Annotated in this window: 103 protein-coding genes, 1 tRNA gene, 6 pseudogenes and 1 riboswitch (2 of these 111 cut by a window edge); of the genes and pseudogenes, 57 read left to right on the top strand and 53 right to left on the bottom strand. The window is 62.3% G+C overall.

The window, feature by feature from the left end; all coding sequences use genetic code 11:
- The 6 genes from CO656_RS03275 to CO656_RS03300 form a co-directional block, all read left to right on the top strand.
- On the top strand, nt 1-656 hold the 3' portion of the coding sequence (locus tag CO656_RS03275) for a MoxR family ATPase (RefSeq protein ID WP_097524797.1). Its footprint begins 274 nt before the window's first position; the window shows 656 of its 930 coding nt (coding positions 275-930); its start codon lies off the left edge, out of view; its stop codon occupies nt 654-656.
- 4 nt (nt 657-660) lie between these two features.
- Nucleotides 661-1,929 (top strand): VWA domain-containing protein, encoded by a 1,269-nt coding sequence (locus tag CO656_RS03280; RefSeq protein WP_097524798.1) that lies wholly within the window; start codon nt 661-663, stop codon nt 1,927-1,929.
- Nucleotides 1,930-2,000: 71 nt separating this feature from the next.
- The gene (locus tag CO656_RS03285) at nt 2,001-2,333 is read left to right on the top strand and encodes an XdhC family protein (RefSeq protein ID WP_097524799.1); all 333 of its coding nucleotides are present in this window, start codon (nt 2,001-2,003) and stop codon (nt 2,331-2,333) included.
- A gap of 4 nt (nt 2,334-2,337) precedes the next feature.
- Complete coding sequence (locus CO656_RS03290) at nt 2,338-3,042, top strand: XdhC family protein (protein ID WP_097524800.1); 705 nt, start codon at nt 2,338-2,340, stop codon at nt 3,040-3,042.
- Entirely contained in the window at nt 3,039-4,655 is a 1,617-nt protein-coding gene (locus CO656_RS03295) for a molybdopterin-binding/glycosyltransferase family 2 protein (RefSeq protein WP_097524801.1), read from the top strand. Before CO656_RS03290 ends, CO656_RS03295 begins: the two co-directional genes overlap by 4 nt.
- Nucleotides 4,656-4,658: 3 nt before the next feature.
- Nucleotides 4,659-4,976 (top strand): TfoX/Sxy family protein, encoded by a 318-nt coding sequence (locus CO656_RS03300; protein WP_037422091.1) that lies wholly within the window; start codon nt 4,659-4,661, stop codon nt 4,974-4,976.
- Nucleotides 4,977-4,992: 16 nt separating this feature from the next.
- On the opposite strand, the gene CO656_RS03305 is transcribed toward CO656_RS03300, so the two are convergent.
- From CO656_RS03305 to CO656_RS03325, 5 genes are all read right to left on the bottom strand, one after another.
- The gene (locus tag CO656_RS03305) at nt 4,993-5,400 is read right to left on the bottom strand and encodes an NUDIX domain-containing protein (RefSeq protein WP_037422094.1); all 408 of its coding nucleotides are present in this window, start codon (nt 5,398-5,400) and stop codon (nt 4,993-4,995) included.
- 10 nt (nt 5,401-5,410) lie between these two features.
- Nucleotides 5,411-6,916 carry a DEAD/DEAH box helicase gene (locus tag CO656_RS03310; protein WP_097524802.1) on the bottom strand — a complete coding sequence of 502 codons (1,506 nt, stop codon included), beginning with the start codon at nt 6,914-6,916 and terminating at the stop codon, nt 5,411-5,413.
- A gap of 195 nt (nt 6,917-7,111) precedes the next feature.
- Nucleotides 7,112-8,446 (bottom strand): M23 family metallopeptidase, encoded by a 1,335-nt coding sequence (locus tag CO656_RS03315; RefSeq protein ID WP_097524803.1) that lies wholly within the window; start codon nt 8,444-8,446, stop codon nt 7,112-7,114.
- A 92-nt stretch (nt 8,447-8,538) separates the two neighbouring features.
- Complete coding sequence (locus CO656_RS03320; protein WP_037422101.1) at nt 8,539-9,366, bottom strand: ferritin-like domain-containing protein; 828 nt, start codon at nt 9,364-9,366, stop codon at nt 8,539-8,541.
- A gap of 4 nt (nt 9,367-9,370) precedes the next feature.
- Nucleotides 9,371-9,847 carry a peroxiredoxin gene (locus tag CO656_RS03325; RefSeq protein ID WP_097524804.1) on the bottom strand — a complete coding sequence of 159 codons (477 nt, stop codon included), beginning with the start codon at nt 9,845-9,847 and terminating at the stop codon, nt 9,371-9,373.
- A 350-nt stretch (nt 9,848-10,197) separates the two neighbouring features.
- Between CO656_RS03325 and CO656_RS03330 the strand changes: the two genes are divergently transcribed.
- Entirely contained in the window at nt 10,198-13,584 is a 3,387-nt protein-coding gene (locus tag CO656_RS03330) for an AsmA-like C-terminal region-containing protein (protein WP_097524805.1), read from the top strand.
- A 53-nt stretch (nt 13,585-13,637) separates the two neighbouring features.
- Here the strand turns inward: CO656_RS03330 and tyrS are convergent, their stop codons facing one another.
- Complete coding sequence (gene tyrS, locus CO656_RS03335; RefSeq protein WP_097524806.1) at nt 13,638-14,891, bottom strand: tyrosine--tRNA ligase; 1,254 nt, start codon at nt 14,889-14,891, stop codon at nt 13,638-13,640.
- A gap of 128 nt (nt 14,892-15,019) precedes the next feature.
- On the opposite strand from tyrS, the gene CO656_RS03340 reads away from it, so the two are divergent.
- The gene (locus CO656_RS03340; RefSeq protein ID WP_097524807.1) at nt 15,020-16,183 is read left to right on the top strand and encodes an anhydro-N-acetylmuramic acid kinase; all 1,164 of its coding nucleotides are present in this window, start codon (nt 15,020-15,022) and stop codon (nt 16,181-16,183) included.
- A 96-nt stretch (nt 16,184-16,279) separates the two neighbouring features.
- The gene (locus CO656_RS03345) at nt 16,280-17,476 is read left to right on the top strand and encodes a GGDEF domain-containing protein (RefSeq protein WP_097524808.1); all 1,197 of its coding nucleotides are present in this window, start codon (nt 16,280-16,282) and stop codon (nt 17,474-17,476) included.
- 68 nt (nt 17,477-17,544) lie between these two features.
- On the opposite strand, the gene CO656_RS03350 is transcribed toward CO656_RS03345, so the two are convergent.
- Nucleotides 17,545-18,222, bottom strand: a complete 678-nt coding sequence (locus tag CO656_RS03350) for an alpha/beta hydrolase (protein WP_037422116.1) — start codon at nt 18,220-18,222, stop codon at nt 17,545-17,547.
- 225 nt (nt 18,223-18,447) lie between these two features.
- Here CO656_RS03350 and CO656_RS03355 point away from each other — a divergent pair, with 225 nt between their 5' ends.
- The 7 genes from CO656_RS03355 to sufA all read left to right on the top strand — a co-directional run bounded on the left by CO656_RS03355 (nt 18,448) and on the right by sufA (nt 25,564).
- The gene (locus tag CO656_RS03355) at nt 18,448-19,614 is read left to right on the top strand and encodes a cysteine desulfurase family protein (protein WP_097524809.1); all 1,167 of its coding nucleotides are present in this window, start codon (nt 18,448-18,450) and stop codon (nt 19,612-19,614) included.
- A gap of 154 nt (nt 19,615-19,768) precedes the next feature.
- Nucleotides 19,769-21,238, top strand: coding sequence for a Fe-S cluster assembly protein SufB (sufB, locus tag CO656_RS03360; protein WP_097524810.1), 1,470 nt, complete (start codon nt 19,769-19,771; stop codon nt 21,236-21,238).
- A 77-nt stretch (nt 21,239-21,315) separates the two neighbouring features.
- A complete protein-coding gene (sufC, locus tag CO656_RS03365) occupies nt 21,316-22,071 on the top strand; it encodes a Fe-S cluster assembly ATPase SufC (RefSeq protein ID WP_037383491.1) in 756 nt (251 codons plus the stop codon).
- A gap of 22 nt (nt 22,072-22,093) precedes the next feature.
- Entirely contained in the window at nt 22,094-23,371 is a 1,278-nt protein-coding gene (sufD, locus tag CO656_RS03370; protein WP_097524811.1) for a Fe-S cluster assembly protein SufD, read from the top strand.
- Nucleotides 23,372-23,383: 12 nt separating this feature from the next.
- The gene (locus CO656_RS03375; protein WP_097524812.1) at nt 23,384-24,625 is read left to right on the top strand and encodes a cysteine desulfurase; all 1,242 of its coding nucleotides are present in this window, start codon (nt 23,384-23,386) and stop codon (nt 24,623-24,625) included.
- Nucleotides 24,626-24,635: 10 nt separating this feature from the next.
- Entirely contained in the window at nt 24,636-25,016 is a 381-nt protein-coding gene (locus CO656_RS03380; protein WP_097524813.1) for an SUF system Fe-S cluster assembly protein, read from the top strand.
- Between the two features lie 155 nt (nt 25,017-25,171).
- A complete protein-coding gene (gene sufA / locus CO656_RS03385) occupies nt 25,172-25,564 on the top strand; it encodes a Fe-S cluster assembly scaffold SufA (protein WP_037422130.1) in 393 nt (130 codons plus the stop codon).
- A gap of 78 nt (nt 25,565-25,642) precedes the next feature.
- Here the strand turns inward: sufA and gcvP are convergent, their stop codons facing one another.
- The 3 genes from gcvP to gcvT are packed head-to-tail and all read right to left on the bottom strand — an operon-like array spanning nt 25,643 to nt 30,016.
- Nucleotides 25,643-28,507, bottom strand: a complete 2,865-nt coding sequence (gene gcvP, locus CO656_RS03390) for an aminomethyl-transferring glycine dehydrogenase (protein WP_097524814.1) — start codon at nt 28,505-28,507, stop codon at nt 25,643-25,645.
- On the bottom strand, nt 28,507-28,869 hold the full coding sequence (gene gcvH / locus CO656_RS03395) for a glycine cleavage system protein GcvH (RefSeq protein WP_037383475.1): 363 nt from the start codon (nt 28,867-28,869) through the stop codon (nt 28,507-28,509). Before gcvH ends, gcvP begins: the two co-directional genes overlap by 1 nt.
- Nucleotides 28,870-28,885: 16 nt before the next feature.
- Nucleotides 28,886-30,016: a glycine cleavage system aminomethyltransferase GcvT gene (gcvT, locus tag CO656_RS03400; protein WP_179864692.1), complete on the bottom strand. Its 1,131-nt coding sequence runs from the start codon at nt 30,014-30,016 to the stop codon at nt 28,886-28,888.
- A 150-nt stretch (nt 30,017-30,166) separates the two neighbouring features.
- Nucleotides 30,167-30,254: riboswitch (glycine riboswitch) on the bottom strand.
- Nucleotides 30,255-30,417: 163 nt separating this feature from the next.
- Here gcvT and CO656_RS03405 point away from each other — a divergent pair.
- Nucleotides 30,418-30,807, top strand: coding sequence for a hypothetical protein (locus CO656_RS03405; RefSeq protein ID WP_037422152.1), 390 nt, complete (start codon nt 30,418-30,420; stop codon nt 30,805-30,807).
- Between the two features lie 91 nt (nt 30,808-30,898).
- A complete protein-coding gene (locus CO656_RS03410; RefSeq protein ID WP_097525046.1) occupies nt 30,899-31,876 on the top strand; it encodes a DUF1775 domain-containing protein in 978 nt (325 codons plus the stop codon).
- 48 nt (nt 31,877-31,924) lie between these two features.
- Here the strand turns inward: CO656_RS03410 and CO656_RS03415 are convergent, their stop codons facing one another.
- From CO656_RS03415 to CO656_RS03425, 3 genes are all read right to left on the bottom strand, one after another.
- Nucleotides 31,925-32,302, bottom strand: coding sequence for a hypothetical protein (locus CO656_RS03415; RefSeq protein ID WP_097524816.1), 378 nt, complete (start codon nt 32,300-32,302; stop codon nt 31,925-31,927).
- Between the two features lie 901 nt (nt 32,303-33,203).
- Nucleotides 33,204-33,680 carry a GNAT family N-acetyltransferase gene (locus CO656_RS03420; protein WP_234819681.1) on the bottom strand — a complete coding sequence of 159 codons (477 nt, stop codon included), beginning with the start codon at nt 33,678-33,680 and terminating at the stop codon, nt 33,204-33,206.
- A 37-nt stretch (nt 33,681-33,717) separates the two neighbouring features.
- A complete protein-coding gene (locus CO656_RS03425; RefSeq protein WP_086022771.1) occupies nt 33,718-33,882 on the bottom strand; it encodes a hypothetical protein in 165 nt (54 codons plus the stop codon).
- Nucleotides 33,883-33,981: 99 nt separating this feature from the next.
- Between CO656_RS03425 and CO656_RS03430 the strand changes: the two genes are divergently transcribed.
- Both CO656_RS03430 and CO656_RS31210 read left to right on the top strand, forming a co-directional pair.
- Nucleotides 33,982-35,241 carry an amidase gene (locus tag CO656_RS03430; RefSeq protein WP_143557027.1) on the top strand — a complete coding sequence of 420 codons (1,260 nt, stop codon included), beginning with the start codon at nt 33,982-33,984 and terminating at the stop codon, nt 35,239-35,241.
- 107 nt (nt 35,242-35,348) lie between these two features.
- Nucleotides 35,349-35,513: a hypothetical protein gene (locus tag CO656_RS31210; RefSeq protein WP_272938884.1), complete on the top strand. Its 165-nt coding sequence runs from the start codon at nt 35,349-35,351 to the stop codon at nt 35,511-35,513.
- Between the two features lie 135 nt (nt 35,514-35,648).
- Here CO656_RS31210 and CO656_RS03435 read toward each other — a convergent pair whose 3' ends face one another.
- The 3 genes from CO656_RS03435 to uvrA all read right to left on the bottom strand — a co-directional run bounded on the left by CO656_RS03435 (nt 35,649) and on the right by uvrA (nt 43,996).
- The gene (locus CO656_RS03435; RefSeq protein WP_097524817.1) at nt 35,649-39,440 is read right to left on the bottom strand and encodes a vitamin B12-dependent ribonucleotide reductase; all 3,792 of its coding nucleotides are present in this window, start codon (nt 39,438-39,440) and stop codon (nt 35,649-35,651) included.
- Between the two features lie 693 nt (nt 39,441-40,133).
- On the bottom strand, nt 40,134-40,937 hold the full coding sequence (locus CO656_RS03440; protein ID WP_097525048.1) for a DUF72 domain-containing protein: 804 nt from the start codon (nt 40,935-40,937) through the stop codon (nt 40,134-40,136).
- A 137-nt stretch (nt 40,938-41,074) separates the two neighbouring features.
- The gene (gene uvrA / locus CO656_RS03445; RefSeq protein ID WP_097525049.1) at nt 41,075-43,996 is read right to left on the bottom strand and encodes an excinuclease ABC subunit UvrA; all 2,922 of its coding nucleotides are present in this window, start codon (nt 43,994-43,996) and stop codon (nt 41,075-41,077) included.
- A gap of 283 nt (nt 43,997-44,279) precedes the next feature.
- Here uvrA and CO656_RS03450 point away from each other — a divergent pair, with 283 nt between their 5' ends.
- Entirely contained in the window at nt 44,280-44,801 is a 522-nt protein-coding gene (locus CO656_RS03450) for a single-stranded DNA-binding protein (protein ID WP_097524818.1), read from the top strand.
- Between the two features lie 162 nt (nt 44,802-44,963).
- Here the strand turns inward: CO656_RS03450 and CO656_RS03455 are convergent, their stop codons facing one another.
- Entirely contained in the window at nt 44,964-45,611 is a 648-nt protein-coding gene (locus CO656_RS03455; RefSeq protein ID WP_097524819.1) for a MarC family protein, read from the bottom strand.
- 307 nt (nt 45,612-45,918) lie between these two features.
- Here CO656_RS03455 and gyrA point away from each other — a divergent pair, with 307 nt between their 5' ends.
- Nucleotides 45,919-48,702, top strand: coding sequence for a DNA gyrase subunit A (gene gyrA, locus CO656_RS03460; RefSeq protein WP_097524820.1), 2,784 nt, complete (start codon nt 45,919-45,921; stop codon nt 48,700-48,702).
- A gap of 82 nt (nt 48,703-48,784) precedes the next feature.
- On the opposite strand, the gene CO656_RS03465 is transcribed toward gyrA, so the two are convergent.
- The 3 genes from CO656_RS03465 to trxB all read right to left on the bottom strand — a co-directional run bounded on the left by CO656_RS03465 (nt 48,785) and on the right by trxB (nt 52,391).
- The gene (locus CO656_RS03465; protein WP_097524821.1) at nt 48,785-49,720 is read right to left on the bottom strand and encodes a transglycosylase SLT domain-containing protein; all 936 of its coding nucleotides are present in this window, start codon (nt 49,718-49,720) and stop codon (nt 48,785-48,787) included.
- Nucleotides 49,721-50,405: 685 nt separating this feature from the next.
- The gene (locus tag CO656_RS03470; protein WP_037425154.1) at nt 50,406-51,302 is read right to left on the bottom strand and encodes a LysR family transcriptional regulator VtlR; all 897 of its coding nucleotides are present in this window, start codon (nt 51,300-51,302) and stop codon (nt 50,406-50,408) included.
- Nucleotides 51,303-51,416: 114 nt separating this feature from the next.
- Entirely contained in the window at nt 51,417-52,391 is a 975-nt protein-coding gene (trxB, locus tag CO656_RS03475; RefSeq protein ID WP_097524822.1) for a thioredoxin-disulfide reductase, read from the bottom strand.
- Nucleotides 52,392-52,797: 406 nt separating this feature from the next.
- Here trxB and CO656_RS03480 point away from each other — a divergent pair, with 406 nt between their 5' ends.
- The 4 genes from CO656_RS03480 (at nt 52,798) to CO656_RS03495 (ending at nt 56,251) form a co-directional block, all read left to right on the top strand.
- A complete protein-coding gene (locus CO656_RS03480; protein ID WP_097524823.1) occupies nt 52,798-53,268 on the top strand; it encodes an Lrp/AsnC family transcriptional regulator in 471 nt (156 codons plus the stop codon).
- Between the two features lie 99 nt (nt 53,269-53,367).
- Nucleotides 53,368-54,180 carry a glycosyltransferase family 2 protein gene (locus tag CO656_RS03485; protein ID WP_097524824.1) on the top strand — a complete coding sequence of 271 codons (813 nt, stop codon included), beginning with the start codon at nt 53,368-53,370 and terminating at the stop codon, nt 54,178-54,180.
- 20 nt (nt 54,181-54,200) lie between these two features.
- The gene (locus CO656_RS03490) at nt 54,201-55,232 is read left to right on the top strand and encodes a glycosyltransferase (RefSeq protein ID WP_097524825.1); all 1,032 of its coding nucleotides are present in this window, start codon (nt 54,201-54,203) and stop codon (nt 55,230-55,232) included.
- A complete protein-coding gene (locus CO656_RS03495; protein WP_037425108.1) occupies nt 55,229-56,251 on the top strand; it encodes a glycosyltransferase in 1,023 nt (340 codons plus the stop codon). The genes CO656_RS03490 and CO656_RS03495 overlap by 4 nt, the downstream gene beginning before the upstream one ends.
- A 3-nt stretch (nt 56,252-56,254) precedes the next feature.
- On the opposite strand, the gene CO656_RS03500 is transcribed toward CO656_RS03495, so the two are convergent.
- Both CO656_RS03500 and greA read right to left on the bottom strand, forming a co-directional pair.
- The gene (locus tag CO656_RS03500; RefSeq protein WP_097524826.1) at nt 56,255-57,310 is read right to left on the bottom strand and encodes a glycosyltransferase family 4 protein; all 1,056 of its coding nucleotides are present in this window, start codon (nt 57,308-57,310) and stop codon (nt 56,255-56,257) included.
- 138 nt (nt 57,311-57,448) lie between these two features.
- Nucleotides 57,449-57,925, bottom strand: a complete 477-nt coding sequence (greA, locus tag CO656_RS03505) for a transcription elongation factor GreA (RefSeq protein ID WP_014764680.1) — start codon at nt 57,923-57,925, stop codon at nt 57,449-57,451.
- 289 nt (nt 57,926-58,214) lie between these two features.
- Here greA and CO656_RS03510 point away from each other — a divergent pair, with 289 nt between their 5' ends.
- Nucleotides 58,215-59,666, top strand: a complete 1,452-nt coding sequence (locus tag CO656_RS03510; protein ID WP_097524827.1) for an MFS transporter — start codon at nt 58,215-58,217, stop codon at nt 59,664-59,666.
- 73 nt (nt 59,667-59,739) lie between these two features.
- Here CO656_RS03510 and carB read toward each other — a convergent pair whose 3' ends face one another.
- Nucleotides 59,740-63,231, bottom strand: coding sequence for a carbamoyl-phosphate synthase large subunit (gene carB / locus CO656_RS03515; RefSeq protein WP_037425114.1), 3,492 nt, complete (start codon nt 63,229-63,231; stop codon nt 59,740-59,742).
- 218 nt (nt 63,232-63,449) lie between these two features.
- A complete protein-coding gene (locus CO656_RS03520; protein ID WP_097524828.1) occupies nt 63,450-64,478 on the bottom strand; it encodes a zinc-dependent alcohol dehydrogenase family protein in 1,029 nt (342 codons plus the stop codon).
- Between the two features lie 197 nt (nt 64,479-64,675).
- On the opposite strand from CO656_RS03520, the gene CO656_RS03525 reads away from it, so the two are divergent.
- Nucleotides 64,676-65,611, top strand: coding sequence for a neutral zinc metallopeptidase (locus tag CO656_RS03525; protein WP_097524829.1), 936 nt, complete (start codon nt 64,676-64,678; stop codon nt 65,609-65,611).
- Nucleotides 65,612-65,650: 39 nt separating this feature from the next.
- On the opposite strand, the gene CO656_RS03530 is transcribed toward CO656_RS03525, so the two are convergent.
- Complete coding sequence (locus tag CO656_RS03530) at nt 65,651-66,643, bottom strand: aldo/keto reductase (protein WP_097524830.1); 993 nt, start codon at nt 66,641-66,643, stop codon at nt 65,651-65,653.
- 115 nt (nt 66,644-66,758) lie between these two features.
- On the opposite strand from CO656_RS03530, the gene CO656_RS03535 reads away from it, so the two are divergent.
- The 3 genes from CO656_RS03535 (at nt 66,759) to CO656_RS03545 (ending at nt 70,665) form a co-directional block, all read left to right on the top strand.
- Nucleotides 66,759-67,667 (top strand): LysR family transcriptional regulator, encoded by a 909-nt coding sequence (locus CO656_RS03535; RefSeq protein ID WP_097524831.1) that lies wholly within the window; start codon nt 66,759-66,761, stop codon nt 67,665-67,667.
- A 160-nt stretch (nt 67,668-67,827) separates the two neighbouring features.
- The gene (locus CO656_RS03540) at nt 67,828-69,129 is read left to right on the top strand and encodes a TCR/Tet family MFS transporter (RefSeq protein WP_097524832.1); all 1,302 of its coding nucleotides are present in this window, start codon (nt 67,828-67,830) and stop codon (nt 69,127-69,129) included.
- Between the two features lie 135 nt (nt 69,130-69,264).
- Nucleotides 69,265-70,665 carry an MATE family efflux transporter gene (locus tag CO656_RS03545; protein ID WP_097524833.1) on the top strand — a complete coding sequence of 467 codons (1,401 nt, stop codon included), beginning with the start codon at nt 69,265-69,267 and terminating at the stop codon, nt 70,663-70,665.
- Between the two features lie 186 nt (nt 70,666-70,851).
- Here CO656_RS03545 and CO656_RS31215 read toward each other — a convergent pair whose 3' ends face one another.
- Nucleotides 70,852-70,983 (bottom strand): hypothetical protein, encoded by a 132-nt coding sequence (locus CO656_RS31215; RefSeq protein ID WP_037425134.1) that lies wholly within the window; start codon nt 70,981-70,983, stop codon nt 70,852-70,854.
- A gap of 226 nt (nt 70,984-71,209) precedes the next feature.
- Between CO656_RS31215 and coaD the strand changes: the two genes are divergently transcribed.
- The 5 genes from coaD (at nt 71,210) to tgt (ending at nt 75,123) form a co-directional block, all read left to right on the top strand.
- Entirely contained in the window at nt 71,210-71,704 is a 495-nt protein-coding gene (gene coaD / locus CO656_RS03550) for a pantetheine-phosphate adenylyltransferase (RefSeq protein WP_097524834.1), read from the top strand.
- A gap of 24 nt (nt 71,705-71,728) precedes the next feature.
- Nucleotides 71,729-72,301 (top strand): peptidylprolyl isomerase, encoded by a 573-nt coding sequence (locus CO656_RS03555; protein WP_097524835.1) that lies wholly within the window; start codon nt 71,729-71,731, stop codon nt 72,299-72,301.
- Nucleotides 72,302-72,324: 23 nt separating this feature from the next.
- Nucleotides 72,325-72,834: a peptidylprolyl isomerase gene (locus CO656_RS03560; protein ID WP_097524836.1), complete on the top strand. Its 510-nt coding sequence runs from the start codon at nt 72,325-72,327 to the stop codon at nt 72,832-72,834.
- A gap of 76 nt (nt 72,835-72,910) precedes the next feature.
- A complete protein-coding gene (gene queA / locus CO656_RS03565; RefSeq protein ID WP_097525050.1) occupies nt 72,911-73,996 on the top strand; it encodes a tRNA preQ1(34) S-adenosylmethionine ribosyltransferase-isomerase QueA in 1,086 nt (361 codons plus the stop codon).
- Nucleotides 73,993-75,123 (top strand): tRNA guanosine(34) transglycosylase Tgt, encoded by a 1,131-nt coding sequence (tgt, locus tag CO656_RS03570; RefSeq protein WP_037425147.1) that lies wholly within the window; start codon nt 73,993-73,995, stop codon nt 75,121-75,123. The genes queA and tgt overlap by 4 nt, the downstream gene beginning before the upstream one ends.
- A gap of 18 nt (nt 75,124-75,141) precedes the next feature.
- Here the strand turns inward: tgt and CO656_RS03575 are convergent, their stop codons facing one another.
- The 7 genes and pseudogenes from CO656_RS03575 to CO656_RS03605 all read right to left on the bottom strand — a co-directional run bounded on the left by CO656_RS03575 (nt 75,142) and on the right by CO656_RS03605 (nt 79,766).
- A complete protein-coding gene (locus CO656_RS03575) occupies nt 75,142-75,558 on the bottom strand; it encodes a DUF4864 domain-containing protein (protein WP_179864694.1) in 417 nt (138 codons plus the stop codon).
- Between the two features lie 247 nt (nt 75,559-75,805).
- Nucleotides 75,806-76,651: pseudogene (locus CO656_RS03580) on the bottom strand (SDR family NAD(P)-dependent oxidoreductase); the annotation flags it as partial.
- The gene (locus CO656_RS03585; protein ID WP_037425178.1) at nt 76,648-77,430 is read right to left on the bottom strand and encodes a 2-oxo acid dehydrogenase subunit E2; all 783 of its coding nucleotides are present in this window, start codon (nt 77,428-77,430) and stop codon (nt 76,648-76,650) included. The gene CO656_RS03585 and the pseudogene CO656_RS03580, both read right to left, overlap by 4 nt.
- 10 nt (nt 77,431-77,440) lie before the next feature.
- Nucleotides 77,441-78,028 (bottom strand): protein-S-isoprenylcysteine O-methyltransferase, encoded by a 588-nt coding sequence (locus CO656_RS03590; protein ID WP_037425181.1) that lies wholly within the window; start codon nt 78,026-78,028, stop codon nt 77,441-77,443.
- Between the two features lie 76 nt (nt 78,029-78,104).
- Nucleotides 78,105-78,692, bottom strand: a complete 588-nt coding sequence (locus tag CO656_RS03595; RefSeq protein WP_097524837.1) for a hypothetical protein — start codon at nt 78,690-78,692, stop codon at nt 78,105-78,107.
- A gap of 155 nt (nt 78,693-78,847) precedes the next feature.
- Nucleotides 78,848-78,991, bottom strand: coding sequence for a hypothetical protein (locus CO656_RS30450; protein WP_037383394.1), 144 nt, complete (start codon nt 78,989-78,991; stop codon nt 78,848-78,850).
- A 190-nt stretch (nt 78,992-79,181) separates the two neighbouring features.
- Nucleotides 79,182-79,766: a L,D-transpeptidase gene (locus CO656_RS03605; RefSeq protein ID WP_097524838.1), complete on the bottom strand. Its 585-nt coding sequence runs from the start codon at nt 79,764-79,766 to the stop codon at nt 79,182-79,184.
- A gap of 349 nt (nt 79,767-80,115) precedes the next feature.
- Between CO656_RS03605 and CO656_RS03610 the strand changes: the two genes are divergently transcribed.
- The 3 genes and pseudogenes from CO656_RS03610 to CO656_RS31375 all read left to right on the top strand — a co-directional run.
- Entirely contained in the window at nt 80,116-80,871 is a 756-nt protein-coding gene (locus CO656_RS03610) for an SDR family NAD(P)-dependent oxidoreductase (RefSeq protein ID WP_097524839.1), read from the top strand.
- A gap of 81 nt (nt 80,872-80,952) precedes the next feature.
- Nucleotides 80,953-81,144: a DUF6494 family protein gene (locus CO656_RS03615; protein WP_037425191.1), complete on the top strand. Its 192-nt coding sequence runs from the start codon at nt 80,953-80,955 to the stop codon at nt 81,142-81,144.
- 292 nt (nt 81,145-81,436) lie between these two features.
- Nucleotides 81,437-81,784 (top strand): annotated as a pseudogene (locus CO656_RS31375) (hypothetical protein); the annotation flags it as partial.
- Here the strand turns inward: CO656_RS31375 and CO656_RS03625 are convergent.
- Both CO656_RS03625 and CO656_RS03630 read right to left on the bottom strand, forming a co-directional pair.
- A complete protein-coding gene (locus CO656_RS03625) occupies nt 81,785-82,258 on the bottom strand; it encodes an isoprenylcysteine carboxylmethyltransferase family protein (RefSeq protein WP_037425193.1) in 474 nt (157 codons plus the stop codon).
- A 21-nt stretch (nt 82,259-82,279) separates the two neighbouring features.
- A complete protein-coding gene (locus CO656_RS03630) occupies nt 82,280-83,173 on the bottom strand; it encodes an NAD(P)/FAD-dependent oxidoreductase (RefSeq protein WP_097524840.1) in 894 nt (297 codons plus the stop codon).
- Nucleotides 83,174-83,388: 215 nt separating this feature from the next.
- Between CO656_RS03630 and CO656_RS03635 the strand changes: the two genes are divergently transcribed.
- Complete coding sequence (locus CO656_RS03635; protein WP_097524841.1) at nt 83,389-84,036, top strand: TetR/AcrR family transcriptional regulator; 648 nt, start codon at nt 83,389-83,391, stop codon at nt 84,034-84,036.
- A gap of 83 nt (nt 84,037-84,119) precedes the next feature.
- Here CO656_RS03635 and CO656_RS03640 read toward each other — a convergent pair.
- The 4 genes and pseudogenes from CO656_RS03640 to metG form a co-directional block, all read right to left on the bottom strand.
- Nucleotides 84,120-84,552 (bottom strand): annotated as a pseudogene (locus tag CO656_RS03640) (helix-turn-helix domain-containing protein); the annotation flags it as partial.
- A 178-nt stretch (nt 84,553-84,730) separates the two neighbouring features.
- Nucleotides 84,731-85,567, bottom strand: a complete 837-nt coding sequence (locus tag CO656_RS03645) for an MBL fold metallo-hydrolase (protein ID WP_037424467.1) — start codon at nt 85,565-85,567, stop codon at nt 84,731-84,733.
- A gap of 2 nt (nt 85,568-85,569) precedes the next feature.
- A complete protein-coding gene (locus CO656_RS03650; RefSeq protein ID WP_097524842.1) occupies nt 85,570-86,349 on the bottom strand; it encodes a TatD family hydrolase in 780 nt (259 codons plus the stop codon).
- 14 nt (nt 86,350-86,363) lie between these two features.
- Nucleotides 86,364-87,914 (bottom strand): methionine--tRNA ligase, encoded by a 1,551-nt coding sequence (gene metG, locus CO656_RS03655; RefSeq protein ID WP_097524843.1) that lies wholly within the window; start codon nt 87,912-87,914, stop codon nt 86,364-86,366.
- A gap of 174 nt (nt 87,915-88,088) precedes the next feature.
- Here metG and CO656_RS30690 point away from each other — a divergent pair.
- Nucleotides 88,089-88,386, top strand: a pseudogene (locus tag CO656_RS30690) (pyrophosphatase).
- Nucleotides 88,387-88,494: 108 nt separating this feature from the next.
- On the opposite strand, the gene CO656_RS03665 reads toward CO656_RS30690, so the two are convergent.
- The 4 genes from CO656_RS03665 to CO656_RS03680 form a co-directional block, all read right to left on the bottom strand.
- Nucleotides 88,495-89,526, bottom strand: coding sequence for a DNA polymerase III subunit delta' (locus tag CO656_RS03665; RefSeq protein WP_097524844.1), 1,032 nt, complete (start codon nt 89,524-89,526; stop codon nt 88,495-88,497).
- A complete protein-coding gene (tmk, locus tag CO656_RS03670) occupies nt 89,523-90,224 on the bottom strand; it encodes a dTMP kinase (RefSeq protein ID WP_097525052.1) in 702 nt (233 codons plus the stop codon). Before tmk ends, CO656_RS03665 begins: the two co-directional genes overlap by 4 nt.
- A gap of 56 nt (nt 90,225-90,280) precedes the next feature.
- Nucleotides 90,281-91,435 carry a D-alanyl-D-alanine carboxypeptidase family protein gene (locus tag CO656_RS03675; protein WP_097524845.1) on the bottom strand — a complete coding sequence of 385 codons (1,155 nt, stop codon included), beginning with the start codon at nt 91,433-91,435 and terminating at the stop codon, nt 90,281-90,283.
- Between the two features lie 67 nt (nt 91,436-91,502).
- Nucleotides 91,503-92,537, bottom strand: coding sequence for a septal ring lytic transglycosylase RlpA family protein (locus CO656_RS03680; protein ID WP_097524846.1), 1,035 nt, complete (start codon nt 92,535-92,537; stop codon nt 91,503-91,505).
- A gap of 299 nt (nt 92,538-92,836) precedes the next feature.
- Between CO656_RS03680 and CO656_RS03685 the strand changes: the two genes are divergently transcribed.
- Nucleotides 92,837-92,926, top strand: a tRNA-Ser gene (locus CO656_RS03685).
- A 164-nt stretch (nt 92,927-93,090) separates the two neighbouring features.
- On the top strand, nt 93,091-93,648 hold the full coding sequence (locus CO656_RS03690; RefSeq protein ID WP_050988348.1) for a DUF1003 domain-containing protein: 558 nt from the start codon (nt 93,091-93,093) through the stop codon (nt 93,646-93,648).
- Nucleotides 93,649-93,829: 181 nt separating this feature from the next.
- Here CO656_RS03690 and CO656_RS03695 read toward each other — a convergent pair.
- A pseudogene (locus tag CO656_RS03695) lies at nt 93,830-94,045 on the bottom strand (hypothetical protein); the annotation flags it as partial.
- On the opposite strand from CO656_RS03695, the pseudogene CO656_RS03700 reads away from it, so the two are divergent.
- A pseudogene (locus CO656_RS03700) lies at nt 94,035-94,703 on the top strand (DUF3604 domain-containing protein); the annotation flags it as partial. The pseudogenes CO656_RS03695 and CO656_RS03700 sit on opposite strands and share 11 nt — an antisense overlap.
- Nucleotides 94,704-94,819: 116 nt before the next feature.
- On the opposite strand, the gene CO656_RS03705 reads toward CO656_RS03700, so the two are convergent.
- Nucleotides 94,820-95,134 carry a DUF1476 domain-containing protein gene (locus CO656_RS03705; RefSeq protein WP_037424455.1) on the bottom strand — a complete coding sequence of 105 codons (315 nt, stop codon included), beginning with the start codon at nt 95,132-95,134 and terminating at the stop codon, nt 94,820-94,822.
- Nucleotides 95,135-95,358: 224 nt separating this feature from the next.
- Here CO656_RS03705 and purC point away from each other — a divergent pair, with 224 nt between their 5' ends.
- From purC to CO656_RS03725, 4 genes are all read left to right on the top strand, one after another.
- The gene (purC, locus tag CO656_RS03710) at nt 95,359-96,123 is read left to right on the top strand and encodes a phosphoribosylaminoimidazolesuccinocarboxamide synthase (RefSeq protein ID WP_018239850.1); all 765 of its coding nucleotides are present in this window, start codon (nt 95,359-95,361) and stop codon (nt 96,121-96,123) included.
- Nucleotides 96,124-96,157: 34 nt separating this feature from the next.
- Nucleotides 96,158-96,400 (top strand): phosphoribosylformylglycinamidine synthase subunit PurS, encoded by a 243-nt coding sequence (gene purS / locus CO656_RS03715; protein ID WP_012708154.1) that lies wholly within the window; start codon nt 96,158-96,160, stop codon nt 96,398-96,400.
- A 130-nt stretch (nt 96,401-96,530) separates the two neighbouring features.
- Nucleotides 96,531-97,202 (top strand): phosphoribosylformylglycinamidine synthase subunit PurQ, encoded by a 672-nt coding sequence (gene purQ, locus CO656_RS03720; RefSeq protein ID WP_037424453.1) that lies wholly within the window; start codon nt 96,531-96,533, stop codon nt 97,200-97,202.
- A 51-nt stretch (nt 97,203-97,253) separates the two neighbouring features.
- Nucleotides 97,254-97,661 (top strand): hypothetical protein, encoded by a 408-nt coding sequence (locus CO656_RS03725; protein ID WP_097524847.1) that lies wholly within the window; start codon nt 97,254-97,256, stop codon nt 97,659-97,661.
- 135 nt (nt 97,662-97,796) lie between these two features.
- On the opposite strand, the gene CO656_RS31220 is transcribed toward CO656_RS03725, so the two are convergent.
- Nucleotides 97,797-98,030: a DUF1127 domain-containing protein gene (locus CO656_RS31220; RefSeq protein WP_083854262.1), complete on the bottom strand. Its 234-nt coding sequence runs from the start codon at nt 98,028-98,030 to the stop codon at nt 97,797-97,799.
- Between the two features lie 82 nt (nt 98,031-98,112).
- On the opposite strand from CO656_RS31220, the gene CO656_RS03735 reads away from it, so the two are divergent.
- From CO656_RS03735 to CO656_RS03770, 8 genes are all read left to right on the top strand, one after another.
- Nucleotides 98,113-99,531, top strand: a complete 1,419-nt coding sequence (locus tag CO656_RS03735) for a PLP-dependent aminotransferase family protein (protein ID WP_097524848.1) — start codon at nt 98,113-98,115, stop codon at nt 99,529-99,531.
- A gap of 123 nt (nt 99,532-99,654) precedes the next feature.
- Nucleotides 99,655-100,206 (top strand): acyloxyacyl hydrolase, encoded by a 552-nt coding sequence (locus tag CO656_RS03740; protein ID WP_104839278.1) that lies wholly within the window; start codon nt 99,655-99,657, stop codon nt 100,204-100,206.
- 191 nt (nt 100,207-100,397) lie between these two features.
- Entirely contained in the window at nt 100,398-102,626 is a 2,229-nt protein-coding gene (purL, locus tag CO656_RS03745) for a phosphoribosylformylglycinamidine synthase subunit PurL (protein ID WP_037424447.1), read from the top strand.
- A gap of 128 nt (nt 102,627-102,754) precedes the next feature.
- Entirely contained in the window at nt 102,755-102,988 is a 234-nt protein-coding gene (locus CO656_RS03750; protein ID WP_014328481.1) for a BolA family transcriptional regulator, read from the top strand.
- A gap of 6 nt (nt 102,989-102,994) precedes the next feature.
- Complete coding sequence (locus tag CO656_RS03755; protein ID WP_037424444.1) at nt 102,995-103,240, top strand: hypothetical protein; 246 nt, start codon at nt 102,995-102,997, stop codon at nt 103,238-103,240.
- Nucleotides 103,241-103,373: 133 nt separating this feature from the next.
- Nucleotides 103,374-103,709: a Grx4 family monothiol glutaredoxin gene (gene grxD / locus CO656_RS03760; protein WP_037385944.1), complete on the top strand. Its 336-nt coding sequence runs from the start codon at nt 103,374-103,376 to the stop codon at nt 103,707-103,709.
- Between the two features lie 369 nt (nt 103,710-104,078).
- Nucleotides 104,079-105,317 carry a multidrug effflux MFS transporter gene (locus CO656_RS03765; protein ID WP_097525053.1) on the top strand — a complete coding sequence of 413 codons (1,239 nt, stop codon included), beginning with the start codon at nt 104,079-104,081 and terminating at the stop codon, nt 105,315-105,317.
- A gap of 64 nt (nt 105,318-105,381) precedes the next feature.
- Nucleotides 105,382-106,695 (top strand): multidrug effflux MFS transporter, encoded by a 1,314-nt coding sequence (locus CO656_RS03770; protein ID WP_097524850.1) that lies wholly within the window; start codon nt 105,382-105,384, stop codon nt 106,693-106,695.
- Between the two features lie 64 nt (nt 106,696-106,759).
- Here CO656_RS03770 and CO656_RS03775 read toward each other — a convergent pair whose 3' ends face one another.
- The 5 genes from CO656_RS03775 to CO656_RS03795 form a co-directional block, all read right to left on the bottom strand.
- Complete coding sequence (locus tag CO656_RS03775) at nt 106,760-107,584, bottom strand: inositol monophosphatase (protein WP_097524851.1); 825 nt, start codon at nt 107,582-107,584, stop codon at nt 106,760-106,762.
- On the bottom strand, nt 107,581-108,441 hold the full coding sequence (gene ttcA / locus CO656_RS03780; protein WP_234819702.1) for a tRNA 2-thiocytidine(32) synthetase TtcA: 861 nt from the start codon (nt 108,439-108,441) through the stop codon (nt 107,581-107,583). Before ttcA ends, CO656_RS03775 begins: the two co-directional genes overlap by 4 nt.
- Before the next feature lie 246 nt (nt 108,442-108,687).
- The gene (locus CO656_RS03785) at nt 108,688-109,635 is read right to left on the bottom strand and encodes a glutaminase (protein ID WP_097524853.1); all 948 of its coding nucleotides are present in this window, start codon (nt 109,633-109,635) and stop codon (nt 108,688-108,690) included.
- Nucleotides 109,636-109,729: 94 nt separating this feature from the next.
- A complete protein-coding gene (gene rpsD / locus CO656_RS03790; protein ID WP_018239866.1) occupies nt 109,730-110,347 on the bottom strand; it encodes a 30S ribosomal protein S4 in 618 nt (205 codons plus the stop codon).
- Between the two features lie 255 nt (nt 110,348-110,602).
- Nucleotides 110,603-112,117, bottom strand: coding sequence for an ATP-binding protein (locus tag CO656_RS03795; protein WP_097524854.1), 1,515 nt, complete (start codon nt 112,115-112,117; stop codon nt 110,603-110,605).
- 236 nt (nt 112,118-112,353) lie between these two features.
- Here CO656_RS03795 and CO656_RS29585 point away from each other — a divergent pair, with 236 nt between their 5' ends.
- Complete coding sequence (locus tag CO656_RS29585; protein WP_103452593.1) at nt 112,354-112,530, top strand: hypothetical protein; 177 nt, start codon at nt 112,354-112,356, stop codon at nt 112,528-112,530.
- A 3-nt stretch (nt 112,531-112,533) separates the two neighbouring features.
- Here CO656_RS29585 and murI read toward each other — a convergent pair whose 3' ends face one another.
- Both murI and CO656_RS03805 read right to left on the bottom strand, forming a co-directional pair.
- Entirely contained in the window at nt 112,534-113,337 is an 804-nt protein-coding gene (gene murI, locus CO656_RS03800; RefSeq protein WP_097524855.1) for a glutamate racemase, read from the bottom strand.
- Nucleotides 113,324-113,370 carry the 3' portion of an RNA methyltransferase gene (locus CO656_RS03805; protein WP_097524856.1) on the bottom strand. It continues 781 nt past the right edge of the window, so 47 of the gene's 828 nt are visible here — the last part of the coding sequence; its start codon lies beyond the right edge, outside the window; its stop codon occupies nt 113,324-113,326. Before CO656_RS03805 ends, murI begins: the two co-directional genes overlap by 14 nt.

Here is a 113,370-nt window from a genome sequence, read left to right on the forward strand (position 1 = left end):
CGCAAATGCTGGAAATCCGCCTTTCGGAGGCCGCAGGCATGGTCGACCGGCAAAGGGTGGAAAGCGACATTTTCTCGGAACGCTTCCTCATCCGGCGTCCGGTGCTTCAGGCGATCTCGGCGAATGCCGGCCGCGCGCCGGTGTTTCTGATCGACGAGCTCGACCGCACCGACGAGGCCTTCGAGGCTTTCCTCCTCGAGGTTCTTTCGGACTTCCAGGTGACCATTCCCGAGCTTGGAACGATCCGCGCCGAGGAGCCGCCGATCGTCATCATCACCACCAACCGGACGCGCGAAATCCACGACGCCTTGAAGCGCCGCTGCCTCTATCATTGGGTCGACTATCCCCGCGCGTCACAGGAGCTGGAGATCATCCGGCGCAAGGTGCCGGGCTGCAATGCGACGCTCTCCCGGGAGATCGTCGCTTATGTCCAGAAGCTCCGGACGGTCGATCTCTTCAAGAATCCCGGCGTCGCGGAGACGATCGACTGGGCGACGGCGCTGACCGAGCTCGATGCGCTGGCGCTCGATCCGGAGACCCTCGCCGATACGCTTGGAACGCTGCTCAAGTATCAGGATGACATCTCCCGGATAGAGGGCGCTGAAGGGCGCAGGTTGCTCGAAGAGGTCAAGCGCGAACTTTCGGCTGAGGGCTGACACCATGACGGGCGCGCCGGATGCCGCGGGAGTAAGCCATCGCCCGGACCGCGGGCAGTTTGCCGACAACATTGTCTTCTTCGCCCGGGCGCTGCGACGGGCAGGCATGCGGATCGGTCCGGGCGCGATTGCGGACGCCATCGAAGCGGTCGGCGCAATCGGCATCGGATCGCGCCCGGAGTTCTACGCCGCGCTGCAATGCACGCTGGTGAAGAGGCACGAGGACCAGCCGCTCTTTGATGAAGCGTTCCGCCTGTTCTGGCGCAAGCGCGATCTCGTCCGCAAGATGATCGCGCTATTGTCGCCCGTCGCCCCTGCACGCGTAAGAGATGATCGGCGGCGGCGAGCCGGCGAGGCACGCCTTAGCGAAGCGCTCCTGAGCGGCCGGGACGACACTCGACAGGCTCAGGAGGAGGAGCAGATCGAGATCGACGCGCGCTTCACCGCCTCAGGCCGGGAGCTCTTTCGCAAGGCGGATTTTGCGCAGATGACGGCCGCAGAAATCGCCGAGGCGCGTAGGGCGATGTCGTCGCTGCTCCTGCCCTTCGATCGGGTCAAGACACGGCGCTTCCGCCCGTCCCATCGGCCGGCCCGGATCGATCCGCGCGCGACCATGCGCGATGCCATGCGGCTCGGCGGCGAGTTCATCCAGCCTCGCTTCCGGGAGCCGCGTCTCAGGCATCCGCCGCTCGTCGTGCTTGCGGATATTTCGGGCTCGATGACGCAGTATACGCGGGTGTTCCTGCATTTCCTGCATGCACTGACAGAAGAGCGCCACCGCGTTGAGACTTTTCTCTTCGGCACGCGGCTGACGAACGTCACCCGCCAAATGCGCAATCGTGATCCCGACGAGGCGCTCGACGAATGCGTCGCTGCGGTCAAGGACTGGTCGGGCGGTACCCGCATCGGCGAAACGCTGCAGGAGTTCAACCGTCGTTGGTCTCGGCGTGTCCTGGGACAGGGCGCTATCGTCCTCTTGATGACCGACGGCCTCGAGCGTGACGACACGGTGCAACTTGAGATCGAGATGGATCGCCTGCATCGCTCCTGCCGCCGACTGATCTGGCTCAATCCGCTGCTCCGCTTCGAGGGCTTCGAGGCGCGGGCCCGCGGTGTCAGGGCAATGCTGCCGCATGTCGATGAATTTCGGACCGTGCACAATCTGGAATCCGTCGAAGAACTGGTAAAGTCCCTGTCCGGCGAGCGGAGGCGCGACGCCGACCCACGGCGCTTCCTTGATCCATGGCGAGCCGCGCTCCGGCCTGCGACTTGAAGCGATGAGATGGGTTGAACTGCGCTTAGATCATCATGATCTAAGAGGGGACCAGCGGGAGTACCAACAATATGACGAACGAAGCGAAGATGCTCGACCCGTTGGAGATTGCCGAGGCATGGCACAGGAAAGGCCGGGCCGTGGCATTGGCGACGGTCATCGAGACCTGGGGCTCCGCGCCCCGCGCAGTCGGCAGCCATCTGGTCATTGACGGCGAGGGCAATTTCGAAGGCTCTGTGTCCGGCGGTTGCGTCGAAGGCGCCGTCGTCAGCGAAGCGGCCGACGTGATCGCGTCAGGCGTCTCGAAGGTTCTCGAATTCGGCGTCGCCGACGAAACGGCATGGCGGGTCGGCCTATCCTGCGGCGGCCGGATCCGGGTCTATGTTGAGCGAATAGACGGCTGAGACCATGCAACTGTCCACTCTTGAGAAGCTGAACGAGGCGCGGTCGGCACGGCGGCCCGCCGTGGTCGTCAATGATATTTCGAGCGGCCGCGCGCAGGCCTTCATCGAGGGCGAAGCATTCCCGGCCGAATGGGAGGCCGCCATCTCTGAAACGCTTCGGTCGGGTCGTCCCAAACTTGCGACGCTCGACGACCAACCCGCCTTCATCAACGTCTACCTGCCGCCGCCGCGCTTGGTTGTCATCGGCGCCGTCCATATCTCCCAGGCGCTTGCGCGGCTGGCGCCGGTCGCCGGCTTCGACATGACCATCATAGACCCGCGCACCGCCTTCGCGACGGCGGAGCGCTTCCAGGACATCGAGCTTCTGGCGGATTGGCCGGAAGATGTTCTGCCGACGCGACCGCTCGACCGCTATACGGCCCTGGCCGCCGTCACCCACGACCCGAAGATCGACGACTATCCGATCCGGGCCGCCCTCGAGGCGGGCTGCTTCTATGTCGGCGCGCTCGGCAGCCGCAAGACCCATGCGGCGCGCGTCGAGAGATTGCGGTCGGCGGGCGTCTCGCAAGAGGAAATCGGCCGCATCAGGGCGCCGATCGGCCTTGATATCGGCGCGGCGAGCCCCGCCGAAATCGCCGTCGCCGTCCTTGCGCAAATCATCGGCGCCCTCCGCCATCGCGATCCCGAAGAACAGGGGCACGCAACATGAGGTTTGGTCCTGTGCCGCTTGCGCAAGCGGAAGGCGCAATTCTGGCGCACTCCGTCAAAACAGAGGCAGGCAAGCTGGCGAAAGGCCATCGCCTGAGCCCGGATGATCTCGCCATGCTTGACGACGCCAATATCCGGGAAGTCATCGTTGCCCGACTGGATTTCGACGATCTCACGGAAGATGAGGCCGCGACTCGGATCGCCGCCGCCATCGCCCCGGACCATCTGCGTTTCTCGCCAGCCGCGACCGGCCGCGTCAATGTGTATGCGACAGCGCCGGGCCTTTTCGTCGCAAATGATACCATTGTCGATCAAGTGAACCGCATTGATCCGGCGATCACGCTTGCCTGTCTTGCCGACCATGTCCCCGTCAGTGCGGGTGACATGGTGGCGACGATCAAGATCATTCCACTGGCGGTGGCGGGACATTTCGTCGAGCAAGCAGTTGCCGTGCTTCGCGCCGGCCCCGCCTTTGAAGTAAAACCCTTTGTGCCGCGACGCGCCGCCTTGATCGCAACCGAATTGCCGTCGCTGAAGCGCCAGGTAATGGACAAGACGCGTGCTGTGCTGGCGGCGCGGCTCGCTCAATCCGGCAGCAGCTTGGACACGGAGCGTCGTCTCCCTCACACCGAGACGGCCGTCGCCGGGGCGATTGCCGAACTTAAGGCTTCACACGACCTGCTGATCGTCTTCGGCGCTTCGGCCGTCGCCGACCCTGAAGATGTGGTGCCGGCCGCGATCCGGCGCGCCGGCGGGACCGTCGAGCACGTCGGCATGCCCGTCGACCCGGGCAATCTGCTCGTTCTTGGCCGCCTGGGCGAAATCCCCGTCATCGGTGCACCCGGCTGCGCCCGCAGCCCGAAGGAAAATGGCTTCGACTGGATCCTCGACCGGCTGCTCGCCGGCGAGTGGCCGAGCCCGGCCGACATTACCGGACTCGGCGTCGGTGGTTTGCTGAAGGAGATCCCGGCGCGGCCGCAGCCGCGGGAAGCAGCAGTCAGGCCGCAGCCCGGTCCGGTCGCGATCGTCGTGCTGGCTGCCGGCCGGGCAAGCCGGATGGGACCCGCAGGGCGGCACAAACTTCTTGCCGAATTCGATGGCGTGCCGCTCGTTCGCCGCTCAGTCGAGATGGCACTGGCCGGCGGCAAAGGCAAGGTCGTGGTGGTCACCGGCTACCGCGAGGGCGAGATCCGGGCTGCACTATCCGGCCTGCCGGTGACGTTTGCCTCGAACCCCGACTACGAGAGCGGCATGGCGTCGTCGCTCATTGCAGGTCTGTCGGCCGCGGGAGCGGACGCGGGCGGCATGCTGGTGATGCTGGCAGACATGCCGGGTGTCACGTCGGAGCATCTCGCAACGATGATTGCGGCTTTCGACGGTGAATCGGGCAGTGCCGTCGTGCGAGCGGTTTCCGAGGGACAGCGCGGAAATCCGGTCATCCTGCCGCGATCCACCTTCGCGGCGGTACGGCACCTCGTAGGCGATGTGGGGGCGAGGGATATAATCGAAAGCTGTGGTCTTCCGGTGATCGATGTTGAACTGGGCGCCGCCGCGCGCCTCGATGTCGATACGCCCGAAGCAGTCCTGGCCGCCGGCGGCACATTGAAGGAGTGAGCGATGGACAATCCCGCGATCGAGGAGATGTTTCAGACATTGGGTCCGATCAGCATTCGCCGCATGTTCGGCGGCAAGGGCATCTATTGCGATGGCGTCATTCTCGCCGTCGAGGTCGACGGGGAGATCCTTCTGAAGGGTGACGCCGAAACGGCTCTGCAGCTGGAGGAGGCCGGCGCCCGGCAATGGGCCTATGACGGCAAGGGCAAGCCGGTGAAAATGCCCTATTGGAGCATTCCTGATTCGGCCTATGACGATCCGGACGAGATGGCCCGCTGGGTGAAGCTGGCCTATTCAGCCGCGCTCAGGGCGAAGAAGTGAGTGCGCGGAACAAGCCTTACCCAAGCGCGCGCACGGCATCCGCCGCGAAGCGGGATAGTGGCTGGGGCAGGGCGGTAAGATCGAACCAGCCTATGTGGGAAAGCTTGTCCGGTTCGGTGAGGCGCGGCTCGCCGGAAAAATCATCCGTCGCATAGATCAGCGAGATCCAGTGCTGCCGGTCGGCCTCGATCATCTGCTCGCTGATGCAGAGAAACCGCGTCGAACGGATCGAGAGGCCGCTTTCCTCTTCCGCTTCCCGGCGTGCGGCATCCTCCGCGCGCTCCATGTGGTCGACCTTGCCGCCGACGATGCTCCAGTGGCCGGCCTCCGGTGCCTTCAGGCGCCGGCAGAGAAGGATCTTGCCGTCCCGCAAAATCGCGAGCCCGCAGCCGAGGCCCGGAAAATCGATGCCGGGGAATGCCATGGAGCGACTGTCACGCCTTGCCGGCGATCAGCATGAAGGCTGGAATCTCGTCGCCGAAGCCGACAGGCGTCGGGCCATCGTCATGATCGCGGCGGTTGCGGTGACGACGATCGCGATTGTCGTCATTGGCGGCGTTCTGCGCTCGGCCCGGACGATCGTTGCGGCTCGCATGGCTCTGCCTGTTGTCGGCACTACGTTCCGGTTTCACCGCTTCCGCCCTTTCCGCGACTGGTTCGAATTCGGTCACATTATCGACACGGGCCGTATCGGATTTATGATCGCCGCGCGCCCGGCCAGCGCGTTCCACATCTTTTTTGCGATCCCTGCGGCCGTCGCGGCCGCGCTCGCGCCGGCTGTCATGGCTTTCCATCGGCTCGGGCAGTTCGGAAAGGTCTCCGTTCATCCACTCGACCTTCTGGCCGATCAGTTTCTCGATGGCGTCGGAGAACTTCGTGTCGCGTTTCGTCACGATCGTGAAGGAGGCGCCGGAGCGTCCCGCCCGGCCGGTACGGCCGATGCGGTGCACATAGTCTTCCGCGTGGATCGGCACATCGAAATTGAACACGTGGCTGACGTCCGGAATGTCGAGCCCGCGCGCCGCGACGTCCGAAGCAACGAGCAACTGGATATTGCCGTCCTTGAAGCTGGCCAGCATCGCCATGCGAGAGCGCTGGTCCATGTCGCCGTGCAGTGCACCAACCGAGAAGCCATGGCGGTCGAGCGAGCGGAAGAGCTCGGCGACGTCCTTCTTGCGGTTGCAGAAGATGATCGCGTTCTTGAGTTCGCCCTGAGCGCGTATGAGATCCCGCAGCACGGCGCGCTTTTCGTAATCCTTTCCGTGCGCGGCGACGAAGCGCTGCGTCACGGTGATTGCCGCCGAGGCAGGGCGGGCGACTTCCACCCGCTCAGGGTTCTGCAGGAACCGGTCGGCAAGCTTCTGGATTTCCGGCGGCATGGTTGCTGAGAAGAACAGCGTCTGCCGGGTGAAGGGAATAAGCTTCGCGATCCGCTCGATATCCGGGATGAATCCCATGTCGAGCATGCGATCGGCCTCGTCGATAACGAGGATTTCCACGCCGGTCATCAGCAGCTTGCCGCGCTCGACATGATCGAGCAGGCGGCCGGGCGTGCAGATCAGAACGTCGGCGCCGCGCTCGAGCTTGCGGTCCTGCTCGTCGAAGGAGACGCCGCCGATCAAGAGCGCAATATTGAGCTTGTGATTCTTGCCGTACTTGTCGAAGTTCTCTGCAACCTGCGCCGCAAGCTCACGGGTAGGCTCCAGGATCAAGGTGCGCGGCATGCGTGCACGCGCGCGGCCCTTTTCCAGGAGCGTCAACATCGGCAGCACGAAGGACGCCGTCTTGCCCGTGCCGGTCTGCGCGATGCCGAGGATGTCGCGACGCTGAAGGGCCGGCGGAATGGCGCCTACTTGGATCGGTGTCGGCGTTGTGTAGCCCGCGTCAGTAACAGCGGAGAGAACTTTTTGGCTCAGGCCAAGGTCAGCAAAATTGGTCAAAGGGGAATCTGTTTCCGTTCCGGTTCAATAGAACACTGATCGATCGATGGAAAATCACCATCCTGTGGCGGCGCTCTTAAGACGAAAGGCGCCGAAAGTCAAGAAATCCAGCACGTTGACCCTTCGCACCGTAAATGGATGCGAATCTTTTGCTTTTCTTGTCAACGGCCGACCGCGTCGACGGCGATTTATGCGTTAGTTCAGATAGCCGGCGAGCCTTGTACCGGCGCGTAGGAAGCGCATCGGATCGACGGCCAGGCCGTTCAGCCGGACCTCGTAGTGCAGGTGCGGACCCGTCGACCGTCCCGTGCTGCCTGATTGGGCGATAACCTGATCGGTTTCGACCCGATCTCCGACATGCACGAGGATACTGGCGAGGTGCGCATAACGCGTCGAGACGCCGTTTCCATGGTCGATCTCGATCATGTTGCCGTAGCCGCCCGCGTGCCCGGCGGTCGTCACGGTTCCCGCTGCGGTCGAGCGAATGCGTGTGCCGGTCGCGGCGCGGAAGTCGATTCCGGCGTGGAGCGCCAATCGTCCGAGAAACGGATCCAGACGATTTCCGAAACTGCTGGTGACGTCGCTGGCCGGCGCGGGGCTTTCGAGAGGGAGCTTTCGCGCAGCGTTGCGGGTCTCCTCCAGACCGACAAGGGCGCTGTCGAGCGTGGCGAGCGACCGCTCGAAGTCGTCGTGGCTCTGCGGCTCGATATAGGGGCCGCCGACCGCCGTTCCATCGGGCGAAGCCGCAGCGGTGGAACTGGCGACGGCCTTCGGAGCCGGAAGAACGACGCCTGTACGCTCGACGATCGTCCGGATCGCTTCGGAGGTTGTCTGTGCCTTGCTCGTCAATTGCAGCACATGGGCCATCTGGTCGCGTTCGACGTCTTTCAGCGAGAGGGTCACCTTTGAAAAGATGCGATCCGTTCGATCCGAGATCGTTTCCCCTTGGCCGTTCGACTGCGCTTGCGGCGCATAGCCCAGTGCCAAGGCCCGTGCCGGTACCACGGCCTTCTTTGCCGCGATGCCCATGATCTCTTCGATCGCCTTGATCCCGCCTGGCGCCTCGGCGCGATCCCCGTAGGCGAGGGGCTCGGCCTCCGGCAGTGCTGCCGCGTCTCCGCCCGTCGGCGGTTCGGCGTTCTCTGCCAATGTGCCGAGCCTGCCGCTGCGAGAGGCAAGCTCCAATTGCTGCTGCAGGAGCTTGTCGACCTTTTCTTCGACGATCTGCTGGTCCAGCAACTGCCGGCTCGTCACACGATCGACCTGCGCGCGAAGCGCCGTGATTCGGTCCTCGTATTCATGCTGCATGCGCGCCTGGCGCGCGATCGTGCCGCCGATCAGATCGTCGCGCAGCACGAGATAGGTGGTCGCGGCGAGATAGCCGATGCCGAAGATGCCGATGAGCGACGTGACGCCGGCGGCCATCCAGGGCCGGATCGTCATGTGACGAACCCTGTCTCCGCTCGCGAGAATCAGAACGTGACTTTCACTGCGTTTGCCGAACCCCCGGTTTTCCGGACGAATAGACACCCCGTCACCCCCGCCAGATGCGACCCAAACTCGCGTTTTGCCCCAAGGGTGATTACACTTTATTAGGGTTAATAAAGTGTTGGTGTTTTTCGTCAGATGTTGGTGGAGGCCGTCATCGATCGGTAGAACGACGGCGTCAGGCCGGCCTCGGCGCGCGCCACGTCGTTGAAGGGCGCCTTCAGCGGCCCGCGGAAATTCGCACGCACCAGTGCCTGGAACGTGGCGGCCGGGTCCTTCTTCTGCCTCGCGCAGAGGAAGCGGAACCATTTCGCGCCGACCGCGACGTGGCCCTTCTCGTCCTCATAGATGACGTCGAGAACGGCAGCGCTTTGATGATCGCCGGTCTCGCGCATCTTCGCCTGCAGCGCCGGAGTGACGTCCAAGCCGCGCGCCTCGAGGATGAGCGGCACGACGGCCAGCCGGGCGGTCAGATCGTTGCGCGTGTCGTGGGCCGCCTGCCACAGTCCGTCGTGGGCGGGCAGGTCGCCATAGTCCGCGTCCAGATCGTTGAGCCTCTGCCGCACCAGGCGAAAATGCTTGGCCTCCTCGAACGCGACCTGCATCCATCCATCGAAAAAGGATTGCGGCACGGGCTCAGTGGCGAAGCGCGCGACGATATCGAGCGCGAGATCGACGGCATTCAGTTCGATATGGGCAATGGCGTGAAGGAGGGCGATTCGGCCCTTCAATGAGCCGAGGGAACGCCGCTTGACCTGCGTCGGCGGCGTGAGGATGGGCCTTTCCGGCCGCCCAGGCCTTGCGGGCACCGGCCGATCGAGCGGCGAGCGCAGGGAGAGCGTTCGCGCCTGCCAGCGGCGTGCGGCCTCCTGCGCGAGTTCCGTTTTGACGGTCAGGTCGCTTGCACGGATCGCTTCCACAGCGGCACCGCGCAGGCTGGTAAATTGCGGCAGCACAGCCATCAGTTCAGGCAGTGCGGAGAGTTTTCGCCGCGGCGAGAACTTCCTCGGCGTGTCCCGCAACTTTAACCTTTTCCCAGACGCGGCTGATGATGCCGGCTGCATCGATCAGATAGGTTGTCCGTTCGACACCCATATACTTCCGGCCATACATGCTTTTTTCCGCCCACACACCGTAGGCGTTGACGACGGCCTTGTCTTCGTCCGCCGCGAGCGCGACAGCGAGGTCGTGCTTCTTGGCAAAGCGGTCATGGCTCTTGACCGAGTCGGGCGAGATGCCGATCAGCGCGACACGGGCCGCGGTGAATTCCTTAGAGAGACCGGAAAACGATATCGCTTCGACGGTGCAGGTCTTGGTGTCGTCCTTGGGATAGAAGAACAACACCACCGGCTTGCCGCGAAGCGCGGACAATGAAATCGAGCCGCCGCCGTCGCGGGCGAGCTCGAAATCCGGAGCAGGATCGCCGGGCCGCAAAGGTGCCATGTTTAAGCCTTTCTTACGCCAAGTTTTATCGACATTTCGCACATAGGGGATACCCAAGTTCGTCGGGGTCCGTCCAGTGCGTTTGCGGCTGCTTTGACAGCTGTCCGACGGCTCTTGTGGCTACGAGCCATAATGAATGCCATGTCGCAAGACAAAGGCCGCGCCTGGATCGAGCATCTTCGGATGCCAGGGATGGCCGTCGCGCGCTTTCCACAAGCAACCACAGCGAAGCGTGGTGACTTGGTCCGGCGATTTGTGATCTACAGGATAGGAACGACCCCGGGCGTACACGATGTCTGTCCGGATAGGAAGAATGCAATGCAGCAAGCAGGTGGAGGAAACCCGCGCCGATGAGTGACATCCGCGGCGAAAGGGTTTGCTTTCGCAAGGAAGACATCGTCGCACTGGACGCGCTTCCCTCGGCCCAGGCCCACGACCCGGTCCTCGTGCACACCCACGTCTCGGGTGGCATGCTGCGTCTCTTCGCCAAGCTTCTGCTCTGCTGTTTGCTTGTCGTCTTCGTCGCAGTTGCCTCGCTCGTCGCGGTGATCGAGAGCGGCCTAGTCGACGGTCCTCTGAATGCCCGCGCGCGCACGGCGCTCAACACCGCCCTTGGCGCCAACTACAAGGCGGATGTCGAAAGCACGGTTGTCCGTCTCACCGGTCGCGGGGCGCTGGCGCTGAAGGCGCGCGGCGTCACGTTGAACGACAATGCCTCCGGGCGCCCGGTCGCCAAGCTGGCGGCAGTCTCGATCGCGCTCGATCCCCTTGCGCTGATGACCGGCCGCATCGCCGTGTCGCGGCTGGAGGCGGAGGGCGGCGAGCTCGATACCGGCCTCTTGCCGCGCGGCGAGCCCATAGACCTCACGGCGATTCGCATTGCCGACACCGGCACGGCTCTCGAAAAGCTGTTCACCCATATCGACGCCATGTCGCGGCTGACCGCGCGAAGTTCGACGAGGACCGTTCAGCTTTCGAATCTGAGCCTGTCGATGGCGGGGACCCGCGGCCGGATCGTTCCGATCGATGTCAGGACGCTGGCCTTCGCGCGCAATGACGACGGCTCCATCCGCGTCGACGGCTCCGTTGCCATAGACGGCAAGGAGGCGCAGCTCGAGGCGAGGGCCTACGGCCAGGGCGACAGCATCGCCGGCATCGAGGCGGTTTTCACCTCCCTGCCGCTCTCGCCCTTTCTCTATCACGGCAAGTCCGGCAGCGAAGAAGCCTTCGGAATTGATGCTTCGGCCGAGGTCAGCTTGAAGGCAACCCGTGCAGCGGTGGGCGCCACTCCGGCTTTGACGGTCGGCATCAGAACGTCTGAAGGGGCGTTTCATGCCGGAGGACTAGTCTCGGCGCTCAGGCCGTCGGAACTGAACGCCTCTTACGACTTCGACCGCTCTTCGGTCGAGATCCTTCCGTCAGCGGTCAAGATCGGACGCTCGGTTTTTCCCTTTACCGGCGCCTTGATCGACCTCGACAAGGTTTCCGAAGGAAGCCAGCCGGGCTTTGCCGTCGACCTGCTGTTGAAAGACGCGAGCTCCGCCCCGGAAGACATGCAGGAACGGCCGCTCTCCTTCGACGCCAAGGCGAATGGCCGATTCGAGACCGGTAGCCATCGGCTGATCTTCGATGAGCTGGCAATCTCCAGTCCGCTGGGGTCCATGGCGGGTTCGCTCGCGGTCGCCTTCGGCGACACCTCGCCCCAGATCAACTTCGCCGCGGTGAGCGATCGGATGCAGCCGACGGCGGTCAAGCAATTATGGCCCTGGTGGGTGGCCAAGGGTGCGCGGCGATGGGCGATCGGCAATCTCTTCGGCGGGACGGTGTCGGATGCGCAGATAGAGGTCTCCATCCCGGAGGGCAGAATTGCCGGCAGCGATGGCGAATTGAAGCTCAATGAAAACGAGCTCAATATCAACTTCTCGATCGACAACACGCGAATCAACATCGCCGGCGAAATTCCGCCGCTGCGCGACACCTCCGGGCACTTCGAATTGCGTGGCGAGCGAATGACGGTCCAGGTTGGCCGCGGGGCCGCCTTTTTCCCCTCCGGCCGGTCCGTGGCGCTGAACGGCGGCGACTTCGTGATTCCGGATGTCTACAGCAAACCGCTGATGGCGGAAATGAAGATCGAGGTGGGCGGCGAGGCCGACTCCATTGCCGAGCTTGTCAGCTACAAGCCGATCCGGGCGTTACAGAAGACGCCCTTCCTGCCCGAGGATTTCACCGGACCGATGACGGCATTGGTCGGAGCCCGCTTCGGACTGATTTCAAATCAGAACCCGCCGCCGCCCTTGTGGCAGGCGGAAATGCAATTGCAGAAGGTGACGATAAACCGGCCGATTTCCGGCCGCGAAATCGCCGATCTGTCCGGAACCATGCGGATCGACAACACCCGAGCGGTTCTCGATGCCGATGCCCTGATCGATGGCGCAGAAATGCGCATTGCGCTGACCGAACCAGTAGATACAAAGGCGAATGTGACGCGGACACGGGAGATCTCCGGAACCCTCGACGACGCGGCGCGGCGCAAGATCGCCCCTGCCTTGTCCGGCATCGTCAGCGGGCCGGTCAGCGTGGAAGTGTCGCTTTCGGATGACGGCAGCCAGTCTGTGAAAGCCGATCTCGGAAAGGCGGCTCTGTCGCTGCCGTGGATCGGCTGGAGCAAAGGCGCCGGCATTGCGGCCAATGCGGAATTCACGGTGAGGAAAAGCGAAGCGCTCACGGAGATAAGTGATTTCAGCATAAAGGGTGACGGATTTGGTGCGGGTGGCAATCTCCGCGTCGACGACGGCGGCCTCGCATCGGCCCGATTGCATGACGTGCGCCTGGCGGCAGGAGACGATTTCGCCGTGACGGTCGAACGGGCCAAAGGCGGTTATGTGGTCGCCCTCACCGGTTCTTCCGCGGATATCAGATTGCCCCTGGCGCGGGCGAAGAGCGAATCCGGCTCCGGAGACGATGGCAATGTAAGGATCAGCGCCCGGCTCGACCGCGTCGTCGGCTTCAATGGTGAGGTCTTTTTCAATGTGAGATTCTCCCATTCTGCCCGCGGTCAAGAAATCGACGATATCGATCTGTCGGCGCTAACCGCAAGCGGGCAGGCGGTGGTCGCCAGACTGGTGAAAGAGGGGCCGGACAACACGTTGGAGCTGACGACGACCGACGCCGGCGCTCTCGGGCGCTTCACCGATATCTATCGAAACATGCGCGGCGGCCTGTTGAACCTGCGGCTCCGGGACCGCGGCGCCAGATCTTGGCGCGGCACTGTCGATCTGCGGAAATTTTCGCTCGTTGGCGAACAGAAGCTGCAGTCGATGGTCTCGACGCCGGCCGGCCAGGATGGCCGCAGCCTAAATCAGGCGGTGCGCAGGGATATCGACGTGAGCACGGCCCGTTTCGAGCGAGGCTTCGCCCAGCTCCTCCTCGATCGCGGCGTCATCCGGGTCGACAGCGGCGTGCTGCGCGGGCTCGATGTCGGTGCCACCTTCCAGGGCACGGTCCGCGACAGAAACGGCCGCATGGACATGACCGGCACCTTCATGCCGGCCTATGGCATCAACCGGTTGTTCGGCGAGTTGCCGCTGATCGGCGTCCTGCTCGGTAACGGTCGCGACCGCGGCCTTCTCGGCATCACCTTCAAACTGACCGGACCCTTCAACCAGCCGAATCTGACGATCAATCCGCTGTCGCTCATCGCCCCGGGCGTGTTCCGCAGCATTTTCGAGTTTCAATGAAAAAGGCCGGCGCAGCGGCCGGCCTTCATCGATTGACGCGGGGGGGGGGCCGTTCAGACGGGCCGCACCAGAATGTGTTTCTTCTTGCCGAGCGACAGCTTGACGACACCGTCGCCGGTGACGTCGCCGCTTCCGACGACGCGGCGCTCGTCATTGATCTGCTCGTCGTTGACGCGGACGGCGCCACCCTGCACGTGACGGCGAGCCTCGCCGTTCGATGCCGCAAGGCCGGCGCGCACCACCAGCGTCAGCAGGCCGAGACCCGATTCGAGCTCAGGAGCGGGGACCTCGATCGACGGCAGGTTTTCCGCAAGCGCGCCTTCCTCGAAGGTCTTGCGGGCCGTTTCGGCTGCCTGCTCCGCGGCTGCCCGACCATGCAGCATGGCGGTGATTTCGGTCGCCAGGATCTTTTTCACCTCATTGATTTCGGAGCCGCCGAGCTTGGACAGTCGCTCGATTTCCGACATCGGCAACGTCGTGTAGAGCTTCAGGAAGCGCGTGACGTCGGCGTCCTCTGTATTGCGCCAGTATTGCCAGAAATCATAGGAGCCGAGCATGTCGGGATTGAGCCAGATGGCGCCATTGACCGACTTGCCCATCTTGGCGCCCGAGGCAGTCGTCAGCAGCGGTGAAGTCAGCGCATAGAGCTGCGGCGTACCCATGCGATGGCCGAGATCGATGCCGTTGATAATATTGCCCCATTGGTCCGAGCCGCCCATCTGGAGGCGGCAGCCGGTCCGCTTGTATAGCTCCACGAAATCGTAGGCCTGCAGGATCATGTAGTTGAACTCGAGGAACGACAGCGACTGCTCGCGATCGAGGCGCGTTTTGACACTGTCGAAGGAAAGCATGCGGTTAACCGAGAAGTGGCGGCCAACGTCTCGCAAGAACTCGAGGTAGTTGATACCCAGCAGCCAATCGGCGTTGTTGATCATCAATCCGTCAGTCGGGCCGTCGCCATAGCGAAGATAGTTGGAGAAGACGGTCTTGATACTCGCGATATTGGCAGCGATGGTTTCCGGGGTCATCAACTGCCGTGCCTCGTCCTTGAAGGACGGGTCGCCGACCATGCCGGTGCCGCCGCCCATGAGCGAGATCGGGCGATGACCCGTCGCTTGAAGCCAGTGCAGCATCATGATCTGGATAAGTCCGCCCGCATGCAGGCTCGGGGCCGTCGGGTCGAAGCCGATATACGCGGTCACGGTTTCCTTTCGGAACAGCTCATCGAGGCCGGCATCATCCGATGTGGTGTGGATGAAACCGCGTTCGTGAAGCGTGTGTAGGAAATCGGACTTGAACTCGGACATAAGCTGTCTCTTTCGGCTTGTTTGGACGTCTGCGGCGGGCGTTTATCACTGTTTTGTCGAAAGTGCACGTTTTTGCTGGGGCAGCGTTTTGCTATGACCGGTGGCAACGGAAAGCGTGGAGGACGTCCATGGGCAAGGTGTTGACGGCGATCGGCCTCATGAGCGGCACGAGCATGGATGGTATCGACGTTGCTCTCCTCGAGACCGACGGCGAAACGATCGTTCGAAGGGGACCGTCAGCGGGATATGCCTATGAGCCGCGCTTCCGGGACCGGCTGAAGCAGGGGCTCGAGGATGCCAGGTCGATCCGCAAAAGGGACGAGCGACCGGGGACGCTGGCGGACCTCGAGCGGGACATGACGTTGCTGCACGCACAGGCGGTCAAGGCATTCCTCAAGGAAAACAATCTATTGTCCGGCAATGTTGATGTAATAGGTTTCCATGGACAGACGGTCCTCCACCGTCCCGACGAAGCCCTGACCGTGCAGGTCGGGGATGGAGAGCTGCTGGCGCGGGAAACGCTGACCGACGTGGTCTACGACATGCGGGCGAACGACATGGCGCATGGCGGCCAGGGGGCGCCGCTGATACCGGCCTATCATGCCGCGTTGGCGGAAAGCATGTCGCAGAGCTCGGACATCGACGCGCCCGTCGCCTTCGTCAATATTGGCGGCATTTCCAACATCACCTACATCGGTGCAGGCGAGGCTATCATTGCCTATGACAGCGGACCGGGAAACACGTTGATCGACCAGTGGATGGAGGCGCATGCCGGAATTCCCTATGACCAGGGCGGCATGGTTGCAGCCGAAGGGTCGGTGCTGCCGGAGCTTGCCGAGCGCTACCTCGCTCATCCCTTCTTCTCGTTGGAAAAGCGCCGCTCGCTCGACCGCAACGACTTTTCGCCGCCGATCGCTGCAGAGGCGAGCCTTGAAGACGGGGCCCGCACCTTGGCGCATGTGACAGCGGCCGCCATAGTCCGGTCGGCAGCTCATCTTCCGCAAATGCCGGCGACTTACATTGTCTGCGGCGGCGGCCGCCTCAATCCTGTGATCATGCAGGACCTGGCCTTACTTGCAGAAGCAGCAGGCGGACGCGTGCTTGCGGCCGAGGCGCTGGGTCTGAACGGCGATTCGATGGAAGCCGAAGCCTGGGCCTACCTGGCCGTAAGATCGTTGCGCGGGCTGCCGTTGAGCTATCCCGCGACTACGGGCGTCATCCGGCCGGTAAGCGGCGGAACGTTGGCGAGGCCGGCGCCCGCGTCGACGGGCACAAACGCCGGGGCGGTTTAATGATTTCTTCGTGCGAGGCCGCTAATCTGCGCGCATTTCTGATTGGTTTAATTGCGGAGCACATGGTCGGCTCCTGATGTTGTTCGGATCTTATTGATGGGTGGAGCGATTTCCCTGCTGGCGGTGAATTTCATCATCGCCCAGATCTTCGTCGTGGCCTTTCTCATCATCGCGGCGAAGAGCCGTGAAAAAAAACCGGCGATCTGGTGCGCCGCCGGCTTCACTGTCGCCTCGCTCTCGGCCGTGTTCGAGACCGCCTTGCCCTTCTCGGTCGTACCGAAGCTTTTTGCTGTCGGCGCCTTTGCGAGCGTGCTCGCCGGCTTCATTCTGATCCGCATCGCACTCGGGTTTTTCTACCGCGTGCCGACGCGCCTGCCGCTCTTGGCCGGCTTCTTTCTCGCTTCGGTGATCCTCGATCTGCTGATCTACGACCTGCCGCGCGGAACGATTAAGCACGCCTTCTTCTATCAGCTGCCGTTCTTCGTCATCCAGATGTGGTCCGCTTCGACGATCGTCAGGTCGAAGCGCAGGTTCCCGGCCGACTGGATCCTATGCGGCCTTCTGGTTCTGACCTCGGTCTACTATTTGGTGAAAATCTACGCCGCTATTGCCGCCGGGGCGGGCGCCACGGCGTCCGACTATCTCGGCACCCCTTTCGCGCTGATTTCGCAGGCACTCGGGGCGATGCTGATCGTTGCGACCGGCATCGCCATGCTCGGGGTGATGGTCAAGGAAATCATCGACGAGGCCCGCGCCAGTTCGGAGCTCGATGCTCTTTCGGGCCTCTACAACCGCCGCGGCTTTGTCGATCGCCTGACGTCCGTTCTCGAAACCGCTGGCGCCGACGGTCCGGGTACCCTCATCCTTGCCGACCTCGACCGTTTCAAGCTGGTCAACGATACCTATGGACATCATGCCGGCGACGGGGTCATCGGACAGTTTTCACGGGTGCTCGTGGAGCTCATGCCGAGCCGGGCGGTAGCGGCGCGGTTGGGTGGCGAGGAATTTGCCGTGTTTCTTCCGCGCCTCGGCCTGGCGGAAGCCCGCGTGCTCGCGCATGGGATGCGCGCGGCGCTCGCATCGACCCGGATCGACGGATTGCCTGAAAGCGTCACGATAACAGCGAGCTTCGGCGTTGCCGCCCTTGTTCTTGGGGAGTCACTGGAAGCGGCCATGCAGCGCGCCGACAAGGCGCTCTACGCCGCCAAGGCCGGCGGCCGGAATCGGGTGGAATGCGCCGAACAGCCGGCAACCGGCGAGCCGGTCGGCTCCCTTCGCGTGGGGCGACAATAACGGTAGATATAAAACGGCCGGAAACCGATTGCGATCTCCGGGCCGAGTGAAGGATGATGTGGCGCGGCTCAGCGGATGCGCTTGGCAGCGGGCTCCGGCACCAGCTCTCCGTTGAGGCGACGGTCGAGATAGTCCTCGCATTCCGTCATCAGCGTCTCGATCTGGCCATTGAAGAAATGGTTTGCTCCGGTAACGGTCCTGTGGGTGATCAGGATACCCTTCTGCGCCTTCAGCTTTTCGACGAGGCTGTTCACGTCCTTCTCCGGCGCGACCTTGTCGGAGTCGCCATTGATGATGAGACCCGACGACGGGCAGGGCGCCAGGAACGAGAAATCATAGATGTTCGGCTGGGGCGCAACCGCCATGAAACCTTCGATTTCCGGGCGGCGCATCAGAAGCTGCATGCCGATCCAGGCGCCGAACGAATAGCCGGCCACCCAGCAGCTCTTCGAGTCGGGATGCAGGCTCTGCACCCAGTCGAGCGCCGAGGCCGCATCGGAGAGCTCGCCCGCACCGTGATCGAACTCGCCCTGGCTGCGGCCGATGCCGCGGAAATTGAACCGTAAGGTCGTGAAGCCGCGCTTCTGGAACATGTAGAAGAGCTGGTAGACGATCTGGTTGTTCATCGTCCCGCCGAACTGCGGATGCGGATGCAGGATGATCGCGATCGGTGCGCTCTTCTGCTTCGAAGGCTGATAGCGACCTTCGAGGCGGCCGGCCGGTCCGTTGAAGATGATTTCGGGCATTGGTTCTCCGGGAACGTTTCTGGTTCAAATCGTCGTTCTCGATGCCAATCTGTCTTGACGAAAGCAGTCAGCTTTTCTAGAACGCACTTTAGAACCGTTCAAAACTTCGATGCGGGCACTCCGCCGCGTTCGTCCGTCTCATAGGACAAGCGGCGCGGAAAATTCAAGAAAAATGCAACGGCATCGATTGCACGGACTGAACCGTCTGCTCTAGCGAAGGAAGCAATGACCGGACCGCGCATATATATGGACTGGAATGCGACAGCGCCGCTTCTGCCCGAAGCGCGAGAAGCATTCCTGTCTGCGCTCGATGCGGTTGGCAATCCCTCATCCGTTCACGGCGAGGGTCGGGTGGTTCGCGGCATGATCGAGAGCGCGCGGCGGGACGTTGCCGCGCTTTGCGGTGCGCAGCCCGCCTCGGTGATATTCACCAGCGGCGCCACGGAAGCGGCCAACATGGTCCTGACGCCGGAATTCCGGATGGGACGCACGCCGCTGAAACTCGGCAAGCTCTATGTTTCTGCGATCGAGCATCCGGCGGTTCGCGAGGGCGGACGTTTTGCCCGGGAAGATATTTGCGAAGTGCCGGTCACGAGCGGCGGCGTCGTCGACTGCGTCGCGCTCGAGACGTTACTCTCGGCGCATGACCGCCAGCGCGGCCTGCCCATGGTCGCCGTCATGCTCGCCAACAACGAGACGGGTATTGTCCAGCCGCTCGCCGAAGTTTCCGCGATCGTGCGTGCCCATGGCGGGCTGTTGGTGGTCGATGCCGTGCAGGCCGCCGGCCGCCTGCCGCTGTCGATCGAGAACCTGGGCGCCGATTTCCTCATCGTCTCGTCGCACAAGATCGGTGGGCCGAAGGGGGCCGGTGCCCTCGTCGCCCGCGGCGAGGTGATGATGCCGGCACCCTTGATCCGCGGCGGCGGCCAGGAAAAGGGCCATCGCTCCGGCACCGAGAACGCTCCGGCGCTCGTCGGTTTCGGGGCGGCTGCGCGGGTGGCTACCGATAACCTCGAGGCGCGCACGACCGCAATCGCCGTTCTGCGCGATCGGCTCGAGGCAGAGATGCTGGAAAGCGCGCCGGATGTGGTGATCCACGGCCGCAACGCGCCGCGGATCGCCAACACGTCCTTCTTCACGCTTCCCGGGCTGAAGGCGGAGACTGGCCAGATTGCCTTCGATTTGGAAGGCGTGGCCCTCTCGGCAGGTTCTGCATGCTCTTCCGGCAAGGTTGGACAGAGTCATGTGCTGACGGCGATGGGCTATGATCCGCGACAGGGCGCCCTGCGTCTTTCGATCGGTGCGTCCACGACGCAAGCGGAGATCGAACGCTGTGCGGCAGTTTTCGCGAAAGTGGCGTCGCGGCGCCGCTCGACCGGGCAGGCCGCGTGAATGCGGAATGCCTTGAACGAAATTGCGGAAAAGCAATTTTCCGCTTGGCAAACGGGGTGAAAACCGCCTTTTAGCCATTACATAAGCGGTGCGCACATATTGCACCGCGTTGACAAGCCGCCGGACCTTGGATCCGGCGAGATTGGAGAGCGACATGCCTGCCGTGCAGGAGACCATTGATCAGGTCCGCCAGATCGACGTGGACCAATACAAATACGGCTTCGAGACGAAGATAGAGATGGACAAGGCGCCGAAGGGCCTGTCCGAGGATATCATCCGCCTGATCTCCGAGAAGAAGAACGAACCGGAATGGATGCTCGAATGGCGCCTTGAGGCCTATCAGCGTTGGCTCACTATGGACGAGCCGAGCTGGGCGCGTGTCAAGTATCCGAAGATCGACTTCAACGAGATCCACTATTATGCCGCGCCGAAGGGCACGACCGGGCCGAAGTCGCTCGACGAGGTCGATCCGGAGCTGCTGAAGGTCTATGAGAAGCTCGGCATTCCGCTGAAAGAGCAAGAGATCCTCGCCGGCGTCGAGAAGACGAAGATCGCCGTCGATGCGGTGTTCGATTCCGTCTCCGTCGTCACCACCTTCAAGGAAGAGTTGAAGAAGGCCGGCGTGATTTTCATGTCGATCTCGGAGGCGATGCGGGAGCACCCCGATCTCGTGCGGAAGTATCTGGGTACCGTGGTGCCGCAGTCGGACAACTTCTACGCGACCCTGAACTCCGCGGTCTTCACCGATGGTTCCTTCGTCTATGTGCCGAAGGGCGTTCGTTGCCCGATGGAGCTTTCGACCTATTTCCGCATCAACGAGCGAAACACCGGCCAGTTCGAGCGGACGCTGATCATTGCCGACGAGGGCGCCTATGTCTCCTACCTCGAAGGCTGCACGGCGCCGCAGCGCGACGAGAACCAGCTTCACGCCGCAGTCGTCGAACTGATCGCGCTCGATGACGCCGAGATCAAGTATTCGACGGTGCAGAACTGGTATCCGGGCGACAAGCACGGCAAGGGCGGAATCTACAATTTCGTGACCAAGCGCGGCGATTGCCGCGGCAAGAACTCGAAGATCTCCTGGACGCAGGTCGAGACCGGTTCGGCGATCACCTGGAAATACCCGTCCTGCATTCTGCGCGGCGACGGTTCGCGCGGCGAGTTCTACTCGATCGCCGTGTCGAACGGTCACCAGCAGGTGGATTCCGGCACCAAGATGATCCATCTCGGCAAGAACACGTCGAGCCGCATCATCTCCAAGGGCATCGCTGCCGGTGTTTCGGACAACACCTATCGCGGTCAGGTCTCGGCGCATCGCAAGGCGGAGAACGCCCGCAACTTCACGCAGTGCGACTCGCTCTTGATCGGCGACAAGTGCGGCGCCCATACGGTTCCCTATATCGAGGCGAAGAACTCGACCGCACAGTTCGAGCACGAGGCGACGACCTCGAAGATTTCCGAGGATCAGCTGTTCTACTGCCTGCAGCGCGGCATTCCGGAAGAAGCGGCGATCGCACTGATCGTCAACGGCTTCGTCAAGGAAGTGATCCAGGAACTGCCGATGGAATTCGCCGTCGAGGCGCAGAAGCTGATCGGCATCTCGCTGGAAGGCTCGGTGGGCTGAGGCCTGGGACTGACAATTGAACCGGCGCGCTGGACCTGCGCGCGAAAACTATTCGTTTCCCAAGAGGACGATTTGAAATGCTTGAAATCAAGAACCTGCACGCCCGCATCGCCGAAGACGGCACCGAGATCATCCGCGGCCTGGACCTGACCGTGAAGGCCGGCGAGGTCGCTGCCATCATGGGACCGAACGGCTCCGGCAAGTCGACGCTCTCCTACATCCTTTCGGGGCGCGAAGATTACGAAGTCACCGAGGGCGACATTCTCTACAACGGCGAAAGCATCCTCGAACTCGATGCTTCGGAGCGCGCGGCCAAGGGCATCTTTCTTGCCTTCCAGTATCCGGTCGAGATCCCGGGCGTTGCCACCATGCAGTTCCTCAAGGTGGCGATGAACGAGCAGCGCAAGTATCGCGGCGAAGACGAGCTGACCACGCCGGAATTCATGCGCCGCGTCAAGGAAGCCGCCGCCGAGCTGAAGATCGCTCCGGAGATGCTGCGTCGGCCGCTGAATGTCGGCTTCTCGGGCGGTGAAAAGAAGCGTGCGGAAATCCTGCAGATGGCGCTGCTTCAGCCGAAGCTCTGCGTGCTCGATGAGACCGACTCCGGCCTCGACATCGACGCGCTGAAGATCGTCGCCGACGGCGTCAACGCACTGCGCTCGCCGGACCGCGCCGTCGTCGTCATCACGCACTACCAGCGCCTGCTCGACTACATCGTCCCGGACACGGTCCACGTTCTCTACAAGGGCCAGGTCGTTAAATCCGGCGACAAGACGCTGGCCCACGAGCTTGAAGCCAAAGGCTATGCCGACATCATCGAGGCGGCAGCCTGACGCCTGTTGAAGGAGTGTTCGAATGAATATGCAACAGGCCATCAAGATGACGGCAGCCGAAACGGCGCTCGTTGACGCCTATACCGCCCAGATCGGCGATCTGCCGGGTGACGGGGCGGTGCTGTCGCTGCGCGACACGCTGGTTCACGAGCTGAAGACGGCCGGTCTCCCGACGCGGCGCGTCGAGTCCTGGCATTATACGGACCTGAGGACCCTGCTGCGCGCAGTGCCCTCCGCCGATCCGTCCGCCTTTGCCGATCGGGTCGAGCCGATTGTAACTGGCGCGACCGTGCTTTCGGTGCGCAATGGCGAGGCCGATCTCAAGAGCCTTCCCGAAGGCGTAACGGCACGCTCCTATACGGAGAGCCTGATCGACGGCTCGGCTGCCGCCGGGCTTGCGGTACTCGGCTCCGACGACGCCATCGGCCGCATCAATGGCGGCCTGGTCCGCGGCGGTCTGGAGATCGCCGTTGCGGCAGGTGCCGAGCTGGAAACGCCGCTGGAGATCCAGGTCGCGCAAAGCCATGGCCAGGCCCACACCCGTTTCCCGGTGTCTTTCGGCGCCGGATCCAAGGCAACCGTGCTCGAGCGGCATCTGTCGACCAACGGGGATGCGAGCTTCGTCTCCTCGGTGAGCGACGTGACGCTTGGCGAAGGCGCCGACGTCATCTGGATCATCCTGCAGCAGCAGGGCCCGGCCGACACCCATCTCGGACAGATCCGTTTCGACCTCGCGAAGGACGCGAAGCTGCACGTGTTCGTCATCAATGCCGGCGGCAAGCTGGTGCGCCAGGAACTGCACGGTAGGGCGAGCGGCGAGGGATCCGACTTGACCCTGCGCGGCATCAACCTGCTGGGCGGCGAGAGCCACACGGACGTGACCTTCACGCTGAGCCACGACGTACCGCACACGACCTCGAGCGAGATCATCCGCAACGTTGTCTTCGATCGTGCCAAGGGCGTGTTCCAGGGCAAGATCCTGGTCGCCCAGGACGCCCAGAAGACCGACGCGAAGATGTCGTGCAATACCTTGCTCTTGTCGGACGACGCGGACTTCTCGGCGAAGCCCGAGCTCGAAATCTTCGCCGACGACGTTCAGTGCGGTCACGGTGCGACGGTCATCGATATCGATCATACGCAGCTCTTCTACCTGCTCTCTCGCGGTATTCCGGAGAACAAGGCCCGCGCCATGCTCGTCAACGCCTTCGTTGCCGAGATCGTCGAGGAACTGGAAGATGACGAGGCACTGGTCGAGGCACTAGAAGGCGTGATCTCGGACTGGCTCGAAAAACACGCCTGATTGGACAGGACCATGGAACATACTGTGCCGGTGCCGGCCTATGACGTAGAGGCCGTAAGAAATGATTTCCCGATCCTTTCGCGGACGGTCTATGGCAAGCCGCTTGTTTATCTCGACAACGGTGCATCGGCGCAGAAGCCGCAACTCGTCATCGACGCGGTTGCCCATGCCTACGCCAATGAATACGCCAACGTACACCGCGGTCTGCATTTCCTCTCGAATGCCGCGACGGACGCCTATGAGGGCGCGCGTGAAAAGGTGCGCCGCTTCCTGAACGCACCGTCCGTCGACAATATCGTCTTCACCAAGTCGTCGACGGAGGCGATCAATACGGTCGCCTATGGCTACGGGATGCCGCATCTCGGCGAGGGCGACGAGATCGTCGTCTCGATCATGGAGCACCACTCCAACATCGTACCATGGCACTTCATCCGTGAGCGGCAGGGGGCCAAGCTCGTCTGGGCGCCGGTCGATGATGATGGCGCATTCCATATAGAGGATTTCGTCAACTGCCTGACCGAGCGGACGAAGCTCATTGCCATCACGCATATGTCGAATGCGCTGGGCACGGTCGTTCCTGTCAAGGAAATCTGCCGTATCGCTCGCGAGCGCGGCATTCCGGTTCTTGTCGATGGCAGCCAGGGCGCGGTGCACATGCCGGTTGACGTGCAGGACATCGACTGCGACTGGTATGTGATGACCGGCCACAAGCTCTACGGCCCGTCCGGTGTCGGCGTGCTTTACGGCAAGGCCGAACGGCTCAAGGAGATGCGGCCCTTCATGGGCGGCGGCGAGATGATCGAGGAAGTGACGGAGGACCGCGTCACCTATAACGATCCGCCGCACCGGTTCGAAGCCGGCACGCCGCCGATCGTCCAGGCGATCGGGCTGGGCTACGCGCTGGACTACATGGAAAAGGTCGGCCGCGAGGCAATCAGGGCGCATGAGGCGGACCTTACCGCCTATGCCCGCGAGCGCCTGTCCTCGGTGAATTCGCTGCGCGTCTTCGGCGATGCGCCGGGCAAGGGCAGCATCTTCGCCTTCGAGATCGCCGGCATTCATGCCCATGACGTCTCGATGGTGATCGACCGGGCCGGCATCGCCGTTAGGGCGGGCACCCATTGTGCGCAGCCGCTCTTGAAACGTTTCGGCGTCACCTCCACATGCCGTGCGTCCTTCGGCCTCTACAATACGCGGGCCGAGGTCGACGCTCTGGCGGAAGCGCTGGAACATGCGCGCAAGTTCTTTGCCTAAGGAGGCAGACATGAGTCTCGGGGAAGCGCAGGGAAAGGTCGATGTCCGCGAAGGCATCGTACATTCGGCCATTCCAGCCGAGGAATTGGCGCGCCTCAGCGACGACATCATCGCCGCGCTGAAGACGGTCTATGACCCGGAAATCCCGGCCGATATCTTCGAACTCGGTCTTATCTACAAGATCGACATCGAGGACGACCGGATGGTGAAGATCGACATGACGCTCACGGCTCCGGGCTGCCCCGTCGCCGGCGAGATGCCGGGCTGGGTCGAGAACGCGGTCGGCGCCGTAGAGGGTGTTTCCGGCGTTGAGGTGACCATGACCTTCGATCCGCCATGGACGCCGGACCGCATGTCGGAAGAGGCGCAGGTGGCGCTCGGCTGGTATTAGAGCGGGATGAGGAGAAGTGTTCGCGGTTTTCCACTCGCATCCCGCTGCATGATTCACGCCCGAACTCCCATATTGATCCGTTAACATACGGGCACTACATTTGATTCTGGAAAGCACCGGGCCTTTAACCCGGTGATGTGAAGGAGATGGAGCCTATGGGCTTTGCCGTAATGAGCCTGACCGATGCCGCCGCCGGCCGCGTCCGGTCGATCGTCGAGAATGCCGGCGGCGACGCCAAGGGCATCCGCGTGAGCATCAAGAAAGGCGGCTGCGCCGGCATGGAATATGCCGTGGACCTCGTCACCGAGGCGAATGCCAGGGATGATCTCATCGAACATCAAGGTGCCAAGGTCTGGGTCGCGCCGGAGGCGGTGCTCTACCTGCTCGGCACGCAAATGGACTTCGAGGTGACCGCCCTGCGCTCCGGCTTCACTTTCAGGAACCCAAACCAGACGTCCGCCTGCGGCTGCGGCGAATCGGTCGAGCTGAAGCCGGCGGATTTGGCCGCGCTTGCTGCAGAAGGCAACCCGGTGGTGCGTGCCAACTGACGCATCTCGCACACGGCTGCAGATAAAAGCAAAAGGCCCGGTTTTCGCCGGGCCTTTTGCTTTGTCCCTTGTGTCAGTTCACTCCGCCGCTTCCGCGTAGGCCTCGATCGGCGGGCAGGTGCAGATGAGGTTGCGGTCGCCATAGACATTGTCGACGCGGTTCACCGGCGACCAATACTTGTCGACGCGGAAGGCGCCGGGCGGGAAGCAGGCCTGTTCACGCGTATAGGGCCGGTCCCAGTCGCCGACGAGGTCTTCAACAGTGTGCGGCGCGTTCTTCAGCGGATTGTTGACCTTGTCCATCCGGCCTTCCTCAATGGCGCGGGCTTCCTCGCGGATCGCCAGCATCGCATCGCAGAAGCGGTCGAGCTCCGCCTTGGTCTCCGATTCCGTCGGCTCGATCATCAATGTACCGGCCACCGGCCAGCTCATCGTCGGCGCGTGGAAGCCGCAGTCGATCAACCGCTTGGCGATGTCGTCGACCGTGACGCCGGCGCTTTCGGCGAGCGGCCGCGTATCAACGATGCACTCATGCGCGACCCGTCCCTTGGCCGATTTGTAGAGCACGTCATAGGCACCCTTCAGCCGCGCGGCGACATAGTTGGCGTTGAGGATCGCCACCTTGGTCGCCTGGGTTAGGCCTTCGCCGCCCATCATCAGGCAATAGCTCCAGGAGATCGGCAGGATCGAAGCCGAGCCGAAGGGAGCAGCGGAGACTGCGCCCTCATTCTGGTCCGTTTCCGGGTGGCCCGGCAGGAACGGCGCGAGATGCGCCTTGACGCCGATCGGCCCCATGCCGGGGCCGCCGCCGCCATGCGGGATGCAGAAGGTCTTGTGCAGGTTCAGGTGGCTGACGTCCGAGCCGATGTCGCCGGGACGCGAGAGGCCGACCATGGCGTTCATGTTGGCGCCGTCCAGGTAGACCTGGCCGCCATGCTTGTGGACGATCTCGCACACCTCGCGCACGTTCTCCTCGAACACCCCATGAGTCGAGGGATAGGTGATCATGCAGCAGGAGAGGGTGTCGGCATATTGCTCCGCCTTGGCGCGGAAATCGTCCATGTCGATCTCGCCGATGTCGCTCACCTTGACGACCACGACCTTCATCCCTGCCATGTGCGCCGAGGCCGGGTTGGTGCCGTGTGCCGATGTCGGGATCAGGCAGACGTCGCGATGACCGTTGCCATTGGCGATGTGATAGGCGCGGATCACCAAGAGCCCGGCATATTCGCCCTGCGCGCCTGAATTCGGCTGCATCGAGATCGCGTCATAGCCGGTGATGGCGCAGAGCTTGTCGGACAGGTCTTCGATCAGGTGCTGGTAGCCGCGCGCCTGATCGGCCGGGACGAACGGATGGATTTCCGAAAATTCCGGCCAGGTGATCGGCAGCATTTCCGCCGTCGCGTTGAGCTTCATCGTGCAGGACCCGAGCGGGATCATCGCCCGGTCGAGCGCCAGGTCGCGGTCGGCGAGGCGACGGATGTAGCGCGTCATCTCGCTTTCGGCGCGGTTCATGTGGAAGATCGGATGGGTGAGGTAATCGCTGGTGCGCAAGAGCTCTTTCGGCAGCCGGTAGTCCGGCTCGAACTGCTCGACCTTGAAGTCGCCGCCGAAGGCCCGCCAGACCGCCTCGAGTGTCACCGGCCGCGAACGCTCGTCGAGGCTGATGCCGATCTTGGTCGCACCGATCTTACGAAGGTTCACCTCTTCCGCGACCGCGGTCTTCAGGATGATGCCCTGCAGCTTGCCGACCTCGACCGTAATCGTGTCGAAGAAGACGTCCGGCTCGACCGTGTAGCCAAGCTTCTCGAGGCCCATCGCCAAACGCACCGTCTTCTGATGGACACTCTGGGCAATCGCCTTGATGCCCTTCGGACCGTGGAAGACCGCGTACATCGACGCCATCACGGCGAGCAGCACCTGGGCGGTGCAGATATTTGAGGTGGCCTTTTCGCGGCGGATATGCTGCTCGCGCGTCTGCAGGGAAAGCCGGTAGGCCCGGTTACCGCGTGCGTCCACCGAAACGCCGACCAAACGGCCGGGCATCGACCTTTTGTGGGCATCCTTGACGGCCATATAGGCGGCATGCGGTCCGCCATAGCCGACCGGAACCCCGAAACGCTGCGTCGAACCGATGGCGATGTCGGCGCCCATTTCTCCCGGCGATTTCAACAGGGCAAGCGCCAGCGGATCGGCGGCGACGGCGGCGATGGCGCCCTGTTCGTGCAGCCTGGCGATCAGCTCGGAGAAATCGCGGACATGACCGTAGGTGCCGGGATACTGGAAGATCGCCCCGAAGACGCCGGCGGCAACGAGATCCGAGAAAGGGTCGCCGATGACAAGCTGCCAGCCGAGCGGCTCGGCACGGGTCTGCAGGAGCGCGATCGTCTGCGGATGGCAGTTCTCGTCGACGAAGAAGGCCTTCGCCTTGGACTTGGCGAGGCGCTCGGCCATGGCCATGGCTTCGGCCGCGGCCGTCGCTTCGTCAAGCAGCGAGGCGTTGGCGACATCGAGGCCGGTCAGGTCGCAGACCATCGTCTGATAATTGAGCAGCGCCTCGAGCCGGCCCTGGCTGATCTCCGGCTGATAGGGCGTATAGGCCGTGTACCAGGCCGGGTTTTCCAGGATGTTGCGCTGGATCACCGGCGGCGTGATCGTGCCATAGTAGCCTTGGCCGATCAGCGAAACGAGCTTGTCGTTGCGATTGGCTGTCTCGCGCAGCTTGTCGAGCGCTTCCCGCTCGGTCATCGGCGCACCCCAAGACAGCGGCGTCCTCTGGCGGATGGAGGCCGGAACGGTGTCGTCGATCAGCGCATCGAGGCTCGGATAGCCGACCACCTTCAGCATCTCCTCCATCTCGGAGGGCGAAGGGCCGATATGGCGTCGATTGGCGAAATCGTAAGGCTTGTAGTCGGTAAAGGTAAAATCCTTGGGCATGCTCATCAGCCGACAAGCTCCTTGTAGGCTGCTTCGTCGAGCAGACCATCGGCAGAGCGCGGATCGGCAAGCTTCAGCTTGAAGAACCAGGCTGCCCCCTGGGGATCGCTGTTGACGAGCGACGGATCGTCGACGATCGCCTGATTGACCTCGATGATTTCGCCGTCGAGTGGACAATAGACGTCGGAGGCGGCCTTCACCGATTCGACGGTCGCAGCCGAATCGCCCTTGGCGAAGGTCGCGCCGGCTTCCGGCAGTTCCACGAAGACGAGATCGCCAAGCTGGCCGGCGGCGTGTTCGGTGATGCCGACGGTCGCAACGCCGTCCTCGACCTTCAGCCACTCGTGTTCTTCGGTAAATTTCAGCATACGCGCTCTCTCCTGATCAGCGTTTGTAGGTCTGTTTGACGAAGGGCAGGGCGGAAACCGTGACCGGCAGGTACTTGCCCCGCACCTCTGCAAAAATCTGTGTGCCGTTCTCGGCATGGGCGGCATCGACGTAGCCCATGGCGATCGGGCAATCGACGCTCGGTCCGAAGCCGCCGGAGGTCACCGAGCCGACAGGCACCGCGCCGTTCGCATCAGCGAAGAGCTTCGCGCCGCCGCGGACCGGCGCGCGCCCCTCGGGCTTCAGGCCGACGCGGCGCCGGCGGGTTCCGCCGGCAAGTTCCGCAAGGATCCGGTCGGCGCCGGGAAAGCCGCCGGCCCTCTCACCGCCGGCGCGGCGGCTCTTCTGGATCGCCCATTCAAGGGCCGCCTCGACCGGTGTCTTGCCGGTGTCGATATCGTTGCCATAGAGACAAAGGCCGGCTTCGAGGCGGAGCGAATCACGCGCGCCGAGGCCGATGGCCAGCACGTCCGGATGCTCGAGCAGGCGCTGCGTCACGTCCACCGCCGAGGTGGCGGGAATGGAGATCTCGAAACCGTCCTCGCCCGTATAGCCGGAGCGGGAAATGATGCACGTGACGTCGTGGAGATCCGCCTCCGCCACGTCCATGAAGCGCATGGAGGCGACATCCGCCCATAGCTCGCAAAGCACCGCCTCCGCACGAGGGCCCTGAAGCGCGACGAGGGCGCGGTCGTCGAGCAGAGTGACGTCGCAACTATCGCCAAGCCCATCTTTCAAATGCGCGAAGTCGGCCTCCTTGCAGGCAGCGTTGACGACAAGGAAGAGATGGTCGCCGCGGTTGGCAATCATCAGGTCGTCGAGAATCCCGCCTTCCGGATTGGTGAAGAGCCCGTAGCGCTGGCGACCTTCGGCAAGCCCAAGCACATCGACCGGCACCAGCCTTTCGAGCGCCAAGGCCGCATCGGCCACCCGGCCGGACTTCGGGCGGATGATGACCTGGCCCATATGCGACACATCGAAGAGGCCGGCGGCAGAACGCGTGTGCAGGTGTTCCTTGAGCACGCCTTCGGGATATTGCACCGGCATCTCATAGCCGGCGAATGGCACCATGCGCGCGCCGAGCGACAGATGCAGGGCGTGCAAAGGCGTATGATTCAAGCGGGACATAGGTTCCAAATCCGGCCTCCAGGTCTGGCGCTGGGCGCGCCGGCTCACACTACCGGCGTCAAACGCCGACAAATTCGAGCCCCCTCTGTCCGTTTGCCTGAGATTGTTATCCCTTCGGCGAGCGTAACCGCTTCTCTCCAGAGTCCTACCGGTACCTTGCTGGTCCTTTGGCCTGAGAGTTTCCGGGGCGGTTGCTCCTTCGGCACCGGATTGAACCGGTTTCTCCCAACAAGATCATCTCCAGATAACGGCGAAGGCCGGATTTTGGCAAGGGCGAATGTCGCGATGAAACATATTTTTGTCGCCATGGCTTCATCGTCGCTCTTGGGCGCGCCTGCGGCAAATCGGCCTTTGCATTTGAAGCGGATTGTGAATAACGAAGAGACGAGACAGAGGCGATCATGATCGGGCAAGGGGACAGATGGCGAATTGCGGTGCGGCTGCTTGCCGCCTTCGCGCTCGTTTTCCTGTCATTCGCCCACAAACCCTCTCTCGTCATCGGAACGAACGCGGCGCTCGCGGCCGAATATCGTCTGCCCGACGGCTCCTTTGCGGAGATCTGCTTCGGCACCGAGGGTGTCGAGCACGAAGACGGCAAAGCGCCGCCGATCGCTCCGATTTGCGAGGCATGCAGGCTCGCCGCCTCGGTGCTTCTGCCCGAGCCGCCGCAGGCAAGCGTGTCAGCCGACAAAGGCAATTGGCTCGCCGATTCGCCTGTCACCGAAATTCAGGTCGCGCTGACGCCCTTGCGGCTTTTGCCGCCCCCGCGCGGGCCGCCAATCCTGTCGTAACGCTCTTCCGAGAATTGAACTTTCATCACGCCGCTTGGCGGCATTCACCACGAAGCCCGTGTTTCAGGGCACGTGGTTCGGAGACTACGACATGACCAAGATCAGAATGACCCTCCTCACGGCAGGCCTCACGCTCGCAGCCGCCGGCATGGCTCACGCGCATGCGACTTTCGAGGTGGACAGCACGCCCAGCGAAAAGACGTTCAAGGCGATCCTGCAGGTGCCGCACGGCTGCGACGGCAAGCCGACGACCGAGGTGCAGGTGAAGCTGCCGGAAGGCTTCGTCTTCGCCAAGCCGCAGCCGAAACCCGGCTGGGAGCTTGAAATCATCCAAGGCGACTATCAGAAGACCTACGACAATCACGGAACCAAGGCCTCCTCCGGTCCGGTCGAAATCCGCTGGAAGGGCGGCAATCTGCCTGACGAGCACTATGATACCTTCGTCATCCGCGGAAAGGTCTCGGGCTTCGACGAGGAAACGGTGCTTGCCTTCCCGACGACGCAGCTTTGCGGCTCTGAAGCAAAGGTCGTCTGGGATGAGGTGCCGGCGGCGGGCGAGGACGCTCACGCGCTCGAACATCCGGCACCAACCATAGCCGTGACGGCTGCAGGCGAAGAGCAGGCCCATGCCGGGCACGGCGCTCAGCAGGCCGAAGCCGCTCCCGTCGAAGTCGGCGCTCTCGAAATCTCGGGCGGTGCGGTCAAGGCGATGCTGCCGGGCGCCAAGGTCGGCGGCGGCGGCTTTGTCGTTAAGAATACGGGGAATGCCGACGACCGGCTGGTCGCTGTCGAAAGCCCGGCGGCCCGACGCGTCGAACTGCACGAGATGGCGATGGAAAACGACGTCATGAAGATGCGCAAGCTCGAAGACGGCATCGTCATTCCGGCAGGCAAGACCGTGGAATTGAAGAGCGGAGGTCTGCACCTGATGTTCATGGAAGTGCCAAAACCCTTCGCTGAGGGCGAGACCGTGCCCGTCACGCTGACCTTCGAGAAGGCCGGAACGGTCGACTATATCCTCCCGGTTGGGGCTGCCGGCGGTGGAGCGGCCGGCCACAAGCATAAGTAAGCCTTTCGGTTTGAGACTTCGGAGCGGGTTGGAAAACCCGCTCCACCGTCAGGCCCCTTGTATGAACTGGTCGAGCATGACGGCGATTTCGTCGCCCTTTTCCTCATCATCGGTGGCCGGTTCGTCTTCCCGGTCTTCCCCGCGATCGGCGTTTTCCTCCTCCATGAATTCGAGGTAGCGACGCAATGTCTCCGCCTCGCTCTCCTGGGGCGGACGCATTCCGGCGCTGATCAGCATCAGCGCCAGGGGCAGGGCACCTTTCGTCTTGAGGGATGCCGGCGCAAGAGCGGCTCGATCCGGCGGCCGTGCCGCGAGCAAGGTGATGGCTTCATCGGCCGGAGCGTCGCCACGCACGCGCGCGGAAGGCTTGACGGCCTCGGCCGCGTAAGCCGCCGTCGTCGCGGAAATGGTAACGACCTGTGTCACTTTGCTCGCCTTGAAATACGCTCCTCCTTTCCTTTTGCCAGACTCCGTTTGCGGGCAGGTGAAGCCGCGCGGTCGGATTTTATTTGAATGCGAGCGTTTGAGGCCCCGGAATCCGGCCAAGTGGCACGAAGAACCGGCCGAAGAGGTGGAAGGGGCAGGCGGCCCCGGCGAGAAGACCGTCCCCTTTCGTCGGTCTATCTCGACGGTTGACCGGGATGTACAATCACAGCTTGATCAAGAGAATGGCGCTAACCGGCGCTGTGAAAGAGCATCGGGGACCTCTGGTCAGGAAGGACGAGACATGCGTGCTTTGCTGTTGCTCATGGCACTTTTCACTCTGGCGGCGTGCTCTCAAACGGGAAGAACCACCGTTTACAACTCATACACGCCCGGATCGGGGGACTATTACACGGGCATCGTGCCGCCGACGCAGTTTTAGACGCCACGGACAGCCGGCGGCTCTTCTGAGGCAAAACTCCTGTCGCCGATACTAGCGGGTTGGGAGCGCCGAGAAGGCAATTGATCCTTGGCGAAGGCCGGAATATCAATGGCCATCAATCCTTTAGAAAGGGACCGAGATTGATGCGCAAAATCCTATTGTTGCTCGCGCTTGCAACGCTCACGGCCTGCTCGCAAACCGTCCATGTCGGCGGTGAAGGCGAGTATTACCAGGGCATCGTTCCGCCGCGCTGATAGCGGGAGCAACTGCAGGTGTGAATGAACGACCGCGCGGGAAACTAGAAGGGCGCTCGACCCTTCCGGGGAGCGCCCTTCAAACCCGGAAGACGCGAAGGCGCCCAACCAGAAAGTCGGCGCACGGTCCTCTCTATACGGGTGGTGACCGATAGATGGGGCCGATCCGTTGGAATTCAAGGGATCATCTCGGCGAGGCAGCGGGCCCTCAAAAGCGTTTCTTCAGGAAATAGCGGGGAATTGCGCCCGGTGCGCCTTCCAGCTCGCCGAAGAGCTCGAAGCCGAGCTTCTCATAGAAGGGAGGGGCCTGAAATTCGAACGTATCCAGCCGCAGGCCGATATAGCCGCGCGCCCGGGCAATTCTTTTCGCCTCCTCCATCAGCCGCCGCCCGAGGCCCTGGCCGCGATACTCGTCCGGAATTGCAAGATATCTGACGAACGCCCATCCGTATCCGTCGGTCGCATAGAGCCCGCCGGTGGCGGCGCGCGTTTGCGGATCGCGAAGGATAACGGCAAAGCCCGGCAGCTCGGCCATGCCGCTATTGGCAATGTTATAGGCGTCGAGCGTCGCAACGATGGCGCGAATGTCGGCCGGGTCGGGATTGTCGGGAACGATGTCGAGGAATGGGAGCGGACAAGGCGATTCAATCTCGACTCGCTGGAGGGCGGCTGGTCCGGCGATCACGGACACCCCTCGGGTGTCCGATGACAAGCGCGGCTGGTCAGTAGGCCATGCGCACGCCGCCGGGTGTCGCAGCGCTAAAGTCGGGAACGGGGTTCGGTCCGTACCATTGGGCGTAGGTCGTGTTGCCGGTACCGCCGGTGCTTGCGCAACCCGACAGGGCCAAGGCTGCCAATGCCGCGGCAATCAGACGTTTGAGGGGCATGGAATCTCCGATTCTGATTCGTTGAGCGGGGACAACTTGAGGTATCCTCACGTGCCAGTCCATCGGATTCACATCGGCTGACAGGTGTTCCGCCCTGCAATGGTCGGATTTCAAGTTGGAGATGGTGCATTGATCGCTGAATACGACGAACTCGATGGCCTTGGCCTCGCCGACCTGGTGAAGCGAGGCGCGGTATCGGCATTGGAACTCGTCGAAACGGCCATAGACAGGATCGTCTCGCGAAATCCGCCCCTCAACGCTGTCATCCTGACCATGTTCGAGGAAGCGCGGAAAGCGGCAGACGAAGTTGACGCGGGCGCCGTCTTTGTAGGCGTCCCATTCCTTCTCAAGGATCTGCTCGCAACAGTGGAAGGAATCCCGACCTCGCAAGGCAACCGCCTGCTCGCGAAGTTGCCGGCGACCGGCGACTCCGAACTGGTCACTCGATGGAAGAAGGCGGGACTGATCGTCCTGGGGAAAACCAACACTCCGGAGTTCGGCCTCACACCCTATACAGAACCAGACGCCTTCGGGCCGGCTCGGAATCCTTGGGATCCGGATCGGACCCCTGGGGGTTCGAGCGGTGGTTCGGCGGCAGCGGTCGCGGCACGCATGGTGCCGCTTGCCTCGGGCGGCGACGGTGGTGGCTCTATCCGCATCCCGGCTTCTGCCTGCGGGCTGTTCGGCCTGAAGCCGACCCGCGGCCGGACGCCTGCCGGACCGTTCACGGGGGAACCTTGGGCGGGCTTCGCCGTGGAACATGTTCTGACGCGCTCGGTGCGGGATTCGGCCACCCTTCTCGACCTTGTCCAAGGACCGGATGTCGGTGCGCCCCATAACCTGCCCTCACCGCCAGGGTCCTTTCTCGAAGCGGCGGGACGTCCGCCGGGGAAACTGAAAATTGCCGTATCGGCGGCTCCGATGCTTGGCGGGAAAGTAGAACCGGAGATCCTGCAAGCTTTTTCCGCCACTGCAAAACTGCTGGAAGAACTTGGTCACGACATTGTTGAGGCAGCACCGTCTATCGATGCCGAGGCGTTCTCCCTTTCGTTTCTGAGCGTTATCGCCGCGGAACTGCAAGTCGACATCGAAGAGGCGACGAGGGCGGCCGGTGTTCCGGTACGTGTTCAGGACTTCGATCCCTCGACACTCGGGATGGGTCTGCTTGGAGAGACACTTTCGGCAGGCGAACTTGCGGCTGCGCTACGCTATCTAAAGCTCGCGGCGAGAGGCGTTTCGCAATTCTTCGAAACGTACGACATCCTGATGACGCCGGTGCTGGCGCGGGTTCCGCCGCCGATAGGATCGCTTCAGCCGTCTGCTGCGAGAAGAAAATTATTCGCGCTGTGGGTCGGGTGAAGGCGGGCTGGCTCCTAAAAAGGATAGGCATCGCGAAGCGCCTCGCAGCCGAGACATTCAGCTTCATCCCTTGGACTCCCGTTTTCAATGTCACGGGCCAGCCGGCAATGTCGGTGCCACTCTGCTGGTCGGACAACGACCTGCCGATCGGCATGCATTTCGTGGGACGCTTTGCCGACGAGGAGACATTGTTCCGCTTGGCCGGCCAGCTTGAAAGAGCGAGGCCATGGGCCCATCGTAAGCCGCCACTCCGCAAACCTGTCTCTCCGTAGCCCGGGAGGTCCATTTCGGTGATGTCGGCGGCCGCTGTCGCCTCCATCTCGTAAAAAGGGGTCCCGCGACTTTGTTCGGGACCCTTTTTGTGCACCTTTAGTGGTGGTGGTAGTGGTAGCAGCAACTAACCGCTATTAGCTGCACCCGCTCGTAGCACCGCACGTATCGCACTTCTCGCACGTGCCGTTCCGCACCATCGTGAAGTTCTGGCACTCGGAGCACATGTTGCCGGTGTAGCCCTGCATGATCGAGCGGGCCCGGCGTTCGGCTTCGACCTTCTTGGCTTCCGACTTGGCGGAAGCAGCTTCTGCCGCGGCCTTGTCGGAGAAGAGGGCGGTCACTTCCTGCTCGACTTCTTCGGCGATCTCCTCGGCAAGCTCTGCGGCGCGCTCCTCATAGTCGCGCTTGAAGGCGACGACTTCCGAGGTGGCTGTTGCCGTTGTCGGCTCGAGCTTGCGGACGGCATTGCCGGTGATCGAGGTGACCGTGGCGCCGCCCGAGGCACGGGTCGGGGCGCCGGTCGAGGCACCCTTCGGCTCCGAGCGGTCGCCGGAGCCGCCGACGATCGTCGGCTTGTAGCCGCGGGTCCAGCCGGTCGAGACGAGGTTGGTCTTGCCTTCCTGGATGCCCCGGCCGAGCGCCGTGTTGCTGAAGTCGGAAGTGTCGACGTGCGCCAGGTCGTGGCGGCCGAGATAGGAAACGGCGAGTTCGCGGAACACGTAGTCGAGGATCGACGTGGCGTTCTTGATCGCGTCGTTGCCCTGGACCATGCCGGCCGGCTCGAACTTGGTGAAGGTGAAGGCCTCCACATATTCCTCGAGCGGCACGCCGTATTGCAGGCCGAGCGAGATGGCGATGGCAAAGTTGTTCATCATCGCGCGGAAGGCGGCACCTTCCTTGTGCATGTCGATGAAGATCTCGCCGAGGCGGCCGTCGCCGAACTCGCCGGTGCGCAGATACACCTTGTGGCCGCCGACGATCGCCTTCTGGGTATAGCCCTGGCGGCGGTTCGGCAGTTTTTCGCGGGCGCGGATGACCTTTTCGATGACGCGTTCGACGATCTTTTCCGTCACGGCGACCGCCTGCGCGGCAGCCGGCGCCTGCAGCAGCTCCTCGATCGCTTCCTCGTCTTCCTCGTCTTCGATCAGCGAGGCGTTCAGCGGCTGGGACAGCTTCGAGCCGTCGCGGTAGAGCGCGTTGGCCTTCAGCGCCAGCTTCCAGGAGAGCATATAGGCGTTCTTGCAATCCTCGACGGTCGCCTCGTTCGGCATGTTGATCGTCTTGGAGATCGCACCGGAGATGAAGGGCTGGGCGGCCGCCATCATGCGGATGTGGCTTTCAACCGAAAGATAGCGCTTACCGATCTTGCCGCAGGGGTTGGCGCAATCGAAGACCGGCAGGTGCTCGGCCTTGAGGAAGGGCGCGCCCTCGAGCGTCATCGCGCCGCAGACGTGGATGTTGGCGGATTCGATATCCTTCCTCGAGAAGCCGAGATGCTCGAGGAGATTGAAGTCCATCGAGGCAAGCTGCTCGTCGGTGACCTTCAGCGTGCCCTTGAGGAAATCGGCGCCGAGCGTCCACTGGTTGAAGACGAACTTGATGTCGAAAGCCGACTTCAGCGCCCCATTGACGGCATCGACCTTTTCGTCGGTGAAGCCCTTGGCCTTCAGCGTCGTCGGGTTGATGGCGGGTGCCTGGTTGAGATTGCCGTGGCCAACAGCATAGGCCTCGATCTCGGCGATCTGGCTTTCCGAATAGCCGAGCGTCCTGAGCGCCTCCGGAACGGCACGGTTGATGATCTTGAAATAGCCGCCGCCGGCGAGCTTCTTGAACTTCACCAGCGCGAAATCGGGCTCGATGCCGGTGGTGTCGCAATCCATGACGAGGCCGATCGTGCCGGTCGGCGCGATAACGGTCGCCTGGGCATTGCGGTAGCCATGCTTTTCGCCGAGTTCAACGGCCTTGTCCCAGGCGCTCTTGGCGTGGGCGATCAGCTCCTGATCCGGGCAATCGGTGTGGATGAGTGCGACCGGGTTGACCGACAGGCCTTCATAGCCCGTGGTCTCGCCATGGGCTGCGCGGCGGTGGTTGCGCATGACGCGCAGCATGTTGTCGCGGTTCGGCGCGAAGCTGGGGAAGGGGCCGAGCTTGGCCGAGATTTCCGCTGAGGTCGCATAGGCGACACCAGTCATGATGGCGGTCAGCGCGCCGGCGATGGCGCGGCCTTCGGCCGAATCATAGGGGATGCCGGAGGACATCAGGAGGCCGCCGATATTGGCATAGCCTAGGCCGAGCGTCCGGTACTCATAGGAGAGCTCGGCAATTTCGCGCGACGGAAACTGCGCCATCATCACCGAGACTTCGAGAACGACCGTCCACAGGCGGACGGCATGCTCGTAGTCGGCGATGTTGATCCGCTTGCTGGCGGCATCCTTGAACTGCATCAGGTTGAGCGATGCGAGGTTGCATGCCGTGTCGTCGAGGAACATGTATTCCGAGCACGGGTTGGAGGCGCGGATCGGACCGGCCGCCGGGCAGGTGTGCCAGTCGTTCATCGTCGTGTTGAAGTGCAGGCCCGGATCGGCCGATGCCCAGGCAGCATAGGAGATCGACTCCCAGAGGTCGCGGGCCTTCAGCGTCTTCATCACCCGGCCGTCCTTGCGGGCTGTCAGCTGCCAATCGCCGTCCGCTTCGACGGCGCGCAGGAAGTCGTCCTTGATCGAAACGGAATTGTTGGAGTTCTGGCCCGAGACCGTCAGATAGGCTTCCGAATCCCAATCGGTGTCATAGGTCTTAAACTGAATGTCCTTGTAGCCCTGGCGCGCGAACTGGATGACGCGCTTGACATAGTTTTCCGGCACCAGCGCCTGCTTGGCGGCGCGGATCTCGCGCTTCAGCGCCGGGTTCTGCTTCGGATCGAAGCAGGCGTCATCGCTGCCGTCGCAATTGACGCAGGCCTTCATGATCGCCTTCAGGTGCTTGGCGACGATCTTGGAGCCGGTGACGAGGGCTGCGACCTTCTGCTCTTCCTTGACCTTCCAGTTGATATATTCCTCGATATCCGGATGGTCGATGTCGACGACCACCATCTTGGCGGCGCGGCGCGTCGTGCCGCCCGACTTGATGGCGCCGGCGGCGCGGTCACCAATCTTCAGGAAGCTCATCAGGCCCGACGACTTGCCACCGCCCGATAGCTTCTCGCCCTCGGCGCGCAGATGCGAGAAGTTGGAGCCGGTGCCCGAGCCGTATTTGAAGAGACGCGCCTCGCGGACCCAGAGGTCCATGATGCCGCCCTCGTTGACGAGGTCGTCGCCGACCGACTGGATGAAGCAGGCATGCGGCTGCGGGTGCTCATAGGCCGACTTCGATTTCGTCAGCTTGCCGGTGAACGGGTCGACATAGAAATGGCCCTGCCCGGGACCATCGATGCCATATGCCCAGTGCAGGCCGGTATTGAACCATTGCGGCGAATTCGGCGCGACGCGCTGGGTGGCGAGCATATAGGCGAGCTCGTCACGGAAGGCGCTGGCGTCTTCTTCGGTTTCGAAATAGCCGCCCTTCCAGCCCCAATAGGCCCAGGTGCCGGCGAGGCGATCGAAAACCTGCCGGGCATCCGTTTCGGAACCGTATTGCTCGTCCTTCGGCAGCGCCTTCAGCGCCTCGGTGTCGGGAACCGAGCGCCACAGGAAGGAGGGGACGTCGTTCTCCTCGACGCGCTTCAGCTTGGCCGGCACGCCCGCCTTGCGGAAATATTTCTGCGCGAGAATATCGGCGGCCACTTGGGAGAATTGCGCCGGCACGTCGATATCGGCGAGACGGAAGACGATCGAGCCGTCCGGATTCTTGATCTCGCTCGTCGCCTTGCGGAATTCTATCTCGGCATAGGCGGACTGCCCTGCCTTGGTGAAACGACGTTCGATCTTCATTGTCCCGTCCTTTGTTGCCATGCGCCTCGGCGCAATTGTCCGTCCGGCCGCGAGAGGTCCCGCAGCCAGCTTCAGCTTCCGTATCTCTAGAGGAAACCCAAACCCGGGTATCCAGTATCTTGTGGTGAGGCTGGCTGCAAACACTAAATATAGTATTAACAGGTTCTTTACGCCAGACTGAAATTGCTTCGACAGCCCTCAATTCGCGCAAAATTCCACCGCTGCGGCCGCGCGGAACCATCCGCCTCGGCCACATGTCAGAACCGACGATTTGGGGGATGAACCGGCCTCTCAACTTCCCGGTTCGCCGCCGTCGCAACGTACAATCCATTAATCGTGAATCGCCTTTGGGCGTCAAGGGGTGGTTTGTGACGGAATTTTGAGCGCTATATCTTGTGTGGATCGACTGTGGAAAACGGGGACATCAACCAATCCGTTGAAAATCAGGGACTTCGGGTGGCCGGCTTGCAACAGGCGGCAGCCGCGGACGGAAAATCAGAATTTTCACGGGTAAAAAAACAGGTACCCGGCGTTCCGCAGCGCTACTAGCGATTGCGCAGCGTGGCGGAATGTGAAGCGCACGCCTGGTGATTCGGCTCACTACATGTTGTGGCCGCGAATTGGCATCCGAAGTCCGGTACGACCCCTTGAATGCGGCACTGCGGGCGCGACACCGGCACTCTTGCGGGCGCGTCAGTCCACCCGCTTCTGCAGTTCCCGCGCCCCATTTGGCGCATTCACCTTGCCGGAGCTGATGAAGAAGGCAAAGACGTCGCGCGCCGCCTTGTCGGCCTTGCGATCCGGCGCGCTCTTCTCCAGTCCGTCCGGCTCGCCGCCGGCGGCAAAGGTCTTGAGCCTTTCGGCCCAGAGATCGAGACTCGCCGGGGGATAGCAGGTTTTCACGTCGTCGCTGCCTTTCTGCAGCCGCGCGTAGACGAAATCCGCGGTGACGTCCGCGATCATCGGATAGTCCTCGTGTTCGGCGAGAACCGCCGCCGTCTTGTATTTGTGCAGAAGCTCGACGAACTCCGGCACCTGAAAAGTGGGGTGGCGGACTTCCACAACGTGGCGGAGCTTCAGGCCGTCCTGCTTTTCCGGGAGCAGCTTCAGAAAGCCCTCGAAGTCATCCGGATCGAACTTCTTGGTCGGCGCGAACTGCCACAGTATGGGGCCGAGCCGGTCGCCGAGCTCCGTCAAACCCTGCGTCAGGAACCGCTCCATCGATTCGCCGGCCTCCGCCAACACCTTGCGATTCGTCACGAAGCGGCTGGCCTTTAGCGAGAAGATGAAACCGTCCGGAACCTCCGATGCCCATTTGGCGAAGGTCTCCGGCTTCTGCGAGCTGTAATAGGTGCCGTTGACCTCGATTGTCCGCAGCTCCTTGCCGGCGAATTCGAGCTGCCGCTTCTTCGGAAGACCGGCCGGATAGAAGCTCGTCTCCCAGGGTTCGAAATTCCAGCCACCGATGCCGACGCGGATCTTCCCGGTTTCTGCCATCATCTCCTCCTCGATACCCAGAACACTCGTGCTGCTCATCGCATTCGCCGGTCCGTTCTGGACCGATCATCCGACACATAAGCCCTGGCGGATGCGAAGATCATCCGCCACCCGTTTCTCCGCGCAAGCGTCGTTGATCACTCGGCCGCTACGACCTTCCTCACCGGCCGGCGTTCCAGAAGCTCCTTCAGGAACTGGCCGGTATAGGAGCGTGGTTCCTTCACCACGTCTTCCGGCGTTCCCTTGGCGATGACCTCGCCGCCGCCGTCGCCGCCCTCCGGGCCGAAATCGATCACCCAATCGGCGGTCTTGATGACCTCGAGATTGTGCTCGATCACGACAACCGAATTGCCCTGGTTGACGAGTTCATGCAGAACTTCAAGAAGCTTGGCGACATCATGGAAATGCAAGCCTGTCGTCGGCTCGTCAAGGATGTAGAGCGTGCGCCCGGTCGAGCGCTTCGACAGTTCCTTGGCAAGCTTGACGCGCTGCGCTTCGCCGCCCGACAGCGTGTTCGCCTGCTGGCCGATCTTGATATAGCCGAGCCCTACCTGGTTGAGCGTCACCAGCTTGTCACGCACGGCCGGTACGGCCGCGAAGAATTCGACGCCTTCTTCCACCGTCATGTCGAGCACGTCGGCGATCGACTTGCCCTTGAAATGCACGTCGAGCGTTTCGCGGTTGTAGCGCTTGCCGTGGCAGACGTCGCAGGTGACGTAGACATCCGGCAGGAAGTGCATCTCGATCTTGATGACGCCGTCGCCCTGGCAGGCCTCGCAGCGTCCGCCCTTGACGTTGAAGGAGAAGCGGCCGGGCTGATAGCCGCGCGCCTTTGCCTCCGGCAGGCCGGCGAACCAGTCGCGAATCGGCGTGAAGGCGCCCGTATAGGTCGCCGGGTTCGAGCGCGGTGTCCGGCCGATCGGCGATTGGTCGATGTCGATCACCTTGTCGATATGCTCGAAGCCATCGATCCGGTCGTGATCGGCGGGGTTTTCGCGCGCCCCCATGACCCGGCGGGCGGCGGCCTTGTAGAGCGTCTCGATCAGGAAGGTCGACTTGCCGCCCCCCGAAACGCCGGTGACGGCTGTGAAGACGCCGAGCGGGATCGACGCGGTCACATTCTTCAGATTGTTAGCCCGCGCCCCTACAACCGTGATTTCCCTCTTCTTTTTCGGCTTCCGCCGTTCGCTGGGAACCGCGACGCAGAGTTCGCCGGAGAGATATTTGCCGGTCAGCGACTTCGGGTTGGCCATGATATCGGCGGGCGCACCTTCGGCGACGATCTCGCCGCCGTGAATGCCGGCGGCCGGGCCGATGTCGACCACATGATCCGCCGTCAGGATCGCGTCCTCGTCATGCTCGACGACGATGACCGTGTTGCCGATGTCGCGCAGATGCCGCAGCGTCTCGAGCAGACGGGCATTGTCGCGCTGGTGAAGGCCGATCGACGGCTCGTCGAGCACGTAGAGCACTCCGGTCAGCCCGGAGCCGATCTGTGAGGCCAGCCGAATACGCTGGCTCTCGCCGCCCGAAAGCGTGCCGGAATTGCGCGAGAGACTGAGGTATTCAAGGCCGACATCGTTCAGGAAGCGCAGCCGCTCGCGAATCTCCTTGAGGATGCGCACGGCAATTTCGTTCTGCTTGGTGCTGAGCCGCTCGGGAAGCGTTTCGAACCAGTCGCGGGCAGCGCGGATCGACATCTCGGTGAGTTCGCCGATATGCAGCCTGTCGATCTTGACCGCCAGCGCCTCCGGTTTCAACCGGTAGCCGGCGCAAGCGGGGCAGGGTGCCGCCGACATGAAGCGCTCGATCTCCTCGCGCGCCCAGGTGCTGTCGGTCTCCTTCCAGCGCCGCTCGAGATTGGGCACGATACCTTCGAATGTCTTCGTCGTATTGTAGGAGCGGGCGCCGTCCTGGTAGTGGAAGGTGATCTTCTCGTCCGTGCCGTGCAGGATCGCCCGCTGCGCTTCCTCGGAGAGCTCGCTCCAGCGACTGCCGAGTTTGAAGTCGAAGACCTTGCCGAGCGCCTCGAGCGTCTGGTTGTAATAGGGCGATGTCGATTTCGCCCAGGGCGCGATGGCGCCGTCCCGCAAGGTCCGGTTCGGCTCGGGAACGATCAGCGCCTCGTCGATCTTCTGCTGGCTGCCGAGACCGTCGCAGGTCGTGCAGGCGCCGAACGGATTGTTGAAGGAGAAAAGCCGCGGCTCGATTTCCGGAATGGTGAAGCCGGAGACCGGGCAGGCGAATTTTTCCGAGAACAGCACGCGCTCATGCGTCTCGTTGAGCGACTTGTTGGCAGAACCTCCGGCGGCCGTCTCTTCCGGCGGCAGCGGCCTGTCGGCGAATTCGGCGATCGCCAGCCCGTCGGCGAGCGTCAGGCAGGTTTCGAGGCTGTCGGCCAGTCGGGTGCCGAGGTCGGGACGCACGACGACGCGGTCGACGACGACGTCAATGTCATGCTTGTATTTCTTGTCGAGTGCCGGCACGTCGGCGATTTCGTAGAACTGGCCATCGACCTTGACGCGCTGGAAGCCCTTCTTCATCAGCTCGGCGAGTTCCTTCTTGTACTCGCCCTTGCGGCCGCGCACGAGCGGCGCGAGGATGTAGAGCCGCGTGCCTTCGCCGAATTCCAGGACGCGATCGACCATCTGGCTGACCGTCTGGCTCTCGATCGGCAGGCCCGTCGCCGGCGAGTAGGGCACGCCGACGCGTGCGAAGAGCAGGCGCAGATAGTCATAGATCTCGGTGACCGTGCCGACCGTCGAACGCGGATTGCGCGAAGTCGTCTTCTGTTCGATCGAGATTGCCGGCGACAGCCCGTCGATCTGGTCGACATCCGGCTTCTGCATCATCTCCAGGAACTGCCGGGCATAGGCCGACAGGCTCTCGACATAGCGGCGCTGGCCCTCGGCATAGATCGTATCGAAGGCGAGCGACGATTTTCCGGAGCCCGAAAGGCCGGTCATCACGATCAGCTTGTTGCGCGGCAGGTCAAGGTCGATGCCCTTGAGGTTATGCTCGCGCGCGCCGCGAATGGAGAGGGTCTTGAGTTCGCTCATCGGAAGCCAGTTTTGCATGTCGGTTGAAAGCCTCCTATGTAATGACGACAACGCCCATGTCGAGGCGCAATCGGCAAAGAGGCGGCTCAATTGCGATTCGGTTGACAGGATAATAAGGCAATATTAGAACAAAAAAAGAACAAACATAAGCCGCGGCCTGCCAAATGAGCTGTGGATTGTGTAGGATGCGGGGCGTATCGGCGGCGGCTCACCGCTAAGATGCGCCCTCTTGAGACATTTGAAAGCCGGGCCGGCGGTTCGGTGAAAACACGGGAAAAGCGATATGGCTGGTAGCGTCAACAAGGTGATCTTGATCGGAAATGTCGGGGCCGACCCGGAAATCCGGCGCACGCAGGACGGCCGGCCGATCGCCAATATCCGGATCGCCACGTCGGAGACCTGGCGCGACCGCAACAGCGGGGAACGGCGCGAAAAGACGGAGTGGCACAATGTGGTCGTCTTCAACGAAGGCCTGTGCAAGGTCGTCGAGCAATATGTGAAGAAGGGCGCCAAGCTCTATATCGAAGGCCAGCTGCAGACCCGCAAATGGCAGGACCAGAACGGCAATGACCGTTACACCACCGAGGTCGTGCTGCAGGGCTTCAACTCGACGCTGACGATGCTCGACGGCCGCGGCGAAGGCGGCGGCGCCAGAAGTGGCGGCAGCGACTACGGCGGCGGCGGCGGCGGTTACGAGGATTACGACCACCCGCGGCAATCTCCGGGCGGCGGCCGCTCCGGCGGCCAACCAAACCAGGGCGGCGGCAATTTCTCCCGCGATCTCGACGACGACATTCCGTTCTGATCGGTCAGCGTCAATCGCTCGGAACATATTCGGCCCGCCTCTACAGTGCCGCGCGTCTTTTCAGACGCGCAAAGGTCGCTGTAGCACTTTGAATTGCTGCATGTCTTTGTCCTGAAATCGAAGTCGATTTAAGGACACATGCAGTTGCGGGCCGTTGCGTTTTCAGCCGAGGCTCTGAATTGGGATTTGAAAAGCAGAACGCACGCCGTCGACGACGAACTGAACGGCGAGCGCCGCCAGGATCACGCCGAGGAGGCGGGTGAGGATCGCCCGACCGGTAACCCCGAGGAAACGGTCGATCCGGTCGGCGATCACCAGCGCCAGGAAGAGCGATGCCATCGAGGCGGCGATGACGACGAGGAGTTGGACGCGCTCGAGGACCGAGGGAAAGGAACTGCCGAGCAGGATCGTTGCCGAAATCGCCCCCGGCCCGGCGATCAGCGGCAGGGCGAGGGGGAAGACGGCGATATTGTGGATGTGGTCCTTGGTCACCGCCGTTTCTCCGGTCTTTTCCTTTCTCTCCTGGCGTCGTTCGAAGATCATCTCGAAGGAAATCCAGAAGAGCAGCAGGCCGCCCGCGATGCGGAAAGCGCCGATCGAGATGCCGAGCAGGCCGAGAATGCCGTCGCCGAAAAGGGCAAAGGCGGCGAGGATGAAAAAGGCGATCAGCGAGCCGCGGGTCGCGACCTGGAAACGCTCCTGCCGGCTCAGACCGACCGTGAGGCTCAGGAAAATGGGCGCAAGACCCGGCGGGTCGAGTGTTACGAGCAGCGTCGTCAACGCATTGATCAGCAGATCGACATTGAACATCCGTTCCCCCTCCGGATCGCTGTCCGGGTCTTTCTCCGGTAGCGGCGCTGCATTCTTAGGCAACCGACGCGCGCTTGGGAAGGGCCGGCTAGCCAAGCGCTGTGCGATAGCCTAAACCGGCTTCACGCCAAGGAACGCCGCATCCGTCCGAGACATACGGAGAAGCTCTTCCGATTTGTGGATTCTTGCCCTAGAAAAGCCCGTTCCGGCGGCAAAAGACTGTTCAAAACCATCGGCCAAAATTGGCGCTTGAAGCTGCATTCGGCTATAAGAACTGACTGATTCTGAACAAAGATCGTGATCGACATTGACTGAGCAAAGCACTCCCGGCGGCGGAAAGACTCCGCCAGGCATCGAGCCGATTTCCATCATCGAGGAAATGCAGCGGTCCTATCTCGATTACGCCATGAGCGTGATCGTTTCCCGCGCCCTTCCCGATGTGCGCGACGGTCTGAAACCGGTTCACCGCCGCATCCTTTACGGGATGAGCGAACTCGGCATCGATTGGAACAAGAAATACGTCAAATGCGCCCGCGTCACCGGTGACGTGATGGGTAAATACCATCCGCACGGCAACATGGCGATCTACGACGCACTGGCGCGCATGGCGCAGGATTGGTCGCTCAGGCTGCCGCTGATCGACGGCCAGGGCAATTTCGGTTCGGTCGACGGCGATCCGCCGGCGGCCGAACGCTATACCGAGTGCCGGCTGCAGAAGGCGGCCCATTCGCTGCTCGATGACCTCGACAAGGAAACGGTTGATTTCCGCGACAATTACGACGGCACCTTGCAGGAGCCGGTCGTCGTTCCGGCGAAATTTCCGAACTTGCTCGTCAACGGCGCGGGCGGCATCGCCGTCGGCATGGCGACCAACATCCCGCCGCACAATCTGAGCGAAGTCATCAATGGCTGCATTGCGCTGATCGATGATCCGGCACTCGAACTGCCGGAGCTGATGCAGATCATTCCGGGCCCCGACTTTCCGACCGGGGCGCTGATCCTCGGTCGCGCCGGCATTCGCCAGGCCTATGAGACGGGCCGCGGTTCGGTGATCATGCGCGGCCGCGCCCATGTCGAGCCGATGCGCGGCGATCGCGAGCAGATCATCATCACCGAAATTCCCTATCAGGTGAATAAGGCGACGATGATCGAGAAGATGGCCGAACTGGTGCGCGACAAGCGTATCGAAGGCATTTCCGACCTGCGCGACGAGTCCGACCGCCAGGGTTACCGCGTCGTCATCGAGCTGAAGCGCGATGCCAATGCCGAGGTCATCCTCAACCAGCTCTATCGCTATACGCCGCTGCAGACCTCCTTCGGCTGCAACATGGTAGCGCTGAACGGCGGCAAGCCCGAGCAGCTGACGCTGCTCGACATGCTGCGCGCGTTCGTCTCCTTCCGCGAGGAAGTCGTTAGCCGGAGAACGAAATTCCTGCTGCGCAAGGCCCGCGAGCGCGCCCATGTCTTGGTCGGCCTTGCCATTGCCGTCGCAAATATCGACGAGGTGATCAAGCTCATCCGTCATGCGCCGGATCCGCAGACCGCCCGCGAACAATTGATGGAGCGCCGCTGGCCGGCCCATGACGTCGACGCGCTGATCCGGCTGATCGACGATCCCCGCCACCGCATCAACGACGACGGCACCTACAACCTCTCGGAAGAGCAGGCCCGCGCCATCCTCGATCTACGCCTGCAGCGCCTCACCGCGCTCGGTCGCGACGAAATCGGCGATGAACTCAACAAGATAGGCGAGGAGATCCGCGACTATCTGGAAATCCTCTCCTCGCGGCTGCGCATCATGCAGATCGTCAAGGACGAGCTCGCGGCCGTCCGCGACGAGTTCGGCACGCCGCGCCGCACCGAGATCGCCGAGGGCGGTCCGGATATGGACGACGAGGATCTGATCGCCCGGGAGGACATGGTCGTTACCGTCTCCCACCTCGGCTACATCAAGCGCGTGCCGCTGACGACCTATCGGGCGCAGCGCCGCGGCGGCAAGGGTCGCTCCGGCATGGCCACGCGTGACGAGGATTTCGTTATCCGGCTATTCGTCGCCAACACCCACACGCCGGTGCTGTTCTTCTCGTCGCGCGGCATCGTCTACAAGGAGAAGGTCTGGCGCTTGCCGATCGGCACGCCCCAGTCCCGCGGCAAGGCGCTGATCAACATGCTGCCGCTTGAACCCGGCGAACGAATCACGACGATCATGCCGCTGCCAGAGGACGAGACGACCTGGGAGAACCTGGACGTGATGTTCTCGACGACGCGGGGCACCGTTCGCCGCAACAAGCTTTCCGACTTCGTCCAGGTCAACCGCAACGGCAAGATCGCGATGAAGCTCGAGGAGGAGGGCGATGAGATCCTCTCCGTCGATACCTGCACGGAATTCGACGACGTGGTGCTGACGACGGCCTGCGGGCAATGCATCCGTTTCCCGGTCTCTGATGTCCGTGTCTTCGCTGGCCGCAACTCGATCGGCGTTCGCGGCATTTCGCTCGCCGACGGCGATCGGATCATCTCGATGGCGATCCTCGCTCACGTCGAAGCCGAGCCGTGGGAGCGGGCGGCCTATCTGAAGCGGTCGGCAGCCGAACGCCGCGCCGCAACCGGCGAGGAAGAAGAGATCGTGCTTGTCGGCGAGGAGGTCACCAATGGCGGCGAACTCTCCAACGAGCGCTACGAGGAACTGAAGGCGCGCGAGCAATTCGTGTTGACGGTCTCCGAAAGGGGCTTCGGCAAGCGCTCCTCGTCCTACGACTTCCGCACTTCCGGCCGTGGCGGCAAGGGCATCCGTGCCACCGATACATCGAAAACTGCGGAAATCGGCGAACTCGTCGCGGCCTTCCCGGTCCAGCACAACGACCAGATCATGCTGGTCTCGGACGGTGGCCAGCTCATCCGCGTACCTGTCGACGGCATCCGCCTGGCAAGCCGGGCGACCAAGGGCGTTACGATCTTTTCGACCGCCAAGGACGAGAAGGTCGTCTCCGTCGAGCGGATCAGCGAGCCGGAAGGCGACGATGAGATCGAGGAGATCGTCACGGCCGGCGAGGCCATCGTTGCCGAACCGCCGGCCGACGCCGACGAGTGAGCAACTCGCCACACAGGAAAAAGCCCGCCTATGGCGGGCTTTTTTGTCGGTGAGGCACGGCCGGAATGACAGCGCTCGCCGGTCAGTTCTTGAAGACGATGCAGGCGCCGCCGCTGCGGCGAATCGTCGTGCAGAGCTTGTCCGCCTCGCTTCGCGTCTGGCGGCCGATGCGGGCTGCATAACGCGTTCTGCCGCCGAAGCTGCCGTTGCGCTCGCGCACAACGAGCGCCTTTTCGCCGTTGATCGGCGCCGGCAGTCTTTTCACGGCGTTCAGGAACAGGCGGTGCGCGATGGTTTTCCTCTGGTGGGCCGCCAATTGAACGCCCCAGGGCGCCCATGGCGCCTCGTCCACAACGACGATTTCGCGCAGCCGCCGGCTGTTGGCGAGCGCGACACAGCCGTCCAGGAAGCTCTTGGCCTTGTCGAGCGCGAGATCGAGCGATTTCGGCGGGTTGTCGCGCCAGTCCTCCACCGGGTGGGCGGTGATCGCCAGAACGTATTCGCGCGTCTCATAGGGCAGCCAGTCAACCTCGAGAAACCGTTCGAGGCCGGCCTCTCCAGCATTATAGGCGGCCGCCGCAAAACCCAGATTGCCGTAGCGGAGCTTGAGTTCACTCAAATATTCGGCGGATTTGGCGAGCGCCGCCACGGCGTCGAAACTGTTTGTGAGACCGCGCAGCTTCGCCGTTCCCGGCATGAACTGCGCAATGCCCTCGGCGCCTTTCGGGCTGACAGCGTCCGGCTGGAACAAGCTTTCGCGCCAGATCAGCCGAGCAAAAAACGGCGCCGGCAGGTCGTTCGCATCCGCATAATGCTCGATGATGCTGCAGACGTCCCGCGCGAAGTTCTCACGGGTGATGCAGAGGGGGATTGATGGATTTGCCGTAGAGACACCGGAGTAAAGGCACTTTCGCGCGGTGACCGGCGCGTCGGTCCGAGCCTCGGTCACATCGGCCAAGGCGGCTGCGGACAGGTACAGCGCCAAGCCGGCCCCGGCAGCACGCGCCAGACGTCCCATTCGGATACCCCAGATGTGGCATCGGCCCGCTCTGCTCGGTATGACCATATGGCTCCTCGGCGATGAACGAGTGAACATCAATAGCATTTTCGCCGGAGGCAAGAAACTGCGCAGACGCGGCAGACGACCGAGGATAATCTTCTCATGGCGGCGGGCAAAAAAAAGGGCCGCAAGCGAACTTGGGCCCTGTCAGTTGTGAAGGTTTCATAACCTCCAGAGGGGAACAGCTGATGCGGCGGCCGGGGAGGAGGAAGCCGCCAGATGCACCAACTGAAAGCTATATGGGGAGCGCGTCGCGCGCGTTCAATGGCTTCGCCGCAGATTTTCGCAACTGATGGCTGTGCCTATTTGCGGGCAAAAAAAGAGGGCCACAAGAAAACTTGGGCCCTTGTAGTTGTGAAGGTAATTAGAACCTCCAGAGGGGAACAGCTGCTGCGGTGGCACTGGGAGGAGAAGCCACCAAAGATGCATCAGCTGGATTTGGTATGCTGCTTTTTTGAGCGAGGGGCAATCATTTAATATGCATGACAGCCATGCCGCCTGCGCATCCCTGCCTATTTTTGCGTCGCACAGTTTCGTTGCGATGCGATATAGTTTTAGATGGTAGGCGAAAACTATTAAAGAAAACAAATGGTTGATGCGGGTATGGGGCGACTGCCCACAAAGCGGGCAACCGCTCTGCAGCTCAAAAGTTCCAGTTGCGCGCCTTGGCGACAATAAAGTCGCGAAAGACCTTGAGCTTCGCAGCGTTCTTCATTTCGTCCGGATAGCAGAAATAGGTATCGAATGAGGGGATCGCCGCGCTGATCGGCAGCTGGATCAAACCGGGATCCCGGCCGACGATGTAGTCGGGGAGCATGGCAATGCCGATTCCAAGCAGGCAGGCACGCTTGATCGAAGTTTGACTGTTGATCTGCAGGTGCGAGACGCGCGGATTGTCCGGATCCCGCCCGGCAATCTCCAGCCAGTTCACGTCCAGCAGATAGTTTGGTGCCGGTTCGCCGAAGGTGATGATGCGGTGGTTGTCGAGATCCTGGATCGACTGCGGCTCGCCGTTTTTGTTGATATAGGAGGGCGCGGCATAGATGTGCATGTGCACCGTGAACAGCTTGCGCTGGATCAGGTCCGATTGCTGCGGCTGGCGCAAACGGATGGCGCAGTCGGCATGCCGCATGTTCACGTCGAGCTCTTCATTGTCGAGGATGAGCTGGACCTGGACGTCGGGGTAGAGGGCCATGAACTCCTGGACCTTGTCGGTCAGCCAGCCCTGGCCGAGGCCGACGGTCGTGGTGATGCGCAGCTTGCCGCTAGGCTTGTCGGTCGTTTCGCTGAGCTGCGCCTTGACGCTCTCGAGCTTCATCAGCACTTCGTGCGCCGTCCGGTAGAGCATATCGCCCTGTTCGGTCAGAATCAGTCCGCGCGCGTGGCGGTGAAACAGCTTGATGCCGACATCCTGTTCGAGCGCGCTGACCTGCCGGCTGATGGCGGATTGCGAGAGGTGGAGTTTATCTGCCGCATGCGTGAACGAGCCGGCCTCTGCCGCCGCATGAAATATGCGCAATTTGTCCCAGTCTAGCGACATGAAATCCCCCATAAAGGACCGTTCGGAGGAACAGGGTAGAGTCCTCCGCGCGTCACCGATGCGTCTGTTCCCACACGGGGCCGGCCTCCCGACACTAGCCCCGTTTTGCAGCTTCTATTCGGCTGCAATTGCGACGGGCATATGACCCGCCAGATATTTCTCCGCCTCGAGTGCCGCCATGCAGCCCATGCCGGCGGCCGTGACGGCCTGACGATAGATGTCGTCGGTCACGTCCCCGGCAGCAAAGACCCCGGCGACATCGGTCGCGGTCGAGTCCGGCGCCGTCCAGAGATAGCCGTTCGGCTTCTGGCGCAGCTTGCCCTTGACGAGTTCGACGGCCGGCGCATGACCAATGGCCACGAAGACGCCATCCGTTCCCATATCCGAAATTGCCCCTGTCTTGGTATTGCGGAGCTTCACGCCGTTGACCGAGGCAGGCATAGGCGGCTTTGCCGGCGTGCCGAGATACTCGACCACCTCATGGTCCCAGACGATCTTGACGTTCGGCTTGGCGAACAGGCGTTCCTGCAGAATCTTTTCGGCCCGGAAGGCATCCCGGCGATGCACGACGGTGACCGTCTTGGCCAGGTTCGAGAGGTAAAGCGCCTCTTCGACGGCGGAGTTGCCGCCGCCAACGACGATCACGTCCTTGTTGCGATAGAAAAAGCCGTCGCAGGTGGCGCAGGCAGAAACGCCGAAGCCCATGAAAGTCGGTTCGCTCTCGATGCCGAGCCACTTGGCCTTGGCGCCGGTCGCGATGATCAGGGCATCGGTCGTCCATTCGGTACCGCTGTCCGTCTTGATGCGGAACGGCCGCACGGAAAGGTCGACATCGGTGACGATGTCGCTGACGATCTCCGCGCCGACATGCATCGCCTGCTTCAGCATCTGTTCCATCATCCACGGGCCCTGGACCGGATCGGCATAGCCCGGATAGTTCTCCACATCCGTCGTGATCATCAGCTGACCACCTTGCTCCATGCCGGCGATGAGAACTGGCGAAAGCATGGCGCGGGCCGTATAGATCGCTGCGGTGTAGCCTGCAGGGCCGGAGCCGATGATCAGCACTTTGGTGTGGCGGGCGGTCATGCTTTGGTCCTTAATTTGCCGGACGGACGGCTGGTCGAAGTCAGGCTCGGGTTCGATGCTGGAAAATATCGCCTTAGTTTAGGTATTCACAGCGCGCTCTTTCAAGGGCACTGCTGCTGATACACACAAGTGCTTGCGTCCGCACCATGAATTTGACACCAGATCGGGCATTTTTGCATCGCTTTTGCCGGAAAGCAGGTAATCCCGTTCCTGCAACCCGGCGAGATCATGCAGGGCACCTTCGACGGCAGAAAGGTTTTTGTGCACGCCGGGCGCAGCACTCTCGTTCAGAGACGCGGTTACGTGCTACCCACAGGGTTAAGATAAAATCGCCTCGGCGAGACCGGCTACGGCGGACGAGAAAGACCTCGTGCACCGGGGTCCATGGAAACGGGGATGTTGGCAAATGGTCCTACGCGTCGACCTCGATGCAATCGACATAAAAATCCTGCGCGAACTGCAGGGTAATGGCCGCATGACGAATGTGGAATTGGCCGAACGCGTGGGCATCTCGGCGCCGCCATGCCTGCGCCGCGTTCGCAAACTCGAAGAGGCAGGCGTCATCCGCGGCTACCGGGCGCTGCTGAATGCCTCCGCCCTCGGTTACGATCTCGTCGCCTTTTGCATGGTCGGGCTGAAGCACCAGTCGGACGCCAATCTCAAGGCCTTTGCCGCCCGCACCGCCTCGTGGCCGCTCGTCCGCGAGGCCTGGATGGTCTCGGGTGAATCGGACTTTCTGCTTCAATGCGTGGCCGAGAACCTTGCGGCCTTTCAGGATTTCGTTATTGAGGAACTCACCGCAACCGACAATGTCGATACGGTGCGTACGATGCTGACGATCCGCCAGGTGAAGGACGCCTGCCAGGTGGAGATCTAGCGAAGTGTCGCCGCAGCCAATTCGTCAGGGCGAGCTGGGCAGCAGAACCCTGATACATGAGCCTTTCGCGCCACGCAGGCGGCCGGTCAGAAGATTTCCATGACGTCAAAGCTTCCGCTCTCCGCTTTCATCATCTGCTTGAACGAGGAGGCCTATCTCGGCAATTGCATCGAGAGCCTCGAGCAATGCGCCGAGATCGTCATCGTCGATTCAGGCTCGACCGACGAAACGGCGGCGCTGGTGCAATCCTATATCGACAGGGGCTGGCCCATCCGCTTCATGTACGAAGAATGGCGGGGCTATGCCGGGCAGAAGCAATTCGCCCTGGAGCAGTGCCGTCAGCCCTGGTGCTTCAACATCGATGCGGACGAGCGGTTCGACGAAGCGTTGAAGGCTCTGTTGCCGTCGCTCCTGAACGCCCCCGACGACATCGTCGGCTGGCGCGTGGCGCGGCGCCCCTATCTGATCGGCTACGGCTACCCCCCGGAAAAGGTGCACGAACGGCGCAATCTTCGTCTGGTCCGCCGCGGCCGCGGCCGCTACGACCTGGACCAGAAGGTGCATGAAGGGATCGTCCCGGACGGCCAGGTGGGCGCCGCCCGCTCCGGCAGCCTGCTGCATTATCGGCCGCTGATCCTCGACGAACAGATCCTCAAGGAGAACAAGTATTCGACGCTCAAGGCGGATCAGCAGTTCGCCGAGGGCAGGGTGATGCGGCCCTACAAGATGCTGTTCGGCCCGCCGGTGTACTTCTACCGGCTCTATTTTCGCAACGGCCTATGGCGCTGCGGCTTTCCAGGCTTCATCGAAGCGATGACCGGGGCGGTCTACGCGTTCCTGACCGCGGCCAAGATTTATCAGCGGCATGCGCTGAAAGTCCGGCCCAATGTCGACGACGCGCTTTCCCGCTAAGGCCCCCGGACAGGTGACCCATGAAAGTCATGCATATTCATTTCGGCAAGGAAGGCGGCGCGGAACGGTTCTTCGTCAATCTCGTCAACGCCCTGCATGACCGTGGCGTCGAGCAACGCGTGCTGATCCGCCCCGGACGTAGCTGGCGCGGCGAAATCGAAGGCAGCGCCAAGATCTACGAAGGCGTCTTCCGCCGGATTTCGTTGTCGCGGTTTTTCCTGCAGTGGCGGATGTCGCGCATCCTCAGGGAGTTCCGGCCGGATGTCATCATGGCCTGGCAGCTGCGCGCCAGCCGCTTCATGCCTTCTTACAAGAAAGCCTTCCGCATTTCTCGTCTGGGTGACTATCCGGAGCATCTCGGCTACTACGCCAATGTCGAGACATTGGTTTGCATCACCCCGGACATTGCCACCAAGGTTCGCGAATTCGGATGGCGCCGCGATATCGAAGTGATCGCTAATTTCACGCGGGCAACGCCCGTTGCACCGATATCCCGGTCTGAGATGCGGACGCCCGCCGACGCCTTTGTCGTCGTCGGCATGGGACGTTTCGTCAAGCGCAAGGGCTTCGACGGGCTGCTACGCGCCGTCCAGAAGGTCGAGGGCGTCCATCTTTGGCTGCTCGGAGACGGGCCCGAACGGAACGAGCTGGAGCGGTTGACCGACGCGCTCGGCATAGGCGATCGTGTGCGCTTTCCCGGCTGGCAGACCAATGCCTATGGTTACCTTGCCGCGGGTGACGTCTTCGCGATCAATTCCTCGCATGAGCCTCTCGGCAATGTGTGCTTCGAGGGTTGGGGCGCCGGCAAGCCGACCATTGCCGCACGGGCCGAAGGGCCTTCCTGGGTGATGACGCATGAGCGCGATGCCTTGATGGTCGATTGCGGCGATGACGAGGGTCTTGCCAATGCGATCCGCAGGCTACGCGACGATACGGTGCTTCGCGAAAGGCTGAGTGCCGGCGGCCGCGACACGCTGCAGTCGCGCTTTTCCGAGAGGGCGATCACCGACGCCTATCTCGAGCTCTTCGCAAGAGGTGCAGCGCAGCGATGAAGGTCATGCACTTTCACTTCGGCAAGGATGGCGGAGCCGAGCGTTTTTTTGTCCACCTCGTTAACGCCCTGGCCGAACGCGGCGTCGAGCAGACAGCGGTCATCCGGCCCCAGCGCCTGTGGCGTCCTGAAATCGAGGGCGCGGCGAGGATAACGGAAAGCCATTTCCGCAACCTGTCGCTCGATCGGCTGGCGCTGCCGCGCAAGGTGATGCGGATGGCGACGCGCGACAGGCCGGACGCTCTGATGGCCTGGGCTCCGCGCGCCAGCCAGCTGATGCCGGCCTACAGGGGCTGCATCAAGATTTCCCGGCTGGGCGACTATCCGCCACGCCTCGATTACTTCCGCAACACGGACTGCCTCGTCTGCAATACGCCGGGAATTGCCGAGCATGTCCGCTCGCTCGGCTGGAAGCGCGATGTCGAGATCATCTCGAACTTCACCAGCACCGAACGGGTGCAGCCTGTCAGCCGGGCGGTGCTCGACACGCCGGAGGACGCGCCCGTCATCATGTCGATGGGCCGCTTTGTGGAACGCAAGGGCTTTCATACGCTGATCGAAGCGGTCGCCAAAGTGCCCGGCGTTTACCTCTGGCTGCTCGGCGACGGCGAGGAAGGGGACAACCTTCGGAGACTTGCCACCGATCTCGACGTCGTCCAGAGGGTCCGCTTCGCCGGCTGGCAGAAGGACACGAGACCGTTCCTCGCAGCCGCCGACATCTTCGTCATGGCTTCCAGCCACGAGCCGCTCGGCAACGTCATCCTGGAGGCCTGGGCCCAGGGAACGCCGGTCGTCTCCAGCCGATCGGAGGGGCCGCAATGGTTCATGCGCGACGGCGGAAACGGTCTGATGGTCGATATCGGCGATGCCGACGGCTTCGCGCGCGCGATCGAGCGGATTGCCAACGACCGCAGCCTGGGTACTGCGCTCGCCGAACGAGGACACGAGACGCTGGTCGGCCAGTTCTCCAGGGAAGCGATCACCGACGCCTATCTGAGGCTGTTCGCTTCGAAGCAGTAAGCTTCAGCGCATCAACCCGTCGTAGACTGCACCGATCGCCCGAGCTTCGCCCTCGATGGCGAAATCCCTGGAACTCCGCGCCAGGCCGTTTGCACCGGCAGCCGCAAGCCGCGCCGGGTCGTCCATGAAGGCGGCGGCTCCATCGACCATCGCTTCGAGATCTGCGGCTGGGATGATCAGCCCGGTCTCGTCCGGTCCTTCCGCGATCAATTCGGAAAAGGCGCCGACGTCGCTAGCCACGACCGGCACGCCGCTCGCCATCGCCTCCAGCGGCGTCAGGCCGAAGCCTTCCCAGCGCTGCGGTGCGACGAAGAGGTCAAGCGCACGGTACCAATCGGGAATATTGGTGTGCTCGCCGACGAATAGAATGCGGTCGGCGAGCCCCGCCTTGGCAACGCGCTCCTTCAATTCGACCTCGAAGGCGAGGTGAGGGCCTGTGGCGCGCCCGGCAACGATCGCGCCCCATTCCGGTCGGCCGGGCAGAAGCGCGATCATGCTGTCAACGAAAAGGTCGGTTCCCTTCTGGTGGCGGACACGGCCGAAGCAGCCGGCATATTTCCGGGAGGGGTCGAGATTGAGCGTTTTTTTCGTAGCCGCCTTGTCGACCGGCGGGTGGAAGCGGTTCGTGTCGATCCCGTGCAGGATGACCGTGCTCGGAACCTCCAGATAAGCGGCGGTTTTCGAGCTTGTGGAGATTACCGCGTCCATCCGGCGGATCAGGAACTTGCTCCATCCGGTATGCCGCCGCTGCGAGGCAGAGGTGAAGACGATGCGGAGCTTCATCCGCAGCAGGTCGCGCAGGAGGATTGCCGGCAGCATCTCGACGTTGCGGCGCGCATGCCAGACGCGGCAGCGGCGGCCCGGCGGCTTCTGCCAGAGATGGATCAGGTCGCGATACCGGACCGACGGCAAACTCTTGGGGAGCCCGGGACCAAGGACCGCGATCTTTTGCCCAAGCTTGCGCTGGACGGGAACGAGCTGGATGATCGTCGAAGTGACGCCGGAGAGACGGCGCTTGAAGTTGGGCGCAATAACCTCGATGTCCCGGATATCGGCCACGTAAGCGCTCTCCTTGCGCCGCTTGCAATCAGGTGTCGGGGGAAGAGGGGCCGAACGAATGCCGCGCGCCGTGCGGAGTGGGTGAGGCCCTGGTCATGCCCCGCCGCCTTTCCGTGTTCGGCTGCTGGATTCGGGCGATCAGCCCCACTGAACGGCGAGGATTTCGTAGGCCTTGGAACCACCGGGGGCGTTCACTTCGATCGAATCGCCAACCTCCTTGCCAATCAATGCGCGGGCGATCGGAGAAGAGATAGAAATGCGGCCGGCCTTGACGTCGGCTTCCTGGTCGCCAACGATCTGATAGGTCTTTTCTTCCTCGGTGTCCTCGTCGACGAGCTTCACCCGCGCGCCGAACTTGATTTTCGAGCCGGACATTTTCGAAAGGTCGATGACCTCCGCCCTGGCGATCAGGTCCTCGAGCTCGGAGACACGGCCCTCATTGTGGCTCTGGGCCTCCTTGGCGGCATGGTATTCGGCATTTTCCGACAAGTCCCCATGGGCGCGCGCTTCGGCGATCGCCTCGATGATTCGCGGGCGTTCTTCCTGCTGGCGCCAGCGCAGCTCCTCCTGCAGATTCGCGAATCCACCCTGGGTCATCGGAACTTTGTCGACCATTTCATCGTCCTTTATCAAGCGCGCGGCGCCGCCTCCCGGCGGCGCCGACGCAAAAGAAAACGGTCCCCGGAGCCGAAGCACCGGAACCGTCCGAAACATCCGAACCGTTCTTATAACAGAAACGGAAGCGCGAAAGCCAGATTTTTCGAGACGCTCCGCGCCGGGGCGAAGGCTGTGTCCAACCTCGAGATCTTCAAAAAATAGCCTTCAGTACAAAAAGCCGCTTTACCTCAACAGCACTTCAGGTTGTATCAGTCCAGGTTCCATGAACAAGCGATCGGAACCAACCATGAGTCTACTCGAAGAGAAGCCAAGGACCTCCAGCGTGACGAAGCACAGGCCAGGCGAGGGACGCTGGAGCGAGTTGCTGAAGAGAGATCATCTTGCTGCAACCGTGACCCTGTGCCTTGGCGTCGCGCTCTTTGCCTTCAACGAGTTCTTTATTTCGACGGCCTTGCCTACGGCGGTCGAGGAATTCGGCGGGGCGGCCTTGCTGTCCTGGGCCTTCACGCTCTATCTGGTTTTCGCCATCATCGGCGGCGCCCTGGCGGCCAATCTGAAAGCCAGGTTCGGCGCGCGCAGCACGCTGATCGCTGCCGCGCTGGTCTTCGCCGCCGGCACGGTGATCGCGACCGTCGCGACCGGCATGCCTCAAGTGCTCGCCGGCAGGTTGCTGCAGGGGCTCGGCGAAGGAATCATTGCCGGGGTTTGCTATGCACTCATCCCCGAGCTTTTCCCGCCGCGCCTCGTTCCCAAGGTTTTCGGGGCAGAAGCGATCGTCTGGGCGTCGGCCGCCTTTGCCGGTCCGCTGATCTCCGGACTGCTCACGGAATATTGGTCGTGGCGGGCCGCCTTCTTCGTCAACATACCGGCCGTCGCCGTCTTCATAGCGCTCGTCATTGCGATCGTCGGCCAGCCGAAGCGAGGTGGCGGCGATGTCGGCGCCGTGCCTTTGCTGCGACTCTTCGCATCCGGGCTCGGCATTTTGTTGATCTCGCTCTCGAGTACGGCAAGCAGTGCCTATGTAACGGCGGCTTTGCTGGTGATCGCACTCGCCGTCTTCATCACCGCGATCCGATCCGACCGCAGATCGCCGAACTCCATTCTGCCGTCCTGCGCTTTCGCGAACCGAAGCGCGCTTGGCAGCGGTCTCTGGATTATCCTGTTGATGCCGCTCGCCCAGGCGTCCGGCTCGGTCTATCTCGTCTATTCGCTGCAGCAGCTTTGGGATTTCCGACCGACGGCCGCCGGCTTTTCGAGCGCTTTGATGGCGATGTCCTGGAGCGTAACGGCAATTCTGGTCGCCAGCCTGCCATCGCACGCGATTCGCGTTCGGCTGATGTGGACGGGGCCGCTGATCCTCGGCCTTGGCCTCGTCGGGCTGACACTCGCCGTCTGGAGCGACGAGCACCGGCTTGTGTTCATCGGACAGGCGGCTATCGGCGCCGGTTTCGGCATCAGTTGGGGAACGCTCAGCCAATTCCTGATGGACATCTCGAGCAAGGAGGAGCGCGACAAGACCTCGGCGCTGCTGCCGACGCTGCAATCGGCGGGCTATGCGATCGGCGCCGCCCTTTTCGGCGTAACCGCCAACGCTTTCGGCTTCGATGAAGGTGCCAGCGACTATGTGCTGGCGATGTCGCTGCTTGCCGTATTTGCGCTGGCTTGCGTCATCGCGGTCGCATCGGTTTTCTTCGCCTTCAGGACGCTGCGCCTGACGCGGCAGGGCGCCGCGTGGTAGCGCAACTCTCCTGGAAGCGTCTATCCATTACCGAGCCTTGGCGCACCCGATAGGGGCGCGCCGGGGGCATCCGTCAAGCGTCGAAGTAGCTCTGTAGCGGACGCACTTCCAGGTTGCCTGCCTTCAGCGCCTTGATGGCGTGCGCCGCGGCTTCGGCTCCGGCCATGGTCGTGTAGTAGGGGACCTTCTGCATCAGCGTCGCGCGGCGCAGCGACTTCGAGTCGGAGATCGCCTTGTTGCCGTCAGTGGTGTTGATGACAAGCTGGATCTGGCGGTTGCGGATGGCGTCCTCGACATGCGGCCGTCCCTCGAGCACCTTGTTGACCTTGGTGGCGGTAATGCCGTTTTCGCCCAGGAACCGGGCCGTACCGCCGGTCGCCATCACCTTGAAACCGATGTCCGCGAGAACGCGGATGGCCGGCAGAACCCGTGCCTTGTCCTCATCGCGAACCGAGACGAACACCGTTCCGTCACGCGGCAGATCGACGCCGGCGCCGAGCTGGGACTTGGCGAAGGCAAGCGCATAGTCGGTGTCGAGGCCAATCACTTCGCCGGTCGAGCGCATTTCCGGGCCGAGCAGGGTGTCCACGCCCGGGAAGCGGGCGAAGGGGAACACGGCTTCCTTGACGGCAATGTGCTTCAGATTGCGAGGATCCGGCTTCTTGCCATAGGCAGCGATCGCATCATCCAAGTTTTCTCCAGCCATCACTCGCGCGGCGATCTTCGCGATCGGCGCGCCGATCGTCTTCGCGACGAAGGGGACCGTGCGGGAGGCGCGCGGATTGACTTCGAGCACGTAGATCGTGCCGTCCTTGATGGCGAACTGCACATTCATCAGCCCGCCGACATTGAGTGCCTTTGCAAGCGCCGCCGTCTGCCGCTCGAGCTCGTCGACGAGGTTCTTGTCGAGCGAGTGCACCGGCAGCGAGCAGGCCGAGTCGCCGGAGTGAATGCCCGCTTCCTCGATATGCTCCATGATACCGGATACGAACACATCCTTGCCGTCGCACAGGCAATCGACGTCGACTTCGATCGCATTGGTCAGGTAGCTGTCGAAGAGCAGCGGGTTCTTGCCGAGCAGCGTGTTGATCTGGCCCGTCTTGTCGTTCGGATAGCGCTGCTTGATGTCTTCCGGCACGAGGCCGGGAACCGTGTCGAGCAGGTAGGTCTGCAGCATGCTTTCCGAATGGATGATCTGCATCGCGCGGCCGCCGAGAACATAGGACGGACGCACGACCAGCGGAAAGCCGATTTCGGCGGCGACGAGGCGTGCCTGCTCGACGGAGTAGGCGATGCCGTTGCGCGGCTGGTTGAGGTCGAGCTTCATCAGAAGCTTCTGGAACCGGTCGCGGTCTTCGGCCAGATCGATCGCGTCGGGTGCCGTCCCGAGGATCGGAATGCCGTTCTTCTCCAGCGCCTCCGCAAGCTTCAATGGCGTCTGGCCGCCGAACTGAACGATGACGCCGTGCAGCGTGCCGTTTTCCTGCTCGGCGCGCATGATCTCGATGACGTCTTCCGCGGTCAGCGGCTCGAAATAGAGCCTGTCGGAGGTGTCGTAGTCGGTCGAAACCGTTTCCGGGTTGCAGTTGACCATGATCGCCTCATAGTCGGCGTCCTTCAACGCGAAGGCCGCGTGACAGCAGCAATAGTCGAACTCGATCCCCTGGCCGATCCGGTTCGGGCCCCCACCCAGGATGACCACCTTCTTGCGATCGGAAACCTGTGCCTCCGAGCGCGCGGCGCCGACGAACGGCGTTTCATAGGTGGAATACATGTAAGCGGTCGGCGAAGCGAATTCCGCCGCGCAGGTGTCGATGCGCTTGTAGACCGGGCGGACATTCAACGCGTTGCGCAGTTCCGCGACTTCCTTCGGGCGCTTGCCGGTCAGCGTCGCGAGACGCGCATCGGAAAAACCCATGGCCTTCAGCATTCTGAGGTTTTCGGCATCCTGCGGCAGCCCGTGCTCGCGGATACGGGCCTCCATGTCGACGATCGCCTTGAACTGAGCGATAAACCACGGATCGATCTTGCAGGCCTCGTGCACTTCCGCCTCGGTCATGCCGAGGCGCAGCGCCTGGGCCACCATGCGCAGGCGGTCGGGGGTCGGCGTGCCGAGCGCCGCACGGATGGCGTTGCGGCCATCGCCGTCGGCGTCGAAATCGGGAACTTCGATTTCGTCGAGACCGGTGAGCCCGGTTTCAAGCCCGCGAAGCGCCTTCTGCAGCGATTCGGCGAAGGTGCGGCCGATCGCCATGACTTCGCCGACCGATTTCATCGCGGTGGTCAGCGTCGGTTCGGCACCGGGGAACTTTTCGAAGGCGAAGCGCGGGATCTTGGTGACGACGTAGTCGATCGACGGTTCGAAGGATGCCGGCGTGGCTCCGCCGGTGATGTCGTTCTCCAGCTCGTCGAGCGTATAGCCGATGGCAAGCTTCGCGGCGATCTTTGCGATCGGGAAGCCTGTCGCCTTGGAGGCGAGGGCCGAGGAACGCGAAACGCGCGGGTTCATCTCGATGACGACCAGACGGCCGTTTTGCGGGTTTACCGCGAACTGGACGTTCGACCCGCCGGTCTCGACGCCGATCTCGCGCAGCACCGCGATCGAGGCGTTGCGCATGATCTGGTACTCCTTGTCGGTCAGCGTCAGCGCCGGCGCGACGGTGATCGAATCGCCCGTGTGGACGCCCATCGGGTCGATGTTCTCGATCGAGCAGATGATGATGCAATTGTCCGCCTTGTCGCGGACGACTTCCATTTCATATTCCTTCCAGCCGAGGACCGACTCCTCGATCAGGACTTCCGTCGTCGGCGACGCATCGAGGCCGCTGCCGACGATCTCGAAGAATTCCGAGCGGTTGTAGGCAATGCCGCCACCCGTGCCGCCAAGAGTGAAGGAAGGCCGGATGATCGCCGGAAGTCCGACGTCGTCAAGCGCTTGAGCGGCGATCGCCATGGCGTGGTTGACGTAGCGCGCCTTGCGATCGCCTTCGCCGAGATTCCACTGGTTCTCGAGTTCATCGAGGGCGGTGTCGAGTTCGCCACCGGAAAACTTCGCCTTGAGCGCGGCACGTTCCGCCTCATGCGCCTTGCGATCCTGGTCCTTGATGTCGGTGGCATTCGCCAGCCGCGACTTCGGCGTCTCGAGCCCGATCTTGGCCATCGCCTCGCGGAACAGGGCGCGATCCTCGGCTTTGTCGATCGCCTCGGGCTTGGCGCCGATCATCTCGACGTTGTAGCGGTCGAGGACGCCCATCCGGCGGAGGGAAAGCGCCGTGTTCAAGGCCGTCTGGCCGCCCATGGTCGGCAACAGCGCGTCCGGGCGCTCCTTGGCGATGATCTTCGCGACCACCTCAGGGGTGATCGGCTCGACATAGGTCGCATCGGCCAGCCCCGGATCGGTCATGATCGTCGCCGGGTTGGAATTGACGAGAATGACGCGGTAGCCTTCCTCCTTGAGGGCCTTGCAAGCCTGGGTGCCGGAATAATCGAATTCGCATGCCTGGCCGATCACGATCGGCCCCGCGCCGATGATGAGGATCGATTTGATATCTTGGCGCTTCGGCATGGTTCTCATCCGCTTTCTGGTTGCGCGAAAAACCGGCCGAGGTGGGAGATCACCGGCCGGGTGCGCAATGAATGGTCTTTTCAGGCTAGAAGCGGCTTATAGGCAAATGTCCCTGCCAGCGGAACCCCGAAAATTCCGGAATCGACAATTAGGCGCAGATATTTGCGCGCTCAACCAATGCCCCCATTTACCATCCCAGTTTCGCCGACATCCGCAGCCTATTCAGAAGACGGGATCACCAGCACTTTTACTTCTCCTGGGAGCGCTTTGTTAGCAATGATGACGGGGGCCTCGTCGAGGGTCACGCGCCGGGAAATCAGCCGGTCGACGTCAATTGCGCCAGTGGCCACGAGGTCGGCTGCCCGGCGGTGCACAAAGGGATTGATGAAGGACCCTTGCAGGCGCAGCTCGCGGAAGAGAATGTCGAAAGGCTCGATCTCCACCTTCTCGCCCCGCGGCAGCACGCCGAGAATGACGACCGTCCCGCCCGCCTTCGCCAGGCGTGTCGACTGCATCACTGTTTCTGCCACGCCGGCGCATTCGATCACGACATCGACTCCTCCAGGAACGAGCCCGTGCGGCCCAGAGATCGCCTCGATCACGTCGCCGGCGGTGGGATCGACCGTTGCCGTCGCCCCGACCTCCTCCGCCAAGCCGCGCTTCGATGCCTGCCGCGTCGAGAGAATGACCGTCGTCGCACCCGCCAGCCTTGCAAGTTGAACGGTCAATAGACCAATAACGCCGCCCCCGAGAACCGCCACCGAGGACCCGGCACGGATACCGGCGTTGTCTATGCCGTGCAGACAGCAGGCGAGGGGTTCGCAGAACGCTCCGTGCACGGCATCGAGGCTAAGCGGAATTTCGAAGGCCTGTTTCTGCGGGACCAGCACGTACTCGGCGAAACCGCCATCGCGGTGAATGCCGATGGCGCGCAGATTGAGGCAGAGATTTACTCTGCCAGCTTGGCACTGTGGGCAGCGGCCGCAGGAAATATTGGGGTCGCCGGTGATTCTCGCTCCCGGTTTGATCCCGTAAACGGAGTTCCCGGCCCTCACGACGATGCCGCAGAATTCGTGACCGAGGGTGACCGGAGGCGTGGACGGAAACTCCCCATGAAGGAGATGCCGGTCGGTCCCGCAAATGCCGCAGGCTTCCACTTTGACGAGCAGATCGTCAGGCCCGGGTTCGGGCACCTCGACGTGCCGAACGGAGATTTTGCCGATCGCTTCCAGACGCACCGCTTTCATGCATGCTCCTCCGACCACCGCACCATAGGAACGCGAAAGCGCCAGGTCGTCAATCTGCCGGAAAATCGAACCCGCAAGTTGCAGAGAAAAAGACCGGCGGATGAAACCGCCCTGCAGCGATTGCGTTTTACAGGGATTGCAGCGCAGGCATATAAATGTTCAACGCGCCAAGTGGCGACGTCTCCGGAGGAAAGATCATGGAATGGAAGGGCCGCCGCCAGTCCAGCAACGTCGAGGATCAGCGGGGCGCGGGCCCCGGCGGCCTTGGAGGCGGCCCCTTCGGCCGCGGCGGCGGGTTTCGCATTCCGACGGGCGGCGGCATGCGCCGCGCCGGCGGCGGCCTGAGCTTCGGAACGATCATCTTCCTGGTCATTCTCTATTTCGTCCTCAAAGCCATGGGCATCGACATGCTCCAGGTCATCGAAGGCGGCCCGGTGAACATGCCGGGCTTCGAGCAGAGCGATGGTTCTCAGGCGCCGCGCGGCTCGGCGGAAGAAGAGGAGATGAAGGCCTTCATGGCGACGGTGCTGGCGGAGACGGAGGACACCTGGAACGGCATCTTCCAGGCTGGCGGCGAACAATACGAGGAGCCGAAGCTGGTGCTTTTCAGCGGCGCCGTCCAGTCGGCCTGCGGTTTTGCCTCCGCTGCCTCGGGGCCATTCTATTGCCCCGGGGACCGCAAGGTCTATCTGGACATGACCTTCTTCGAGGAACTGGCGCAGAAGTTCGATGCAGCCGGCGACTTCGCGCAAGCCTACGTGCTGGCGCACGAGGTCGGCCATCACGTCCAGAACCTGCTCGGCGTCCTTCCGAAATTCAATCAGATGCGTCAGCGCATGAGCGAGGCCGAGGCGAACCAGATGTCGATCCGCGTCGAACTGCAGGCGGATTGCTTTGCCGGAATCTGGGGCAAGTACACCGAACAGAAAGGCATGCTGGAGCGCGGCGACCTCGAAGAGGCCCTCAACGCCGCGACCCAGATCGGTGACGACACGCTGCAGAAACGCACGCAAGGCTATGTCGTGCCGGAGAGTTTCAACCACGGAACCTCGGAGCAGCGGATGAAGTGGTTCAGACGCGGCTTCGACAGCGGCAGGATGTCCGACTGCGATACCTTCTCCGGTTCGGTTTGATCGCTTCGGATCCGGACAAAGCCCGGTTCCCGCGATCCCTCATCGTTCGCTGTCCATATGGACGAGCTGCGCCTCGGGATAGCGTGCGCCGGCGGCGGCGCCCCTCGGAACTGCACGCTCGATCGCGGCGAGATCGGCGGCGTTCAATGGAACCGACTGCGCGCCAAGCGCTTCGGAAAGGCGATCGCGCCGCCGGGCGCCGACCAGCGGCACGATATCGCCGCCCTGAGCGGCAACCCAAGCGATGGCGATCTGCGCCACAGACGCTCCCTTGGCCGCCGCCACGCGCCTCAGCGCTTCGACCAAGGCTAGGTTCTGATCGACATTGCCGGCCTGAAACCGAGGGCTCATCGCCCGAAAGTCGCCGGTTCTGGCCGCATCCTTCCGCCAGTGACCGCTGATGAGGCCGCGCGAAAGCACCCCATAGGCGGTGATGCCGATGCCGAGGTCGCGGCAGGTTGGGAGAATCTGGTCCTCGATCCCTCTGGAGATCAGTGAATATTCGATCTGCAGATCGCTGATCGGGTGGACGGCGGCGGCGCGGCGGATCGTCTCCGCTCCGACTTCGGATAGGCCGATGTGTCGAACATAGCCCGCCTTCACCATATCCGCGATCGCACCGATCGTCTCTTCGATCGGAACCTCCGGGTCGAGGCGGGAGGGGCGATAGATATCGATATAATCGACCCCCAGCCGCTGAAGGCTGTAAGCCAGGAAATTCCGCACCGCCTTCGGCCGTCCGTCATAGCCGGACCAGCCGCCCGCCGCATCGCGCAGCGCGCCGAATTTGACGCTCAGCTGCACCTGATCGCGATCCCGGCCGGCGAGCGCCTCGCGGATCAGCATCTCGTTATGGCCCATGCCGTAGAAATCGCCGGTGTCGAGCAGGGTGACCCCGGCATCGAGAGCGGCATGAATTGTCGCGATGCTTTCCGCGCGATCCGTCGGACCGTACATTCCAGACATTCCCATGCATCCGAGACCAATCGCCGAAACGTCGTGTCCGGACCTGCCTAGCGAAACCATATGCATCTGACTTCTCCTTGGTGAAACCTTGCGGTTGTTTCCTTCGGCTGCAAGGTTTACTCGGGATCGCTCTGTGCGATAATCCAGCATTCACAACACAGCTTGTACGGATTTTCGCACAATGAATGAGCTTCCTTTAGCAGATCTCGACGCCTTCGCGGCCGTCGCGCACGCACGCAGTTTTCGGACTGCGGCGAAGAAGCGCGGCGTATCGGCGTCGGCTCTGAGCGAAGCCCTGCGGCGGCTCGAATCGAGGCTGGGCGTCAGGCTGCTCAACCGCACCACGCGCAGTGTCACCGTGACCGAAGCGGGTAGGCGCCTCTTGGAGCGGCTGGCGCCGGCGCTCGGCGAGATCGCCGGGGCGCTCGAACAGGTGGCGAGCGAACGCGACAACCCGGCCGGGACCCTACGCCTCAATGTGCCGACGATCGTTGCACGCGAAATTCTGCCGCCGATTGTCGGTCCTTTTCTCGCGGCGCATCCGGCGATCGCCTTGGAGGTGACCGCCGAGGATGGTTTCATCGACGTTCTGGCCGCTGGTTTCGATGCGGGCGTGCGTTACGAGGAACGTCTCGAGAAGGACATGATCGCGATCCCGATCGGACCGCGTGTGCAGCGCTACGTCACGGCCGCCGCTCCGGCCTATCTGGCCCGGCATGGCGTGCCGCAGCATCCGCGCGATCTTCTCGACCACGCCACGATCCGTCACCGTTTCCAAAACGGCATTGCACTGGCGTGGGAGTTCGGGGAGGATGAGGCGGCAATCACCGTGTCACCGCCGGCAACCGTCCTCGCCAATTCGATCGATCTCGAGATCAGTGCCGCTGTTGCCGGGCACGGCATTATCCGGACCTTCGAAGAATTGGTGATGCCCGAAATGAGAACTGGCCGGCTGGTGCCGATCCTCGAAGACTGGGTGACCAGCTTCCCCGGACCATACCTCTATTACGCGGGCCGGCGGCACTTGCCGGCGCCGCTACGCGCCTTTGTCGATTTTCTGAAAGCACGGCAGCGGCAGCCGTCGCAATGAATACACGCGACACACGAACTACCATTCATTTCTGTGATCATTCCGATAAGAAGCTTTGAAATGTTCTTGGATTGTTTCGCTGCAAGCGATGCGATAAACCTTATTTGGTGAGATCGTTCATGTTCTGTCTCCGTTTCGGCGGACAGCGGGGAGGAGCTTGATGCTCGACAAGATATTTGTTCGACGCGGCTTGTTCCTCGTCTTTCTGATCCTGCTTTTGGACATCATGGGCATCGCCATCATCGTGCCGGTGCTGCCCAGCTATCTCCAGGAACTGACCGGGGCGAGCGTCGGCGAGGCGGCCATCGAGGGCGGCTGGCTGCTGCTCGTCTATTCCGGCATGCAGTTCCTCTTCGCGCCCTTGATCGGCAATTTGAGCGATCGATTTGGACGCCGGCCGGTCCTGCTTGCCTCAGTGTTGACCTTTGCGATCGACAACCTGATCTGCGCCGTGGCAACGAGCTACTGGATGCTCTTCGTCGGGCGAATCCTCGCCGGGATAAGCGGCGCGAGCTTCGGAACCGCTTCCGCCTTCATCGCCGACGTCAGCGACGATTCCAATCGCGCCAGGAACTTCGGGCTGATCGGTATCGCCTTCGGCACCGGCTTCGCCCTCGGGCCGGTCATCGGCGGCTTTCTCGGGGAACTTGGCCCGCGCGTTCCCTTTTATGGCGCGGCAGCGTTGTCCTTCGTCAATTTCGCCGTGGGCGTGTTCCTGCTTCCCGAAACACTCGACCCGGCAAATCGGCGCCGTTTCGAGTGGCACCGGGCCAACCCGCTCGGCGCGCTGAAGCAGATGCGCAACTATCCGGGAATTGGCTGGGTAGGTCTCGTCTTCTTTCTCTACTGGCTCGCCCATGCCGTCTATCCGGCCGTCTGGTCCTTCGTTTCGTCCTACCGCTACGGCTGGAGCGAGGGTCAGATCGGGCTATCGCTCGGCATTTTCGGCGTCGGCGGAGCGCTCGTCATGGCCCTCGTCCTGCCGCCGGTCGTGGCGAAACTGGGCGAGCGGAGGACGGCAACGCTCGGCCTCACCTTTACGGCGCTTGGCATGGCGGGCTACGCGGCCGCCTGGCAGGGCTGGATGGTCTATGCCGTGATCGTCGCGACAGCGCTCGAGAGTTTGGCCGACCCGCCGTTGCGTAGCATCGCTTCCGTCCATGTGCCGCCCTCGGCGCAGGGCGAGCTGCAAGGCGCTCTCACCAGCATATCGAGCATGACTACGATCCTCGGTCCGCTTCTCTTCACGCAGATATTCTCGCTCTTCACCAGGCCGGAAACGGTCTATTCGTTCTCCGGCGCGCCCTATGCGGTGGCGGCATGCCTCATCGTCGCAAGCCTGTCCGTCTTCCTGTTGAGGGTGCGGCCCGTCCCGAGCGATGCGTTCGAGAATGCAGCGCGGGGTCCGACAGACACTCCGCAGGGGCAGTTCGCCAGGAGATCCGAAGCGCCTGCGGATTGATCAATTTTCTTGATAGAACGATGAAAAATTAAGCAGCGACGCCCTTGTCGCTGGCGCGCGTCCCGGTGGTGCTGTAATTCGGCTTATTCCTAGAGTTTGATCCTTTCCATTGCGCCGCAGAGCGAGGATTAGTCCATGCTGACCGCGACCCGAGAATTTGTGCCTGCGCAAACCGACAATTCATGGGGCACCCACTTTCGCGCCAGCATCTACCTCGGCGTTCCCTTCATCGGTGCCCAGCTTGCGCAGCTTGCCATCAATACCACGGACGTGCTGATGGTCGGCAGGCTCGGGGCGGTTCAGCTGGCCGCGATCATCCTTGCGACGCAGTTCTTCTTCACCGTCTTCATCTTCGGCAGCGGCTTCGCAAATGCCGTGGTGCCGATGGTCGCACAGGCCCAGGGCCGGGGAGATCGTACCTCGGTTCGCCGCTCCGTGCGCATGGGCATATGGGTGGTCCTGCTCTACGGTCTCATCACCGCGCCGATCCTCTGGATGGCCGAGCCGATCCTGCTTCTTGCCGGCCAGAAGCCGGAGGTTTCGGCTCTCGCTGCGGAGTATCTCCACATCGCGCAATGGGCGATCTTTCCAAGCCTGATCTTCATGGTGCTGCGGGCGTTCCTCGCCGGGCTGGAGCGGGCCGGCATCATTCTTTACGTGACGCTTGCGACCTTGGTTCTCAACGCCGTGCTCTGTTATGTGCTGATCTATGGCCATTTCGGCTTTCCGGCGCTCGGCATTTTTGGTGCCGCGGTTGCAGCGCTGGGCGTGGCGCTGCTTGGAGCAGCGCTGACGATCGGCTACATAGGCGGGCAGCCTGAACTCAATCGCTACGAGCTGTTCGTGCGCTTCTGGAGACCGGACTGGCCGGCTTTCCGCGAAGTCATCTATCTCGGCGTTCCGATTTCGGTGACGATCCTTGCGGAAGTGAGCCTCTTCACCGTCGCTTCTCTGCTCATGGGAACGATCGGCACCATCGAGCTTGCCGCGCACGGCATCGCCCTTCAGTTCGCCTCGATCGCCTTCATGATTCCGCTTGGCCTCGCCCAGGCGGGCACCGTGCGCGTCGGCCTCGCCTATGGCAGCGGCGATCTTGTCGGCGTCCGGCGCGCCGCCGTCGCCGTGCTCGCCCTCGGCTCCGGGTTCGCGGCCATCGGCAGCACAATCTTCGCGCTGCTTCCCTATCAGCTTGCGACGCTCTATCTCGACACCGGCCGGCCGGATGCCGCCGAGGTGCTGGCCTTCGCCGGTCCGCTGATCGTCATCGCCGGGGCTTTCCAGTTGGTGGACGGGCTCCAGGCGATCGCCGCCGGGATGCTGCGCGGCCTCAAGGACACGACGGTGCCGATGATCATGGCGATGATTTCCTATTGGCCGATCGGCTTCGTCTGCGCCTGGGCTTTCGCCTTTCCGCTGAACTTCGGCGGCGTCGGGGTGTGGTTCGGCTTCGTGCTGGGGCTGGCGGCTGCCGCCTTGCTGCTCAACTGGCGCTTCTTCCGCCTTATCCAGTCGCTGCGCGCCCGAACTGCAGCTTGAGTTGCTTGGGCGCTATGGAGATCGGCAAAAGAATAGCCGGACGGGCAGGGGATGCCGTCCGGCTGGGAATGAGCGGCCTCATCAGGGGAAGAAACAAGACCGCTTGGTGTGAAACTTCCTGGCAGAAGTTTCCTGGAGGCATTTCATTTCAATGCGACGGCGACGCAATCTGCGATGCAGCCGCCGTCATTTTCTCCTCAGCCCATCCGTTGCTACCGACAATACCGTCACGCGGTCACGGGCCTCGCTGCGAAGCGCATTGATCGTCGCAAAAATCATCGCGAAAAACATCGCCATCGAAAACAGTGCAAGTCCCATGGCCGTCTCCTTTCGTCTGCTAAACGGCGCGCCCTATTGAAAAGTTCCGTTCACTTGTTGTTTCACGCTACAACTTCCGGTGTGAAACCTGCTTGAACGTCGCATTCATCTAGCATTCATTCTCCGATAGCCGCTGTTTCCGGCGGAACAGGGAGAGACGGATCGCGCCGCCCTTGCGATCAGGCGCCGTCCGTGACAAAAGGCTTCACCAACGGAAACAGGCGCGATGACCACGGCTTTCTATCCCGGCTCCTTCGATCCGATGACGAACGGTCATCTTGACGTGCTCGTTCAAGCGCTCAACGTATCGTCGAAAGTGATCGTCGCGATCGGCATTCATCCCGGGAAGGCGCCGCTCTTTTCGTTCGAGGAGCGTGCGGATTTGATCCGCCGGTCGCTAAGCGAGTTCCTCCCCGAAAGGGCAGCGGACATCGCCGTCGTTTCCTTCGACAATCTGGTCGTGGATGCGGCCCGCCAGCATGGCGCAAGCCTTCTTGTGCGCGGATTGCGGGACGGCACCGATCTCGACTATGAGATGCAGATGGCCGGGATGAATCGGCAAATGGCGCCGGATATTCAGACCCTGTTTCTGCCTGCAGGGACCGCATCCCGGCCCATTACGGCCACATTGGTCCGCCAGATCGCAGCCATGGGTGGCGACGTCAGCGCCTTTGTGCCCAGGGCGGTCTTTCAGGCGCTGCAGGCGAAGCACAAGGCCTGAGCTTTCACCACGCAAGGAGAACGCATGAAAATCCTTCAACTCGCTTTTGCAGGCGCTCTGGCGCTCGCCACCTTCACGGGAGGCGCCCAGGCGCAGTCGAGCGACAATATCGTGACGATCGAGCTCAAAGACGGCCCGGTCGTCATCGAGCTGCGCCCGGACATCGCGCCGAAGCACGTGCAGCAGATCAAGGACCTGGCCGCCGCCGGCGAGTATGACAATGTTGCCTTCCACCGGGTGATCAAGGGTTTCATGGCCCAGACCGGCGACGTGCAGTATGGCGATATGAAAGACGGCTTTCAGCCTCAGCTTGCCGGCACCGGTGGCTCTTCGAAGCCGGACCTGCCAGCAGAGTTCTCGGATGTTCCCTTCGAGCGTGGTACCGTCGGCATGGCACGCTCGCAGGACCCGAACAGCGCCAACTCGCAGTTCTTCATCATGTTCGCTCCTGGCGACTTCCTCAACGGACAGTACACGGTCGTCGGCAAGGTCGTCGAAGGCATGGAGAATGTCGACAAGATCAAGCTTGGCGACGACGCCAACAACGGCGCCGTCACGGACCCTGACCGCATGATCAGCGTCAAGGTCGGCAAATAAGATCAGACAGAAGGAGAAAGACCATGGCCGAGATCAAGGATCCGGAAAACACGATCATCATGGAAACCACCAAGGGCAGGGTGGTGATCGAGCTTCTGCCGGACGTCGCTCCGGGCCATGTCGCCCGCATTAAGGAATTATCGCGCGAGGGCGCCTATGACGGCGTTGTCTTCCATCGCGTGATCGAGGACTTCATGGCGCAGACCGGCGACGTCCAGTACGGCAAGACCGGCGGCGAGCACTTCAATCCGGCCCGCGCCGGCATGGGCGGCTCCTCCAAGCCGGACCTCAAGGCCGAGTTCTCCGATATCTCGCATGTGCGCGGCACTTGCTCGATGGCCCGCAGCCAGATGCCGAATTCGGCAAACTCCCAGTTCTTCATCTGCTTTACCGATGCTCCCTGGCTCAACAAGCAGTATTCCGTCTGGGGCCAGGTGATCGAAGGCATGGAAAACATCGACCAGATCAAGCGGGGCGAGCCGGTGCGCGATCCCGACTCGATCGTCTCGATGCGGGTTGCCGCCGACGCCTGATTTGCGCTAATGCACGAACCCGCCCCGGTCTGGCCGCGAGCCCGCCGGGGCGGGTTTGCTTTTGTTCGACACTCAGATGCGCGTAGACCTGTTCGATTTCGACCTGCCGGAGACTTCCATTGCGCTGAGGCCAGCAAGCCCGCGCGACAGCGCGCGCATGCTTGTCGTGCGGCCCGAAGCGGAGCCGGTTCTCTCCGACCACGGCGTGCTCGATCTCCCCGCGTTCCTGCGGCCCGGCGATGCGCTCGTCTTCAACGATACGAAGGTTATCCCGGCACAGCTCGAGGGCATTCGCCAACGCGGCGAGGACGTCGCCACGCAGGTCTCGTTGACGTTGCACATGCGCGTCGGGCCCGACCGCTGGAAGGCCTTTGCCCGGCCGGCGCGACGGCTGAAGCCGGGTGACCGGATCGGTTTCGGCCACGGCGGCACTGCCTGCCTGCTCGGCTCGCTCGATGCAACGGTTGAAGAAAAGGGCGAGGCGGGCGAGGTCACGCTTCGTTTCGACCTTTCCGGACCGGTGCTCGATGAGGCGATCATGTCGGTAGGGCACATTCCGCTGCCGCCCTATATCGCTTCCAAGCGGCCCGAGGATGCACGCGACCGTGCCGATTATCAGACGGTCTATGCCCGTGAGGAAGGAGCCGTCGCGGCGCCGACGGCGGGCCTGCACTTCACCGATCGGCTGTTTGCCAGGCTCGACGAGGCAGGAATCGAGCGCCACTTCGTCACCCTTCATGTGGGGGCGGGAACCTTCCTTCCGGTCAAGGCCGACGACACCGACGATCATGTGATGCACGAGGAGATCGGCCATGTGGACGCTGCGACCGCAGAAAGGCTTAATGCGGTTCGGGCCCGCGGCGGACGCATCGTCTGCGTCGGAACGACGTCGCTCCGGCTGATCGAAAGCGCCGCCACGGAGGAAGGACAGATTTGTCCCTGGTCGGGGCCGACGGGCATCTTCATCACCCCGGGCTATCGCTTCCGCGCCGCCGACATGCTGATGACCAATTTCCACCTGCCGAAATCGACCTTGTTCATGCTCGTGTCCGCCTTTGCCGGCTTGGACACGATGCGGGCCGCCTATGTCCATGCGATCGCAGCCGGCTACCGCTTCTACTCCTACGGCGATGCCAGCCTGCTCTTCCGGAAAGATCAATGACCGAGACGTTTCAATTCAAACTGCTTGCGACTGACGGCAAGGCGCGCCGAGGCGAGGTTTCGATGCCGCGCGGCACGATCCGCACGCCGGCCTTCATGCCGGTCGGAACCGTCGGCACGGTCAAGGCCATGTATCTCGATCAGGTGCGCGAACTTGGCGCCGACATCATCCTCGGCAACACCTATCATCTGATGCTGCGTCCTGGCGCCGAACGCGTCGCGCGGCTCGGCGGCCTGCACAATTTCATCCGCTGGGAACGGCCGATCCTGACGGATAGCGGCGGCTTCCAGGTCATGTCACTCTCGAGCCTGCGCAAGCTCAACGAGCAGGGCGTCACCTTCAAGAGCCATGTCGACGGCGCGCTTTACCACATGTCGCCGGAACGCTCGATCGAGATCCAGGGCCTGCTCGACAGCGACATACAGATGCAGCTCGACGAATGCGTAGCGCTGCCGGCCGAGCCCGGCGAAATCGAGCGCGCCATGGAAATGTCGATTCGCTGGGCGGAGCGCTGCAAGGTCGCCTTTGGCGACCAGCCGGGCAAGGCGATGTTCGCAATCGTGCAGGGCGGCGACATTCCGAAACTGCGTGAACGTTCCGCCCTTGCGCTCAAGGGACTTGATCTCAAGGGCTATGCGGTCGGCGGTCTTGCCGTCGGCGAGCCGCAGGAGGTGATGCTCGAGATGCTCGATGTCACTTGTCCCATCCTGCCGGCGGAGAAACCGCGCTACCTGATGGGCGTCGGAACGCCGGACGATATTCTGAAGTCGGTGGCGCACGGGATCGACATGTTCGACTGCGTCATGCCGACGCGCTCCGGACGCCATGGACTGGCCTTCACGCGCTACGGCCGTATCAATCTGCGAAATGCGCGCCATGCCGAAGACCTGCGGCCGCTCGATGAACAATCCTCGTGCCCGGCGACGCGGGACTATTCGCGCGCCTACCTGCACCATCTGATCCGTTCGAACGAATCGCTCGGCGGCATGCTTCTGAGCTGGAACAATCTCGCCTATTACCAGGAGCTGATGGCCGGGATCCGCAAGGCGATCGAGGAGGGGCGTTACGCTGATTTCATGGCAGAGACCCAGGAAGGCTGGCAGCGCGGCGACCTTCCGCCGGTATGACCTCGGGACGCCGAAGGCTCAGAGCGCAGGACCCGGCGCTGTCTGCACCATCATCACACCGTTGATCTTGTAACTACCGTCCGGTTGCGGCACGAGCTCGTAAATTGCCGTCCAGTCCTTGCCGTCGGCTCCGGAGATAAGCACTTCCTGGATCACTTCGTCGCCGACACGCTTCGACCGTCCGAAGGCGAAATTGCCCGGGCGATAGAGGTGCTGATAGCTTTTCTTGACCATCTCGAAAAAGACCGCCTGATCCGGAAATTTCGCGCGGATTCCGGGGGAAGCAAAGGAATAGGCAGCTTCCGCGTCGTCCTCGATGAAAGCTTGGATCTGCGCGCGGATGACCGATTTTGCTCTATCTACAGGGTCTGCCAACGTGCGTCCCACACCGAGCGCGAGCACCAGACAGAGAGCGACGGAGATTGCTCGCATCATGGAGCCTCCATTAGGCTTTCGTCATTGACAGCATATGCTCGGCGGTTCTGTTGTAAGCAACCACCTTCGGCGGAGGGCGTGGTTTCGGCCAGTAGAGATCGGCGGAAAATACTGATTCTACAAACAGTTATTTAGAAGACTTCGACTCGCTTGGGAGAAAGTCACTATTTCGTGATCCGGGTACTGCCTCGGCGCGCGACGCGCTGGCCTTATCCCGCTTGACGGCTATCCGGTCTGCGCTGCGGTGACGGGCGCCGTGACATGCGGTGTATTTCTTGCCGGACCCGCAAGGGCAGGGATCATTGCTCCGGCGCTGCAGGCGGCTGATCAGGGGCAGCAATAGCCCGGAGGGAAGAAGCGCGGCGGTCAGAATGGCGAGCTTCGCCGAGATACCCGGTATCACGAGGCGACGGCCGGACCTGAAACCGCGCCAGGCGCAGGCGGCGACATATTGCGAATCGACCTTGGGCAAAACCTTGAATAGTGCCGCACGGTTGGCGCCCGATCGCTCGAGGAACTCGGTCGACACCGGTCCGGGCGCGACGCAGGTTACCGTGACCCCTGTGCGACGCAGTTCCTGGTGAAGAGCCTCCGAGAACGACCGCACGAAGCCCTTGCTGGCATAGTAAAGAGCCATGTAGGGGCCAGGCGTGAAGCTCGCGACCGAGCCGAGATTGATGACGCCGCCGCGGCCGCGCGACATCATGCCAGGCAGGAAGCGAAGGGTAAGATCGGTCAGCGCGCGTATGTTGAGATCGACGATGCCGAGCTGATCACCGGCGGGCAACACCGTCGCGCTGCCGCGGAGGCCATAGCCGGCGCTGTTGACCAGGACGTCGCAGTAGAGGCCATTGGCCGAGAGAAATGATTCAAGCTCGTGCGCCGCGTCCTTTCCCGAAAGATCCAACGAGACGGTGAACACCTCGCCGCCGCTCTTGATGTCGGCAGCCGCCGCCGTGAGATCGTCCGGCGACCGCGCCACCAGCACGACGGTTGCGCCGTCGCTCGCGGCAGCGCCTGCCATTGCCTTGCCAATTCCGCGCGAGCCGCCCACCACGACAACGGCCGGTCGCAGCTCCATCTGCTCTGTCATGCCGCACCCGAGGCGGCAGCGCGCGCGACGGCGGCGGATTCCGATTGACCGGACAGCTCGGCGGCGATTTCGCCATTCAGGATTTTTTCGAATCGCTCCAACGCCCGCGCCACATTGGCGCCATCCATGACTCGGTGATCGTAGTGGATGCGGACGGTCACCATGCCCTGATCGTCGATCTGGCCGTAGTTGAAAATCGTCGTGAGCGGCGTCAGCGGATTGAGCGACTCGGCCCCGAGCCCCGAATAGACGGACAACTGGAAGGTTCCGAAATGACGGCCTCGGGGGCGGCCGAGATTGAGCCCCAACCACATGAGAAGCCAGCGAATCGGCGCCGGCAGCTTGGCGATCTTCAGGGCTCGCCGGAACTCCTTGACGTCCCTGACCGGACGTGTCCGTGCCGCCTCGATCAGGGCGGCGATTTCGCTGATCGGCCGACGCTCCGGGTTCTTGATCAGGCTGAGAAGCACGGCCCGCTCGCCATCGAGCTCGCGCTCGTGGGCGACCGACGCGATGCTACCAGGATATTCGTAGAGCTGTGGTCTCGGCAGCTTAACATAAGCCCGTCGCAGCTCGGGGGTTTCAAGCGAGAGAAGCGCGTATCCTTTTAGGAACAGCACCGTCCAGGAAGGCCTGCTTTGCTGTGCCGTCCGGGCTTTCAACAGCGGACCGAGATTCATCTGCCGCTGCACGGTGACCCTCGGCACACGAATCGAAAAGCGCATCAAATCGCCGACGAGGCGCCGCGGCGCCGAAAGCTTGAGAGCTCGGCCTCGCATTAGGGCACCTCTAGTAGAGATAGGGGATGATTCGCTTGGTCTTTTCCATATAGGCGCGGTATTGCGGGCCGAATGTCTCCAGCATCATGCGCTCCTCCTCGTCCACCCTCAGAATAAATAGGATCGCGAAGCCGACTAACCCGGCAACACCCATGACCCAGTTCGCCAGCAGAAAGGCCTGTCCAACGCCCATGAGCATGAAGGAAGTGTACATCGGATGGCGCACGAGCGCGTAGGGCCCCCCGCTGATCAGCTCATGCCGGTCGCGAATCTCCAGTGTGATGGACCAGTTGCGGCCGAGTTCCTTGTGCGTCCTGCGAAATACCCACATGGCGAGGGCGAAGACGATGGTCCCAACGGCCACGGCCCAAGCGCTCGCCGGATAGTCGGCCGCCTCGGGGATGCCCGTCACCACATAGATCCCTGGAAGGATTCCGAGGCCGAGCAGCGCCGCAGACAGCCCGATCGTCTCCGAGCCGGAGCGACGATTGCTGACGACCTCCACGCGCTTCGCGCGGCGCTCGTAGGGACGGCGAATAAAGTACCAAGCGACAATGCCAAGCACCCAAATAGTCTGGCCGATGGTAGCGATCGACATGCTCACCCTAGCTTACAAGGCTCTTGCGATTTTCAATTGTGCCAATGGCGAGCGGGGAGGGCTCAAGCCGACCGCGTCAGCCGCCATTCATTTCACGGAGCCTTGTAATGAATTCTTGCGGCCTTAGCCAGATGCCCGGGGTCTGATACCCCATGGACCGCGCAATCTCCGCCACGAAGGCATTGCAGTTATAAACCGACGCGTGCCAGACACGCGACTTTTCCTTCAGCTTTCGTATGAAGGCGACCACCTTGTTGTATTCCGCCTCGCTCAGCATGATACGCCAGCTTGCCGACCTGTATTCCTCTTCGAGGTCGCCGTCGCTCGCTCCGGTCTCCGCCGGCACGGGGAAAAAATGTCCCAGAACATAGGGCGCCGCGTCGTTCGTCGCCGGAGCAAGACCTGCCACCTCGGGGTTGATCATTGCTCCCGAGGCATTCGTTCGGCCGAAGACCGCGTAGGTATGGCCGTAGCTCAGCGCATAGCGTGAGCGGAATTCGATGAAATACCCTTGTTCTCGGGTTTGAGAGAGGAGCTTGGCTGACCCGCCGGCCTGGCTGGTCGACACGTAAGCGGGTTGTGGCTTCTTGTCTTGTGTCTGGCACGCCGTTGCAGCGAATGCGACCAGAATCACAGGGAGAAAACGGCTTGATGCAAATGTCATCACGTCACTTCGCTCTGTCGCCGAACTTTATTTTAGCAAAATTTGCGCCGGCTTGTATCAACCAGTGGCGTTTTCGACCGTCTGCCTTGGGCTGATTCGGTCTAAAGGCGCTCCGTGGGAGGCTCTTGGAGTCTCCCACGGAGCAAATTCAGGCGTTACTTGTAAACGGGAGCAGGCTCTACTGCCGGCTCTGCTGCCACAGGCGGCGGAGCCTTCCCTTTGCCCTTGCCGATCGTGTCGCAAGCGGTCAGGCCGGCGACAGAAAGCAACGCAATCATCACGATTAGAATTCTGCTCATCAAGTAGTCCTTTCCTCAATAGTCGGAATGGTTTATCGAAGGCAACACTCCAAGTAATAGTGGCGATCGGCGCCTAGGCCTAGTGCAAGAAGGACACAGTTGGCATCAGCTTTGTCGGTGCGGAACTGTTTAACGGTCACTTCAAAACACCTGGCTTAATTATTTATACCAAATACGCGCGCAAACACCATCAGATGATCAATACGGTGGTCCCGACGGGGGTCCGGCTGTAAAGATCGACGATGTCTTCGTTCGTCAAGCGGATGCAACCGCTCGACACTGCCTGTCCGATCGTCCACGGTTCGTTCGTGCCGTGCAAGCGGAACATCGTGTCCTGCCCGCCACGATAGAGGTAGAGGGCGGATGCGCCGAGCGGATTGTGTAAGCCGCCGGAGACGCCCCCCGCATACTGACGCAGGTGGGGTTTTCGGCGCATCATGTTTTCGGTGGGGGTCCAGGAGGGCCACTCCGCCTTTCGGCCGATTCTGGCCCTGCCCTTGAGGGTGCGGCCTTCCTCTCCGACGCCGATGCCGTAGCGAATCGCCGTGCCGCCGCCCACGACGTAGTAGAGATAACGTTCCTCGGTGTTGACGACGATCGTTCCCGGTGCCTCGCCTCCGTCATAGGCTACTTCCTGCCTGCGGTAGCGCGGCTCGATACGCGTCCTGGAAGCGATTGGGCTCTCGATTGGTCGGACGATCGAACTGCATCCCGTGGCCAGCAAAGCCAGACTACCCAATACGAGCATGCGACGCGTAACATGGTTCTTGTCCATCTTCACCTGCTAAGAAAATACGTGAGTCCCCAGACTGCGTGTTTAACACTGCTGCGCGTGCTGGCCAAGCCTCGCATCTCAGGCGGGCACAAGGAGGTGAATTAAGCCTTTTAAATCAGGGGATTGCATGTTCGATTTGGGACAGTACGAAGGGGCAGACGGCCCGATTCGCTGTCGTTATCCCCTCTCGATTGCGCCAATCCTGCGGCCGCAGATCCGACTCGCGAACGACGACCGGCTGACGTGTTCGAGCGATCGGGCGGCCAGCTTGGCGGATAGATTAAACCCTTGCGGCAACCAGCCGTGTCTGCTCGACTGCGAGTGGGAAGAGGTAAGAAGGATTAAGAGCATGAAACTGGGCTTCGAGGGCAAGATTGCCATCGTAACCGGCGGCGGTTCGGGAATCGGCGCGGCCATCTCGCGGCAATTATGCGGCGATGGGGCAGAAGTCGTCGTTGCCGATCTCAATCCTGAGGCTGCCCAGCAGATTGTCGACGGGATCCGTGCGAACGGGGGTCGAGCCCGCCCTTTCACAGTCGATGTCGCCGACGCCGGCGCCGTCGAGGAACTGGTGGACTTCACTGTCAGGGAATGCGGAGGCCTGAACCTCGCCGTCAACAATGCCGGCGTTGAAGGAGTCCGAAAACCGACGGGGGATTACCCGCTCGACAACTGGCAGCGCGTCATCGACGTCAATCTGAACGGCACCTTCCATTGCATGAAATACGAGATCGCGGCCATGCTGGGACGGGGAGGCGGCGCAATCGTCAATGTGACGTCGATTCTCGCTTCCGTCGCCTTGCCCACCGCAGCGGCCTATACCGCGGCCAAGCATGGGGTCGTCGGGCTGACAAAGACGGCAGCGATCGAGTATGCGCGCATGGGGATCCGCATCAACGCGGTCGGTCCCGGCTGGATCGAAACGCCGCTTCTGTCGGAATATGCGGAGCTCGCGAAGACCCGGAGGCTGGAAGCGCTGCAGCCGATGGGCCGGCGCGGCACGCCCGAAGAGGTGGCAGCTCTTGTCTGCTTTCTCCTGTCCGACCAGGCAAGTTTCATCACCGGCAGCTACCATCTCGTGGACGGCGCCTACACCGCTCACTGAGGGGCCTCGCCAGGCACCGCCCGGCTTCCTTGACCGCCCGCCTTCTCTTACAATCCTAGCTGGACACAGAGGAGTTCCGTGATGAGTGAAGACGCCTTCAACATGTCGATCCGCAAATTCCTGAAAGAGGTCGGCATTACCTCGCAGCGAAAGATCGAGGAGATCGTGCGTGACGGGCAGACCGGCGGCAAGAAGCTGAAGGTCCGCATGACGCTGACGGCGGAAGGCACCAGTCTCAACCACGTCGTGGACGGCGAAATCGAACTTCCATAGCCGGTGACTTTGAAGGGAGGGCGAGCTTATCGAGACACCGCCGGCGGAATAGCTAGGTGCTCCGCCATTCCCCGACAGGCAAATTCTGCAACTGAGAATCAAAGATTGCTGGAAAAATTTATCTTCCATGGCGATCCCCTACAGTGATGGCATGTGGACCTTCGCCTCAGGACGCGGCTCCCATGGAACGCGGCTGTACCTCTGCGGCCCGGAGAACGCCACGCATGTCAAGCGCATGCTTTGAGATTGGCTCCGCACGCATCCGGACGACGCTGCCGAATACGCGGCTCTCAAGCGCAAGCTGGCAGCGGAGACAAACGGCGACTGGAAATTCTACACCGGCGGCAATCGGACTTCGTCGCAAAGATCGTGCGGCGGGCATCTGACTAGCGAGTTCTCGCGATGGCAGGTCGAAGGTGACGTGTTCGAACACCATGTGGTGTCAGGCTTCTCCGTGGGCAGTCGGACGAGAGATGCTGATGCTGGCTTCGGTGTCTCTGGTTTAGACATGTGCGTCTCCTCAGGCGCCGGGTGTACTGCGGGGTCAGCCGGCCAGTCGGTTTTCCGTGACACCGGCCCGCAACCTTCAGGATATGATAGCTCGCGGCAGAGGGCCCCGCAGGCGGCAGCGGCGGAATAGTCAGAGCCAGCGGCGAACCTCGGCCTTGTAGCGGCGGTAGTCGTCGCCGAACTTCGCTTCGAGATAGCGTTCCTCGCGGGCGATCACCTGCGTCTGGATCGCGATCAGCACCAACGGGAGCAAGGCGAAGGCGATCGGCCCGTCGAAGCCGATCGCAAGGCCGGCATAGATAAGCGCCATGCCGAGATATATGGGATTGCGGGTCCATCGATAAGGACCGGTCGTTGCGATGAGGGTCGTTGGCTGCGACGGCGGAACGTTGGTGCCCAGCCGCCGGAGCAGCCCCGCCGCCGCAAGCATCATCGCCGCGCCGGCAACGAATAGCAGCGCGCCCGTCGCGACCAGCAACCGCCAGTCGATGCCGAAAGAGCGCAGGGAGACGAACCGCTCCGCCGCCAGCCCCAACAGCAGCGCTGCAAGATAGACCAAGGGCGGAGGGAAGCGCACACCCGCGCTGTCCGGTTCGACGGCCATGCTCATCTCCAATCCGTGCTCTCAAACCAGCATCGACTGCTGGGCGAAGATACCTGCCATCGCGCCTTGCCATGATGCCGTGGTGACCGAGGGCATGAGGGGGTTGGCGAGGTCGCCGGCGGCGTAGATGCCGGGCATGCTGGTTTCGCGGCGCTCGTCGACCTTGAGGGCGATGCCGAGGGGCGTATCGAGCGTGGCGAGGCCCAGTGATTCATGCAGGTTTGCGGACGGCTTGTTGCGCGGATGCGCGAACAGGATGTCGACCGCGACATCGGGGCCGGTATCGAGCTTGACGGTGGCGTTATGGCCCCCGTGACGGGCGATCTCGGTAATCCGGCCCTCGACGACAGGTATGTTGCGACGCGCCAGATCGGCCCGGATATCCGGCGGAATGTCGTGACCATCGGCGAAGAGCGTCAATCTGTGGGTCCAATCGTGGAACAGCCTGACGTGATTGTGCGACTGCGGGCCGGACCAGACGAGGCCCCAATGCTGGCCGGCGACTTCAAAGCCGTCGCAATAGGGGCAGGGCACGATGGACGTGCCCCAGCCTTCGGCAAAGCCAGGAACATCAGGCATCTGGTCGGCGACGCCATAGCTCAGGATCAGGCGCCGCGCCCCAAGGCTTTCGCCATCGCCAGTAAGGACGGAGAAATCATCGATGGCGCCGGAGACGCTGTCGGCCCGGGCATTGACCAGCCTGATCGTGGGATAACGCGCCAGCTGCTGCCGCGCCTCGGCCAGGATGTCCAGCGGAGGCTTGTGATCGTGACCGAGCAAGCCATGCGAGTGGCCAGCGAAGCGATTGCGCGGCAGGCCGGTATCGAGAACGGTGACCTTGCGGCGGGCACGGCCGAGCTGCAGGGCGCCGGCGAGGCCGGCAAAGCTGCCGCCGATGATGATGACGTCATCCATGGTGAGGGGCTCCGTTTTGCGGATAGAGGGTTGGTTTGGGCTGTGCGGTGGCCTGGGCACGGGGGACGCCAATGGTGTAAAGCGCGGTCAGCTTCAGCAGTGTTCGTCGTTGCATGGCACCCTCGTTTTTCGATTCATTCTTTGGCTTGCATATTTCTGAAACTGCATGGTATCCTAATTCAAGAATAACGATACTGTCAAGGACTGGAATTGTTGTGAGCGAAAATAGTCAGAGCCGGCGCGGCCGGCCCGTCAACGAGGCGCTTGGCCAAACGATAGTCGACGCAGCGAGCGAACTCTTTGCGGAATTGGGTTTTCACGCGACGACATTGGACAAGGTCGCCCAGCGAGCGAAAATATCCAAGCTCAGCATCTACAAGCACTTCGAGAACAAGGAGGCGCTGTTCGGGGCGGCCTTTACGGCTCGCTGCCATCAGTTTTTACCACAGGCCCTTTTTGAAGGCGTCGACGGTTCGGTCGAAGATCAGCTCATGGCGGTGGGATCATCCCTGCTTCGCACGCTGTTGCGCCCGGACGTCAGCGGTGTCGAAGCCATGGTCATGGCCGACAAGACCAATCAAAGCTCATTAAGCAAGCTTCATTACGAAGCTGGCCCCGCCCATATCATCGCCCAAATCGAGGCCCTGTTGCGTCAGTTGCACGCGAAGGCGGTTCTGAACGTGCCAGATCCCCTCCGGTCCGCCCGCTTGTTTGCTGCGCTTTTCAAAGGATGCGATCTCCTGATTATCGCACGCTTCGATCAGGCGAGAGCAGAGGACGACAACGAAATCGAATCCTATTGCCGGTCGGCCGTTGCCATGTTCATCGCCGCGCACGGTGGCAACGACCACGCAGGCGGATAGCCTAGTTAGGATCAAAATCAGGATGTTGGTCGATCCTGCAATCAAACGGGATTAAGCCATCGCCGGCTCGCGGGAGCGGCGCGGCGGCGCTTGCGGCGGCCTTGCAGCAGATGCCGATAGAGCTCCAGCGCATAGTCTTCCTTTCCGTAGATAAAGCGATAGATCGTCTCGCTGCAGACGCGGACTGCGCTCACGCCATCGGCAAGCAGGCGACCGGCGATCTGCTCCGGCGACCAAAGCGCCTTCCGCTGCTCGATCCACGTAATTGCGGGTGACGCCTGAGCTTGCGAAGCCGTCGCGACGCTCCTTGGAGATGTAGTTGGCAATGCCGCTGTAGTAGCCGCTGTCTTCCGGAGACTCGGCATCGTGAAAGGTGTTGCGCTTCAGCTCGCGGTAGATCGTCGAGCGATGACGGCCGAGCTGCCGAGCAATCTCGGCAACCGAAACCTTGCGTTCCATCAGCTGATGCAAACGACGACGATCGGGAAGGGTGAGCTGCGAGTAGCAAAGCGACATGCAAAAAGTTCCAAGGGCCAACTCATTGTCTTTATTGCCATGTCGCACTTGGAAATAGAATGTACCCCGGCCAATAGAAAAATCGCATAAGATGGATTATGGAACTAACCCATCGGAGATAACTCCCACTATTTCAATCCGAATCAAAAGCTTGCAGGCAAATCCTGTCAGACAGCCTTTACGCCTCTTCGGCGGTCGGCACGTCGACTTCGAGCTCCAGCCGCATCATGTCATAGGCCGGCTCGACATGGTCCGGCGTCTCGTCGCGCACGACGTCGTAGTCGAGCGGCACATGCATGTGCGTCAGTACGGCGCGCTTCGGCTGCAGTCGCTCGATCCAGCCGAGCGACTGCACCAGCGACAGATGGCTTGGATGAAACTTGTATTGCAAGGTGTCGATGACCAGCAGATCGAGTTCGCTCAGCTTGCCGATCGTCTCGGCCGGAAAGTCGCTGACGTCGCTGCAGTAGGCAAAATTGCCGATGCGGAACCCGAGCGAATGGATGTTTCCATGAAACTGCATCAGAGGCTGGAAGGCTATCGGTCCGCCGGCGCCGTGGACGATAACCGGCGGAAGATCCTCTGGGATGACATGCGGTTCGACGATCGGCGGATATCCGCTGCCGGGCGGCGCTTCCAGGCAGTAGCGGAATCCGTCGCGAATCCGAGCCATGGTAAAGGCGTCCGCCCAGATCGGCACACGCCTGCGGTTTTCGATGACGAAGCCGCGCAGATCGTCGATGCCGTGCAGATGATCCGCATGCGCATGCGTGTAAAGCACGGCGTCGATGTGGCGCACATCGGCCGCCACCATCTGGGTGCGGAAATCGGGGCCTGTGTCGATGACGACGGTCGTCTTGCCGCCGTCCGGTGCGAACTGCTCCACGAGCAGCGCGGCGCGCAAGCGGCGATTGCGTGGATTTGACGGATCGCAGGCACCCCAGTCGCCGGTGATGCGCGGCACCCCGGGCGACGAGCCGCAGCCCAGGATGGTGAAGACCCGCCGAAACGCCACGTCTAGAGCCTCGGCATCTTGGAAAAGATTCGCAAGGCGTTTTCCGTCGTGATCTCCGCAACTTCCTCTTTCGTGACGCCGATTGTTTCGGCGAGGACGTCGGCCGTGTGCGCAACATAGGCCGGCTCGTTGCGCTTGCCGCGGAAAGGTTTCGGCGCCAGATAGGGCGCATCCGTTTCGACGATCAGGCGATCGCGCGGGATCGTCTTGGCTATATCCCTCAGTTCCTGAGACTTCGGGAAGGTCAGGATTCCCGAAAAGGAGACATAGCCGCCGAGATCGACGCCGGTGCGCGCCAGGTCGGCTCCGGAAGAGAAGCAGTGGAGAAGGAAGGGGAAGGCACCCTTCCCCGCTTCCTCCGTCAGGATCGCAGCCATATCCTCGTCCGCCGACCGGCTGTGAATGACGAGCGGCAGCCCGGTTTCGCGCGCCGCCGCTATATGGCGACGCAGACCCTCCGCCTGCGCATCTCGCGGTGCATTGTCGTAGAAATAGTCAAGACCCGCCTCGCCGATCGCCACCACCTTCGGATGGGCCGACAGGCGCACGAGGTCCTTCGCCGTGATGTCCAGCTCTTCGTCGGCGTTGTGCGGATGGGTACCGACCGAGCAGAAGACGTTCTCGTATTTCTCGGCGATGACCAATATCGACTCGAAGCGCTTCACGCGGGTCGAGATTGTCACCATCTGGGTCACGCCTGCCTGCCGGGCGCGTTGGATGATCTCGTCGTGCTCGGTGTCGAAATCCGAAAAATCCAGATGGCAGTGCGTGTCGATCAGCATCCGTTCGCTCTCGCTTACGCTTCCGGTGCAACGTAGCGCGGAAAGACCGGCTTCGGCGCCTCGAGCGGCGTGCCGGGAACCAGGCGGCCCGGCTCGCCAAGGTCGGCGAAACTCCGCCTTTCTTCGGGGACCGCCACCAGATCCAAGAGCTTGCCCGCCGATTTGGGCATGAAGGGCTGCAGCAGGATCGCGATCTGGCGCACCACCTCCGCCGTCACGTAGAGCACGGTCCCCATGCGCTCCGGATCAGTCTTCTTGAGCGCCCAGGGTTCCTGCCCGGCGAAATAGCGGTCCGTCTCGGAAACCACGGCAATGATCGCGGCGAGCGCGCGGTGGATGAGCTGCTTGCCCATTTCCTCACGCGTCGTATCGAGGAGCGAATCGGCGGCAACGAGCATCGCCTTATCCTCGTCCGTCAGCGGACCGCAGACCGGAATCTGAGCGTCGCAGTTCTTGACGATCATGGACAGAGAGCGGCTGGCGAGATTGCCGATACCGTTGGCTAGGTCGGAATTGATGCGGGTCGCGATTCCCTCCTCGCTGTAGCTGCCGTCCTGGCCGAAGGAGACTTCCCGCAGGAAGAAATAGCGGATCTGGTCCAAGCCGAAATGTTCGACGAGGTTGAACGGGTCGACCACGTTGCCGAGCGACTTCGACATCTTCTCGCCCTTGTTGAGCAGGAAACCATGCGCGAAGACGCGTTTCGGCAGCGGCAGGCCCGCCGACATCAGGAAAGCCGGCCAGTAGACGGCATGGAAGCGGATGATGTCCTTGCCGATGACGTGGATATTCGCCGGCCAGAACTTTGCCCGCGGTCCCGACGGATCGGCCAAATAGCCCGTCGCGGTGAGATAGTTCGTCAAGGCGTCCACCCAGACATACATGACATGGGCAGGATCGTTCGGCACCCGGATGCCCCAGTCGAAGGTCGTGCGCGAGACCGACAGATCCTTCAGGCCCGACTTGACGAAGGAGATCACCTCGTTGCGCCGCTCGGCGGGGCCGATGAAATCCGGGTTGTCCTCGTAAAGTTTGAGGAGCTTGTCCTGATAGGCCGACAGACGGAAGAAGTAGCTCTCCTCCTCCACCCACTCGACCGGCGTTCCCTGCGGCCCGTAGCGGACGCCGTCGTCGCGCAGTTCCGTCTCGTTTTCCTGGTAATAGGCCTCGTCGCGAACAGAGTACCAGCCGGCATAGGCGTCCTTGTAAAGGTCACCTGCCTCGCCCATGCGGATCCAGATTGCCTGCGACGCCTCGTGATGACGCTTCTCCGTCGTGCGGATGAAGTCGTCGTTCGACGCGTTGAGCAGTTCGGCCATCTTTTCGAACTCGGCCGAGTTGCGGTCGGCAAGCTCCTGCGGCGAGATGCCCTCTTTGCGTGCCGTCTGCTGCATCTTCTGGCCGTGTTCATCGGTCCCCGTCAGGAAGAAGACCTCGCGCCCGTCCAGCCTCTGATAGCGCGCCATGGCGTCCGTCGCGATCAGCTCATAGGCGTGGCCGATATGCGGCTTGCCGTTCGGGTAAGAAATCGCGGTGGTGATGTAGAACGGGGACGTATCTCTCATGGCGGCTTCGATTTATCTCGGATCGGAAACTATGGCTGCTATTAGCGCATCGCCTTTAGGTAGGGAACCGCTACGCCCAGAAAAACCCTGAGGGACAGTAGCGTCTTCAGGCAGCTTGGCCGTTGACATCTGCGGCCGGTGGGAACAAACCATAAACACGGAAAGGGGAAAGCGATGCTGCGTGATCTCAAGGAAAAGTTCGAAAAAGCTTCGGCTGCCTATGCCAACCAACACGCCATCGTCCGAGATCCGGACTGGTACATTCTGAGGCTGCAGGAGGAGCTCGGCGAACTGACACAGGCATGGAACAAGGCGAGCGAGCGGTCGCGGGCGAACGGCTGGCACGCCGATCGACGCATTGCGACGGTCGCTTGCAGACGAGAGGGCCGATCTTCTCGGCCATGTCCTGCTCTTCGCCTACACTACAGCGCCGCGCGTCTATAGACGAGCAAAGGCCGCTGTAGCACTTTGAATTGCTGAATGATTTTTTCCTCAAATCGATTCCGATTTAAGGAATCATGCAGTAACGATATCGACCTTTGCCGCGGCGATCGAGCGGAAGTGGAAATTCAGGCCGGACCTATAGGGCGTCCTTCAAATCGTCGAGCAGGGACAGGATCGTCTGCTTGCGATCGAGATTATAGGCGTCGCTTACGGTCAGCCGCTCGCCGAAGCTGCCGGAGAGCCTGGCGAAGCGCTCGGCTCGGTGAATGTCGCCGGCAATGGCCGCCTCGCGCGCCAGCCGCATCACCCTCCCCGTGACGAGCGACGAGAAGAAGTCGTAAATCGTTTCGCTGTCCCTCGCCGAGAGAATGTCGGCGAGCTTGTGCATCTGCTTGCGGACGGCCGGGCCCTTCCCTGCGAGAACGTCCTCGAAGGCGGCTGCGATGTCGAGCCCGCCATAATTGATCAGCTTCAGCGCCTCGGAAACGCTGCCGCTCGCCGCGGCAATGATTCCATCGGCGCTCGGACCGGCCAGATCGAAGCCCAGATGGGCGAGCGCCAGGCGCATTGGCTCCGCTTCGAGCGGCTTCATCCGCAGCGGCAGGCAGCGCGAACGGATCGTCGGCAACAGCTTTCCGGGCGCGTGCGTCAGCACGAGAAACAGTGAGCGGCGCGGCGGCTCCTCGAGGATCTTCAGAATCGCGTTGGCGGCATTGCGGTTGAGATCGTCGGCGGGATCGACGATGACGATGCGCCAGTTCCCCGTGCCCGATGTCTGCCCGAAGAATTTTCCGGCGCGGCGGACCTCGTCCACGGTGATCGCTCCCTTCGCCCTGCCCGTCTTCTCGTCGACGGGGCGCGTGAGATGCAACAGATTGTGCGACGCGCCGGAGGCAAGCTGCCGCGTGACGAGCGACGCCGGATAGGGGTCGTCGAGGAGTTCGGGCGCCTCCGCGGGCTCGGGATGGCTGAGCACATGATTGGCGAACCGGAACGCGAGCGTCGCCTTGCCGATCCCCTCGGGGCCTTCGATGAGGATTGCATGGTGGCCCTTGCCGGACCTGTAGTTCTGGGCAAGAAAGGCTTCGGCTTCACGATGGCCGAAGAGCTTGTTGTTTTCCACGGGAGCGACTGCCCCCTCGAGCACGCCGGGACGTTCCATGGTCATGATGCCGCTTCGACCGCGGACGACTGCGGTTCGCCATTGCCCGGCAGCAGCGCCTCCACCAGCCTCAGGACTTCCGCTGCGATCGCCTCCGGAGGACGGGTGGCATTGACGACCCGGCACCGCTGGGGATCGGCCTCGGCAATGTCGAGGAAAGCCTCGCGGCGCTTCTCGTGCGTCTCGAGCTGCTCCTTTTCGAAGCGGTCCGGGTCCTCGCTGGAACGGCGCCGGGCGCGTTCCAACCCGACCTCAGCAGGCAGATCGAAGATGATCGTCCGATCGGGAATGACGCCGTTCACGGCGACGCGCTCGAGCGTTTCGATGAAGCCGGGCTCGAGATTGCCGGTGACGCCCTGATAGACGCGGGAGGAATCCATGAAGCGGTCACAGAGCACGATCCTCCCGTGCTGCAAGGCGGGGCGGATGACTTCCTCGACATGGTCGCTGCGCGCCGCCGCGAACAGAATCGCCTCCATGCGGACACCGAAGGGTTCCGCTGCACCCGACAGTAAGACGTGGCGGACCGCCTCCGCCCCTATGGAGCCGCCGGGCTCACGGGTGGTCAGCACGTCAAAGCCTCGGGCGCTGAGCGAATCGGCGAGAAGGCGCATCTGGGTCGATTTTCCCGCCCCTTCTCCACCCTCGAATGTTACGAACAATCCCTTTGTCAGCGACACAAGTTCTTCCAGATCGGCGTGCATACCGGTTCTGTTTAGCCGATTGATCTGGCGGAAGGAACCGTCAAGCACCGCATTTGTCACAGCCAGAAGAACAGAAGTTCCTGCAGGGCGTCGAGCGCCCGGCTGCTGAGCGTGCCGGGCCCAACCGCCTCGGCCGTTCTGACCGGCACTTCCCTCAGCAGCTTCTCGCCGTTCCAGAGCTTGACGACGCCTACCTGCTGGCCGGCTGCCACCGGCGCCGTCAGCGGCCATTTGTAGACGATCCTCGCCGTCAACCGTTCCGGATTGTTGACCGGAAGCAGCAGGTCGACCGGGTCACCCGCGACCAGCGAGACGCGAGACGCCGCCCCGCCGTAAACGCTCGCCTCGCCGATCGTCTCGCCTTCAGCGAAGATGCGCCGCTTCTCGAAATTCGTCATTGCCCAGTCGAGCACGCGGCGGCTTTCCTCGATCCTCTCCTTGTCGGTTTCAAGGCCGGCCATCGCCAGATAGACCCGGCGGTCGCCGCGCTGCATGGAGGCGGCAAGCGAGAAGCCGAACCCTTCCGCAAAACCGGTCGCCAGCCCGTCGACTCCGACATTGGCGGCAATCAGCGGGTTCTTGTTGCGCTGAAGGATCTTGTTCCACTCGAATTCAGGCTGAGCATAGAGGCGGTAGAATTCCGGATGCGCGTCGCGCAGATGGCGTGACAGGGTGACGAGTTCACGCATCGTGATCCTGCTTCCCGGATCCGGCAGGCCCGTCGCATTCTTGAAGGTCGCAACCGGCATGCCAAGCGCGCGGGCGCGTTTGTTCATCCGTTCGGCGAAGGCCGCCTCACTGCCGGCCATGCCCTCGGCCAGGATGATGCAGGCGTCATTCGCCAGTTGCACAGTCGCGCCTTGAATGAGGTCTGCAACGCGGATCTGGGATTTGATCGCGGCGAACATCGTGGCCGTGCCGGACGGTGCACCGCCTGTTCGCCAGGCATGTTCGGAAACCGGAAAGGTCGTCTCCGGCGTCAGTTCGCCCTTCTCCAGCGCCTCGAAGACCACGTCCATTGCCATCAGCTTGGCAAGCGAGGCGGGCGGTACAGGATCGTCTTCGCCGCGCGCGAAGAGCACGGTGCCTGTTTCCGCATCGACGAGGTAGATTTGCTTCGCCTTCGTATCGAAGGCCGGCGTTTGCGCTGTCGCCTCCCCCTGAGCGATCGCCGCCAGGATGCCCACGATCGCGAACCACTTCATGCGCATAAGAAACTCCGGTTTCTCATGCGGGCATAGCAGTGCAGAGCCCCCCGTTCAATCGGCATCGATCGGATCAGATGGCGCCTTGATGCCGCTTCGCATAGGCAAGGATCGACTCGGGAGTGAGCGGATTGGAATCGACCATGATCGCTTCGAAGGGAGAGGCCTTGTCGCTGACGCGCACTTCCACATAGGCAGCCGCATAGGCCATGGTGCCGTCCGGCAGCGGGATCAATTCGGGCCGCTCGGTCGGGATCGGGCCGATGTCCGGCAGCAGCACGAATTCGGTCATAGCCGGCGGCGTCGGGAAGGCTTGCGCGGGCGCGGCGAGTGCGTTCACCGGGGCGCCTGAGCCGAGCATCGACTTGGCCGGGACCGTGACGGTGCCGAGATCCTGCACCTGGTTGCGCAGCGGTTCGTTCGAGGCGACCATGACCCCCGTCGCGATCTGGCCTTCGGGCATCACACCCGGAGAACGATCGCCTTTCCTGACGTAGGACGCCATGAGATAGGGCATGTCGTTGCCCTCGAGCGGAGCCCGGCCGACATATTGAACGCGAACCTTGGCGCTCCCCTTGCGCTTGATGTCCAGCATGTCAGCCGTCTTTGAGGAGACGTCGATGAGCCGGCCGTATTCATAAGGACCGCGGTCGTTGACGCGGACGATCACCGACGTGCCGTTCTCGAGGTTCGTGACCCGGGCATAGCTCGGCAGAGGAAAGGTCGGGTGCGCCGCCGACAGGTGATACTTGTCGTAGACTTCGCCGTTTGCCGTCAGGCGACCGTGAAAGGCCGATCCGTACCACGAGGCCATGCCGGTCTTGTTGTAGCCGAAATCCTCTTTCGGCTGATACCACCTGCCCTTGACCTGATAGGCCTTGCCCACCTGATAGCGGCCGCCGCCCTTCGGAATATTGCGTCCGGTGGCGACCCGCGGGCTGGCTTTGACGCCATAGACGGATTCGGCGAAGTATTCCTTGCTTCGCGACTTGCTCTTCTTGACACTGGATGTCGTCGATCCGCAGGCGGTAAGCATTGCGCACAGCAACGGAACTGCAGCGAGCCGAATTCCCCTCACAAGGTATGCCGCTTTTCTATCGGATGTCATCTGTCCCACAAGATCATTCGCAATGCCGCACCGAAATGATCCGCACTAGCCCCCGCGCAGAATTCGGCGTTCCGAAACGGAACAATCAAAGTAATCATGACAACAACAAGGCGGAATTGCGAACTGGATGGCGAAAGCGCCATTGAAATCTCGTCTTATGGTTTACAGAACGTAAAGATCGAAGGGCCGAAAGCCGCCAGATGGACAGTGCCAGTCCCTACGCGGAGCAACAAAATCATGGTGCTGAGCACAGCAAATCTTGCAAAGCCCGTTTGCTTCGGGCAATAACGCGGCTGCCCGGAGGAGTGGCCGAGCGGTTTAAGGCACCGGTCTTGAAAACCGGCGTGCGTGAAAGCGTACCGTGGGTTCGAATCCCACCTCCTCCGCCACTGAGCTTCCCAAATCTTCCTATCAGCACCGAGTTGACAACCGGGACCGTCCAGGGTCCGCGCCCGCTTGGCCGCATATCATTATCTCCGGACCGGAACTTTGTATCTGCAGCGGGGTTGCAGGCGATGTGCGAGCAAGATCAATCAGTGACGTTGCCGAGCGCATGCCCATTTCGAGAAAGCCACCCGATGAAGAAGCGACGGATCGGCCGCTTGCAGGCTCGCGCAGGCTGGATCGTAACATCAATGCGATTCTGAAACGGCGCCGGGAGGCGGAACTTGGAAAGACGCTTCAAGACAAGATTGCAGATACAATTACGCGCTTTGCCGGCTCGATGACCTTCATCTATCTTCATCTCGCGGCATGCGTCTTCTGGATCGCGGCGAACATGAGATGGTTGCCTGGTGTGCCCGTCTTCGACCCGAGCTTTGTAATCCTCGCCATGGTCGCCTCCGTGGAGGCGATCTTCATCTCCACTTTCGTTCTCATCAGTCAGAACCGAATGGCGGCGGACGACGACAAGCGGGCAGATCTCAACCTGCAAATATCACTGCTGGCCGAACAGGAGGCGACCCAACTGCTGACCTTGGTCTCGGCAATTGCCGCTCGGCTTGACGTGAGGACAGCGGTAGACGCCGAGGTCGGCGAACTCGCGACCGAAGTGACCCCCGAAGACGTGCTCGACCGACTGGAAAAACGGCAAGCCGGCAGCGACGATTAGATACCGCTCTTGCGAATCTACTCGAGGCAAAACCTCCTACCTTCCGGAGCTCGAAACCGCGGTCGGCATTGCTCCGCTCCGAGGCCGCTTTCTCGTTAGATGCATTCTTTGCATTTCGTTGGGTTTGCGACGGGATCAGTCGCTTGCTCCAGGGATCAGCCTTGATCTTTCGGCCACCAGGCTAGAACTTCACCACGAGCCCGAGAATCGGACCCTGCTGCACGACGTCGAACAGAAAACCGTCGTTGCTGTAGTCGACGCCCAGGGCGCGGTAGCCGGCGACAGCCGACACCGTGTCGCTGAAGCGATAGCCGATGGCGGCGGCGACGTCCCAGTCGAGGTCGGCCTGGCCGGCGCCCACGAGGCCCCATCCGGTCAGAAAGATCTCCGGCGTGAAGATCATGGACTGGGAGGTCTCGGCCTCCGGCTATGCGGCGGTCTGGGCCAGGGAAAACAGGCGCGAATCCCTGTGGGACGCGATGGAACGCAAGGAAACCTATGCCACGACCGGGCCGCGCATGATCGTGCGCTTCTTCGGCGGATGGGACTTCGAGGCCCGTGATGCCGAGGATCGCCTGCCGGCGCGGATCGGCTACAGCAAGGGCGTGCCGATGGGTGGCGACCTCAGCGCGGCACCCGGCGGCAAAGCGCCGACCTTCCTTGTCGCGGCGTTGAAGGACCCGATCGGCGCCAATCTCGACCGCTACCAGATCGTCAAGGGCTGGTTGGACAAGGACGGAAACCCGCACGAGAAGGTCTATGACGTCGCCTGGTCGGGCGACGGCAAGCTTCCACCGGTCGGCAATACCGTAGACGAGGCGAACGCCACCTGGACCAACACGGTCGGCGCACCTGAACTCATCGCCGTGTGGAAGGATCCGGAATTCGACTCCAACCAGCCCGCCTTCTATTACGGCCGGGTGATCGAAATTCCGACGCCGCGCTGGACCGCCTATGACGGCAAGCGATTTGGCGTGAAGCCTTTGCCGGGCACCGCGACGACCATCACGGAGCGCGCCTACACGTCGCCGATCTGGTACACGCCGAAGTCCTGACGGCATGCCGCTGACCGCGTCGGAAAGATTTGAGAACGTTCGGCAGTGCCGCAGATCTTTTCGCGTGGCCAGGCATCGAAGCCGCCACGCAAAATCGACGAATTCAATTCCTGGGACTAGCTGTTCTGGACCTGCTCGACCGCTTGTGCCAGGAACTCCAGCATGCGCACGCGGATGTCGGCTTCCGACTGCGCCACCCCGGCCGCGTCGAAGTCGGCCTTGATCTTGCGCACGACGTCCTCGTGGCCGGCTTCCTCGATATCTGCGGTGATGACGTCACGCGCGTAGGCTTCGGGGTCCGCCTTGTTGAGGAGGCCGGCGGCCCAGAGGCCGAGCATCCTGTTGCGCCGCGCCAAGGCCTTGAACCTCAACTCTTCGTCCATCGCGAACTTTGCCTCGAAAGCCTTCTCGCGATCCTGCATCGTCGTCATCAATCGACCTCCCTCAAGTTGCCGGCCAGCATTCTCGCATAATGCAGTGTGCCGGCGGAAGAGCAACCTGCGTTTTCGTCTTTGGCGCCTTTCATGATACCCTGATCTAAATCGGGGGAAGGAAAGATACGCCGATTGTGAAATGCGTTCTTTTCAGATATGGACCCGCTGAGAAAATTCCAAATGCGCGACCCAAGAGCGCCAACAACCACAGAGACAAGTCCATGAATCGTCGCCGCCGTATCTACGAGGGCAAGGCAAAGATCCTTTACGAGGGTCCGGAACCGGGCACGCTCATCCAGTTCTTCAAGGATGATGCGACCGCGTTCAACAAGAAGAAGCATGACGTCATCGACGGCAAGGGCGTACTCAACAACCGCATTTCCGAGTACATCTTCACTCATCTCAACAAGATCGGCATTCCGACGCACTTCATTCGCCGCCTCAACATGCGCGAGCAACTGATCAAGGAAGTGGAGATCATTCCGCTCGAGATCGTCGTGCGCAATGTCGCCGCCGGTTCGCTCGCAAAGCGCCTCGGCATCGAGGAAGGCACCGTGCTGCCGCGCTCGATCATCGAGTTCTACTACAAGGCCGATGCGCTCGACGACCCGATGGTCTCGGAAGAGCACATCACCGCGTTCGGCTGGGCGAGCCCGCAGGAACTCGACGATATCATGGCGCTTGCCATCCGCATCAACGACTTCCTGTCGGGCCTCTTCCTTGGCGTCGGCATCCAACTCGTCGACTTCAAGATCGAATGCGGCCGCCTCTACGAAGGCGACATGATGCGCATCGTTCTGGCCGACGAGATTTCGCCGGACAGCTGCCGGCTGTGGGACGTCGAGACCAAGGAAAAGATGGACAAGGATCGGTTCCGCCGCGACATGGGCGGCCTGGTCGAGGCCTATCAGGAAGTGGCCCGCCGTCTCGGCATCATCAACGAGAACGAGCCGCCGCGCGGTTCCGGACCCGTGCTCGTCAAGTAACGATGCTGGCCAAGTGAATTTCGGGGATAAGCAAGTGATCAAGGCACGCGTAACCGTGACGTTGAAGAATGGCGTTCTGGACCCTCAAGGCAAGGCAATCGAAGGCGCGCTCGGGGCGCTTGGCTTCGACGGCATCGGCCAGGTCCGCCAGGGCAAGGTCTTCGACCTGCAGCTCGAGACCGCAGACAAGGCCAAGGCCGAAGCCGAGCTCAAGGCTATGTGCGAGAAGCTGCTCGCCAACACGGTGATCGAAAATTACAGTATTTCCCTCGCCTGACGGCGGGGGAATTTCTGCGCCGGCCGTCACGATCGGACGCGACCCTCGGATCGGTTCACCGGCGTTTCCAGCATTGATGTTCACCTCGCGCGCTTCAGGGCCGCGGGGCCAAGGCAAGGTATCTACGCCCATGAAGTCAGCCGTCGTTCAGCTTCCAGGCCTTAACCGCGATCGCGACATGATCGCGGCACTTACGAAGATCTCCGGCAAGACGCCGGTGACCGTCTGGCAGACCGAGACGGAGATCCCGGATGTCGACCTGATTGTCATTCCCGGCGGCTTTTCCTATGGCGACTACCTGCGCTGCGGCGCGATCGCCGCGCGCATGCCGGTGATGCAGGCGATCAAGGCCAAGGCCGAGCAAGGCGTGCGCGTCCTTGGCGTGTGCAACGGCTTCCAGATCCTCGTCGAAGCGGGCCTGCTGCCGGGCGCGCTGATGCGCAATGCCTCGCTGAAATTCGTCTGCCGCGAAGTGAAGCTCGAAGTCGTCAATGCGGAGACGGACTTCACCCGTGCCTACGCCAAGGGCCAGGTGATCCGCAGCCCCGTCGCCCACCATGACGGAAACTATTTCGCCGACGCCGAAACCTTGAAGGCGGTGGAAAGCAATGGTCAGGTCGTCTTCCGCTATGCCGAAGGCACCAACCCGAACGGCTCTCTCAACGATATTGCCGGCGTGGTGAATGACCGCGGCAATGTTCTTGGCATGATGCCGCACCCGGAAAACCTGATCGAAGCGGCCCATGGCGGCTCGGATGGCCGCGGCATCTTCGCCTCGGCGCTCGACGTAATCGCCGCTTAACCGTATCGCTGCTAGAAGGCGGTATCCATCGTCACGCGCGCGAGGCCGCCTATGCCATCCATGAAATGCAGACAATTCGCAGCGCTCGGCTGCGTCGCCGCAAGCTTTGTGCTCGTTGGCGGGTGCCAATCCAACCGCCCAACCTCCGCGCCTGCGAGCTCCGCCGCGCTCCCGACGATGGAGCGCGTTGCGCTTGGCGCCAATGGCTGCTGGTTCAAGTCGGGCGACCCGGCCTTCAAGGCCTATCGGCTCGCACCGGAACTCAATTCCTTCTCCGGGCGCCCGCGCATTTTGCTCGTGCCGCGCAAATCGCCCGAGTCACGCCCCCTCGCGGTCATCCAAGCCGAAGGGCACCCTGCCCGGCTGCAGGCCTTCGGTCCGCTTCTCAGCGAGCCGGTGGGCACGCGAATCGCGTCGGACGTGCGGCGCTGGGCCGCCGGCGGCCAGGGCTGCAGTTGAGCTCAAACAACCGAGTTCCCGATCCGAGCTCGGCGGTCTCGCGCGCCGCGGATAAATCGTCCGCGCCTAGCCTCTGCGTCGTGGCGGCAAGCAAACAGACGGGCGGCGGCGCCACATCTTTGAACGCATCCCGCTCTAACGCCAGAACGGAACGGCAGCCTCTCGCCGTGCTTCAGCCTCGCTGACGCCGATGTCCTTCAACTGGTGGTCGCTCAAGTCGCCCAGCACCAGACGGCTGCGCCTCTTCGCGGCCAATGCACAGTAGAAGCGCCACAGCCTAGCTGGAATACTCAAGTTGGCGCTTTGCCCGCGATGGCTGGGCCTCTCGGTGTGCCGCGGCGACAACTGAATTGTATTAATTGTATTCATTGCTCTGAACCTCAACGCCGTACTGTCGCACCATCCTGTGATAATTGACTCTGCAATTGAGGCAATATAGACAATTGTCACTATGACAACTTGGCTGCCGGATATACAGCAGGGGCACGGGCCGCTTTACGCGCGGATCGCCGACCAGATTGAACAGGCGATCGGCAGCGGCGCCCTGCCCGTCGGCACCAAGCTGCCGCCGCAACGCAATCTGGCCTTCGACATCGGGGTGACGATCGGAACGATCGGCCGGGCCTACAACATCGTGCGGGAGCGCGGACTTGTGAGCGGCGAGGTCGGCCGCGGCACCTATGTGCTGGACCATCCGGAGAGCAGACCGCCCGAACAGGCCGATCCACTCACCACGTCGCTAGCCGGTACCCGTCCGATCGTCGCGCCGCCCGGCAAGCTGCGCTTCGACAGCACGGCGGCGCCGGACATCGGCCAGGGCGACATTCTGGCAAGATTGCTCGGTGACATCAGCCGGGAGCATCATGCGGACATTGCGAGCTATGCCCGCAATTTTCCTGATCATTGGTTCGAAGCGGGTGCGCAGTGGCTGGCGAGCGGCAGCTTTCGACCGACACCGGAATGCATCGTGCCGACGCTCGGTGCGCACGCCGCCGTCATTGCCGTGATTTCGGCGGTCACCTCGCCGGGCGACCGCATCGCCTTCGAAACCCTGACCTATTCGCAGGTAAGCCGCAGCGCCGGGCTGATCGGGCGGCGGATCGCGCTGCTCGCAAGCGATGAGTTCGGCCTGATCCCGGAGGATTTCGAGCGCGTTTGCGCCCAGCAGCATCCGAAGCTCGCCTTCCTGATGCCAAGCGCGCAGAACCCTACGGTGGCGATCATGCCGCTCGAGCGGCGCCAGGCGGTCGCCGAAATCGCCCGCAAATACGGTGTATGGCTGGTCGAGGACAATCTCTATGGCTCGATGACCGGTGATCCCATTCCGCTTCTCGCCGAACTAGCGCCGGAGCGGACTTTCCTCGTCGGCGGCCTGTCGAAGTCCGTTGCCGCCGGCGTGCGCGGCGGCTGGGTCGCCTGCCCGCCACATTTCAGCCAGCGCATCCGCATCGCCCACAAGATGATCAGCGGCGGCCTTCCGTTCCTCCTTGCCGAACTTTGCGCCCGCCTTGTTCTTTCAGGGGCCGCCTCCTCCCTGCGCGGCCGCGGCGTCGAGGAAATCGGCAAGCGCGTCGCCATGGCGCGCGAAATCTTCTCCGGCTTCGAGTTCAACGACCACCCGAAGGTACCCTTCCTCTGGCTGAAGCTCCCGGAGCCCTGGCTGTCGGGAACCTTCAAGCAGGCAGCCCTCCAGGAAGGCGTGCTGATCGACGACGAGGACGAATTCAAGGCGGCCCGGTCCGACCGCGTCTTCCACCGCATCCGCGTCGGATTCTCCTCGCCGGCCAAGCGGAGCGACGTGGAGGCCGGGTTCCAGATCTTGCGACGCCTGCTCGATAGCGGCCGTACCGGCTACGACAGCTTCGACTAATTCCCTGCCAGACGACTTTCGCACAAGCGACGACGATTTATAGTTCGCGTAACGCCTGAGTCGATTCGCCTTTCCAAAGGATCTGGCATGCTTTCTTCAACTTGGCTCGGTGCCCGGAGCCTGATGCTCGGTTCCGTCGGAGCCTTCGCGTTCCTGGCATCTCTTGGGGCCACACCCGTTCACGCGGCAGAGCCGATCTTCGACGAACTCCGTTTCGGTGCGACGACCTCCATCGGCGACGGCGACAATCAGGAGGACGGCGTCTTCCCATCCGTGACCGTCTTTTTCGACCCGTTCGGTGCAGACAGTGCTACCGGCTTTATTGAAAAGGTCCTGCGGCCACGGGTGCATGCCGGAGCCTCGATCGCAACCGCGTCGAACGGCGTCAACCAGGTGTATGGCGGGTTCAGTTGGGACGTCGACATCACCGAGCGTTTCTTTGTCGAGCTCGGTGCCGGCGGCACGGTTCACGACGGCGACCTGAACGATGACGGAACGAGCGGGCCGAAGCTTGGCTGTCGGCTGATGTTCCGCGAATATGCCGCCGCCGGGTTTCGCTTCGACGATCACTGGAACCTGTCGGCAACGGTGGAACACTCCTCCAATGCCAATCTTTGCAATGGACCCAACGACGGTTTGACGCGTGCGGGACTGATGCTCGGCTACAAATTCTAGCGGCTGAGAAACGGAATTTCCGGTCGGGAGCACGTCGGCTGGCTCCTGTTGATCTGCGGTATTTTTCTGTCGCGCCGCGGCGCGTCATAGGCTAAAGAAGCCGCAAAGCGCCCCCTGTTTGTGTTGCGGTTCGCACGCGCCGTGTCCCTGTCGGAAGGGGTGCGCGCCGCCCGAAGGATTGACGGTCGACGATGACGATTTCCAACACCCGCCCCATCACCCCGGACCTCATCGCCTCGCACGGGCTGAAGCCCGACGAATATGAGCGCATCCTGAACTTGATCGGGCGCGAGCCGACCTTCACCGAACTCGGTATCTTCTCGGCTATGTGGAACGAGCACTGCTCCTACAAATCCTCAAAGAAATGGCTTCGCACGCTCCCGACCAAGGGACCGCGCGTCATCCAGGGGCCGGGCGAGAATGCCGGCGTCGTCGACATCGATGACGGCGATTGCGTCGTCTTCAAGATGGAGAGCCACAACCATCCTTCCTATATCGAGCCCTATCAAGGCGCGGCCACCGGCGTCGGCGGCATCCTGCGTGACGTCTTCACCATGGGTGCGCGCCCGATCGCCGCGATGAACGCGCTCCGCTTCGGCTCGCCCGATCATCCGAAGACCCGCCACCTCGTGTCCGGCGTCGTTGCCGGCGTCGGTGGCTACGGCAACTCCTTCGGCGTGCCCACGGTCGGCGGCGAGGTCGAGTTCGACTCGCGCTATAACGGCAACATCCTCGTCAACGCCTTCGCGGCGGGCCTCGCGAAGAGCGATGCGATCTTCTATTCGAAGGCGGAGGGCGTCGGGCTCCCGGTCGTCTATCTCGGCGCCAAGACCGGCCGCGATGGCGTCGGCGGCGCCACCATGGCTTCGGCCGAGTTCGACGAGTCGATCGAGGAGAAGCGCCCGACCGTCCAGGTCGGCGATCCCTTCACGGAAAAATGCCTGCTTGAAGCCTGCCTCGAACTGATGCAGACGGGCGCCGTGATCGCCATCCAGGACATGGGCGCCGCCGGCCTCACTTGTTCCGCCGTCGAGATGGGCGCCAAGGGCGATCTGGGCATCGAGCTCAATCTCGACAAGGTGCCGGTGCGCGAGGAGCGCATGACCGCCTACGAGATGATGCTTTCCGAAAGCCAGGAGCGCATGCTGATGGTGCTGCGCCCGGAAAAGGAGGAGGAAGCCAAGGCGATCTTCGTCAAGTGGGGCCTCGACTTCGCAATCGTCGGCAAGACGACCGACGACCTGCGCTTCCGCATCCTGCACCAGGGCGAGGAAGTGGCGAACCTGCCGATCAAGGAACTCGGCGACGAGGCACCGGAATATGACCGCCCCTGGACACCGGCCAAGACCCCCTCGCCGCTCGCGACCAACGACATTCCCCAGGCCGATGTCGCCGAGGCGCTTCTGAAGCTGGTCGGCTCCGCCAACAATTCCTCGCGCCGCTGGGTTTACGAGCAATACGACACGCTGATCCAGGGCAATTCGCTGCAGCTGCCGGGCGGCGACGCCGGCGTGGTGCGCGTCGAAGGCCATGAGACGAAGGCGCTCGCCTTCTCTTCGGATGTGACGCCCCGTTATGTCGAGGCAGATCCGTTCGAGGGCGGCAAGCAGGCTGTCGCCGAATGCTGGCGCAACCTGACGGCAACCGGGGCGCTGCCGCTCGCTGCCACCGACAATCTGAACTTCGGCAACCCCGAACGCCCCGAAATCATGAGCCAGTTCGTACACGCCATCAAAGGCATCGGCGAAGCCTGCCGCGCTCTCGATTTCCCGATCGTTTCGGGCAACGTATCGCTCTACAACGAGACGAACGGCCAGGCGATCCTGCCCACCCCGACCATTGGCGGTGTAGGGCTGGTCAAGGACTGGTCGAAGATGGCGCGCATCCGCTTTGCCGCGGCGGATGAGACCATCCTGCTCGCCGGCGCGCCGGAACACTTGGGCAGCCACATCGCTCAGTCAATCTATATGCGCGACATTCACGGCCGCACCGACGGTCCGGCACCGCACGTGGATCTGGCGCATGAACGCAAGGTCGGCGACTTCGTTCGCGGCCTGATCGCGGACGGACTGGTTACCGCCGTGCACGACTGCTCTTCGGGCGGCCTTGCGCTTGCCGTTGCGGAGATGGCGATCGCCTCGGGCATCGGCGCGACGATTGCTGCTCCGGAGAACGATCCGATTGCGGCCTTCTACGGTGAGGATCAGGGTCGCTATGTCGTGACGGTCACTGCCGACAAGCTCGATGCGGTCGCCGCTCGGGCGGCAGTCGCTGGCATTGACCTGCCGGTTATCGGCAAGACCGAAGGCGAAGCCGTTAAACTCGGCGATGCAAAGGCGGTCTCGGTAGACGAATTGCGTTCCGCCCACGAAGCCTGGTTCCCCACCTACATGGGCAGCGATCTGGCTCCGGACAATTGACGGCAGACGGGGCGGAAAACCGTCAAATCATCATTTGCTTTCCGCCCCTGAATCGTGGTTCCCTTGAGGCTACGAGCGGGGGTGCGTCCCCTGCGCCCGCAGAAAAATAACAAGGGAGTTGGCATATCATGCCCATGACACCAGGCGATATCGAAGACATGATCAAGGCCGGAATCCCGGGCGCCAAGGTCACGATCCGCGATTTGGCCGGTGACGGCGACCACTATGCCGCCGAAGTCGTGGCCGAAGCGTTTCGCGGCAAGACCCGCGTGCAGCAGCACCAGATGGTCTACAACGCCTTGAAGGGAAATATGGGCGGCATACTTCATGCGCTCGCCCTGCAGACCAGCGCGCCGGAGTGAGTCCCTATGGCGGACTTGATCAAGGAACTCGTCAGCGGTGTCGTCGACAGTGCGCTGAAGGAGATCCTAAAGAAGACCGGCGCCAGGAAAACCGCGACGCGGCGGACGAAGCGCCGTACCAGGCAAGCCTCAGGCGCCGGCGGCATCCTTGCCGAGATCATCCAGGCCGCGATCCGCAAGCCGGCAAAGAAGCAGGTGAGCCGTCGCCGCACCGCTGCATCCCGCAGCAAGCTGCGCCGCCGCCCCGCCTGAGGTGGTTTGAAAGCCACATTTTGAGGACCATCAACATTTTTGCGAATTGGGTGGGTGAAAACCGCGCCCATGCATGCTATTTAAGCAGCAAAGCGACATCCGGTCCTTGAAGCCGGCCAGGAAGGAAGACAACATGAGCGGAATTCACGATTTCATCGACAACGAGATCAAGACCAACGACGTCGTTCTCTTCATGAAGGGCACGCCGCAGTTTCCGCAGTGTGGTTTCTCCGGACAGGTGGTGCAAATCCTCGATTACATCGGCGTCGACTACAAGGGCATCAACGTGCTCGCCGATGCGGATCTGCGCCAAGGCATCAAGGATTACTCCAACTGGCCGACCATTCCGCAGCTCTATGTGAAGGGCGAATTCGTCGGCGGTTGCGACATCGTGCGCGAGATGTTCCAGGCAGGCGAGTTGCAGGAGCATCTTCAGGGACAGGGCATTTCCGTAAAGGGCGCTGCGTAGCATCCGCAATAGGGAACAGCGCACGGAGAAGGCGGCCTGACCGCCTTTTTTGATTCCGGAACTATATGCCGTTCGGCTAAATTTCGGTGCACTCCTTGAGCAGGCGACGAAATTCACCGGCTCCGGAGGGGTCTTCCACGACCGCGCATCGGCAGATTTTCGACTGCCCCACGGGGGCGATCGACGCAGACATTGCCTTGGGGCGCGCACTCTCTCGCACCCGTATACTCATAGCATCGACGTCGGCGCAGGCTCGACTTCGACCTGAAATTTCACAGACCGATCAAAGTATTGATGAACTCTGCGCCCTCGATATCAGCGGCGCATTCTGTGCCGGACGCCGAGCGGACGGTCAGCGGGATTCCCGAAATGACAAAACCGATAGATCAAGCGGCGACGCTTTCCGGCCTCACCAAGACCCAGTTCATCGCCCTGATGGCGATGCTGATGTCCATCAATGCGATTTCGATCGACATCATGCTGCCGGGGCTGCAGGAAATTGGTGCAAGCCTCGGCGTCAGCGACGAAAACGACCGCCAATATATCCTGTCCGCCTATCTGTTCGGCATGGGTTTCGCACAGCTTTTCTTCGGACCGCTTTCCGATCGCTTCGGGCGGAAGGCGCCGCTCCTCGGCGGGCTGGCGCTCTATGCCCTGAGCGCGATCGCGATCGTCTTCGTGCCGACATTCGCCGCGCTGCTGTTCTTCCGCTTCGTGCAGGGCGTCGGCGCGGCCGCCATTCGCGTCGTGACCGTATCCCTCGTGCGTGACATCTATGGCGGCCGTCAAATGGCGGAGATCATGTCGCTGGTCATGATGGTGTTCATGATCGTCCCGGTGATCGCCCCGAGCGTCGGCCAATTGATCATGATCTTTGCGGAATGGCACATGATCTTCGTCGTGATCGCGTTCTACGCACTTGCCGTCGCGGCGCCCGTCGCAGTTCGCCTGCGGGAGACCTTGGCTTCTGAAAACCGACGCCCGTTCACAGCGTCTGCGATTCTGGAGGGCTTTCGTATCGTCGTGACGAACCGGACGGCGCTGTTCTATACGCTGGCGACGTCCGTGATCTTCGGCGCGCTCTTCGGCTTCATCAATTCGGCACAGCAGGTCCTCGTCGGCATCTATGGTCTCGGCGTGTGGTTCCCGGTCGTCTTCGCGGGCTTTGCCGGACTCATGGCGGTCGCCTCCTTCACCAATTCGCGTCTCGTGCGGCGGTTCGGCATGCGGGCACTCTCGCATGCCGCCCTTCTCGGCTTCACCCTGGCGAGCTTCGTCTGGATGTGTGCATCGCTCGCGGGACCGCTGCCGCTACCGATTTTCGTGGTCCTCTACGCCGCGGCAATGTTCCAGTTCGGGGTGATCTTTGCTAACTTCAACGCCATGGCCATGGAGCCACTCGGGCATGTGGCCGGTACCGCCTCGTCGGTTCTCGGCTTCGTCCAGACGATCACCGGCGGGGTCATCGGCGCCGTCATCGGCCAGGCCTTCGACGGCACTGTGACACCGCTCGCCGTCGGCTTCTTTGCCGTCGGCGTCCTTGCCCTCGTCTTTGTGCTGTTTGCAGAAGGCGGCCGGCTTTTCAAACCGCACAATCCTGCCGGCTAGCCGGATGCCGGTGTGGCGCGACGGCCGGATTGTTCCTCCCAAATCTGCTATTGTGGATATTTCAATGACTTCCATCTCAGAAGACACCCTCAACGCCCGACAACAACCGGATGATACCAACTCGGTTTCGGGTGCGGCTCGTATCGGAATGGGTCTCGTCGAATTCATCGTGACGATTGCCGTGATGACGGCAAGCGTGGCGCTCGCGATCGACAGCATGCTGCCGGCGCTTTCGAGCATCGGCCAGTCGTTCGACGTTACCAATGCCAACGAAGCGCAGCTCGTCATCGGCATATTCTTCCTCGGTTTCGGCTTTTCGCAGATTTTCTTCGGCAGCCTTTCCGATGCCTTCGGCCGCCGCGTGGTGCTGCTCGGCGGCTTGGCCTTCTTCACCATCTCGAGCTTCGCCGCCTCGCAGGCGACGAGCTTCGAGGCGCTGCTGGTGCTGCGCTTCATCCAGGGCATCGGTGCCGCGGCGGTGCGCATCACCACCATGGCGATCGTCCGCGACTGTTTCGGCGGCCGCGAGATGGCACGCGTCATGTCCTATGTGATGATCGTCTTCATGATCGTGCCCATCGTCGCTCCCTCGCTTGGACAGGTGGTCATCGTCTATTCCGATTGGCACTGGATCTTCATTCTGATCGGCGTGATCGGCCTCGTTCTTTTCTTTTTGGCGCTGACTCGCATGTCGGAGTCGCTCCCTGCCAAGGAGCGCCTGCCGCTCTCGTTCGGCGCTATTCTTTCAGGCTTCCGTACGGTCCTGACGAACCGCATCACCTGCGGTTACATGATCGGCCTGACGCTGTTCACGGCGGTCATCTGCGCCTACATCGTCAGCGTGCAGCAGGTCTTCGGCGAAATTTACGGTCTCGCCGACTGGCTGCCGATCGCCTTTGCCGGTACGGCCGGCGGCATCGCTGTGGCAAACTTTGCCAACGGCTTTTTTGTCCGCAGCTTCGGCATGCGCCGCATCTCGCACGCCGCACTGATCCTGTTCACGTTGCTTGCGGCCGCGGGTTACGCGCTGTCGCTGGCCGGCACGCCGGCCTTCGTCGTCAGCTACGTGATGTTCTCGGTGCTGCTGATGTTCTTTGCCGTGATCGCCACCAATTTCACGGCGATCAGCCTCGAGCCGATGGGCCATCTCGCCGGCACGGCCACGGCGATTACCGGCTTCATCTCGACAACGGCCGGCGCCCTCATCGGCAGCGCCGTCGGCCAACTTTTCAACGGAACGCTGCAGCCCCTGTTCGGCGGATTCGCGCTCTTCGGACTTCTGACCATTGCCGCTACGCTCTGGGCGGAAAAGGGAAAGCTCTTCACCCATCCCGGCGACCAGATCGCCGGTCCCGATCACGGTGGCGGACATATGTAACAACAAAGCCCGCTCGGCGATCCGGGGCGGGCTTTCTCTATTGTGACGCCTGTAACGTCCTTGATCAGACGGTGAAAACCTCGCGCCGCAGCGCCTCCCAGCTTTCCTTGTCGGTGGCGAGAAGCAGCCCGCCATTGGTGTGGGCCGGCAGATAGCGCGATCCGTCGAAGCGGGCCGCATAGGCGCCGGCCTCTTCGGCGACCAGCGTGCCGGCAAGGTGATCCCACGGCATGAGCTTCTGGTACATCAGGAAGTGCAGATGGCCGGCTGCGAATATGCGGTATTCATGCGCGGCGCAGCGGTAGCTTGTGGCGATCCTCACCTTGGCCAAATTGCCCATGACGATCCGGCGGTCGTCTTCCTGGTAGAATGCCGTCGAGGCGCCGCCGACCATGCTGCCAAGCGGCACGCCGGCCGTGACCGACAGCCTCTCCTGCGACCCGTTCGGCCGGCACATCCAAGCGCCGGAACCTTTCTCGGCAATCACCCAATCATTGCCGAGCGGATCGTAGATGATGCCCGCAACGGTCTCGCCTTTGGCGACGACGCTCGCCATCACCCCGAAGAGCGGCAGGCCGGCGGCAAAGTTGAAGGTCCCGTCGATCGGATCGACGACAATGGCAAGCTCGGCATCCGCCAGCTTGTCGAGGAGAGCGGGATCGGCCGCGACCGACTCTTCCCCGATGAAGACTGCGCCAGGCGCGATCGCGTCGATCTTCGCCTTGATCAGCCTCTCGGCAGCCTCGTCGCCTTCCGTCACAAGATCGATCGCCTCGGACTTCGTCCGCACATCGCCCGATTCCAGATTCCGGAAGCGAGGCAGGATTTCCTTCACCGCCGCCTCCTGCAAAAGGTTGGCAAGGGCGGCGATATCGACGGACTGGCTCATTCTGTGGGCTCCGAAGAAAGGGACTGGAAATCGAACAGCTTTGGATCGAGCAGGTGCGACGGGTTCACATGGCCGAGCGCGCGCAGCATCGTGTCCTTGCGGCCGGGCATGCGCCGCTCGATGTCGGCAAGCATCGCCTTCATGGCATTGCGCTCGAGACCGTCCTGCGAGCCGCAGAGATCGCACGGGATGATCGGGAACTCCATCGCTGCGGCGAATTTCGCGAGATCGTCCTCGGCCGCATAGGCAAGCGGCCGCAGGACCGTCAGGTCGCCCTCGTCATTGAGAAGCTTCGCCGGCATCGACGCCAGGCGGCCGCCATGTAAGAGGTTCATGAAGAAGGTTTCGAGAATGTCCTCGCGATGGTGCCCGAGCACCAGGGCATCGCAGCCCTCCTCCCGCGCGACACGGTAGAGGTTGCCGCGCCTCAGCCTGGAACAGAGCGAGCAATAGGTGGCGCCCGTCGGCACCTTCTCCTTCACGACCGAATAGGTATCGCGATATTCGATCCGGTGCCTGACGCCGATCGAGGCGAGAAAGTCCGGCAGGATGTGTTTCGGAAAGTTCGGCTGGCCCTGGTCGAGATTGCAGGCAATGAGCTCGACCGGCAGAAGCCCGCGCCACTGCAGATCCATCAGCAGCGCCAAGAGGCTGTAGCTGTCCTTGCCTCCGGAAACGCCGACGAGCCAGCGCTTCGACCCTTTCAGCATGCCGAAGTCGTCGAAAGCCTGACGCACTTGGCGCAGCAGGCGCTTTCTCAGCTTGTTGAAGGAGACGGAGGTCGGCATCCGCGCGAACAGCGGATGAGCACCGGTGTCGAGAACGGCGTCTTCCGCATTGGGAGCAGCGTCCATCATCTCGCGCTCAGGCGATAGTGAGAGTTCCATGGCGGTAGTCTCGGATTCTGAGGGCGCAATAGGTCCGCCCAAAGGCCCGAACCACTTGCCCGGTCTGGCACCGAAGATCAAGGGAAAAGGGGGCGGCGGCGCAATGAATTGCAGGAATCGAGCCCTCAACCTCAGCGAGATTGCCCCTCACCGTAGCCCTCTCCCCGCACGCGGGGCGGAGGTCACGGCAGCGGCATGAGGGGCACCCTCAGACGCTCACGGCCCAAATACCGACCAGCCGGTACGCGCCGCGAGCATCTCGAGCGCCAGCGAGCCCAGGAGCGAATTGCCGTTCTCGTTGAGGCCCGGCGACCACACGGCAATCGAGGCTTTGCCGGGCGCGACCGCCATGATGCCGCCGCCGACGCCGCTTTTGCCGGGCAGACCGACGCGATAGGCAAAGTCACCGGATCCGTCATAGTGGCCGCAGGTGAGCATCAGCGCATTGATGCGCCGGGCCCGCAGGCGCGATACGACGGAATGGCCGGTCAACGGATTGGTGCCGCCCGCCGCCAGAAAAAGGCCCGCCTTCGCCAGCTGGCTGCAGGTCATGGCGAGCGCGCAGTGGTGGAAATAGACGCCGAGCACATGCTCGACCGGATGGTCGAGCCGTCCGAAGGAGCGCATGAAACTGGCGAGCGCGAAATTGCGGAAGCCGGTGGCCGCCTCGGAGCGGGCAACCTCGTGGTCGATGACGATGTTCTCGTCGTCGGCCAAGTAACGGACGAAGCGCACGATCTCGCCTATCAGTTCCCTCGGCGTGTGGCCGGCGAGGATCAGGTCGCTGATCGTGATCGCCCCCGCATTGATGAAGGGGTTGCGCGGCTTTCCACCCTCGTGTTCGAGTTGCACGATCGAATTGAAGGCCGACCCGGAGGGTTCGCGGCCGACCCGATGCCAGATATTCTCGCCATGCTTGCCGAGCGCCAGCGTCAGCGTGAAGACCTTCGAAATGCTCTGGATCGAGAACGGCACTTCCGCATCGCCGACCCGATGCACATCACCGCCCGTCGTGACGATCGCCATGCCGAAATGCTGGGGATTTATGCGGGCAAGCTGGGGAATATAGTCGGCAACCTTGCCCTCGCCCAGCCGCGGCGTCAGCTCGCGATAGATGTCGTCGAGGATCTGTTGCAGATCCTGAGGCGCTTTCTGCTCCGGCATGCGGCACTCCTCGATCTTGGGTCGCTCCGGCAGTTTTCTACAAAAAAACCGCCCGTCTCCGGGCGGTTTTCGAATTCACGAGGCCGAGCCCGGATTAACGCGAATAGAATTCGACGACCAGGTGCGGCTCCATGACGACCGGATAGGGAACGTCGGTCAGAGCCGGAACGCGGACGAAGGTCGCGACCATCTTGTTGTGATCGGCTTCGATATAGTCCGGAACGTCGCGCTCAGCGAGCTGAACGGATTCGAGAACCGTAACGAGCTGCTTGGACTTGTCCTTGACTTCGATGACGTCGCCCGGCTTGCAACGGTAGGAACCGATGTTGACGCGAACGCCGTTGACCTTGACGTGGCCATGGTTGACGAACTGGCGGGCGGCAAAGACGGTCGGAACGAACTTGGCGCGGTAGACGATCGCGTCGAGGCGCGATTCAAGCAGGCCGATCAGGTTTTCCGGGGTGTCGCCCTTGCGGCGGGAAGCTTCGGCGAAGATCGCACGGAACTGTTTTTCACGGATGTCGCCGTAGTAGCCCTTCAGCTTCTGCTTGGCGCGCAGCTGCACGCCGAAGTCGGAAAGCTTCGACTTGCGGCGCTGACCGTGCTGGCCCGGGCCGTATTCGCGGCGGTTGACCGGGGACTTCGGGCGACCCCAGATGTTCTCGCCCATGCGGCGGTCAATTTTATACTTGGACGATTCGCGCTTGCTCATCGCATTTCCTTTCAATCGGTTACACCGGTCTGTTGCCAAGCCGGATCAAGGAAACACGCCCTCCTCTGAACTCATTTTGGGAGTTCTGACAGGCTTCTCACGATCACGCTGCCGGAGAAACCACGGGACATGTCAAATGAAACACCGGGCATCGCTGCCCGGCGTTGGGCGGGTCTTTACGCATTGGGCGGGGAATTGTCAAACGGATTTACGCAAGAAACGCAGGGATTTCCGCCAATCCCCGTTCCGAAAAAATCACTCCGCGGCCGCGCGCTCCGACATGCCGGCATCCGGCGCATTCGCATCACCCGGACGGGTCTCTTTGCCGAGGTCAGGGAAAGCGACGATTCGTTTGCCAGCGAAATCCGCATGCACGACGATCAGCCCCTGCTCTTCGAAATAGCCGAGCAACCGTCGCGCCCGCCGGGCGGAATGCGTGCCGTAAGCACGCGCGATCATCGCGTCAGAAGGACAGGGAGCGCCACGCACGGCCGCCTGCGCCATCATCAGGAAGACGCCCTGCAGGTCCTCCGTCACCCGATCGGCGAGCCCAAGAGCCGATGCCCAGGCTTCAGTCGCAGCCGTTTCGGGATCCACCCCCGAGCGCGCCACGGCCATCTTGCGCCGAAAAACACCGAGTGACGGCGCGGAGCCTGGCACACGGCGGATGCGGCAGCGAACCAGGAAATCCTGGTACAGCTCGGCGTCAGGCCGGAACGCCGCTTCCGGGTTTGCAAGAATCTCGGCGAACACGCCATCGATCAACGCCTCCCGCTCCTCGGCGGAGAGTTCCGGCTGGGCGGGTTTCGCCTCGACCGGTGTCTGAGATTCCGGCCGCGGCCGCGACAGTTCCGCGAGAATATCGCTGGCGGGCCGCGGCTGGGGCGCCGCACGTCGGACAATGGGTCGGCTCAATTCTTCCGGATCGGGCGTGAAGATCAGGTCCTCGACGTCCTGCGGCGCCTCCGGCAGCGGCATCAGCTTCGGGCTCGTCGAGCGCGCCGACGTCTCGACCGATCCGATCGTCACCTTCAGCGGCCGGCGGGAAAGCGCCGGGCCGAGCGCTACGAAGGAGCCACGCTTCAGGTCGCGGAACATTTCGGCCGTGCGACGGTCCATGCCGAGCAGGTCGGCGGCGCGCTGCATGTCGATATCGAGGAAGGTGCGCCCCATCAGGAAGTTCGACGCTTCCGCCGCGACGTTTTTGGCAAGCTTCGCCAGGCGCTGGGTGGCAATCACGCCGGCCAGTCCGCGCTTACGGCCGCGGCACATCAGGTTGGTCATCGCCCCGAGCGACACCTTGCGCGCCTCTTCCGAAACGTCGCCACCGACCGAGGGCGCGAACATCTGCGCCTCGTCGACGACGACCAGGACGGGATACCAATAGTCGCGATCCGCATCGAACATCGCGTTCAGGAACACGCCGGCGCTGCGCATCTGCTGCTCAATGTCGAGTCCCTCGAGCGAAAGGACGCACGAGACGCGGTGCTGGCGGATGCGCGTGGCGATGCCGATCAATTCCGCATCCGTCCGCTCGCCCTCGATCACCACATGACCGAACTTGTCGGCAAGGGTCACGAAATCGCCTTCTGGGTCGATGATGCACTGCTGCACCCAAGGGGCGGACTGCTCAAGCAGCCGGCGCAACAGATGCGACTTGCCCGAGCCTGAATTGCCCTGCACCAGGAGTCGCGTCGCCAGAAGCTCTTCGATATCGAGCGAGGCCGAAGTCCCTTCGGACGTCGTTCCCATGTCGATGCCGACTTTCATTCCCACCTCTTCGTCACGAATTGATTCGCGATCCGCCGGGAGCGCCAAAACCAGCGACACCTAGCACGGTTTTGGCTCCGGTCAGGGCCGCTCTTCAAACAACTCACAGGAATACGCGTGCGACCCAGCAAAAATTGGTTCCCTGGAAAAAGATCGCAAAAGTTGAAAGCGGGCAGATCCCCTCCTATTCACTGGAGTCGCCTGATGATAGTCCCAGACAGGATGCAAGGAAGCTGATGTCCCAATACGACACCGAGAACCACTTTCAGTTCGACAAGCAATTGCGCGAGGCGGGCAAGACCCCCTATCGCGTCATTTCGCCGGCGGAAGCGCGGCGCTCGTGGATCAGCCTTGCCCTTGCGATTGCGATCGTGCTGGCGGCCGCCGCCTTCATCCTGCCGACGGCGTTCTGACGCTCATGCGGAACGCATGGTGAGCCCAAAGCCCTGCATCAGCCGCCGCGTGGCGAAATCGGGCCTGCCGGAGGTGAAGATCGCCGGATCCTCGCCGTTCAACGGTTCGAAACCGTTCGGCAACGGCACGAGCGAACGCGCCCGCCGCGCGATTGCCTCGGCCGGATCCAGCCAGTCGACCGGCCAGGGCGCCAGCCGCCGGAAGACGTTCGCCATGAACGGATAATGCGTGCAGGCGAGCACGACGATGTCGGTCTTCCGATCGTCCATTTCGACAAAGCAGGGGGCGATCTCCGCCAGCACCGCCTCGTCCTCCAGCTTGTCGCCGCGGATATAGGCTTCCGACATGCGTGCCAGGTTCTCCGAACCGACCAAGCGCACATGGCACTGCGAGGCGAAGGATTGGATGAGATCGCGCGTATAGGCGCGCTTCACCGTTCCGGGCGTTGCCAGAACCGAGACCAGTCCCGAACGCGTCCGCTCGGCCGCCGGCTTGATCGCCGGCACCGTGCCGACGAAGGTCATTTGCGGATAGGCGGCGCGCAAATCCGCTCCGACCAGTGTGAAGGCGGTATTGCAGGCGATGACGCAGATTTCCGGATCGTGCTCTCTGAGCAAGTCGCCAAAGAGCGCGATCACCCGCACCTTTAGCGCCCCCTCCTCCCATCCGCCATAGGGAAAGCCGGCATCGTCGGCGACATAGATGAAGTGCCGCTCCGGCATCAGCACGCGCGCCTCGCGCAGCACCGTCAGACCGCCGATGCCGCTGTCGAAGATGAGAATGGGTTTGAGCTCAGTCGTCGTCACCGCCGCCTTGCCCCTTCCTGCCTCCGACCGGTG

Origin of the sequence: Sinorhizobium sp. FG01 (assembly GCF_002531875.1) — a bacterium.
GTDB classification, from domain to species: domain Bacteria; phylum Pseudomonadota; class Alphaproteobacteria; order Rhizobiales; family Rhizobiaceae; genus Sinorhizobium; species Sinorhizobium fredii_C.

Excerpts from the sequence above, each read along its gene's own strand:
- CO656_RS03280 (WP_097524798.1), top strand. The coding sequence starts at position 661 with ATGACGGGCGCGCCGGATGCCGCGGGAGTAAGCCATCGCCCGGACCGC.
- CO656_RS03285 (WP_097524799.1), top strand. The coding sequence starts at position 2,001 with ATGACGAACGAAGCGAAGATGCTCGACCCGTTGGAGATTGCCGAGGCA.
- CO656_RS03290 (WP_097524800.1), top strand. The coding sequence starts at position 2,338 with ATGCAACTGTCCACTCTTGAGAAGCTGAACGAGGCGCGGTCGGCACGG.
- CO656_RS03295 (WP_097524801.1), top strand. The coding sequence starts at position 3,039 with ATGAGGTTTGGTCCTGTGCCGCTTGCGCAAGCGGAAGGCGCAATTCTG.
- CO656_RS03300 (WP_037422091.1), top strand. The coding sequence starts at position 4,659 with ATGGACAATCCCGCGATCGAGGAGATGTTTCAGACATTGGGTCCGATC.
- CO656_RS03305 (WP_037422094.1), bottom strand. The coding sequence starts at position 5,400 with ATGGCATTCCCCGGCATCGATTTTCCGGGCCTCGGCTGCGGGCTCGCG.
- CO656_RS03320 (WP_037422101.1), bottom strand. The coding sequence starts at position 9,366 with ATGGCTGTGCTGCCGCAATTTACCAGCCTGCGCGGTGCCGCTGTGGAA.
- CO656_RS03325 (WP_097524804.1), bottom strand. The coding sequence starts at position 9,847 with ATGGCACCTTTGCGGCCCGGCGATCCTGCTCCGGATTTCGAGCTCGCC.
- CO656_RS03330 (WP_097524805.1), top strand. The coding sequence starts at position 10,198 with ATGAGTGACATCCGCGGCGAAAGGGTTTGCTTTCGCAAGGAAGACATC.
- tyrS (WP_097524806.1), bottom strand. The coding sequence starts at position 14,891 with ATGTCCGAGTTCAAGTCCGATTTCCTACACACGCTTCACGAACGCGGT.
- CO656_RS03340 (WP_097524807.1), top strand. The coding sequence starts at position 15,020 with ATGGGCAAGGTGTTGACGGCGATCGGCCTCATGAGCGGCACGAGCATG.
- CO656_RS03345 (WP_097524808.1), top strand. The coding sequence starts at position 16,280 with ATGGGTGGAGCGATTTCCCTGCTGGCGGTGAATTTCATCATCGCCCAG.
- CO656_RS03350 (WP_037422116.1), bottom strand. The coding sequence starts at position 18,222 with ATGCCCGAAATCATCTTCAACGGACCGGCCGGCCGCCTCGAAGGTCGC.
- CO656_RS03355 (WP_097524809.1), top strand. The coding sequence starts at position 18,448 with ATGACCGGACCGCGCATATATATGGACTGGAATGCGACAGCGCCGCTT.
- sufB (WP_097524810.1), top strand. The coding sequence starts at position 19,769 with ATGCCTGCCGTGCAGGAGACCATTGATCAGGTCCGCCAGATCGACGTG.
- sufC (WP_037383491.1), top strand. The coding sequence starts at position 21,316 with ATGCTTGAAATCAAGAACCTGCACGCCCGCATCGCCGAAGACGGCACC.
- sufD (WP_097524811.1), top strand. The coding sequence starts at position 22,094 with ATGAATATGCAACAGGCCATCAAGATGACGGCAGCCGAAACGGCGCTC.
- CO656_RS03375 (WP_097524812.1), top strand. The coding sequence starts at position 23,384 with ATGGAACATACTGTGCCGGTGCCGGCCTATGACGTAGAGGCCGTAAGA.
- CO656_RS03380 (WP_097524813.1), top strand. The coding sequence starts at position 24,636 with ATGAGTCTCGGGGAAGCGCAGGGAAAGGTCGATGTCCGCGAAGGCATC.
- sufA (WP_037422130.1), top strand. The coding sequence starts at position 25,172 with ATGGGCTTTGCCGTAATGAGCCTGACCGATGCCGCCGCCGGCCGCGTC.
- gcvP (WP_097524814.1), bottom strand. The coding sequence starts at position 28,507 with ATGAGCATGCCCAAGGATTTTACCTTTACCGACTACAAGCCTTACGAT.
- gcvH (WP_037383475.1), bottom strand. The coding sequence starts at position 28,869 with ATGCTGAAATTTACCGAAGAACACGAGTGGCTGAAGGTCGAGGACGGC.
- gcvT (WP_179864692.1), bottom strand. The coding sequence starts at position 30,016 with ATGTCCCGCTTGAATCATACGCCTTTGCACGCCCTGCATCTGTCGCTC.
- CO656_RS03405 (WP_037422152.1), top strand. The coding sequence starts at position 30,418 with ATGATCGGGCAAGGGGACAGATGGCGAATTGCGGTGCGGCTGCTTGCC.
- CO656_RS03410 (WP_097525046.1), top strand. The coding sequence starts at position 30,899 with ATGACCAAGATCAGAATGACCCTCCTCACGGCAGGCCTCACGCTCGCA.
- CO656_RS03425 (WP_086022771.1), bottom strand. The coding sequence starts at position 33,882 with ATGCCCCTCAAACGTCTGATTGCCGCGGCATTGGCAGCCTTGGCCCTG.
- CO656_RS03430 (WP_143557027.1), top strand. The coding sequence starts at position 33,982 with ATGGTCGGATTTCAAGTTGGAGATGGTGCATTGATCGCTGAATACGAC.
- CO656_RS31210 (WP_272938884.1), top strand. The coding sequence starts at position 35,349 with ATGTCGGTGCCACTCTGCTGGTCGGACAACGACCTGCCGATCGGCATG.
- CO656_RS03435 (WP_097524817.1), bottom strand. The coding sequence starts at position 39,440 with ATGAAGATCGAACGTCGTTTCACCAAGGCAGGGCAGTCCGCCTATGCC.
- CO656_RS03440 (WP_097525048.1), bottom strand. The coding sequence starts at position 40,937 with ATGGCAGAAACCGGGAAGATCCGCGTCGGCATCGGTGGCTGGAATTTC.
- uvrA (WP_097525049.1), bottom strand. The coding sequence starts at position 43,996 with ATGAGCGAACTCAAGACCCTCTCCATTCGCGGCGCGCGCGAGCATAAC.
- CO656_RS03450 (WP_097524818.1), top strand. The coding sequence starts at position 44,280 with ATGGCTGGTAGCGTCAACAAGGTGATCTTGATCGGAAATGTCGGGGCC.
- CO656_RS03455 (WP_097524819.1), bottom strand. The coding sequence starts at position 45,611 with ATGTTCAATGTCGATCTGCTGATCAATGCGTTGACGACGCTGCTCGTA.
- CO656_RS03465 (WP_097524821.1), bottom strand. The coding sequence starts at position 49,720 with ATGGGACGTCTGGCGCGTGCTGCCGGGGCCGGCTTGGCGCTGTACCTG.
- CO656_RS03470 (WP_037425154.1), bottom strand. The coding sequence starts at position 51,302 with ATGTCGCTAGACTGGGACAAATTGCGCATATTTCATGCGGCGGCAGAG.
- trxB (WP_097524822.1), bottom strand. The coding sequence starts at position 52,391 with ATGACCGCCCGCCACACCAAAGTGCTGATCATCGGCTCCGGCCCTGCA.
- CO656_RS03480 (WP_097524823.1), top strand. The coding sequence starts at position 52,798 with ATGGTCCTACGCGTCGACCTCGATGCAATCGACATAAAAATCCTGCGC.
- CO656_RS03485 (WP_097524824.1), top strand. The coding sequence starts at position 53,368 with ATGACGTCAAAGCTTCCGCTCTCCGCTTTCATCATCTGCTTGAACGAG.
- CO656_RS03490 (WP_097524825.1), top strand. The coding sequence starts at position 54,201 with ATGAAAGTCATGCATATTCATTTCGGCAAGGAAGGCGGCGCGGAACGG.
- CO656_RS03495 (WP_037425108.1), top strand. The coding sequence starts at position 55,229 with ATGAAGGTCATGCACTTTCACTTCGGCAAGGATGGCGGAGCCGAGCGT.
- greA (WP_014764680.1), bottom strand. The coding sequence starts at position 57,925 with ATGGTCGACAAAGTTCCGATGACCCAGGGTGGATTCGCGAATCTGCAG.
- CO656_RS03510 (WP_097524827.1), top strand. The coding sequence starts at position 58,215 with ATGAGTCTACTCGAAGAGAAGCCAAGGACCTCCAGCGTGACGAAGCAC.
- carB (WP_037425114.1), bottom strand. The coding sequence starts at position 63,231 with ATGCCGAAGCGCCAAGATATCAAATCGATCCTCATCATCGGCGCGGGG.
- CO656_RS03520 (WP_097524828.1), bottom strand. The coding sequence starts at position 64,478 with ATGAAAGCGGTGCGTCTGGAAGCGATCGGCAAAATCTCCGTTCGGCAC.
- CO656_RS03525 (WP_097524829.1), top strand. The coding sequence starts at position 64,676 with ATGGAATGGAAGGGCCGCCGCCAGTCCAGCAACGTCGAGGATCAGCGG.
- CO656_RS03530 (WP_097524830.1), bottom strand. The coding sequence starts at position 66,643 with ATGCATATGGTTTCGCTAGGCAGGTCCGGACACGACGTTTCGGCGATT.
- CO656_RS03535 (WP_097524831.1), top strand. The coding sequence starts at position 66,759 with ATGAATGAGCTTCCTTTAGCAGATCTCGACGCCTTCGCGGCCGTCGCG.
- CO656_RS03540 (WP_097524832.1), top strand. The coding sequence starts at position 67,828 with ATGCTCGACAAGATATTTGTTCGACGCGGCTTGTTCCTCGTCTTTCTG.
- CO656_RS03545 (WP_097524833.1), top strand. The coding sequence starts at position 69,265 with ATGCTGACCGCGACCCGAGAATTTGTGCCTGCGCAAACCGACAATTCA.
- CO656_RS31215 (WP_037425134.1), bottom strand. The coding sequence starts at position 70,983 with ATGGGACTTGCACTGTTTTCGATGGCGATGTTTTTCGCGATGATTTTT.
- coaD (WP_097524834.1), top strand. The coding sequence starts at position 71,210 with ATGACCACGGCTTTCTATCCCGGCTCCTTCGATCCGATGACGAACGGT.
- CO656_RS03555 (WP_097524835.1), top strand. The coding sequence starts at position 71,729 with ATGAAAATCCTTCAACTCGCTTTTGCAGGCGCTCTGGCGCTCGCCACC.
- CO656_RS03560 (WP_097524836.1), top strand. The coding sequence starts at position 72,325 with ATGGCCGAGATCAAGGATCCGGAAAACACGATCATCATGGAAACCACC.
- queA (WP_097525050.1), top strand. The coding sequence starts at position 72,911 with ATGCGCGTAGACCTGTTCGATTTCGACCTGCCGGAGACTTCCATTGCG.
- tgt (WP_037425147.1), top strand. The coding sequence starts at position 73,993 with ATGACCGAGACGTTTCAATTCAAACTGCTTGCGACTGACGGCAAGGCG.
- CO656_RS03575 (WP_179864694.1), bottom strand. The coding sequence starts at position 75,558 with ATGATGCGAGCAATCTCCGTCGCTCTCTGTCTGGTGCTCGCGCTCGGT.
- CO656_RS03585 (WP_037425178.1), bottom strand. The coding sequence starts at position 77,430 with ATGCGAGGCCGAGCTCTCAAGCTTTCGGCGCCGCGGCGCCTCGTCGGC.
- CO656_RS03590 (WP_037425181.1), bottom strand. The coding sequence starts at position 78,028 with ATGTCGATCGCTACCATCGGCCAGACTATTTGGGTGCTTGGCATTGTC.
- CO656_RS03595 (WP_097524837.1), bottom strand. The coding sequence starts at position 78,692 with ATGACATTTGCATCAAGCCGTTTTCTCCCTGTGATTCTGGTCGCATTC.
- CO656_RS30450 (WP_037383394.1), bottom strand. The coding sequence starts at position 78,991 with ATGAGCAGAATTCTAATCGTGATGATTGCGTTGCTTTCTGTCGCCGGC.
- CO656_RS03605 (WP_097524838.1), bottom strand. The coding sequence starts at position 79,766 with ATGGACAAGAACCATGTTACGCGTCGCATGCTCGTATTGGGTAGTCTG.
- CO656_RS03610 (WP_097524839.1), top strand. The coding sequence starts at position 80,116 with ATGAAACTGGGCTTCGAGGGCAAGATTGCCATCGTAACCGGCGGCGGT.
- CO656_RS03615 (WP_037425191.1), top strand. The coding sequence starts at position 80,953 with ATGAGTGAAGACGCCTTCAACATGTCGATCCGCAAATTCCTGAAAGAG.
- CO656_RS03625 (WP_037425193.1), bottom strand. The coding sequence starts at position 82,258 with ATGGCCGTCGAACCGGACAGCGCGGGTGTGCGCTTCCCTCCGCCCTTG.
- CO656_RS03630 (WP_097524840.1), bottom strand. The coding sequence starts at position 83,173 with ATGGATGACGTCATCATCATCGGCGGCAGCTTTGCCGGCCTCGCCGGC.
- CO656_RS03650 (WP_097524842.1), bottom strand. The coding sequence starts at position 86,349 with ATGCTGATCGACACGCACTGCCATCTGGATTTTTCGGATTTCGACACC.
- metG (WP_097524843.1), bottom strand. The coding sequence starts at position 87,914 with ATGAGAGATACGTCCCCGTTCTACATCACCACCGCGATTTCTTACCCG.
- CO656_RS03665 (WP_097524844.1), bottom strand. The coding sequence starts at position 89,526 with ATGACCATGGAACGTCCCGGCGTGCTCGAGGGGGCAGTCGCTCCCGTG.
- tmk (WP_097525052.1), bottom strand. The coding sequence starts at position 90,224 with ATGCACGCCGATCTGGAAGAACTTGTGTCGCTGACAAAGGGATTGTTC.
- CO656_RS03675 (WP_097524845.1), bottom strand. The coding sequence starts at position 91,435 with ATGCGCATGAAGTGGTTCGCGATCGTGGGCATCCTGGCGGCGATCGCT.
- CO656_RS03680 (WP_097524846.1), bottom strand. The coding sequence starts at position 92,537 with ATGACATCCGATAGAAAAGCGGCATACCTTGTGAGGGGAATTCGGCTC.
- CO656_RS03690 (WP_050988348.1), top strand. The coding sequence starts at position 93,091 with ATGCCCATTTCGAGAAAGCCACCCGATGAAGAAGCGACGGATCGGCCG.
- CO656_RS03705 (WP_037424455.1), bottom strand. The coding sequence starts at position 95,134 with ATGACGACGATGCAGGATCGCGAGAAGGCTTTCGAGGCAAAGTTCGCG.
- purC (WP_018239850.1), top strand. The coding sequence starts at position 95,359 with ATGAATCGTCGCCGCCGTATCTACGAGGGCAAGGCAAAGATCCTTTAC.
- purQ (WP_037424453.1), top strand. The coding sequence starts at position 96,531 with ATGAAGTCAGCCGTCGTTCAGCTTCCAGGCCTTAACCGCGATCGCGAC.
- CO656_RS03725 (WP_097524847.1), top strand. The coding sequence starts at position 97,254 with ATGCCATCCATGAAATGCAGACAATTCGCAGCGCTCGGCTGCGTCGCC.
- CO656_RS31220 (WP_083854262.1), bottom strand. The coding sequence starts at position 98,030 with ATGAATACAATTAATACAATTCAGTTGTCGCCGCGGCACACCGAGAGG.
- CO656_RS03735 (WP_097524848.1), top strand. The coding sequence starts at position 98,113 with ATGACAACTTGGCTGCCGGATATACAGCAGGGGCACGGGCCGCTTTAC.
- CO656_RS03740 (WP_104839278.1), top strand. The coding sequence starts at position 99,655 with ATGCTCGGTTCCGTCGGAGCCTTCGCGTTCCTGGCATCTCTTGGGGCC.
- purL (WP_037424447.1), top strand. The coding sequence starts at position 100,398 with ATGACGATTTCCAACACCCGCCCCATCACCCCGGACCTCATCGCCTCG.
- CO656_RS03750 (WP_014328481.1), top strand. The coding sequence starts at position 102,755 with ATGCCCATGACACCAGGCGATATCGAAGACATGATCAAGGCCGGAATC.
- CO656_RS03755 (WP_037424444.1), top strand. The coding sequence starts at position 102,995 with ATGGCGGACTTGATCAAGGAACTCGTCAGCGGTGTCGTCGACAGTGCG.
- grxD (WP_037385944.1), top strand. The coding sequence starts at position 103,374 with ATGAGCGGAATTCACGATTTCATCGACAACGAGATCAAGACCAACGAC.
- CO656_RS03765 (WP_097525053.1), top strand. The coding sequence starts at position 104,079 with ATGACAAAACCGATAGATCAAGCGGCGACGCTTTCCGGCCTCACCAAG.
- CO656_RS03770 (WP_097524850.1), top strand. The coding sequence starts at position 105,382 with ATGACTTCCATCTCAGAAGACACCCTCAACGCCCGACAACAACCGGAT.
- CO656_RS03775 (WP_097524851.1), bottom strand. The coding sequence starts at position 107,584 with ATGAGCCAGTCCGTCGATATCGCCGCCCTTGCCAACCTTTTGCAGGAG.
- ttcA (WP_234819702.1), bottom strand. The coding sequence starts at position 108,441 with ATGATGGACGCTGCTCCCAATGCGGAAGACGCCGTTCTCGACACCGGT.
- CO656_RS03785 (WP_097524853.1), bottom strand. The coding sequence starts at position 109,635 with ATGCCGGAGCAGAAAGCGCCTCAGGATCTGCAACAGATCCTCGACGAC.
- rpsD (WP_018239866.1), bottom strand. The coding sequence starts at position 110,347 with ATGAGCAAGCGCGAATCGTCCAAGTATAAAATTGACCGCCGCATGGGC.
- CO656_RS03795 (WP_097524854.1), bottom strand. The coding sequence starts at position 112,117 with ATGAAAGTCGGCATCGACATGGGAACGACGTCCGAAGGGACTTCGGCC.
- CO656_RS29585 (WP_103452593.1), top strand. The coding sequence starts at position 112,354 with ATGTCCCAATACGACACCGAGAACCACTTTCAGTTCGACAAGCAATTG.